General features: G+C 71.2%; 88 protein-coding genes (1 of these 88 running past the window's edge). 37 read left to right on the forward strand and 51 right to left on the reverse strand.

Going from position 1 to position 115,343, the window contains the following annotated elements; all coding sequences use genetic code 11:
- Window positions 1–384: 384 nt before the first annotated feature.
- On the forward strand, window positions 385–1,113 hold the full coding sequence (locus ADL15_RS07940) for a DUF6082 family protein (protein WP_157441230.1): 729 nt from the start codon (window positions 385–387) through the stop codon (window positions 1,111–1,113).
- A gap of 290 nt (window positions 1,114–1,403) precedes the next feature.
- On the opposite strand, the gene ADL15_RS07945 is transcribed toward ADL15_RS07940, so the two are convergent.
- Window positions 1,404–2,333 carry a DMT family transporter gene (locus tag ADL15_RS07945; protein ID WP_232343953.1) on the reverse strand — a complete coding sequence of 310 codons (930 nt, stop codon included), beginning with the start codon at window positions 2,331–2,333 and terminating at the stop codon, window positions 1,404–1,406.
- Window positions 2,334–2,405: 72 nt separating this feature from the next.
- On the opposite strand from ADL15_RS07945, the gene ADL15_RS07950 reads away from it, so the two are divergent.
- Complete coding sequence (locus ADL15_RS07950; protein ID WP_067686370.1) at window positions 2,406–3,296, forward strand: LysR family transcriptional regulator; 891 nt, start codon at window positions 2,406–2,408, stop codon at window positions 3,294–3,296.
- Here ADL15_RS07950 and ADL15_RS07955 read toward each other — a convergent pair.
- Together ADL15_RS07955 and ADL15_RS07960 are read right to left on the reverse strand one after the other, a co-directional pair.
- Window positions 3,271–4,149 carry a hypothetical protein gene (locus tag ADL15_RS07955; protein ID WP_067686375.1) on the reverse strand — a complete coding sequence of 293 codons (879 nt, stop codon included), beginning with the start codon at window positions 4,147–4,149 and terminating at the stop codon, window positions 3,271–3,273. The genes ADL15_RS07950 and ADL15_RS07955 overlap by 26 nt on opposite strands.
- Window positions 4,150–4,264: 115 nt before the next feature.
- Window positions 4,265–4,864, reverse strand: a complete 600-nt coding sequence (locus ADL15_RS07960) for a mycothiol-dependent nitroreductase Rv2466c family protein (protein ID WP_067686378.1) — start codon at window positions 4,862–4,864, stop codon at window positions 4,265–4,267.
- Window positions 4,865–5,032: 168 nt separating this feature from the next.
- On the opposite strand from ADL15_RS07960, the gene ADL15_RS07965 reads away from it, so the two are divergent.
- Together ADL15_RS07965 and ADL15_RS07970 are read left to right on the forward strand one after the other, a co-directional pair.
- Window positions 5,033–6,121, forward strand: a complete 1,089-nt coding sequence (locus tag ADL15_RS07965) for an acyltransferase family protein (protein ID WP_067686382.1) — start codon at window positions 5,033–5,035, stop codon at window positions 6,119–6,121.
- 127 nt (window positions 6,122–6,248) lie between these two features.
- Window positions 6,249–6,839, forward strand: a complete 591-nt coding sequence (locus ADL15_RS07970; protein ID WP_083971000.1) for an SET domain-containing protein — start codon at window positions 6,249–6,251, stop codon at window positions 6,837–6,839.
- A gap of 332 nt (window positions 6,840–7,171) precedes the next feature.
- Here ADL15_RS07970 and ADL15_RS07975 read toward each other — a convergent pair whose 3' ends face one another.
- Together ADL15_RS07975 and ADL15_RS07980 are read right to left on the reverse strand one after the other, a co-directional pair.
- The gene (locus ADL15_RS07975; protein ID WP_232343954.1) at window positions 7,172–7,519 is read right to left on the reverse strand and encodes a TM2 domain-containing protein; all 348 of its coding nucleotides are present in this window, start codon (window positions 7,517–7,519) and stop codon (window positions 7,172–7,174) included.
- 55 nt (window positions 7,520–7,574) lie between these two features.
- Window positions 7,575–8,369 carry an SAM-dependent methyltransferase gene (locus tag ADL15_RS07980; protein ID WP_067686385.1) on the reverse strand — a complete coding sequence of 265 codons (795 nt, stop codon included), beginning with the start codon at window positions 8,367–8,369 and terminating at the stop codon, window positions 7,575–7,577.
- Between the two features lie 147 nt (window positions 8,370–8,516).
- On the opposite strand from ADL15_RS07980, the gene ADL15_RS07985 reads away from it, so the two are divergent.
- Entirely contained in the window at window positions 8,517–9,422 is a 906-nt protein-coding gene (locus ADL15_RS07985; protein ID WP_067686388.1) for a serine hydrolase, read from the forward strand.
- 233 nt (window positions 9,423–9,655) lie between these two features.
- On the opposite strand, the gene ADL15_RS07990 is transcribed toward ADL15_RS07985, so the two are convergent.
- Window positions 9,656–10,423, reverse strand: coding sequence for a phosphotransferase (locus ADL15_RS07990; RefSeq protein WP_067686390.1), 768 nt, complete (start codon window positions 10,421–10,423; stop codon window positions 9,656–9,658).
- A 56-nt stretch (window positions 10,424–10,479) separates the two neighbouring features.
- Complete coding sequence (locus ADL15_RS07995; RefSeq protein WP_067686392.1) at window positions 10,480–12,006, reverse strand: S8 family serine peptidase; 1,527 nt, start codon at window positions 12,004–12,006, stop codon at window positions 10,480–10,482.
- 219 nt (window positions 12,007–12,225) lie between these two features.
- Between ADL15_RS07995 and ADL15_RS08000 the strand changes: the two genes are divergently transcribed.
- Window positions 12,226–15,402, forward strand: a complete 3,177-nt coding sequence (locus tag ADL15_RS08000) for a diguanylate cyclase (protein ID WP_067686395.1) — start codon at window positions 12,226–12,228, stop codon at window positions 15,400–15,402.
- 149 nt (window positions 15,403–15,551) lie between these two features.
- Here ADL15_RS08000 and ADL15_RS08005 read toward each other — a convergent pair whose 3' ends face one another.
- Window positions 15,552–16,484, reverse strand: coding sequence for an SDR family NAD(P)-dependent oxidoreductase (locus ADL15_RS08005; RefSeq protein ID WP_067686397.1), 933 nt, complete (start codon window positions 16,482–16,484; stop codon window positions 15,552–15,554).
- Window positions 16,485–16,656: 172 nt separating this feature from the next.
- On the opposite strand from ADL15_RS08005, the gene ADL15_RS08010 reads away from it, so the two are divergent.
- The 3 genes from ADL15_RS08010 to ADL15_RS08020 are packed head-to-tail and all read left to right on the forward strand — an operon-like array spanning window position 16,657 to window position 20,016.
- Window positions 16,657–17,514 carry a helix-turn-helix transcriptional regulator gene (locus ADL15_RS08010; protein WP_067686399.1) on the forward strand — a complete coding sequence of 286 codons (858 nt, stop codon included), beginning with the start codon at window positions 16,657–16,659 and terminating at the stop codon, window positions 17,512–17,514.
- A 32-nt stretch (window positions 17,515–17,546) separates the two neighbouring features.
- Entirely contained in the window at window positions 17,547–19,415 is a 1,869-nt protein-coding gene (locus tag ADL15_RS08015) for an Hsp70 family protein (protein ID WP_067686401.1), read from the forward strand.
- A 46-nt stretch (window positions 19,416–19,461) separates the two neighbouring features.
- The gene (locus ADL15_RS08020; protein ID WP_067686404.1) at window positions 19,462–20,016 is read left to right on the forward strand and encodes a suppressor of fused domain protein; all 555 of its coding nucleotides are present in this window, start codon (window positions 19,462–19,464) and stop codon (window positions 20,014–20,016) included.
- 7 nt (window positions 20,017–20,023) lie between these two features.
- On the opposite strand, the gene ADL15_RS08025 is transcribed toward ADL15_RS08020, so the two are convergent.
- Both ADL15_RS08025 and chvE read right to left on the reverse strand, forming a co-directional pair.
- Window positions 20,024–21,595 (reverse strand): methyl-accepting chemotaxis protein, encoded by a 1,572-nt coding sequence (locus ADL15_RS08025; protein WP_067686714.1) that lies wholly within the window; start codon window positions 21,593–21,595, stop codon window positions 20,024–20,026.
- Window positions 21,596–21,600: 5 nt separating this feature from the next.
- Window positions 21,601–22,677, reverse strand: coding sequence for a multiple monosaccharide ABC transporter substrate-binding protein (gene chvE, locus ADL15_RS08030; protein ID WP_067686406.1), 1,077 nt, complete (start codon window positions 22,675–22,677; stop codon window positions 21,601–21,603).
- 298 nt (window positions 22,678–22,975) lie between these two features.
- Here chvE and ADL15_RS08035 point away from each other — a divergent pair, with 298 nt between their 5' ends.
- Both ADL15_RS08035 and ADL15_RS08040 read left to right on the forward strand, forming a co-directional pair.
- A complete protein-coding gene (locus tag ADL15_RS08035; RefSeq protein ID WP_067686408.1) occupies window positions 22,976–25,243 on the forward strand; it encodes a putative bifunctional diguanylate cyclase/phosphodiesterase in 2,268 nt (755 codons plus the stop codon).
- 274 nt (window positions 25,244–25,517) lie between these two features.
- A complete protein-coding gene (locus ADL15_RS08040; protein WP_067686411.1) occupies window positions 25,518–26,675 on the forward strand; it encodes a cytochrome P450 family protein in 1,158 nt (385 codons plus the stop codon).
- 439 nt (window positions 26,676–27,114) lie between these two features.
- On the opposite strand, the gene ADL15_RS08045 is transcribed toward ADL15_RS08040, so the two are convergent.
- The 12 genes from ADL15_RS08045 to ADL15_RS56380 all read right to left on the reverse strand — a co-directional run bounded on the left by ADL15_RS08045 (window position 27,115) and on the right by ADL15_RS56380 (window position 44,045).
- Window positions 27,115–28,119 (reverse strand): sugar phosphate isomerase/epimerase family protein, encoded by a 1,005-nt coding sequence (locus ADL15_RS08045; protein WP_067686413.1) that lies wholly within the window; start codon window positions 28,117–28,119, stop codon window positions 27,115–27,117.
- Window positions 28,116–29,321 carry a Gfo/Idh/MocA family protein gene (locus ADL15_RS08050; protein ID WP_067686415.1) on the reverse strand — a complete coding sequence of 402 codons (1,206 nt, stop codon included), beginning with the start codon at window positions 29,319–29,321 and terminating at the stop codon, window positions 28,116–28,118. The genes ADL15_RS08045 and ADL15_RS08050 overlap by 4 nt, the downstream gene beginning before the upstream one ends.
- Before the next feature lie 8 nt (window positions 29,322–29,329).
- Complete coding sequence (locus tag ADL15_RS08055) at window positions 29,330–30,370, reverse strand: substrate-binding domain-containing protein (RefSeq protein WP_067686416.1); 1,041 nt, start codon at window positions 30,368–30,370, stop codon at window positions 29,330–29,332.
- Window positions 30,351–31,370 carry an ABC transporter permease gene (locus ADL15_RS08060; RefSeq protein ID WP_067686419.1) on the reverse strand — a complete coding sequence of 340 codons (1,020 nt, stop codon included), beginning with the start codon at window positions 31,368–31,370 and terminating at the stop codon, window positions 30,351–30,353. Before ADL15_RS08060 ends, ADL15_RS08055 begins: the two co-directional genes overlap by 20 nt.
- Window positions 31,367–32,875 (reverse strand): sugar ABC transporter ATP-binding protein, encoded by a 1,509-nt coding sequence (locus tag ADL15_RS08065; RefSeq protein WP_067686421.1) that lies wholly within the window; start codon window positions 32,873–32,875, stop codon window positions 31,367–31,369. Before ADL15_RS08065 ends, ADL15_RS08060 begins: the two co-directional genes overlap by 4 nt.
- Window positions 32,872–34,029, reverse strand: coding sequence for an ROK family transcriptional regulator (locus ADL15_RS08070; protein ID WP_232343955.1), 1,158 nt, complete (start codon window positions 34,027–34,029; stop codon window positions 32,872–32,874). The genes ADL15_RS08065 and ADL15_RS08070 overlap by 4 nt, the downstream gene beginning before the upstream one ends.
- 126 nt (window positions 34,030–34,155) lie before the next feature.
- Window positions 34,156–35,187: a hypothetical protein gene (locus tag ADL15_RS08075; RefSeq protein ID WP_067686425.1), complete on the reverse strand. Its 1,032-nt coding sequence runs from the start codon at window positions 35,185–35,187 to the stop codon at window positions 34,156–34,158.
- Window positions 35,184–35,735: an RNA polymerase sigma factor gene (locus ADL15_RS08080; RefSeq protein ID WP_067686717.1), complete on the reverse strand. Its 552-nt coding sequence runs from the start codon at window positions 35,733–35,735 to the stop codon at window positions 35,184–35,186. Before ADL15_RS08080 ends, ADL15_RS08075 begins: the two co-directional genes overlap by 4 nt.
- A 2-nt stretch (window positions 35,736–35,737) precedes the next feature.
- Window positions 35,738–40,720, reverse strand: coding sequence for a sensor histidine kinase (locus ADL15_RS08085; RefSeq protein ID WP_067686431.1), 4,983 nt, complete (start codon window positions 40,718–40,720; stop codon window positions 35,738–35,740).
- Window positions 40,721–41,066: 346 nt separating this feature from the next.
- Window positions 41,067–41,501 (reverse strand): hypothetical protein, encoded by a 435-nt coding sequence (locus ADL15_RS08090; protein WP_067686434.1) that lies wholly within the window; start codon window positions 41,499–41,501, stop codon window positions 41,067–41,069.
- Window positions 41,498–42,340 (reverse strand): IS5 family transposase, encoded by an 843-nt coding sequence (locus tag ADL15_RS08095; RefSeq protein WP_067686436.1) that lies wholly within the window; start codon window positions 42,338–42,340, stop codon window positions 41,498–41,500. Before ADL15_RS08095 ends, ADL15_RS08090 begins: the two co-directional genes overlap by 4 nt.
- Window positions 42,341–43,475: 1,135 nt before the next feature.
- Window positions 43,476–44,045, reverse strand: coding sequence for a GNAT family N-acetyltransferase (locus tag ADL15_RS56380; protein WP_067686439.1), 570 nt, complete (start codon window positions 44,043–44,045; stop codon window positions 43,476–43,478).
- Window positions 44,046–44,128: 83 nt separating this feature from the next.
- Here ADL15_RS56380 and ADL15_RS08105 point away from each other — a divergent pair, with 83 nt between their 5' ends.
- Window positions 44,129–44,869 (forward strand): SDR family oxidoreductase, encoded by a 741-nt coding sequence (locus ADL15_RS08105; RefSeq protein WP_067686442.1) that lies wholly within the window; start codon window positions 44,129–44,131, stop codon window positions 44,867–44,869.
- A gap of 3 nt (window positions 44,870–44,872) precedes the next feature.
- On the opposite strand, the gene rfbD is transcribed toward ADL15_RS08105, so the two are convergent.
- Together rfbD and rfbB are read right to left on the reverse strand one after the other, a co-directional pair.
- On the reverse strand, window positions 44,873–45,712 hold the full coding sequence (gene rfbD / locus ADL15_RS08110; protein ID WP_198170625.1) for a dTDP-4-dehydrorhamnose reductase: 840 nt from the start codon (window positions 45,710–45,712) through the stop codon (window positions 44,873–44,875).
- A complete protein-coding gene (gene rfbB / locus ADL15_RS08115; RefSeq protein WP_067686444.1) occupies window positions 45,712–46,689 on the reverse strand; it encodes a dTDP-glucose 4,6-dehydratase in 978 nt (325 codons plus the stop codon). Before rfbB ends, rfbD begins: the two co-directional genes overlap by 1 nt.
- Window positions 46,690–46,734: 45 nt before the next feature.
- On the opposite strand from rfbB, the gene rfbA reads away from it, so the two are divergent.
- From rfbA to ADL15_RS08135, 4 genes are all read left to right on the forward strand, one after another.
- Window positions 46,735–47,619 (forward strand): glucose-1-phosphate thymidylyltransferase RfbA, encoded by an 885-nt coding sequence (rfbA, locus tag ADL15_RS08120; protein ID WP_067686723.1) that lies wholly within the window; start codon window positions 46,735–46,737, stop codon window positions 47,617–47,619.
- On the forward strand, window positions 47,616–48,227 hold the full coding sequence (locus ADL15_RS08125; RefSeq protein WP_067686446.1) for a dTDP-4-dehydrorhamnose 3,5-epimerase family protein: 612 nt from the start codon (window positions 47,616–47,618) through the stop codon (window positions 48,225–48,227). Before rfbA ends, ADL15_RS08125 begins: the two co-directional genes overlap by 4 nt.
- Window positions 48,228–48,653: 426 nt before the next feature.
- A complete protein-coding gene (locus ADL15_RS08130) occupies window positions 48,654–50,036 on the forward strand; it encodes a sugar transferase (RefSeq protein ID WP_338025524.1) in 1,383 nt (460 codons plus the stop codon).
- Complete coding sequence (locus ADL15_RS08135) at window positions 50,036–51,349, forward strand: UDP-glucose dehydrogenase family protein (protein ID WP_067686458.1); 1,314 nt, start codon at window positions 50,036–50,038, stop codon at window positions 51,347–51,349. Before ADL15_RS08130 ends, ADL15_RS08135 begins: the two co-directional genes overlap by 1 nt.
- Before the next feature lie 449 nt (window positions 51,350–51,798).
- Here ADL15_RS08135 and ADL15_RS08140 read toward each other — a convergent pair whose 3' ends face one another.
- Complete coding sequence (locus ADL15_RS08140; protein WP_067686461.1) at window positions 51,799–56,238, reverse strand: DUF4082 domain-containing protein; 4,440 nt, start codon at window positions 56,236–56,238, stop codon at window positions 51,799–51,801.
- 13 nt (window positions 56,239–56,251) lie between these two features.
- Window positions 56,252–59,374 carry a N,N-dimethylformamidase beta subunit family domain-containing protein gene (locus ADL15_RS08145; RefSeq protein WP_198170627.1) on the reverse strand — a complete coding sequence of 1,041 codons (3,123 nt, stop codon included), beginning with the start codon at window positions 59,372–59,374 and terminating at the stop codon, window positions 56,252–56,254.
- A gap of 371 nt (window positions 59,375–59,745) precedes the next feature.
- Between ADL15_RS08145 and ADL15_RS08150 the strand changes: the two genes are divergently transcribed.
- A complete protein-coding gene (locus ADL15_RS08150) occupies window positions 59,746–60,660 on the forward strand; it encodes a glycosyltransferase family 2 protein (protein WP_232343956.1) in 915 nt (304 codons plus the stop codon).
- 45 nt (window positions 60,661–60,705) lie between these two features.
- Here ADL15_RS08150 and ADL15_RS08155 read toward each other — a convergent pair whose 3' ends face one another.
- From ADL15_RS08155 to ADL15_RS08170, 4 genes are all read right to left on the reverse strand, one after another.
- Window positions 60,706–61,374, reverse strand: coding sequence for a polysaccharide deacetylase family protein (locus ADL15_RS08155; RefSeq protein WP_067686477.1), 669 nt, complete (start codon window positions 61,372–61,374; stop codon window positions 60,706–60,708).
- Between the two features lie 7 nt (window positions 61,375–61,381).
- Window positions 61,382–62,248, reverse strand: a complete 867-nt coding sequence (locus ADL15_RS08160; RefSeq protein ID WP_067686479.1) for a glycosyltransferase — start codon at window positions 62,246–62,248, stop codon at window positions 61,382–61,384.
- On the reverse strand, window positions 62,245–63,486 hold the full coding sequence (locus tag ADL15_RS08165) for a glycosyltransferase family 4 protein (RefSeq protein WP_232343957.1): 1,242 nt from the start codon (window positions 63,484–63,486) through the stop codon (window positions 62,245–62,247). The genes ADL15_RS08160 and ADL15_RS08165 overlap by 4 nt, the downstream gene beginning before the upstream one ends.
- Window positions 63,487–63,879: 393 nt before the next feature.
- A complete protein-coding gene (locus ADL15_RS08170; RefSeq protein WP_157441235.1) occupies window positions 63,880–64,935 on the reverse strand; it encodes a glycosyltransferase family protein in 1,056 nt (351 codons plus the stop codon).
- 311 nt (window positions 64,936–65,246) lie between these two features.
- On the opposite strand from ADL15_RS08170, the gene ADL15_RS08175 reads away from it, so the two are divergent.
- Together ADL15_RS08175 and ADL15_RS08180 are read left to right on the forward strand one after the other, a co-directional pair.
- Window positions 65,247–66,233: a hypothetical protein gene (locus ADL15_RS08175; RefSeq protein ID WP_067686484.1), complete on the forward strand. Its 987-nt coding sequence runs from the start codon at window positions 65,247–65,249 to the stop codon at window positions 66,231–66,233.
- Complete coding sequence (locus ADL15_RS08180; protein WP_067686487.1) at window positions 66,230–67,615, forward strand: O-antigen ligase family protein; 1,386 nt, start codon at window positions 66,230–66,232, stop codon at window positions 67,613–67,615. The genes ADL15_RS08175 and ADL15_RS08180 overlap by 4 nt, the downstream gene beginning before the upstream one ends.
- Before the next feature lie 81 nt (window positions 67,616–67,696).
- On the opposite strand, the gene ADL15_RS08185 is transcribed toward ADL15_RS08180, so the two are convergent.
- Window positions 67,697–68,740 carry a hypothetical protein gene (locus ADL15_RS08185; RefSeq protein ID WP_067686490.1) on the reverse strand — a complete coding sequence of 348 codons (1,044 nt, stop codon included), beginning with the start codon at window positions 68,738–68,740 and terminating at the stop codon, window positions 67,697–67,699.
- 650 nt (window positions 68,741–69,390) lie between these two features.
- On the opposite strand from ADL15_RS08185, the gene ADL15_RS08190 reads away from it, so the two are divergent.
- From ADL15_RS08190 to ADL15_RS08220, 7 genes are read left to right on the forward strand one after another with little or no spacing between them, the layout of a single operon-like run.
- The gene (locus tag ADL15_RS08190) at window positions 69,391–70,251 is read left to right on the forward strand and encodes a hypothetical protein (RefSeq protein ID WP_083971004.1); all 861 of its coding nucleotides are present in this window, start codon (window positions 69,391–69,393) and stop codon (window positions 70,249–70,251) included.
- A 46-nt stretch (window positions 70,252–70,297) separates the two neighbouring features.
- Window positions 70,298–71,863: an acyl-CoA ligase (AMP-forming), exosortase A system-associated gene (locus ADL15_RS08195; protein ID WP_067686493.1), complete on the forward strand. Its 1,566-nt coding sequence runs from the start codon at window positions 70,298–70,300 to the stop codon at window positions 71,861–71,863.
- Window positions 71,860–73,086 carry a pyridoxal-dependent decarboxylase, exosortase A system-associated gene (locus ADL15_RS08200; RefSeq protein WP_067686496.1) on the forward strand — a complete coding sequence of 409 codons (1,227 nt, stop codon included), beginning with the start codon at window positions 71,860–71,862 and terminating at the stop codon, window positions 73,084–73,086. Before ADL15_RS08195 ends, ADL15_RS08200 begins: the two co-directional genes overlap by 4 nt.
- Window positions 73,083–73,376, forward strand: a complete 294-nt coding sequence (locus tag ADL15_RS08205; protein ID WP_198170631.1) for an acyl carrier protein — start codon at window positions 73,083–73,085, stop codon at window positions 73,374–73,376. The genes ADL15_RS08200 and ADL15_RS08205 overlap by 4 nt, the downstream gene beginning before the upstream one ends.
- A 6-nt stretch (window positions 73,377–73,382) precedes the next feature.
- The gene (locus ADL15_RS08210; RefSeq protein ID WP_067686499.1) at window positions 73,383–74,459 is read left to right on the forward strand and encodes a glycosyltransferase family 2 protein; all 1,077 of its coding nucleotides are present in this window, start codon (window positions 73,383–73,385) and stop codon (window positions 74,457–74,459) included.
- Complete coding sequence (locus ADL15_RS08215; RefSeq protein ID WP_157441236.1) at window positions 74,456–75,988, forward strand: lipopolysaccharide biosynthesis protein; 1,533 nt, start codon at window positions 74,456–74,458, stop codon at window positions 75,986–75,988. The genes ADL15_RS08210 and ADL15_RS08215 overlap by 4 nt, the downstream gene beginning before the upstream one ends.
- On the forward strand, window positions 75,985–77,079 hold the full coding sequence (locus tag ADL15_RS08220) for a glycosyltransferase family 2 protein (RefSeq protein WP_083971005.1): 1,095 nt from the start codon (window positions 75,985–75,987) through the stop codon (window positions 77,077–77,079). Before ADL15_RS08215 ends, ADL15_RS08220 begins: the two co-directional genes overlap by 4 nt.
- Window positions 77,080–77,356: 277 nt before the next feature.
- Here the strand turns inward: ADL15_RS08220 and ADL15_RS08225 are convergent, their stop codons facing one another.
- From ADL15_RS08225 to ADL15_RS08260, 8 genes are all read right to left on the reverse strand, one after another.
- A complete protein-coding gene (locus tag ADL15_RS08225; protein ID WP_067686507.1) occupies window positions 77,357–78,376 on the reverse strand; it encodes a TolB family protein in 1,020 nt (339 codons plus the stop codon).
- Window positions 78,376–79,620 (reverse strand): MFS transporter, encoded by a 1,245-nt coding sequence (locus ADL15_RS08230; RefSeq protein WP_083971006.1) that lies wholly within the window; start codon window positions 79,618–79,620, stop codon window positions 78,376–78,378. Before ADL15_RS08230 ends, ADL15_RS08225 begins: the two co-directional genes overlap by 1 nt.
- An 85-nt stretch (window positions 79,621–79,705) precedes the next feature.
- Window positions 79,706–84,091: a DUF4082 domain-containing protein gene (locus ADL15_RS08235; RefSeq protein ID WP_157441237.1), complete on the reverse strand. Its 4,386-nt coding sequence runs from the start codon at window positions 84,089–84,091 to the stop codon at window positions 79,706–79,708.
- A 292-nt stretch (window positions 84,092–84,383) separates the two neighbouring features.
- A complete protein-coding gene (locus ADL15_RS08240) occupies window positions 84,384–85,481 on the reverse strand; it encodes a DegT/DnrJ/EryC1/StrS family aminotransferase (protein WP_067686510.1) in 1,098 nt (365 codons plus the stop codon).
- Window positions 85,478–86,128, reverse strand: coding sequence for an acetyltransferase (locus ADL15_RS08245; protein ID WP_067686513.1), 651 nt, complete (start codon window positions 86,126–86,128; stop codon window positions 85,478–85,480). The genes ADL15_RS08240 and ADL15_RS08245 overlap by 4 nt, the downstream gene beginning before the upstream one ends.
- Complete coding sequence (locus tag ADL15_RS08250) at window positions 86,125–87,264, reverse strand: DegT/DnrJ/EryC1/StrS family aminotransferase (protein ID WP_232343958.1); 1,140 nt, start codon at window positions 87,262–87,264, stop codon at window positions 86,125–86,127. Before ADL15_RS08250 ends, ADL15_RS08245 begins: the two co-directional genes overlap by 4 nt.
- Complete coding sequence (locus ADL15_RS08255) at window positions 87,246–88,211, reverse strand: NAD-dependent epimerase/dehydratase family protein (RefSeq protein ID WP_067686516.1); 966 nt, start codon at window positions 88,209–88,211, stop codon at window positions 87,246–87,248. The genes ADL15_RS08250 and ADL15_RS08255 overlap by 19 nt, the downstream gene beginning before the upstream one ends.
- Complete coding sequence (locus ADL15_RS08260; protein ID WP_067686519.1) at window positions 88,208–89,278, reverse strand: Gfo/Idh/MocA family protein; 1,071 nt, start codon at window positions 89,276–89,278, stop codon at window positions 88,208–88,210. Before ADL15_RS08260 ends, ADL15_RS08255 begins: the two co-directional genes overlap by 4 nt.
- A 311-nt stretch (window positions 89,279–89,589) precedes the next feature.
- Here ADL15_RS08260 and ADL15_RS08265 point away from each other — a divergent pair, with 311 nt between their 5' ends.
- Together ADL15_RS08265 and ADL15_RS08270 are read left to right on the forward strand one after the other, a co-directional pair.
- Window positions 89,590–90,198: an acyltransferase gene (locus ADL15_RS08265; protein WP_067686522.1), complete on the forward strand. Its 609-nt coding sequence runs from the start codon at window positions 89,590–89,592 to the stop codon at window positions 90,196–90,198.
- A 31-nt stretch (window positions 90,199–90,229) separates the two neighbouring features.
- The gene (locus tag ADL15_RS08270) at window positions 90,230–90,937 is read left to right on the forward strand and encodes a hypothetical protein (RefSeq protein ID WP_067686525.1); all 708 of its coding nucleotides are present in this window, start codon (window positions 90,230–90,232) and stop codon (window positions 90,935–90,937) included.
- Here ADL15_RS08270 and ADL15_RS08275 read toward each other — a convergent pair.
- A complete protein-coding gene (locus ADL15_RS08275; protein ID WP_067686754.1) occupies window positions 90,876–91,769 on the reverse strand; it encodes an AraC family transcriptional regulator in 894 nt (297 codons plus the stop codon). The two genes, ADL15_RS08270 and ADL15_RS08275, sit on opposite strands and share 62 nt — an antisense overlap.
- Window positions 91,770–91,941: 172 nt before the next feature.
- On the opposite strand from ADL15_RS08275, the gene ADL15_RS08280 reads away from it, so the two are divergent.
- Window positions 91,942–92,541 carry a class I SAM-dependent methyltransferase gene (locus ADL15_RS08280; protein WP_067686528.1) on the forward strand — a complete coding sequence of 200 codons (600 nt, stop codon included), beginning with the start codon at window positions 91,942–91,944 and terminating at the stop codon, window positions 92,539–92,541.
- Between the two features lie 742 nt (window positions 92,542–93,283).
- Here ADL15_RS08280 and ligA read toward each other — a convergent pair.
- Window positions 93,284–95,401 carry an NAD-dependent DNA ligase LigA gene (gene ligA, locus ADL15_RS08285; RefSeq protein WP_067686539.1) on the reverse strand — a complete coding sequence of 706 codons (2,118 nt, stop codon included), beginning with the start codon at window positions 95,399–95,401 and terminating at the stop codon, window positions 93,284–93,286.
- A 275-nt stretch (window positions 95,402–95,676) separates the two neighbouring features.
- Entirely contained in the window at window positions 95,677–96,255 is a 579-nt protein-coding gene (locus ADL15_RS08290) for a TetR/AcrR family transcriptional regulator (RefSeq protein WP_067686541.1), read from the reverse strand.
- A gap of 85 nt (window positions 96,256–96,340) precedes the next feature.
- Between ADL15_RS08290 and ADL15_RS08295 the strand changes: the two genes are divergently transcribed.
- Entirely contained in the window at window positions 96,341–97,222 is an 882-nt protein-coding gene (locus ADL15_RS08295) for an SDR family oxidoreductase (protein ID WP_067686544.1), read from the forward strand.
- A gap of 124 nt (window positions 97,223–97,346) precedes the next feature.
- Here ADL15_RS08295 and ADL15_RS51150 read toward each other — a convergent pair whose 3' ends face one another.
- Window positions 97,347–99,077 (reverse strand): polysaccharide deacetylase family protein, encoded by a 1,731-nt coding sequence (locus ADL15_RS51150; protein WP_067686546.1) that lies wholly within the window; start codon window positions 99,075–99,077, stop codon window positions 97,347–97,349.
- A 121-nt stretch (window positions 99,078–99,198) separates the two neighbouring features.
- Between ADL15_RS51150 and ADL15_RS08305 the strand changes: the two genes are divergently transcribed.
- Window positions 99,199–100,413 (forward strand): MFS transporter, encoded by a 1,215-nt coding sequence (locus ADL15_RS08305; protein WP_067686549.1) that lies wholly within the window; start codon window positions 99,199–99,201, stop codon window positions 100,411–100,413.
- A 15-nt stretch (window positions 100,414–100,428) separates the two neighbouring features.
- Here the strand turns inward: ADL15_RS08305 and ADL15_RS08310 are convergent, their stop codons facing one another.
- The 4 genes from ADL15_RS08310 to ADL15_RS08325 all read right to left on the reverse strand — a co-directional run bounded on the left by ADL15_RS08310 (window position 100,429) and on the right by ADL15_RS08325 (window position 104,469).
- Window positions 100,429–101,133 (reverse strand): hypothetical protein, encoded by a 705-nt coding sequence (locus ADL15_RS08310; protein WP_067686552.1) that lies wholly within the window; start codon window positions 101,131–101,133, stop codon window positions 100,429–100,431.
- Window positions 101,134–101,253: 120 nt separating this feature from the next.
- Window positions 101,254–103,197: a hypothetical protein gene (locus ADL15_RS08315; RefSeq protein WP_067686554.1), complete on the reverse strand. Its 1,944-nt coding sequence runs from the start codon at window positions 103,195–103,197 to the stop codon at window positions 101,254–101,256.
- The gene (locus ADL15_RS08320; protein WP_232343959.1) at window positions 103,185–103,502 is read right to left on the reverse strand and encodes a PadR family transcriptional regulator; all 318 of its coding nucleotides are present in this window, start codon (window positions 103,500–103,502) and stop codon (window positions 103,185–103,187) included. The genes ADL15_RS08315 and ADL15_RS08320 overlap by 13 nt, the downstream gene beginning before the upstream one ends.
- A 73-nt stretch (window positions 103,503–103,575) precedes the next feature.
- Window positions 103,576–104,469 carry a LysR family transcriptional regulator gene (locus ADL15_RS08325; RefSeq protein WP_067686564.1) on the reverse strand — a complete coding sequence of 298 codons (894 nt, stop codon included), beginning with the start codon at window positions 104,467–104,469 and terminating at the stop codon, window positions 103,576–103,578.
- Window positions 104,470–104,584: 115 nt separating this feature from the next.
- Here ADL15_RS08325 and ADL15_RS08330 point away from each other — a divergent pair, with 115 nt between their 5' ends.
- A complete protein-coding gene (locus ADL15_RS08330; RefSeq protein ID WP_067686569.1) occupies window positions 104,585–105,370 on the forward strand; it encodes an inositol monophosphatase family protein in 786 nt (261 codons plus the stop codon).
- 2 nt (window positions 105,371–105,372) lie between these two features.
- The gene (locus ADL15_RS08335; RefSeq protein WP_067686575.1) at window positions 105,373–106,122 is read left to right on the forward strand and encodes an NAD(P)-dependent oxidoreductase; all 750 of its coding nucleotides are present in this window, start codon (window positions 105,373–105,375) and stop codon (window positions 106,120–106,122) included.
- 329 nt (window positions 106,123–106,451) lie between these two features.
- On the opposite strand, the gene ADL15_RS08340 is transcribed toward ADL15_RS08335, so the two are convergent.
- The 3 genes from ADL15_RS08340 to ADL15_RS08350 form a co-directional block, all read right to left on the reverse strand.
- Entirely contained in the window at window positions 106,452–107,825 is a 1,374-nt protein-coding gene (locus ADL15_RS08340) for an FUSC family protein (RefSeq protein WP_232343960.1), read from the reverse strand.
- Between the two features lie 70 nt (window positions 107,826–107,895).
- Window positions 107,896–108,639: a hypothetical protein gene (locus ADL15_RS08345; protein ID WP_067686585.1), complete on the reverse strand. Its 744-nt coding sequence runs from the start codon at window positions 108,637–108,639 to the stop codon at window positions 107,896–107,898.
- A gap of 14 nt (window positions 108,640–108,653) precedes the next feature.
- On the reverse strand, window positions 108,654–109,712 hold the full coding sequence (locus tag ADL15_RS08350) for an ROK family transcriptional regulator (protein WP_067686592.1): 1,059 nt from the start codon (window positions 109,710–109,712) through the stop codon (window positions 108,654–108,656).
- A gap of 46 nt (window positions 109,713–109,758) precedes the next feature.
- On the opposite strand from ADL15_RS08350, the gene ADL15_RS08355 reads away from it, so the two are divergent.
- The 3 genes from ADL15_RS08355 to ADL15_RS08365 all read left to right on the forward strand — a co-directional run bounded on the left by ADL15_RS08355 (window position 109,759) and on the right by ADL15_RS08365 (window position 112,973).
- Entirely contained in the window at window positions 109,759–110,979 is a 1,221-nt protein-coding gene (locus ADL15_RS08355; protein ID WP_067686597.1) for an MFS transporter, read from the forward strand.
- A gap of 102 nt (window positions 110,980–111,081) precedes the next feature.
- Window positions 111,082–112,101 carry a maleylacetate reductase gene (locus tag ADL15_RS08360; RefSeq protein ID WP_067686599.1) on the forward strand — a complete coding sequence of 340 codons (1,020 nt, stop codon included), beginning with the start codon at window positions 111,082–111,084 and terminating at the stop codon, window positions 112,099–112,101.
- Window positions 112,098–112,973, forward strand: a complete 876-nt coding sequence (locus tag ADL15_RS08365; RefSeq protein ID WP_067686601.1) for an intradiol ring-cleavage dioxygenase — start codon at window positions 112,098–112,100, stop codon at window positions 112,971–112,973. The genes ADL15_RS08360 and ADL15_RS08365 overlap by 4 nt, the downstream gene beginning before the upstream one ends.
- Here ADL15_RS08365 and ADL15_RS08370 read toward each other — a convergent pair whose 3' ends face one another.
- Window positions 112,974–113,408 (reverse strand): hypothetical protein, encoded by a 435-nt coding sequence (locus tag ADL15_RS08370; RefSeq protein WP_067686762.1) that lies wholly within the window; start codon window positions 113,406–113,408, stop codon window positions 112,974–112,976.
- A gap of 87 nt (window positions 113,409–113,495) precedes the next feature.
- Here ADL15_RS08370 and ADL15_RS56385 point away from each other — a divergent pair, with 87 nt between their 5' ends.
- On the forward strand, window positions 113,496–115,343 hold the 5' portion of the coding sequence (locus ADL15_RS56385; RefSeq protein ID WP_067686604.1) for a LuxR C-terminal-related transcriptional regulator. The gene runs 390 nt beyond the window's last position; the window shows 1,848 of its 2,238 coding nt (coding positions 1–1,848); its start codon is at window positions 113,496–113,498; its stop codon lies beyond the right edge, outside the window.

Genomic DNA, 115,343 nt, shown 5'->3' on the forward strand with positions numbered 1-115,343 from the left:
TTTTGGTCGATTTGCTGTCTTACCTGGAGCCTCGCACCCATCGATCAGCACCCCCTGCCTACCGGAGCTGACCTGCAAGATCAGGTTGGAAAAGGCTCATGGCATATGATCGATCGGAGCTGGTTGCTGCACGTGCAATTGCTCGTGCCGGGGTGTTTTTGGTCAGCCATATTTCTTTTTGCTTCTTGTCGTACTGCCGTATGGCGGAATGACGGGACGCTTTGATCGGGACGAATTCATTCAAGTCACCGTAGTTGACACGGTGTTGTCACATGACTGCACAATATCTATAAACATTCGCGTGGCCGTTCGATCTCTCTGGGCCGAGAGTTGTAGGGCGACCGCTAGTGATCGCGGGTGTGCGGTGCTGTCGAGGGGGGCGGGATGAACAGCAGCGAGTCTCCTGCGGGGGCAGGACGGAAGTTCGGCGCAGCGGTGAGCGCGTCGGCGCTCCTGCTGTTGTTCGCTGTGCTGGTCCTGGCGGCGGGCATAGCCATGACCGCCGTGATCGGGCGGTTCGGGAATGACGTGGGCTGGAGTCGATGGAGCGATGTCGGCGAGGCGTTCGGCGCGGTGAACTCGGTGGTTTCCGCGCTGGCGGTGGCGGCTCTCCTGATCACCTGGACACTGCAGTCGCGGGATCTCGCAACGCAGCGAAAGATCCTCGAAGATGCGCAGATCGCGCTGCGGCGAAGTGCGGATGTGGGAATTCGCAACTTGCACGTAAATCTTATCCGGATGGCGATCGAGAATCCTGATCTTGCTGCCGTGTGGCCCATTGACGGCGTTTATGATCCGGTGGTTCGAGGGCAGCATATGTATGCCAACTTGATGATTCAGCATGTTTGGCTGCAGTTCACCGCGGGGCTTGCTTCGCGAGAAGAGTTGATCAACAACCTTCGGCATCTCTTTGCCAGCCCGAGAGTGCGGGATTTCTGGCGTGACACGGCCGACAGCCGGAACAACGTCTACGAGGCGGGCACCGAAGAGTCGCGCCTCGCCCTCATTGCGGAAGAGATCTGGACGGAGTACGAGACCGTGCTCCGATGCTCCACGCCTCCGGGGCCTTACGTTCGGGAAGCGGGAGCGGATCCGGGCCGGGCAGCTGGCTAGGCCAGATCCTGCACTGCCGCGAGCATCGTTTCACGCGTGATGACGACGATGCTTTCGTAAGGAGCGACCCCGGCGTCGGGAGGTAGTTCAGTACGGAGTTCTTCTGTTCGATTCGTGCCGACCACTGCAAAATTGCCGTCGGCCAGTTCGAAGACGTCAGGGCAGGTGCAAGTGGTTGCGCTGCCTCGCTCAGACGGAGGAATGCCGACACGGCGGCTGATCCTGGATGCCGGCAGTGCGTCAGCCGGGGAGACTCTTGACACCGGATGATTTAACCAAATTGTGGTGATTTACACCATTGGTAACGCTGGTTCGAGAGGAGTTTTTTCCCGAGGGGCAGCCTCTTCGAGACTGAGCCGAGCGCGGCCCTCGGCTCGCTGGCCAGCATAGGTGCCTGCCAGCATGAGCACGATGCCGGTCACCCCGACGGGGGTCAGGTGGTCGCCGGCCAGGAGGACCCCGAAGAGGACGGCCCAGACGGGCTCGGTGCCGAGCAGGAGGCTGGCGCGGGAGGCTGACGTGCGGCGGATCGCCCACAGCTGCACCACAAAAGCGAACACGCTGCAGCCCAGCGCCAGATAGACGACCCCGAGCCATTCGGCCGGGTGGAACGTCGCGGCCGCGGGGAGCAGGGCGGGGCCTGCCGCAGCGGTGAACACCACGGCGCCGACGACGGTCTGCAGCGTGGTCAGCACGGCGGTGTCATACGGGCGACCGCGCGTCAGGTGAGCGGACAACGTCACGTGAGCGGCGCGGACCACGGCCGCCGCCAGGATCAGCGCGTCGCCGGCTGACGGCGTACGAAATCCGGGTCCAGCGACCAGAAGGACCACGCCGAACGTGGCCGCGGCCGCGGCCACGAAGAATGACCGTGGCAGCCAGCGGCAGGTGACCAAGCCCTCCAGCATCGGGGTGAGCAGGATGGTCAGGCTGATCAGCACGCCCGCGTTCGTCGCGCTGGTGAGCGCCACGCCGTAGGTCTCCAGCGCCAGCACCGACGCCTGCGTGACGCCCAGCAGCAGACCGACGCCGACCTCGCGCCGGCCCGGCCGGTGGCGGGCGAGGAACGGCAGCATCGCCGCCGCCGAGACCAGGAACCGCAACGCCAGCACGACCAGCACGCCACCCGCGACGACCAGGGTCTTCGCCGTCAGATAGCTGCTTCCCCAGACCACCGCGACGGCCAGCAGCAGCACGTCACCCACACGATTTGTCGACACCAGGTGAGCCTCGGGCCGAGTGATCCGGTAGACAAGAGGCCAACCTCTGAATCGACGATGTAGTGGAGCCTGATGGATCCGCACCACCTGCGGCTGTTACGCGAGCTCGGCGACCGGGGCAGCGTCGCGGCGGTCGCCCGCGCGCTGCACATCACGCCGTCCGCGGTGTCCCAGCAGTTGAACACGTTGCAGCGGTCGGCGCGGGTTCCGCTGACCGAGCGCAGCGGCCGGCGGCTGGTGCTGACCGCGGCCGGCCGGGCCCTGGCCGCGGCGGCGGTCGACGTGATGACCGCCTTGGATCGGGCCGATCGGGCAGTCGGCGCTTATCTCGACGACCCGGCCGCGCCGGTCAGCGTGGCCGCGTTCAACAGCGTGGCACTGGCCTGGTTCCCGGCCCTGGCCGCACGCTCCGGCCCGCCGGTGCGCTTCGTCGACCGGGACGTGCCGCAGGCCGACTTCCCCGGGCTGGTCGGCGACCACGACCTGGTGATCGCGCACCGGCTGGCGCACAGCCCGCCCTGGCCGGACGACCGGGTGACGGTGGTCCCGCTGATCCGCGAACCGCTCTACGTCGCGATGCCCACGGACTCGCCGCTGTCCGGAAAAGCCCAGCTCACCGCGATGGACGTGGCGGACTCACCGTGGATCAGCGTGCACGAGGGATTCCCGTTGGAGGGGATCCTCGCGGCGATCGGCGCGACGGCCGGGCGGCGGCTCGACATCGTGCACCGGGTCAACGAGTTCACCGTCACGGCGTCGCTGGTCGCCGCGGGCGCCGGGCTGGCGCTGCTGCCCGGGCGCACCACCGGGCCCGACCCACGGCTGGTGCTGCGCCCGCTCGCCGACCTGCCGGCCGAGCGGCACATCGACGTGCTGACCCGGCCGGAAACCCTGCACCGGGCGGCCGTGCGCACCGTGCTGGACGCGTTGCGCGAGGTCAGCCGTGGCGGTGGTGCTTCTTGACATATGTGTAGCCGGGCTCCAACTCCTCGTCGATCTGCTCGCTCTCCAGTGCTCGGTGGTAGGCCGCGAGCTGCTTCTCGGTCGGCTGGGCGCCGGGCGGGAGCTTGCGGACGAAGCCCTTCACCCAGTGCTCGCGCCGGTCGTGGCCCTCGCCGTCCTCGTCGTCGTACTCCGGGTCGTTGGGGTGCGGCGCCGGGTCGACCAGCGGGGCGTAGAACAGCAGGTCGACGAGCTCCTGGCCGTCCACGGCGGGGTAGGACGGGTGCCCGGTCGCGTCGACGCTGCCCTCCACCCGGGTGACGTAGCCCTCCCGGATCAGCTGCTCCACCGCGTTCTTCAGCAGGAACGCGCCCTTCGCACCGCGGCCCAGCCCGGCCTGCTTGGCCAGCGCCGGCTCGGGGAACACCGCGCTGCCGTCCTCGTAGACCTGGCCGAGCTTGCGGATGGCGTTCAGCACCTGACCGCGATTGGACTTCTGCGGGACGATGTCGCGGGTCACGACCTTCGGGTCGTACTCGTGGTAGTAGTTGACCCCGTCGATCCGCATCGGCTCCTCGAGCACGGTGCTGCGCATCACCACCGCGTCCCGGCCGGACTGCCAGGAGATCGTGACGCGCATGCCGGTCTGCAGGTCAGCGGGCCAGCCGATCCCGAGGAACTGCCAGCCGACGTCCTGCTGCAGGCGCGCGTCGAAGACCTCCCGGCCCGGGGTGACCCCCTTGACCCGGTGTTCCAGCACGACCGTGACCGTGTCCCGGTACTGCAGCGCCTCGACGATCTCCTCCGGCGCGGCGCACACCGAGGCGTCCAGGTCGGCCCGCCACAGGGTGACCCGGCGAGACACCGTATGCATCTTCCACTCCCCATTACCGCAGGTCAGGTAAGAATGCTCGCACGTCGTGGTTTGTGGTGGTCGCGGTGGGCTGCGCTTTTGTACACCCGTCGCAGGCACCTGCGGCCGTCGCTCGTCAGTCGAAGTTCAGGCCGCCGGTGCGGGTGCGTTTCAGCTCGAAGAAGCCGGGATAGCTGGCCATGGTGTGCGCGGCGTCGAAGAGGCGGGCGGCCTCCTCACCTCGCGGGATGCTGTTGAGGACCGGGCCGAAGAACGCCACCCCGTCGATGTGGATGGTCGGGGTGCCGACGTCCTCGCCGACCGGGTCCATGCCCTCGTGGTGGCTCTTGCGCAGGGCCTCGTCCCACTCGCTGCTGGTGGCGGCCTCGGCCAGCGACCCGGGCAGGCCGGCCTCGGCGAGGGCCTCCGGGATCACCGCGGCGAAGTCCTTGTTGCCCTGATTGTGGATGCGGGTGCCGAGCGCGGTGTAGAGGTCGCCGAGCACCTCCTCGCCGTGCTGCTGTGCGGCGGCGGTGACCACGCGGGCCATGCCGAGCGAGCGGTCGACCAGGTCGCGGTACCACTCCGGGAGCTCTCGGTTCTCGTTCAGGACATACAGACTCATCGGGCGGAAGCGCAGGTCGAAGTCGCGCTGCGGGCGAACCTCGAGGATCCAGCGGGACGTGATCCAGGCGAACGGGCAGGCGGCGTCGAAATACAGGTCGACGGTGGTCATCAGGTTCTCCTAACTGCAGTGCCTCGCCAACGGTAGGGCCCGCAGGAGGCCCGGCCAAGCGCCAATCCTGCCCCACGTGAACGATCCAATGCGTCATACCAGGGTGGTACGTGAAAGTTCAGACCCTGGTCCGACGCGCACCGGTCCGACGCTCAATAGCTTCGATGCATGGCCTCCGCAACCCTCCTGATCGAGTCCGCCACCCGGCCGGACCGGGACCGCGCGATCGACGCCCTCCGGGCGATCGCCATCCTCGGCGTCGTGCTCGGGCACTGGCTGGTGACCGCACTGGTCTTCGGGCACGGCGCGGTCTTCGGCGCCAGTCCACTGCGCTTTCTGCCACAGTTCACCCCGATCTCCTGGCTCTTCCAGACCCTCGCCGTCTTCTTCCTGGTGGGCGGTCAGGTCGCGGCGATCAGCCGGTCCCGCCAGATTCCGTATTCCGGGTGGGTCCTGGCCCGGTTCCGGCGCCTGTTCCGGCCGGTGGCCGTGGTGGTGGCGGTGTGGGCGACGGTGGCCGGCTTCTCGATCGCCGCCGGGGTCGACCCCGCGAGCGTGCGCACGCTGGTGTCGCTCGTGCTCTCCCCGATGTGGTTCCTGCTCGTGTTCGTGGCGCTGACCGCGGCGACCCCGCTGATCGGGCGGCTGCACCCGGCGATCCCGCTCGCTGTGGTGGCCACGGTCGACCTCCTGAGGCTCGGGCTGGGCGCTCCGGCCTGGGTCGGGTGGGTCAACCTGCTGGCGGGGTGGATGGTGCCGTTCGTGCTGGGTGCGGCCTGGGCGCAGGGGCGGTGGGACGACCGGGTGTCGTTGTGGAGCCTGCTGCTCGGCGGCCTCGCCGCGACCGTCGCGCTGGTGTGGTGGGCGGGTTATCCGGCCGCGATGGTCGGTGTGCCCGGCGCGGGGTTCTCCAATCTGGCGCCTCCCAGCCTGGCCGCGGTCACGTTCGGCCTGGCCCAGTGCGGTGCGGCGGGCCTGCTGCGCGATCCGCTGCGGCGGCTGATGCGCCGGCCGGCGCTGTGGGCGGGTGTCGTGGTGGCCAACCTGTCCGCGATGACCATCTTCTTGTGGCACCAGACGGCCATGATCACGGGAACGGTGCTGGTCTGGCTCGCGGCCGGCCCGCGCCCCGGGCTGCACACGGTGCCGGAGAGCACGGCGTGGGTGGTGGCACGGCTGGGCTGGTTGCCGCTGTTCGCACTGATCCTGACGCTCTGCTGCCTGGCCGTCGACCGTGTCCGCTCGTCCCGGTCATGAGCGCCCACCGACGGACTCCGGGCGAACGCGCGCCGCCATGTGAGCCGATGCGCTGCCCCAGCGGGCGCGATCCAGGCGACGGCGGCTGGTGGCGGCAAGAGCTGGTTGTGGCCCGGGTGGGGGGCGGATGTCGGTGATGCTGCATTGGGGGCGATTCGTGGTGTTGAGCCTGGCCCTGCCTGCGGTGCATCCTGGACCGATGTGGGCTTTGCCGGAGCCGGGCTGCTGGTTGCATCCGGAGGTCGAGGTGCGGCGGTCAGCGATCGAGGGGGACGGGCTGGTCGCACGATCGCCGTTGGCGGCGGGGACTGCGGTGTCGCGACTCGGCGGGCGGCTGGTGACCGGCGACGACCTGCTTCGTCTGCTGGCGGTCAGCACTCACTACGTCGACTCGATCACCGTGGCCAGGGATACGCACCTGGTGCTGCCGCCGGGTCAACCCAACGGCAAGGGAAACCACAGTTGTGATCCAAACCTGTGGTGGGCGACGCCTTACACACTTGTCGCGCGGCGAGACGTCGCGGCCGGGGAGGAGCTGACCAACGACTATGCGACGAGCACCGACGAACCCAGCTTCGTAATGCCGTGCCGGTGCGGGACGCGGCTGTGCCGCCGCGAGGTCACCGGCGCTGACTGGACAAGGCTCGAACTACAAGAACGGTATGGCGACCATTGGGTCCCGGCCCTACTCGACCGAATCCGGCAGTCATCAAGATGAGCCTGCTGCTGGAGCTCGGGCGGGCCGACCGGGAGTGGGTCCAGCGTCCAACGAGCAATGTCATCGCTCAGCCGGCCGGCGGCTGACCACAAGGCTGCCGGCGGGATCACCCCGTCGCAGGCCTTGGTCGCCTTAGCCGGGGCCGGCCGCCTTAGCCGGGGCCGGCCGTCTCATCCGGGACCGGCCGCTTCACCCGAGATCGGTCGCCCTACCCGGACCGGTCGGTCGATCAGGGCTGGTCGCGTTACCAGAGGGGCGCCGACGGGCTCGGGTGGTCCTGCGGTTCGGCTCGTGCCTCGTGTCGGCAGGTGCGGATCGGCTCGATCGTCGATTCAGGAGGCGTCGAGGATGCCGTAGCGGGCCATGACCGTGGCTCGGCGCTTCCGGTTGACCGTGCGGACGCGGCGGGCCAGGAAGAAGACGTCGAGAACGGTCCATACACCCAGGCCGCCGAGCGTGAACAGCATGGCGATCGAGCGGGCGGTGTCGCCGAGATAGAACCGGTGGCCGCCGAAGATGCCGGTGACGGCCCAGATCGCGTACGCATGCCTGGGGTCTTTTTTGATCGCGTCGAATTCTGACTCGGCGCGCAGCAGCCGCAATCGCTCCCATTCCGGAAGCAGAACCGGGGGAGCCGGGAGCGGGACCGGAAGGCCGACCTGGTCCTGCGGCGTCGTCATCCGCGCAACGATAGCGGCCACGGCCGGCAGGCGACGAGACCGAGACCGAGACCGGTCAGGGTTTGCGGGCCACCGCGCCGAACAGTGAAGCCTCCACCGACGTCGGGTGCTCCTCCGCCGACGGATCCGGGCGCCATTCGCTCACCGCCACCACCCCCGGTTCGATCAGCTCCAGACCGGCGAAGAACTCGTCGAACTCCGCCCGCGCCCGCGGATACACGTCCGACCGGCCGCTGCGCAGGGCCTCGTCCCAGTTCGCCTTCAGCTCCGGCGTGAGGAAGTCCGTGGTCGCCATCGACATCATCAGATAGCTGCCGGACGGCAGCGCCGCGAGCAGCGTGCGGACGATCTCGACCGACCGGGGGTGGTCGGGCAGGAAGTGAGCGACCGCGACCAGGATCAGCGCGACCGGTTTCGACAGGTCGAGGATGTCCAGCGCGGCCAGGATCTGCTCCGGCTCGCGCAGGTCCTCCTCGAGATACCGGGTCTGGCCCTCCGGGGTGCTGGTCAGCAGCGCGCGGGCGTGCGCCATCACCATCGGGTCGTTGTCGACGTAGACGATGCGGCTGTCCGGGGCGACCCGCTGGGCCACCTCGTGGGTGTTGTCGGCGGTCGGCAGGCCGGTACCGACGTCCAGGAACTGCCGGATGCCGGCCTCGCCGGCCAGGAAACCGACTGCGCGGCCGAGGAACGCCCGGTTGGCCCGGGCCGCGATCCGCGCCGCGGGGTACGACTTGGCGAGCAGATCGCCCGACTCCCGGTCGGCGGCGAAGTTGTCCTTGCCGCCCAGCCAGTAGTTGTAGCGGCGGGCCGGGTGCGGCACCCCGGTGTCGAGCTTGTCGATCGTCACGCCGCGATCCTAATAGGATCCTGCTGCCCGCGGTACGTCCCGCGGGCGATTACCGCAGGTGGTTGCCCGGATGCCGAGCGTGTGGAGTTTGGTAAACGGCCCGCGAGACGGCACTATGCACGGGTGGTTCGTTACCGAGTTGCGATTATGGCTGTGGCGGCGGCTGTCGTTCTCGGCGGCGGTGGCCTGATCTATGCCGGGCTGAGCAAGGACGGCGGCTCCGGCGGGGGCGGCCTGCTGCCGAACGCTCTGACCGGCGGCGATGCCACGCCGGCCGCCTCGCCGACGCCGACCGGGCCCAGCCCCGAGGAGCTGGCTAAGGCCGAGCGGGCCAAGCGCGAGAAGCAGCTGACCGCCGCGCTGAAGAAGCTCACGGCGACGTCACCGGAGTTCTCGGTCGCGGTCCAGGACAAGACCACCGGCGAGACGTTCGCCTATCGGGGTGACGAGCACTACGACACGGCCAGCATCGTCAAGGCGCAGATCCTCGCCTGCATGCTGCTCAAGGATCAGGACGCCGACCGCGCCCCGACCTCCGGCGAGATGGCCCTGGCCACGCCGATGATCCAGCTCAGCGACAACAACGCGACGACGGCGCTGTTCCAGCGGCTCGGCGGGCGCACCGCGGTCGGCGGCTGCAACAAGCGGCTGGGTCTGAGCGACACCGTGGTGAACAGCTCCTGGGGCCTGACCAAGACCACGGTTGATGACCAGATCAAGCTGCTGTCCGAATTCGTCGATACCAAGGGGCCGCTCGACGCGGATTCCCGCAAGGCCGCGTTCAAGCTGATGAACACGGTCAACCAGGCGCAGGACTGGGGCGTCCCGGCGGTCGCCAAGGCCGACGAGACATTCACCGTCAAGAATGGCTGGGACACCCGCTCGGCGGACGGCGGCCTCTGGGCGGTCAACACGATCGGCCGTGTCACCTCGAAGGACGACGACGTGGACGTGTCGGTCGCCGTCCTGTCGCACAACAACCAGTCGATGGAGGGCGGCATCGCCCTCGTCGAAAAGGTCGCCAAACTGACCCGCCAATACCTCAAATACTAAAACCCTTATTCGGTACGAATACCGAGCGCCCGCCCGCAGGCTACAAGCCGAGTCCCGTGGCAGCCTCGCGCGACACCGTCGCCCCTCACGACCCGTGCCGCGCCCCCAGACCCCGGCTGGTCCTGAGGGGTGTGTCAACGGCTCTGAGGCACCTCTGAGAGCCAGCCGGGGGTGGTGAGCGCGCTGCGGTCCGGGGTGGTGGCGGTCGTGCGTGAGACCGGGATGGGCTTGGCCTACGGGCGGGCGCTCCGTGCTCGTACCGAAAGGTATTCGGCGTCGCCGAGGTACTGGCGGTGGTGGCCGGCCTTGAGATGTGCGGCGAAGGCCGGGTCGCCGGCGGCGGCGCGGGCGCGCATGAAGGCGACCATGTCGTGCAGGCGGGTGACGACCGTGGGGAGCAGTGCGGCGCGGTCGGCATCGGTCAGGCCGTAGCGGTCGCAGAAGAGGCGCAGGCGGGCGGACTGTTCGGCGACCGAGCCGCGGGCATCGTTGCTGCCCGGAGCGGTCAGCGGGGCCCAGCGGTAGACCGCGTAGGCGACGTCCCACAGGCGCGGGCCGGGGCGGGCGTGGTCGAAGTCGAACGTTCCGGTGGTGCGGTCGCCGGTCATCACGCAGTTGTACGGTGCGTAGTCGCCGTGGCAGATCACCTCGACCGGCTCGATCGCGGAGCGCTGCCAGCCGTCGCGCGGAGCGGTCCGGGCCAGGGGGACTGTCGCGTCGTGATAGGCCCGGAGCAGGTCGGCGGCGCTCAGCAGGGCCTCGGTCGAGGTGGCGGCCGGGCTGAGCGGGTAGTCGGCGACCTCGCCGGGCAGGAAGTCGAGGATCTCCCTGCCGTCCGGGGTGAGGCCGTGGAAGCGGGGTGCGCCGGTGAAGCCCGCGGCCTCGAGGTGCCGCAGCAGGTCGTGCACCCGGGGTGACCACGGGCCGGTCGGGCGGTGCACCCGGTCGCCGATGCGGAGCACGGAGTTGATCCCGCCGGTCAAGATTTCGGGCTCGGTCATCAGGCCATGATGCCGAAACGGGGCAGCCGAAGCCGCCCCATTTCCGTGCCGCAAGATCAGCCCCAGTACGCGCTCGACCAGTCCTCGGATGACCAGAAGCGGCCAGACCAGGAACCCGCCGACCAGAAGCGCCCGGACCAGAAGCGGCCGGTCCAGCTCGGGTCGACCCACGACGACGCCCCGCCCCACGGCGTGCCCGCCCAGACCGCCGGCGCCCAGGTCTTCGACGCGAACGACGTGCCGGTCCAGCCGTCGCCGGCCATCGGCATGCCCATCCAGGCGCCGCCCTGCCAGGTCTTGCCGAGCGCCGCGTACGCCGCCCAGTTCGCGCTGTGGAACGGACCGAAAATGGTCATCTCACCGCTGAGCGCGACGTTGTTGCTGACCACCCGGCTGTCACCGCGGGCGTCGTCGAGGTTGCCGCTGCCGTTCGACGGCGTCCAGGTCTGCTTGCTGGCCGACGACGGGACCGTCTCCAGCGCGGTGTTCACGCTGACCTGCTTCAACCCCAGCGCGGCCGCCTTGCCGGTCACCGCGGTGCCGCGCTTCAGCACGTCCTTGACCTGATCCGGGGTGTACGACGGGCGGGCCTGCAGCAGCAGCGCCACGGCGGCCGAGGTCACCGCGGCGGCCTGCGAGGTGCCGCTGCCGCGGAACAGCGTGGTCCCGGTCCGGGCACTCGGGTAGGTGTTGTCGATGTTCGAGCCCGGGTCCCGCAGCGACGCGATCGACTCGCCGGGCGCGAGCACGTCCGGCTGCTTCTCCTGGCTGGCCAGGTTGGTGAAGGTGGCCAGCTCGTCGTCGCCGGTGGCGCTGGTGCCCTTGGTCGCGGTGGCGCCGACCGACAGCACGAACGGGTCGGTCGCCGGGTTGGCCAGGGTGGTGCTGCCGTTGCCGTCGTTGCCGGCCGCCGCGACCACCACGATGCCGGCCTTCCACGCCTGCTCGACGGCGAACTGCAGCGGGTCGGTCCAGGCGTTCGGGTTGCCGCCACTGCCGTACGACAGGTTGAGCACCCGGATCGGGCTGGCCGGGTCGTCGTTGCGGTGCTCCACCACCCAGTCGATCGCCGCGATCACCTGGGAGACGTCCACCGCCCCGTTCGCGGTGCCCAGCTTGATCGAGGTGAGCTTGGCCTTCGGCGCGATCCCGACACTGCCGCTCGCGGTGTCGTTGCCGATGATGATCCCGGCCATGTGGGTGCCGTGCCCGTAGGTGTCCAGGTAGCGCAGGTCGTCCGACTGCGACTCGAAGGACAGGTCGGGGCCGTTGACCAGCTGCGCGGCCGGGAGACCGGCGACCGGTGCGACACCGGTGTCGAGCAGCGCCACGCCGACTCCCGCGCCGGTCAGGGCCGCCGCGGCACCGGTGTCCGCCCCGATGATCTTGCGGACGTCCTTCAGCGAGGTGCCGGTCGTCCCGGTCGTACCGGTGCTCAGCCAGGACCCGGACCAGCCGCCGCCCGGGGTGGACCGGCTCGCCGCCGCGGCCGGCGTCGCCGGTGCGAGCAGGGCCAGCGGCAGCAGTGCGGCGGCGGTGGCCCGGGACAACCGGCGGGGGCGGCCGGCGCTAGATGTGGGCACCTGATGTCCTTCCGAAGAACGAACCCGGCCACGATCGGTGGCCAGGTCCACCACTCTCGGTAGCCAAACGGGTTCCCGTCCAGAGCTGCGCGGGTCTTCCGGACGTTTGGATGATCAAGGTTGGTGTCCGCCGGACGGGATTCCGGGGAAGACTTCAGGTTGCCTGCCGGGTGGCCGATGGGCGGTCTCCGGAGCAACTGGTGTGGAAGGGTCGGTGACGTGGGCGGCATCCTGACGCTCGACCCCGTCACCGGGACTGCGGGGCGCGCCGAACTCAACGGCCGGCTCGCCGGCGCGCTGCGTTCCGCCGCCGCGACCGGCCGGCACTGCTCGCTGTTCCTCTTCGACGTCGACCATTTCAAGACCGTCAACGATGTGTACGGCCATCAGCGCGGCGACGAGGTGCTCCGGGAGATTGCGGAACGCGCGGTGTCCGCGGTGGCCGAGACCGGCACGGTTTTCCGGTACGGCGGTGACGAGTTCGTCGTCCTGCTCCCGGACACCACGGCGGCCGGCGCGCTCCGGCTGGCCCTGCGCCTGAGCAGCGCGATCCGCGAAACCGCGTACGGCGCCGAGCCGCCCCTGCACCTGTCGGTCAGCCTCGGCGTGGCCACCTTCCCCGAGCACGCGGACTCCGCAAGCACCCTGCTCGGCGCCGCCGACCGCCGTAACTACCTGGCCAAACGTCGCGGCCGCGGTGGCGTGGTGGCCGACGACGCGGAGACCCCGGCGGACGGCGGCTCGTCCCGGCTCTGGGAACGTGACGCCGCGCTGGCCGCCACCCACGAGTTCCTCACCGGGCTCGCCGCACACCACCGCGGCGCGCTGCGGATCACCGGGCAGCCCGGCGCCGGACATACCCGGTTCCTGGCCGAGGTGGCCCGGCTCGGCCGGCTGCGCGGGTTCGGCACGGCCGCCGGCGCCGACGGCCCGGTGCTGCTGCTCGCCGATCTGGACACCGACCCGGAGATGCTGCTGCGGGACTGGCCGGCGGACCGGGCGGTCGGTATCGCGTACGCCACCACCGGCCCGCCCGCCCGGCTGCCGGTTCCCGAGCTCGGCGTGGCCCGGCTCGACCCGTGGTCGCCGGCGACCGTGCACATCTGGCTGCGCGCCGCGCTGGCCGGCGAGCCGTCACCGGCCCTGGTCACCGAGGTGGTCCGGCGCAGTGGCGGTCTGCCCGCCGCCGCGGTGACCGCCCTGGACCGGCTGCGCGAACGAGTCGAGGTGATCCCGGACGGCTCCGGTGGCTGGACCCTGACCCCGGCCGGCGCCGGTGCACCCCGTCGCCGGCTGCGGCTGCCCGCCGAACTGACCGCGCTGATCGGCCGCCAGCCGGAACGCCGCCGGGTGACCCACCTGCTCGGCGAGAACCGCCTGGTCACGCTCGCCGGGCCGGGTGGCATCGGCAAGACCCGGCTGTCCGCCGCGGTGGCCCGGGACGTGGCCGGCGGCTACCCGGACGGCGTGGTCTTCGTCCCGTTCGCCGACACCACCGACACCGACGAGGCGATCCGGGCGCTCGCCGCCGCCCTGCAGGCCGAGGACGTGCCCGGCATCGACCCGGCCGACGCGCTGGCCGAGGTGCTCGCCGACGCGGAACTCCTGCTGGTCGCGGACAACCTGGAACAGGTGCCGGGGCTCGCACTCACCCTGGCCCGCCTGCTCGCCGAGGCGCCCGGGCTGCGGATCCTGGCCACCAGCCGGGAGCCGCTGGGCCTCTACGGCGAACAGGTCTACCGGGTGCCGCCGCTGCCGGCCGCCGACGCCGAGGCGCTCTTCGTGCAGCGGGCCCGGGCCGTCGACGGTGACTTCGCGCCGAGCGCGGGCGAGTTGGCCGACGTGGTCGCGCTCTGCGCGCGGATGGACGGGCTGCCGCTCGCCATCGAGCTCGTCGCGGCGCGGGTCGGCAGCTATCCGCCGGCAAGGCTGCGCACCCTGCTCGACCAGCACCTCGACGTGCCCGGTGGGCCCGGCCCGCGGGACCGGCCGGAACGGCAGCAGACCCTGCGCGGGGCGATCGAGTGGAGTCACGCGCTGCTCGACGCGGACGAACGACGGATCTTCACGGGGCTGGCGGTGTTCGCCGGCGGGTGCACCGAGGAGGCCGCCGACGCGGTGCTGCCGGGCGCCGCGGCCGGCCTGGCGCGCCTGGTGGACAAGAGCCTGCTGACGGTGGAGACCGGGGCGGGGCGGTTCCGGATGTTGGAGACCATTCGTACGTACGCCAAGGAACTGCTCGCCGGAACCGCAGCGGATCTGGCACCGGTCCGTCGGCGCCACGCCGCGTACTTCGCTGATCTTGCCGCCTTGGCGGCCGACGGGATGACCGGTTCCGATCAGCAAACCTGGGCGGAGCGCCTCGATCTCGACTACGCCAACCTGCGCGACGCGGTGAGCGGCGCGCTGGACGCCGGGGACACCGCGACCGCGGCCCGGATCTGCCGCGGCCTGTGGCGGTACTGGCGCAACGGCAACCACATCGCCGAGGGGCGGATCTGGCTGGACCGGCTCCTCGCCGCGCCCGGCGACCTGGACGACGTCACCCAGGCCGGACTGCTCTACCCGGCCGCGGTGCTGGCCGCGACCCAGGACGACAACCCGTCCGCGGCGGCCCTCGGCACGCGGTGCCTGACCCTGGCGGTGTCCGGAGGTGATCGGCCGACGGAGGCGCAGGCGCGGAACATCCTGGGGGTGGCCGCGCTGCGGTCCGGCGAGTACGCGGCGGCCGCCGACCACTTCCGGTTCGGCCTGGACGTGTGCCGGGAACTCGACCAACCGGCCGGGGTGGCGATCGCGCTCGGCAACCTGGCGAAGCTGGCGCTGCGGCAGGGCGAGATCGGCGCCGCCGCCGGGCACATCGATCAGTGCCTGGAGCTGGAACGCGCCGCCGGTAACAGCCGGGGCGTGCTGCTCGGGCTGGAGTGCCGGACCGACATCCGGCTGGCGCAGGGTGACGCGGCGGGTGCGCGCGAGGCGGCCGGCGAGGCGCTCGGGCTGAGCCGGGAACTCGGCGACCTGTTCGGCGAGGCGATGGCGCAGCACCAGCTCGGCCTCGCCGCCCACGCGGACGGGGCGACCGCCGAGGCGGCGCGGCTGCTGCGGGTGGGCCTGACCCTGCGGCACGAGCTGGGTGACCGGGAGGACCTGGCGAACTCGTTCGACGCGCTGGCCTCGGTGCTGGTGGCCGGGGAGCCGGCGCGGGCGCTGCGGCTGGTGTCGGCGGCGGGGGAGCTGCGGCGGCGGAGCAGGCTGACCGATCCGGCCGAGGCGCAGGCGCGGCGGGCGGCGGTGTGCGCGGCGGGCCGGGCGGAGCTGGGCGAGCGCGGGTTCGCCGCAGCGTGGCGCGCGGGGGCAGCGATGTCCCTGGACGAGGCGGTCGCGGACGCCACGTGACCCGTCCCGAGGTTGCGGTGCCACGCGGGTCGCGGCCCCGGCTGGTGCTCACGGCCGCCTCAAGCCCGCGGAGGCAGCCCTCAGCACCAGCCGAACGGCTCTGGCTGGTGCTCACGGTCGTCTCAAGGCCGTTGAGGCAACCGCAACAGTCAGGACTTGAGCAGCTCGGTGGTGGCGGACCAGAGGCGGGTCTCCCGGGCGCGGTCCTGGGCCACCGGGAGCACCTCGATCACCTTGTCCTTGAGGACGAACGCGCCGTCGCGCAGGTGGGACCAGCGGGCGTCGAGGGCCAGCGAGGCCAGCGCCGGGCCGGAGCGTTCCGGGGTGGACACCCCCGGCAGGCGGCCCAGGGCGCGGCCGATCGCCTGCACCGCCGCCGGGGCGCCGCGGCCCAGCGAGGTGCCCGGCATCCATCCCGGTTCGAAGACCGTGACGTGGACGTTCGGGCCGGCCTGGCGCTGCAGCTCGTGGGCGTAGTAGAGGATCGCGAGCTTGGCGTTCGAGTAGGCGACGCCGTTGGCGGCCATGCCCGGCGGTGTCGAGGCGGGGGCGGGGCGGGCGATGTCGATCGGGTCGGTCCACTTCGCTTCCGGGACGCTGAGCAGCCGGCGCCAGAAGTTCGCGTGGTAGGTGTTCGAGCCGAGCAGGACGATGCGGGCCGGTTCCGGTTGCGCGGTCAACTCGTCGAGCAGGTCCTGGATCAGCTGGGCGTGGGCCAGGTAGTTGACCGCGAACGTCATCTCGTAGCCGTCGGCCGAGGCGAGCCGGGTGTCGGTGGTCATCGCGCCGGCGTTGGCCACCAGGGCCCGCAGGGGGCGGACGGTTCCGGCGGCGAGCAGGTCGCGGACGGTGGCCACGGCGGCGCGGACGTCGGCGAGCCGGGACAGGTCGGCGCCGATCTCGTGGACCCGGGCGCCCAGGGCGCGGGCCTCGGCGGTGATCGCGGTCAGCGCGTCGCCGGAGCGGCCGACCAGCAGCAGGTCCGGGCGGTCGGCGGCGGGGCGGGCGGCCATGGCGAGAACGGCGTGCCGGCCGAGGCCGCGGGTCGGGCCGGTGATCAGGACGGTTCCGGTGGTGGTCATGCCGTCAGCGTGCCGGGACCGCGAATGACCAGGCAGTCGTCGGGTTTTCGTAGGACTGCCAGGGCCAGGTTGAGGACGGGCGCGGGGACACAGCGGAGACAAAAGCCGAGACACAGCGGTGGGACTGACAGGGCCAGGACAACCCGGCGATCGGGGGCGGAGACTGGAGCGCGTGGAGTCGTGGGAGTTCGGGCGGATGGTGCGGCGGTGGCGGGACCGGGTCACGCCCGAGGCGGTCGGCGTGCCGGTCGGGCGGCGCCGCCGGGCGACCGGTCTGCGCCGGGAGGAGCTCGCCGCCCTGGCCGGGATCTCCGCCGACTACCTGACCCGGCTCGAACAGGGCCGGGCGACGGCGCCCTCCGCCCAGGTCGTCGAGTCCCTGGCGCGGGCGCTGCGGGTGCCGGACGCCGAACGGGACCTGCTCTTCCAGCTGGCCGGGCACGCCGCGCCGGGGCTCGGGGTGGTGCCGTCCCGGGTCACGCCGAGCATTCAGCGGCTGCTCGACCGGCTGGCCGGCACGCCGGTGGTGGTCTACGACGCGACCTGGACGCTGGTGCTCGCGAACGCCCCCTACAACGCGCTGATGGGTGACACCACCGGCTGGCAGGGCCTGGAGCGCAACGCGATCTGGCGCAACCTGTGCGGGCCCGCGTCCCGGGTCGTGCACTCCGGCGCCGAGCAGGCCGAGCACGAGGCGCGACTGGTCGCCGACCTGCGGATGACCGCGTCGCGCTATCCGGCGGACCGCTCGCTGCGCCGGCTGATCGGCGAGCTCGCGGACGCCAGCCCGCGCTTCACCGCGCTGTGGGACGCCGAAGTGCCACCGGAACTCGCCGGCCCGGGCCGCCAGAAAGTCGTCGACCACCCCGCGGTCGGCCGGATCACCCTCGACTGCGACGCGCTGCTGGTCGCCCTGGACGACCTGCGGATGACCATCTACACGGCCGAGCCGGGCACCGAGGACGCGGAACGGCTCGCGCTCGCCGTGGTCGTCGGCACCCAGATGCTCGTCGATCGAGTTCAGGGCTGACGCATCGGTGAGCTTCTGTTTGACTGAGCGTCATGCAGAGCGCCGCGCCGCGTCTGGCGATCGACTACGGATCCGCGTGCACCCGGGCGGTGCTGGCCTGGCCGGACCGCCCCTGGCACGCGTTGATCATCGAGGGGACGCTCGAGCCGTCCAGCGCCGTGCACGTCGCCCGGGACGGTGTGATCACCGCCGGGCCCGGTGCGTGGCGGCTCGCCGGTGAGGACCCGGGCGGGTTCGTGGCGGCGCCGCTCGACGGCGGGGTGGGAACGGTGCGGGTCAATGGTCGTACCGTGGAGGTTGCGGACCTGGTGGCGGCGACCTTGCGCCTGATCGCGGACGAGGCGGCCCGGATTGCCGGGATTCTCCCGGCGGACATCCGGATGAGCGTGCCGGCCGGCTGGGATCCGGTCCGGCGGACCTGGCTTCGGCAAGCCGCGCACCAGGCCGGTCTCGGCCGCCCGCAACTGATCGAGGCGCCGGTCGCGGCTCTGCTGTCCACGTCCGGTCCGCTGTCGTCCGGGCCGTCATTTTCCGGTACGACCTCAGCAGGCGGCCGCTACGTGCTCGTGTGTGACGTCGGCGCGACCGCCGAGGCGAGCGTGGTGCGCGCCGAGCCGACCGGCGCCGAAGTGCTCGCGACGGCGGCCGACCCGGACGCGGGTGGACGAGCCGTCGACGACCGGCTCGTGGCGATGCTCCTGAACACCGCGACCACCGGCAACGCGCAATCCGAAGCGGACACGAGCGGCTCGGACGTCGGGGCTGTCCTCCGTGCGGGGACTGCGGCGACCGCGGCCATCCTCCGTACCGGAAAAGAAGCGGTCTCGGTGCAGCCGGCCGTGACCGTCCCACTTCCCGCGCCCGGCGTGGCGGTCGTGCTCAGCACGACCCTTGTGGAACAGGCGGCCGAACCCGTCCTGCGGCGCGTCGTCGCGCTGGCCTCGGCGGCGCTCCGAGCGGCCGAGCTGAGCGCGGGCGACCTGGCCGAGGTGTACGTCGTCGGCGGCGCGGCGGCGATGCCCGCAGTGCCGCGCGCCCTGGAACGACACTTCGGCGTGCCGGTGCGGGTCGCCGCCACACCCGGCGCGGCCGTGGTGCTCGGCGTCGCCGAAGCCGAGGGCGCCGCCGCACCGGAGACCGAACCGGCGCCGGTCGTGCCACCGCTGACCGTGCTGCGGATCCTGGGACTGCTCGTGCCGGGACTGGCGTCGGTGGCCGTTTTCAGTCACTTCGTCGTCACCGCGCGCGGGGCGACCGCGTCGAGCTGGGGCGAACTGGCCATCGCGGGCGTGCTCGGGCTGATGCTGTGCCTGGCCGCCGGACCGTGGATCGGTGCGGCGCTGGCCCGCGACGCCGGGTTGCGGATCCGCTGGGACGCCTCCGGGCAGGTGTCGGCGGGCCTGCTCACCGCGGACGCGTTCGGTGTGACGGTCGCGGCCCTGTACGCGGTGGCCGCCGCGCTCTACCTGGTCGCGCCGTTCGGCGAGCCGCTGCAGTGGTCGCTGCTGCCGGTGCTCCCCGCCGCGCTGCTGGCCGGCGCCGTCGCGGTGATCATCCGAAGGCGGCTCAGCGCGCCGGTGATCGTGGAGTTCCCGCTGGTGGCGACGTTGATCCTGAGCGTGGGGAGCGTGCTGTTCGCGCTGACCGTCCGGGAGGAGTTCGCGGCCGGCGTGCAGGTCTGGGGCGAGGTGGCCGCCCGGGTGGGTGGCGCGCTGGTCGGTGTCGGCGTGGCGATGCTGGTGTTCCGGATCGCGGTGCTGCGCGGGATCACCGCGGTGGTGCTGGGGGTGTTCGGCTTCTTCATCGCGGATCCCCGCGCGATCGGGGTGTTCGGGGCCGGGGTGGGCATCGCGGTCGCGGTGTGGTGGGGGCAGCGGCTGCTGGCCCTGGTCCGCACCTGAGAGTGGCCGATTTCGCCCTGGTCGGCATGTGGCCGATGATCTCAGGGTGAGTAACTACATCGAGCACCTGGAGTCGCATCTCGGGCTCATCTCCGGCGGCTACCGCGGGGACGGTCTTCAGGTGATCTATTCGGAGGCGGGCCTGCCGTTCGAGGGCGTGCGGACCCTGGTGACCGCCGGGCTGGGACGGCTCGACCTGGACCTGCCCGACGGCAGCACGGTGCGGCAGGAGCTCGTGATGCACGTGCCGGCCGGCGCGGCGTACCAGGACCGGACCGCCGCGCTGCTGCTGCAGGTGGCCAAGCGGATGGCCGACCGGCGCACGGCCCTGCGTACCCATCAGGTCCTCGGCCCGTTCGGGCCGCTCTTCCCCGGTACGTCGATGACCGCGCTGGTCGCCGCCCCGCCGCAGTACCTGCCGGAGACGTTCGCGGCGTGGCGTGGCGAGGAGCCGCCGATCATCATGGCCTGGCTGTTTCCGATCACCACGGCCGAGGCCGGGCTGGTCGCCGAGCACGGCTGGGACGAGCTGGAGAAGATCCTGATCGCCGAGGACCCCGACCTCAGCAACCCGGAACGCCCCGAGGTCACCCTGCGCTGAGCGGGTGTCAGTACCGGAAGTGGCTCACCAGGTTCTGCAGGTTGTTGGCCATCACGCTCAGTTCGGTGACCGCCTGCTGGGACTGGGCGATGCCCTCCGTGCTGACCTGGGTCGCGGTGGCCAGGCCGGTGATGTTGGCGGCGATGTCGCCGGCGCCGGACGACGCGAGGGCGACGTTGTAGCTCATCTGCTCGGTGGTGGCGGTCTGCTCAGCGACCGCCGCGGCGATGGTGGCCTGGTAGTCGTTGATGTGCGCGATGACCGAGGTGATCTCGCCGATCGCGGTGACCGCGCCCGCCGTGTCCGCCTGGATGGCCTGGACCCGCCGGGAGATGTCCTCGGTCGCCCGGGCGGTCTCCTGGGCGAGTTCCTTGACCTCGCCGGCCACCACCGCGAAGCCCTTGCCCAGCTCGCCGGCGCGGGCCGCCTCGATGGTGGCGTTCAGGGCGAGCAGGTTGGTCTGCTCGGCGATGCTGGTGATCACCTTGATCACGTCGGCGATCTCGGCGGACGACTCACCGAGCTTGCCGACCTGGGCGGTGGTCGCCTCGGCGACCGAGACCGCCTGCTGGGCGACCCGGGCCGCCTCGGTGGCGTTGTGCGCGATGTCCCGGATCGAGATGCCCATCTGATCGGTGCCCTGCGCGACGCTGCCGACGTTGTCGTTGACGCCGGCCGCCGCCTGGGACGCGGTCTGCGCCTGGGTGGCGGCCTGCTCCGCGGAGCGGGACATGGTGCCCGCGGTCGCGGTGAGCTGCTCGGCGGCGGCCGCGACCGCCTGGGCCGAACCGGCCACCGAGGAGACCACCCGGCGGGTGTTGGCCTGCGCCTCGTCGAGCGCCCGGGCCATCTGGCCGACCTCGTCCTGGCCGCGGACCTCGGCCGCGACGGTCAGGTCACCGGCGGCCATCGCCTGCAGGGCGGCGCGGACCCGCTGCAACGGCCGGGTGATCGACACCACGACCAGGCGGGCCAGCACGACAACCAGGATGGCGGCGACCGCGACCGCGAGCCAGAGCACCCGCTCGGCGGTGGCCTTGCCCTCGCGCGAGTCCTTGTTGGCCTGCGCGACGGTGTTCAGGAACAGCTGCCGCTCGTTCGCCAGCACCGCGCTGACCAGGTAGTTGTCCACGCCCACCTGTTCCCAGGCGAGCCGGGCGCCGGCCTGGTCGGCGGCCGCCGACGCGACGAAGCTGGTCAGCGTGGTGGTGTAGTCGGCGACCGCGTCCTTGATCCGGGCGACCGCCACGTCCAGACCGCTCGGCAGGTCGATCGCCTCGAGGCTGGTGAGCAGCTTGTTCGTCGACTCGATCCGGGTCTTCAGCAGGGTGGCCTGCGCCGCCGGGTCGGCCCGCACGATCGACTGCAGGCCGTTCGCCCGCAGCGCGGTGGCCTCACGGTCCAGTTGCAGCACCGTGGCGCTGCCCAGGTTGAGGTTCTCCAGGTTGCGCGAGGTCGCCGCGGCATAACTGTCGTTGATCACGGTGACGCCGAGGCAGACCGCGAGGGCGGCCAGGCTCGCGCCGACCAGCACGGTCAGCTTGGTCCGTACCGAGAGGTCGAGAAAACGCTGGATCACCCGATTCACCCCGCCAGCTGGTCGGCTGTGTAGTAGCCGCCGTCGACCAGCACCCGCTGGTAGTTGGAGCGGTCCACGTTCACCGGCTGGAGCAGGAACGTCGGCACCACCTTGACACCGTTGTCGTACTGTTTCTCGTCGTTGACCTCGGGCACGCCGCCGAGCAGCAGCGAGTTGGTCATCTGTACGGCGACCTTGGCGAGTTCCCGGGTGTCCTTGTAGACCGTCTCGGTCTGCTTGCCGGACACGATCAGCTTCACCGACTCCAACTCGGCGTCCTGGCCGGTGGTGACCGGGAGCTTCTTGGCGCCCTTGCCGTACCCCTTCTCCTCGAGCGCTTCGAGGATGCCGCGGGTCAGGCCGTCGTACGGGGAGAGCACCGCGTCCACCCGCTTGCCGCTGAGCGGACCGGCGAGCAGACGTTGCATGCGTTTCTTCGCCACCGCGCCGTCCCAGCGCTGGGTGGCCACCGTCTTGAAGGCGACCTCGCCGCTGACCACGCGCAGCCGGCCGGACTTGATCAGCGGTTTGAGCACGCTCATCGCCCCGTTGTAGAAGAACGTGGCGTTGTTGTCGTCGGCCGACCCGGCGAACAGCTCGACGTTGTCCGAGCCCTTGGTACTGGTCAGCTTGAGCGCCTTGACGATCGCGCCGGCCTGCATCACGCCGACCTTGAAGTTGTCGAAGGTGGCGTAGTAGGTGATGTTCGGGGTGTCCCGGATCAGCCGGTCGTAGGAGATCACCGGGATGTCCGCGGTCGCCGCGCTGGCGAGCACGTCCTTGAGCGCCGTGCCGTCGATCGCACCGACCACGAGCGCCTCGACCCCGCTCTTGATCATGCCGCTGATCTGGCTGATCTGCTTGTCGACGTCGTCCTCGGCGTACTGCATGTCGGTCTGGTAGCCGAGCAGCTCGAACTGCCGCTTGATGTTCGTGCCGTCACCGACCCAGCGGGCCGACTTGGTGGTCGGCATGGCGATCCCGATGGTGCCGCGATCCGGTTGACTGACCGCGGTCTCCGCCGCGTTACCGCAGGCGGTGGCCGTAGCGAGTACCACTATCCCGACGACGAACCAGCGCATGGGGATCTCCCTTTCTCAGGTCCCCATCTTCAGCCGTGCCGGACGGATATGAGACCTATTCCGGTCCTTTCGTCGTTTTCTTCTTGCCGGACCTCGTTTTTTGGATCTTCGTCGACGCTTCGGAGCATCCGGAGAAGGACTCCGCGCTCAGCGCGCCGTCCGGATGGCAGACGTACCAGGCGGAGGTGTAGCAAGCGATATCCACATCCGGCATGGTCGGCTGCCGGCCGGTGTCGCGGAGTGCCGAATCGGTGCGAATCTGTCTCAAGATCGGTCGTGGGTTCCCGATACTGCGGGTATGCGGCGGGCGGTGGCGTGGTGGATCCTGGGCGGGTTGCTGCTCGCGCAGGTGGCCGTCATGGCCCTGTCCCTCGACGGCACACTGTTCGCCGGGCTGGTCCTCAACGCCGTGTACCTGCTGCCAGGTCTGCTGGTCGCCGGCCGCGCGTGGCGAAACCCCGGTCCGGACCGGGCCGCTTTCGGCTTCCTGTCCGCCGGCATGACCGCGTACGGCGTGGCAAACGTCTACTGGTACCTGGTCGTCCGTGACCTCGACCCGGAACCGCTGGTCAGCCCGGCCGACGGGATGTGGCTGGCGTTCTACCCGTGCTTCGCGGTCGCGCTGGTGCTGCTGCTGCGCCGGCGACTGCCCCGGCTGAGCACCGCCGCGTGGCTGGACGGGGTGATCGCGTCCGGGGCGGTCTCCGCGCTGGTGTCCGTACCGCTGCTGGCGACCGTGGATCCGTCCCCGCAGGCCACGCTCGTGGGGGTGGCGGTCAACGCCGCGTACCCGGTCTCCGACATCGTGGTGGCCGGCTGCCTGCTCGGCGCCTGGGCGCTCTGCGGCTGGCGGGCCGAGCGGACCATCATCCTGATGATCGCCGGGATGGCGCTGTTCGCCACCGGTGACGCGTTCAGCATGATGCTGATCTGGCAGGGCATCGACCCGTGGCCGACCTGGATCGACCTGACCTGGACGGTCGGGTTGACGCTGTTGGCGCTGGCGGCCTCGTCCTCGTCGCCTTTGTCGTCGCGGGCCTCCTTGCCGGCTGTTTCTTCGGTCCCCTCGGTTGGTGGGCCGGCGGCCGGGTTGTGGGTGAGCACCGCCGTTCCGTCCGGGCTGGCCCTGCTGTGCCTGGCCCTGCTCGTCTACGAGGCGCTCGCCGACCACCTGGCGCCCCCGGTCAGCAGCTGCCTCGCCGGGATCGCGGTGGCCGCCGCGATCCTCCGGATGATCCTCAGCGTGCGCAGTGCCGAGGCGCTCGGCGCGGCCCGCCGCCAGGCCCGGACCGACGACCTGACCGGGCTGGCCAACCGCCGGCACTTCATCGAGCACCTGGACCGGGCGATCGCCGGGAGCGAGCCGTGCCTCTCCGTCGCGTTCGTCGACCTGGACCGGTTCAAGGAGGTCAACGACAGTTTCGGACACGACGTCGGCGACAGCCTGCTGCGGATGGTCGGCGACCGGCTGCGGGCCGCGCTACCCGATGGCGTGCTGCTGGCCCGCCTCGGCGGCGACGAATTCGGGCTGATCATGCCGGGCTGCGACGCCGGCGAGGCCGGCACGATCATCGAGAACATTTTGTGTACGCTGCGCGAGCCGTTCGCCCTCCCCGAGGTCGACCTGCACGTGGACGCGAGCGTCGGTATCGCGGTCTACCCGGACGACGGCACCGACCGTCCCACCCTGCTGCGCCGCGCCGACGTGGCGATGTACGCCGCGAAGAACGGCCACGACGGGCTCACGTTCGCGACCGGGCTCGACGACCAGGCGCGGGCCCGGCTGACCATGCTCGAGGAGTTGCGTACCGGCCTGGCCCGGGGCGAGCTGGTCCTGCACTATCAGCCGAAGGTGCTGGTCGGCTCGGCGCTCGAGGTGTGCGGCGTGGAAGCGCTGGTCCGCTGGCAGCACCCGGTCCGCGGGCTGATCTACCCGGACGACTTCCTCTACACCGCGGAGAGCGCCGACCTGATGCGGCACGTCACGGCGGCCGTGCTCGACCTGGCCTGCCGTCAGATCCGCAGCTGGCACGACGAGGGGCTGCCGATCTCGGTCGCGGTGAACCTGTCCGTCTCCAACCTGCGCGACCCGGAGTTCCCGGCGCAGGTGGCTTCGCTGCTGGAACGGTATGACCTGCCACCGAGCGCGCTGGAGCTGGAGGTCACCGAGAGCGTGCTGATGACCGATGCGGATCACGCGCTGGCGTTGCTGGGCCAGCTGCGGGGGATGGGGATCAAGCTGGCGGTCGACGACTACGGGACGGGGTACTCGAGTTTGACGTACCTGCAGGTCCTGCCGGTCGACGACCTGAAGCTGGACCGGGCCTTCGTGTCCCGGTGTACCACCGATCCGCGCAGCGCGGCGATAGTGCAGAGCACGGTCCAGCTCGCGCACAGCCTCGGCATGCGGATCATCGCGGAGGGGGTGGAGGACGACGCGACTCTGGCCAAGCTGTATGAGTACGGGTGCGACATCGCCCAGGGGTATGGGATCGCCCGGCCGCAGGACGCCGCGACGACAACGCGGTGGCTGCGCTCACACCAGATCGCCACCCTCGCCGCCTGATCCCACCCGCCGCTCGATCACCTTCGCAACCCACCTCCCTTCCTCCCCGCCCGCGCCCGCGCGCGTGCGAGCCCGCGCCTGCGCGGCGGGCGCGAGGCGGCTGGGACTCCGGGCCGTGGCGCGTGTTCCTGCTTCGGCTGGTTCTGAGGGGTGCCTCCCGCTTGTTGAGGCACCCCTCAAAACCAGCCGGGAACCGGCACTTCTCGCTTTCTGATCCTTTGAGGACGCTGAGGAGGGGCGGCATTGATCGCGGTCAGCGTCTACGTTGCCGGGTATGGGGCTGTTCGGCGAGGAGTATCAGGCGGATCCGCATCCGGCGCTGGCGGAGCTGCGGCGGGACGGGCCGGTGCACCGGGTGGTGACGCCGGGCGGGGTGGCGTTCTGGATGGTGACCCGGTGGGCCGAGGCACGGCAGGTGCTCGCCGACCCGGCACTGTCGAAACGGCAGCCCGTGGACGGCTTGCCGCCGGAGCTGCAGGCCGCGATGGCGACGCAGATGTTGCTGCGGGATCCGCCGGACCACACCCGGCTGCGGCGGCTGGTGACGGCGGCGTTCACGGCCCGGCGGATCGAGGCGCTGCGGCCGCGGGTGGAGGAGATCACCGACCGGCTGGTCGACGGCCTGGAATCCCCGGGCGACCTGATCGAGGCGCTGGCGTTCCCGCTGCCGTTCGAGGTGATCTGCGAGTTGCTCGGGGTCCCCGGCGATGAACGGGGGGCGTTCCGGGGCTGGTCCAACACGATCATTCTCGGTCAGTTCGGGACTGCGGAATTCACCGAGGCGATCGGGGACCTCGTCGGGTACCTGCGCGGGCTGTTCGATCGCAAGCGTGCGCGGCCGACCGACGACCTGCTCGGTGCGCTGGTCTCGGCAGAAGGGGACCGGCTCTCCTCCGACGAACTCGTCTCCATGACGATCCTGCTGCTGATCGCCGGACACGAGACGACGGTCAACCTGATCGGGAACGCGGTCTACCTGCTGTGCCGCCACCCGGACCAGAAGAAACGGCTGCTGGACGACCCGGGGCTGGTGCCGGCGGCGATCGAGGAGACGTTGCGGCTGGCGAGCCCGTCGGCGACCACGACGTACCGGGTGACGACCCGGCCGCTGACCCTCGGCGAGGTGACGATCCCGGTGGGGGAGCAGGTGCTGGTGTCGCTGCTCGCGGTCAACCGGGACGCGCAGCGGTTCACCGCCCCGGACGTGTTCGATGTGGACCGGGTGGACGGCGGCCACCTGGCGTTCGGCCACGGCATCCACTTCTGTCTGGGCGCGCCGCTGGCCCGCATGGAGGCCCAGATCGCGCTCGGCCGCCTGCTGTCCCGCCACCCGGACGTCCACCTCACGGTGCCCTGGCAGGACCTACGCTGGCGCTCAGGCTTGCTGATGCACGGCCTCACCGCCCTGCCGATCACCGTCGCGGCCACATGAGCTGGTGTTCGTCGCCGCGCCGTGAGCAGGTGTTCGTTGCGGCGCCATGAGCTGGTGTTCGTTGCGGCATCATGAGCGGGTGTTTCGTCTGGAGCGGGGTGCGACCGGGTTCCGGCATGCCCGCGAGCCGGAGCTCCCGGCCACGGACGTCCGCCGGTTCCGGGCCGCGTGCCACACGGCTCGACACTCCGCTCAACCAGGCTGACACGTCGGCCCTGACCCCGGCGGAATGGCAGCACATTCGCCACTGGCGGGGCGGTGGGCGTCCGCGTGCTGGTGCTGAGGGTTGTCTTGGTGAGTGGGAGGCAGCCCTGAGCGCCAGCTCGTGGTGGTCGGTTGGTGCTGAGGGGTGTCTCGCGGAGCTTGAGACACCCCTCAGCACCAGCCGGGGTGGGGAGGCGCGGCGCGGTCTGGGGTGGGCGCGGTCCGGCGCGGCTGGTCAGTGGGAGGTGAAGGCGGCGTCGAAGGCGGCCGTGGGGGCGTCGAAGAGGTTCTTGCGGACGAACTCCAGGGCCGACGGGGCGCCGACCAGGCGGTCCATGCCGGCGTCCTCCCATTCCACCGAGATCGGGCCGGTGTAGCCGATCGTGTTGAGGGCGCGGAAGCACCGCTCCCACGGCACGTCACCGTGGCCGGTGGAGACGAAGTCCCAGCCCCGGCGCAGATCGGCCCAGGCCAGGTGCGAGCCCAGCCGGCCGTTGCGGCCGTTGCCGACCGCGAGCTTCACGTCCTTGCAGTCGACGTGGTAGATCCGGTCGGCGAACTCCAGGATGAAGTCGGCCGGGTCCAGGTCCTGCCAGATGAAGTGGGACGGGTCCCAGTTCAGGCCGAAGGCGGGGCGGTGGCCGATGGCGTCCAGGGCGCGCCGGGTGGTCCAGTAGTCGTAGGCGATCTCGCTGGGGTGGACCTCGTGGGCGAAGCGGACGCCGACCTCGTCGAACACGTCCAGGATCGGGTTCCAGCGGTCAGCGAAGTCCTGGTAGCCGGCGTCGACGGCCTCCTGGGAGACCGGCGGGAACATCGCGACGTACTTCCAGATGGACGAGCCGGTGAAGCCGACGACGGTGTCGACACCCAGGTTCGCCGCGGTCCGGGCGGTGTCCATCAGCGCGGCGGCGGCCCGCCGGCGGACGCCTTCCGGGTCGCCGTCGCCCCACACCGCGGGGGACAGGATGCCCTGGTGCCGCTGGTCGATCGGGTCGTCGCAGACCGCCTGGCCGGTCAGGTGGTTGGAGATGGCGAAGACCTTCAGGCCGTACTTGTCCAGGATCTGGCGACGGCCGGCGATGTAGTCGGCGTCGGTGGCGCCCAGGGCGACGTCCAGGTGGTCGCCCCAGCAGGCGATCTCCAGGCCGTCGTAGCCCCAGCCCGAGGCGAGCTCGCAGACCTCCTCGAACGGCAGGTCCGCCCACTGTCCGGTGAAGAGAGTGATCGGCCGGGTCATACTCGCTCCTCAACAGGATCGACGATGGCGGACTCGACGGTGACCCAGGACGACGTCTCGGCGGACCGGGACACCGCGTCCAGGACCAGCTGCACCTGCAGCGCGTCGGCGAACGACGGCGTCGGGTCCACTCCCGCCGCGATCGCCCGGACCAGGTCGTGGGCCTGGTGGGTGAACGTGTGCTCGTACCCGATGGTGTGCCCGGGCGGCCACCACGCCGCCATGTACGGATGCGACGGCTCGGTCACCAGGATCCGGGTGAAGCCCTGCTCCTCGACCGGCCGGTCCAGGTCGTAGAACTGCAGCTCGTTCATCCGCTCGACGTCGAACACCAGCGTGCCGAGCGAACCGTTGATCTCCACGCGCAGCCCGTTCTTGCGGCCGGTCGCGAACCGGGTCGCCTCGTAGGTGGCCACCACCTGATCACCGAGCCGGGCCAGGAAGAGCACGGCGTCGTCCACAGTGACCTCACCGCGCTCGACCACGCCGCCCGCGGAAAGAGCGGACAGTCCGGCCGACGCGGACGGCAGCGGCCGGGACCTGACGAACGTCTCGGCGAGCGCGCTCACCTCGGTGACCAGCCGGCCGGTGACGAACTGGGTCAGGTCGACGATGTGCGCGCCGATGTCACCCAGTGCCCCCGAGCCGGCCACCTCCTTCCGCAACCGCCAGACCAGCGGGAACTCCGGGTCGACGATCCAGTCCTGCAGGTAGCACGCGCGGACGTGACGGATGGTGCCGAGCCGTCCGGCCGCGATCAGGTCCCGCATCAACGTGACCGCCGGCACGCGGCGGTAGTTGAAGCCGCACATCGCTCGTACCCCTGATGTTTTTGCCGCCTCGGCGGCCGCGACCATCCTGCGGGCCTCGTCCACCGAATTGGCCAGGGGTTTCTCGCAGAGCACGTGTTTGCCCGCGCTCAGCGCGGCGATCGCGATGTCGGCGTGCGTGTCACCCGGCGAGCAGATGTCGATCAGATCGACGTCGTCCCGGGTGAGCAGCGTACGCCAGTCGGTGGTGTGGTCGGACCAGCCGAACCGGCGGGCCGCGGCCGCGACCGCCGGAGCGGAGCGGCCGCTGACCACCTGCATCTGAACCGGCGACGGCAGGTCGTAGACGTGATTCACGGTGCGCCACGCCTGTGAGTGCGCGGCGCCCATGAACGCGTATCCGACCATGCCGACCCGTAGCGGTTGCGCCATGAAACCCCCTAGAAGCCGAGCTTGCCGTACTTGGCGGCGTTCTCCTTGGTGATCGTCTCGGAGGCGAGCGTGATCTCCTTGGGCACCTGCAGCTCCACCAGGTCGGACATGCCCTTGCCCTGCCCGATCAGCCGGGCCAGGCTGATCGCCGAGGAGGCCATCGACGGGCTGTAGGTGACCGTCGCCTTGAGCACCGAATCGTCTTTGCTGATGGCGTCGATCGCCGCTTTGGACCCGGCGCCACCGACCATGAAGAACTCGCTGCGGTTGGCCTGCTTGATCGCGGCCAGCACGCCGATGCCCTGGTCGTCGTCGTGGTTCCAGAGCGCGTCCATCTTGGGCAGGGCCTGCAGCAGCGACGTCGCGGCGGCCTGCCCGGAGTCGGCGGTGAACTCGGCCGGCCGCCGGTTGGCGACCTTGTAGCCGAACACGGCCAGGGCGGCGTTGAAGCCGGCGCTGCGTTCCTGGGTGAGCTCCAGCGAGTCGATGCCGGGGATCTCGCCGATGATCGCGTTGCTGACGCCCTTGGACTTGAGCTGCCCGCCGATGTACTGCCCGGCGGCCAGGCCCATGCCGTAGTTGTCACCCTTGATCTGCAGCCGGTAGGCGGCCGCGGACGGGAACGCCCGGTCCAGGTTGACCACCGGGATGCCGGCCCGCATGGCTTCCAGGCCGGACGCGTTCAGCTCCTTGCCGTCGTGCGGGAGCAGCACGATCACCGTGGGTTTCTGGGCGATCAGGGTGGCCAGGGCCGAGCGTTGCGCCGCGGCGTCCGCGCCGGCCGCGACCGAGCGCAGTTCCACGTCGGAATACGCGGCGGCCTGTGCCTTGGCGTTGTTGGTGATCGCGGCGATCCAGCCGTGGTCGGCGGCCGGAGCGGAGAAGCCGATGATCACCTTGCTGCCGGCCGCGGCGTTCGCGTTGTCGCTGGTATCCGTCTTGACCTGGGCGTCGGTGCCCGGATCGTTGCTGGTGCACGCGCTGAGGGCGACGCCTGCGGTGACTGCCGCGCCACCGAAGAGGGCCCGCCTACGGGTTATCACGGTCATTTCTCCTCCTGAGGAGGTTGGTGAGAGAGCGATAGCGGAACTGCTGCAGGAGCACGGCGGCCACGATGATGCCGCCCTTGACCATGTTCTGAACCTCGCTGGCGAGGTTGTTGATGGCGAACAGATTGGTGATGGTGGAGAACACCAGCACCCCGAAGAGGGCGCCGACGATGGTGCCGCGGCCGCCGGAGAGCAGCGTGCCGCCGATGATCGCCGCGGCGATCGCGTCGAGTTCGTAGAGGTTGGCCATCGCCGCCTGGGCGCTGGTGGCCTGCGAGGTCAGCATGATCGCGGCGATCCCGCAGCACAGGCCGGAGAGCATGTAGAGCAGCAGGGTGTGCCGTTTGACGTTGATCCCGGCGAGCCGGGCCGCCTCCGGGTTGCCGCCGACCGCGACCGTGCGCCGGCCGAACGTGGTCCGGTTCAGCAGCACCCAGCCGGCCACCACGACCGCCGCCAGGATCCAGACCAGCGTCGGGATGCCGAGCACCTTGGTGCTGGCGATGCTGTTGATCGTGTCGTTCGCCGAGACCTGCGTCTGTTTCCCGGAGATCTGCGCGGCCAGACCGCGGGCCGCGACCAGCATCGCGAGGGTCGCGATGAAAGGAACCAATTTCCCGTACGCGATGAGCACGCCGTTCACGAGTCCCACGGCGATGCCGACCACCAACGCCGTGAAGATCATCCCGACCGCGCCGTAGCTCTGCGTGGCCAGGGTGGTGGACCAGACCCCGGCGAGCGCGATGATCGCCCCGACCGACAGGTCGATGCCCCCACCGATGATCACAAAGGTCATCCCGACCGTGACCACGCCGATCGCGGACGCCTGCTGCAGGATCACGAAGATGTTGTTCTTGACCCAGGCCGGGTCGGAGTAGAGCTCGGGTTTGGTGACGATCCCGACGATCACCAGGATGACCAGTACTCCGACCAGGCCGAGGTTGCGTAGGACGTTCTCGTCGAATCGATGCGGCTTGGCAAGCGCCGTTCCGGCGGTCACGCGGCCTCTCCCTCCATCAGCGACCCCGCCATCACGAGGTCGAGCACGGCGTCCTCGTCGAGCTCACCGGCCGGCGCCTCGCGGATCACGCGGCCCTCCCGCATGACCAGCACCCGGTCGGACAGGCCGAGCACCTCGGGCACCTCGCTGGAGACCAGCAGCACGCCGACACCGCCGGCGGCCAGGTCGTGGATCACCCGGTAGAGCTCGGCCCGGGCACCGACGTCGACGCCACGGGTCGGTTCGTCGAGCAGCAGCAAGCGGGTGTGCCCGAGCAGCCAGCGGCCGACCACCACCTTCTGCTGGTTGCCGCCGGAGAGCGTGCGGACCGGGCGCTCCACGTCACGCGGGCGCAGGTCCAGCTGCTCGGCGGTGCGCCGGGCGGCGGCCCGTTCGTCGCGGGCTCCGGTGAACCCGACCGTGGCGAAACCGGTGAACGACGCCAGGGTCATGTTCTTGAAGACCGGTTCGTCGAGCAGCAGGGCCTGGCTCTTGCGCTCCTCGGGGGCCATGCCCATGCCCCGGGCCACGGCCGTGCCGACGCTGGTGATCCGGCGGCCGTCCAGGGTGACCGTCCCGGTGTCCGCGCGGCGCCCGCCGTAGATCGTCTCGAGCAGTTCGGAGCGCCCCGAGCCGACCAGCCCGGCGATGCCGACGATCTCACCGGGCCGGACGGTGAGGCTGACCCCGGCGAACTCACCGGCCCGGCTGAGCCCGTCGACGACGAGCAGCGGTTCGGTGTCCGGGTCGGCGCCGGCACGCGGCGGGAAGTCGTACTCAAAAGGTCTTCCGGTCATCTTGCCGACCAACTCCCTGGTCGGAGTGTCGGCCGGAAGCCCGGCGGCGGTGGTCCGGCCGTCCTTGAGGACGGTGACCCGGTCGCCGATCTCGCGGATCTCGGCGAGCCGGTGCGAGATGTAGACGACCGCGATGCCGTTGCCGGTCAGCTCCCGGATGATCCGGAACAGGTTGCCGACCTCGTCGTGGGCCAGGACGGCGCTCGGCTCGTCCATCACGATCAGGCGGGCGTCGTGGGAGAGCGCCCGGGCCATGCTGACGATCTGCTTGCCGGCGGCCGGCAGGTCCTTGATCAGCCGGCCCGGCGGGATCTCCGGGTGGCCCAGGCTCGCCATGATCGTGCGGGTGGCGGCCGCGGCGGTGCGGCGCCGGGTGAAGCCGGCCCGGCTCGGCTCGTGGCCCAGGAAGACGTTCTCGGCGACGGACAGGTCGTCGACCAGGTCGAGCTCCTGATAGATGGTGGCGATGCCGGCCCGCATGGCGGCCTGCGGCGAGGCCGGTGCGAACGGCTCACCCTGCCAGAGCAGCGTGCCGGAGTCGGCGCGGTGCACCCCGGCGAGCACCTTGATCAGGGTGGACTTGCCGGCGCCGTTCTGACCCAGCAGGCAGTGCACCTCACCCGCGCGGACCTCCAGGTGCACGCCGTCGAGCGCGCGGACGCCGGGGAACGTCTTCACCACGTCGGTGAGTTCCAGGACGGTGCTCATGGCACCTGCTCGAACGCCGCGTCGCTGGCCAGCACAGCCGCGCCGGTCACGCCGGCCCGGCCGCTCAGCTCGGAGAGCACCACCGGGAGGTTGCCGGTGGCCAGCGGCAGCGAGCGCCGGTAGACCACGCTGCGGATCTCGGCGAGCAACACGTGGCCGAGCTGCGCCAACCCGCCCCCGATCACGATCATCGACGGGTTGGCGAAGCTCACCAGGGCGGCCAGGACACCCCCGAGCCGGCGACCGCCCTCGCGGATCAACCTGATGCAGACCACGTCACCTTCGGCCGCACCGTCCGCGACGTCCTTGGCGGTGAGCACCCGCGACCGGCCCAGCCGCTCGGCCAGGGCGGGGGAGGCGCCGGACCGGGCCGCCGCGAGGGCGTCCCGGGCCAGCGCGGCCCCGCTGAACACCGCCTCCAGGCAGCCGGTGTTGCCGCACGAGCAGACCGGGCCGTTCGCGTCGACCTGGATGTGGCCGATGTCGCCGGCGCACCCGTCCACCCCGCGGTAGACGTCGCCGGACAGGTGGATGCCGCAACCGATCCCGGTGCCGATCTTCACGAACAGGAAGTCGTCGACCGAGCGGGCCACCCCGCCGTGCCGTTCGCCGACCGCCATGATGTTGACGTCGTTGTCCACCACGACCGGGCAGCCGTGCTCGCGGGCCAGCAACTCGCGGACCGGATAGCGGTCCCAGCCGGGCATTATCGGCGGCGACACCGGCACCCCGTCGCGGAAGCTGACCGGGCCCGGCACCCCGATCCCGACGCCGTCGAGCCGGTCGTGAGCTCCTTCGACGCGGGCCTTGGCGAGCAGTTCGCTGACCCGGTGCAGGATCGCTTTCGGTCCCTTGCGGATGTCCGCGGCCTCCCGGTACGCCGCGATCGTCTCCATCCGCCCGTTGACCACCTCGACGTCGATCGAGTCGGCGCCTAGGTCGACGGCGGCGAACCGCAGTCGCGGGTGCAGCTCGACCAGGGTGGACCGGCGCCCACCGCGGGAGGCGGCCATCCCGGCCTCGGCGATGAAGCCGGCCTTGACCAGCCGGCCGACCTCACTGGTCAATCTCGGACGGGTCAGCCCGAGCCGGTCGCCCAGCTCGGCCCGGGAGACCGGCCCGTCATCCCGGAGCGCGCGCAGAATCGGTAACACGACGGACACCTCACCTTTCGCGGTGTGTTCGCCGTCACGTTAGGACGCTTCTGTTGCCCGGGTCCAGACCTTTGTACGAAGTAGACAGAACTTTTGTCGCTCCGTGCAAAAGTTACCGCGCTCGATTCACGCGCACTCGAGGTCGGTCCGGTAGTCGCGGGGGACGTGACCGCCGGCCACCTCGTCGGCGATCTGCCAGAAACCCTGTGCCCAGGCGCCCTCGCCGGCCATCCACTTCAGGATCTGCCAGTCGTGGCTGGAGCCCATCGCGTCGGTGGCCTTCTCGGCGGCGGCGTCGTCGTCCGTGTTCTTCGCGCGCTGCAGCTCGGCGATCCAGGCGCAGCCGACCTGGCCGATCACCCGGGCGCCGAAGTGGTACTTGGAGTTGGTGCCGATGCCGTCCAGCGAGCCGACGTCGAAGCCGGGCGGCACCGGCACGTCGGCGAGGATCTCCCGGGCCGACGACTCGATCCGGTCCGGGGTGACGATCGCGGCGGGCATGGCGGCCAGCCAGGTCTTCGCGTCCACCTGCTTGATCTTCGGCAGCAGCGCGTCGAACGTCGCCTTGGTCCACGGGCCCTGGCTGACCCGCAGCTCGACGAAGATGCCGTCGCGCGGCCGCAGCATGATCGCGTAGTCCTTGTCCTCGGTGTACGTGAAGATGTTGCCCTGCCAGTCACCGGCCTTGCCGAGCGCCGGCTTGCTGACGTGCAGCCGGTCGGCGTAGTAGCTCTGGTACGCGGACGCCGGGTACCAGGTCATGTCGAGGACCAGGTCACCCTTGGCCCAGAAGATGTCACCACTGTGGTCGGCGAAGCCGGAGACGTCGGTGGGCGCCCAGCCGGGCTCGTCGATCAGCAGCCGCGGGCTGGACTCGGTGGCCTGCAGGGTCAGCCCCGACTTGCTCGCCGACACGGCCGGTCCACCGGCTTTGTAGTCGGTATCGGTCTGCATACGGCTCACCGCGCCCAGGCCGATCACGCCGACCAGGGCGGCGGCGGCACCGATCGGGACGAGATAGCGGCGCTTCTGGGAAAGCGGAACGGGCATGGACATGATCTCCTCCAGGAGCTCGTGCTCGGCCCCGCGGAGATCGATCAGGTCGGGACGGTACGGGTCGGCGTCGCGAACCAGGCGGTCCAGGCGGTCGTCGTTCATCGGCCCTCCTTCGGGGTCGGTACGGTCAGGACGCTGAAGACATGTCCGGGTGGGCCGAGATCGTCACCGACGAGTTCCCGCAGCCGGGAGCGGGCCCGGGACAGCCGGGTACGCACCGCCGCCGCGTTCACCCCGAGCACCTCGGCGATCTCGCGCGGCTCCAGCCCCTCCCACACGGTCAGGGTCAGCACCTCACGATCCAGCTCGCCGAGCCGGGCCAGCGCGTCGTGCACGGCGAGACGCTCCGGGACCTCGTTCGCCGGGTCGGGGACCACCGAGCTGAGCCGCCGGCGCAGCCGCTCGCCGAGGTGCTGCCGGCGTATGCCGCCGCGATGGTGGTTGGCCAGCACGCGGCGGGCCACGCCGTACAGCCAGAGGCGGGTCTCCGGGCCGGTCGGCATCTCGTGGCGGCGGCGCCAGGCGATCAGGAACGTCTCGGCCACCACGTCGGCCGCGTCCGCGGGCTGCTCGACCCGGCGCAGGGCGTAGCCGAGCAGGGGCTGGAAGTCGGCGGCGTACGTCTGCCGGAAATGGTCGTCGGGGCTCACGGTCACCTCATGTCCGGATGCGCACCCATCGTGACAGGCCCGGCCGAGGGAAGTGTGAGGATGAAATCGGAGCCACGGACCCGGGCCGGACGGTAGTGCACGTCGCCGCCGTTGGCCCGGGCCAGCTCGCGGACGATGTACAGGCCCAGGCCGGTGCCGGCGACCTTGCCGGCGGTGGTGGCGGCCCGGGCGAACCTGTCGAAGAGCCGGTCCCGGAAGTCCGGCGGGACACCCGGCCCGCGATCGGAGACCTCGACGACGACCTGGCCGGGGCCGGCGCCGTGCGCGACGATCGCGGTGACCCCGCCGCCGTACTTGACCGCGTTGCTGATCAGGTTGGTGAGGATCTGGTCGAGGTGGCCGGGTTGCGCGGCCGCGGTCAGGTCAGGGGGGCAGGAGACCGCGACCTCGGTCGCAGCGGTGGCGCCCAGCGCCGCCTCGATGTGTTCGGCGATCCGGACCGGGCTCGGCGACGCGGTGAGCCGGCCGGCGTCGATGCTGACCATGGCGAGCACCTCGTCCACGATGCCGGTCAGCCGCCGGGTGGTGCGATGCACCCGGACCATCAGCTCCGCGGCGGAGGCCGGCAGCGGATCACCGGTGAGCACCAGGTCGAGGTAACCGAGGATGCTGCCCAGCGGGTTGTTGATCTCGTGGCCGAGCATGCCGATCAGGTCGGCCTTCAGCTGGTTCGCGGCTTCCAGCTGCCGGTTGCGGTCGGCCAGCTCGGCGGTGCGGGCCCGTACCTCGTTCTCCAGCGAGTCGTAGAGCAGGGCGTTGTCCAGCGAGACGGCCAGCTGCCCGGCGATCAGCTCGACGCTCGCCAGGCGGCCGGTGGAGAACACTCCGCGCTGCCGGTGGTTGGCCAGCACCAGCACGGCGGCCTCAGCGTTGTGACAGACCACCGGGATCACCAGCAGAGCACAAACAGCAAGACCTTTCAGGTACGGATCATGTGCGAACCGGTCGTCCTCGGTCGCGTCGGTGACCAGCAGGGGCTGGTGGGTGCGCTGCACGTACCGGACCGCGGAGAGCGGCAGGCCGGTGCCGGCCGAGCCGGTGACCGCCGTGGTGTGCCAGTCCGGTTCGTCGCGGTGGCGCAGGCCCAGGCGTACGTCGGTGGCGCCGGTCATCGCGCTCAGCACGTCACCGACCTGCGCGGTGAGCCCGGCCAGCGTGGTCTGCGAGCTCAGAGCCCGCGAGGCGCGCAGGATCGCCATCAGGTCCAGGTGATCGGCTCCGCCGCCAGGGCCGCTGCTCACCGTCGTACGCAAAAAGGGGTGTTGGGTCTCCAGACGTGCCACCGGTCCGTCGGCGCCCCACGCCCGGTACGCGTCGCAGGCCTCCGACAACAGCCGCTCACCGGTGTGGATCAGCCCCAGCTCGAGGTGGAAGCGGGCGGCCCGCTCGGCCAGCAGCGCGTGATGCCACGGCCGGCCGGTGACCGTGTGCAGCCCCTCGTCGAAGCACCGGGTCGCGGTCGTGGTGTCACCCCGCGCGCGGGCGATCTCGGCGTCCACGAGCAGCAGCAGCGGCCGGAAGTTGTGCGGAGCGTCGGCGGCCCGTCGGGCCAGCCAGTCCCGGGCGTCGCCGAGCTCCGGCGCGGACTCCGGGGACGACGTGCCGGCCAGGCTCAGGCAGCGGGTCACCCGGGCCAGCGCCGAGACGTAGAACCCGCGGATCGCCCCGCTGTGCGCCATCGCCGCGGCCGAGTGCGTGTCCAACGCCGCCGGGTCGTCGCCGAGCAGCGCGGCCAGTGCCCGCGTCTGGTGGTAGGTGGCCAGCGCCGGCGGATACCCGGCGACCTCGTCCAGGTAGGCCGCCTCGTCGAAGTCCGCGCCGGCGAACGAGCCGGGCGCGCCGGTCCGCCCGCGCAGCACCCGGATCAGTTGCTGGTGTCCGTGAGCGATCAGCCGGGCGTAGCGGTTGCCGGTCCGTTCGGCGAAAGCCAGCGCCGCGGTGGTCTCCTCGGCGCACGTCTCCAGCGAGTCCTCGGTCTCCAGCAGCAGGGCCAGCAGCCGGACCGCCTGCAGCCCGGCGACCTGCACGTCCCCGGCGGCCAGCAGATCGTCGCGGGTCTGCTGCGCCGCGTCGGTGATCTCCTCGAGCGGCTCCAGCCAGTGCGCAGCCAGCATCAGGTGCATGTACGCGGTGAGCGCGGTACCGGCCTGGTACCCGTGGGCGCGCCCGACCTCGAGGGCGTGCCGGGTCAGCAGGTACCCGCTGCGGTAGTCGTCGAGCAGCCCGATGGTCACGCAGATCGCCACGCCCATCGTGCTGACCAGCGGCGCGCACACGCCGTGCCGCTGCCACAGGGTGTGCGCCCGCAGGACCAGCCAGGCGTGCCGCACCGGGTCGATCAGGAAGGCCGGCGCCAGCATCCGGTTCAGGATCCCGCCGACCGCCACGATCTCCGGGTCGTCCGTCTCCACGTCGGGGTAGGCCGGTCCCGCGCTGACCACCCAGTCGCGCAGGCGGGCGGCCGCGCGCTGGTTGTCCGCCTCCAGGTCGGCGGGCGGCTCGACACCGAAGCGCCGCAGGGCGTCGAGACCGAGAGCGATCGCGGCGCGGCACTCGCCCCGCTGGGTCAGGCTGTTTATCTGTACGGCGGTGGCACCGGCCAGCGTGATCGGACCGGGTGCGCGGGCGGCGAGTTCGCGGTAGATCCGGTCGGCCTCGAGGTGCCGGCCCAGGCAGTAGAGCGCGGCGTGCCGGTCCACCGCCACCGCGTCCCGGGCGGTCAGGTCGGCCGGTCCGGTCATCGGGGCCAGGATCCGGTCGGCGGCCGACAGCAGCTCCTCGGCGACCGGATAGTTGGTCATCTGCGCGGTGCGGCGCCCGGCCCGGTGCAGCAGGGCGGCCGCGGTCCGGCGCTCCTCGTCCGAGCCGATCAGCCCGGCGACCGCGAGGTACTGCTCGGCGGCCTCCTGCTCATAGTCGCCGTGCGCGGCCAGCCGGCGGGCCATGTCCAGTTGCAGCCGGTCCAGCTCGGCGTGCGGCAACCCGTCCCGGGCGGCCTGCAGCACCAGGTCGTGGCGGAACCTGATCGCACCGGCCACGGTGATCAACCCGTCCGCGACGGCCGGGGCGAGACGGGTGGCCACGGTGTCCGCGGGGGTGCCGGTGGCGGACGCCAGCAGCTCCGGGCGGGTGTCCGCGCCGAGACAGGTCAGCGCGGCGAGCAGCCGCCGGGCGGCCGCGGGCTGCTGCTCCAGGCGGGCGGCGAGCAGTTGCGGCAGCCGGTGCCGGGCGACGAACGTCCGTACGTCGGCCGGGTCCCAGCACCACCCGTCCTCGGTCGCCGTCAGCAGGTTGTCCGCGCGCAGCGCATTGATCAGTTCCACGGTCGCGTACGGGTTGCCGCCGGCGGCCGGCCCGATCAGGTCGGCGAGCCGGCCCACCGGCTCCGGCGCGAGACGCAGCACGGTCCCGGCCAGCTCGGTCAGGCCGGGACGATCCAATCCGGTCAGCCGGACCGGCGGGCCGGCCACGCCGTCGCGCTGCCAGCGGGCCAGCAGCGGGGCCAGCGGATGATCCGGCCCGACCTGTTCGTCCCGGTACGTGGCCACCAGCAGCAGCCCGGCGACCGGACCGGTGGCCAGCATCCCGTCCAGCAGCCGCAGCGACGAGCTGCTCGCCCACTGCAGATCGTCGATCAGGACGACCAGGTGGCGGCGGGACACCACGGCGCGCAGCAGCGCGGCGACCGTGACGCTGAGCCGGGCCGGCGCGGTCAGCGGGTCACCCGGGCCGGCTGTCGACGCGATGCCGAGGAACGTCGCCAGCTCGGGGATCACGCCGGCGATCACCGGGGCGTTCGGGCCGAGCGCGGCGAGCAGGCGCTTACGGTCGCCGGCCGCCTGCTGCTCCGGCTCGGCGAGCAGCAGGCGGGCCAGGGAGCGGAGCAGTCTTGCGATGCCGCCGCTGTTCGTACCGGTCCGGAACTGATCGTATTTTCCGGCGACGAACCACCCGCCCCGGTCGGTGATCGGCGCCCGCAGGGTCTGCACCAGGGCGCTCTTGCCGATCCCGGGCGGGCCGCTGACCAGCACGGCCGGTGCGCCGGTGGCCATCGCGCGGTCCAGGGCGCTGGCCAGGGTACGGATCTCCGGATCCCGGCCGACCAGGGTGGCCGGTGGCGCCAGGAACGCCGGGAAGTCGCGTTCGGCCAGCTCCCAGGTGCCGTCCGGGTCGGCGGTCGCGCGCGCCAGGTCGTGCGCGAGGCCCTCGGCGCTCTGGTAGCGCCGGTCCGGGTCCTTCTCCAGCAGCCGCATCACCACGGCGGCGAGCCGGGGCGGGAGATCCGGGGCCGGCGGGGTGTCGACGAGCGTGGCGCGGACCAGTTCCAGCTGGTCGGCACCGGTGAACGGCGCCGCGCCGGTGGCCAGGGTGTAGAGGGTGGCGCCGAGTCCGTAGAGGTCGGCACGGCGGTCGGTGGGCAGGCCGGTGCGGCCGGTCTGCTCCGGCGCCAGGTAACCGAGGGTGCCGACCGGGCCGTGCTCCGGCTCAGGCTCCGGTGTGCCTGCCTCTTCCGGCTTCGTGCTTTCTTCCGGCTTCGTGCTTTCTTTTGGCTTCGGGGCGCCGGGCAGGGCCAGGTCGAAATCGATCAGCAGTGGGGGAGCGTCCGGGGTCAGCAGGATGTTGGCCGGGGTGATGTCGCGGTGCAGCACCCCGGCACGGTGCACCCCGGCGAGCGTGGTGGCCAGGGCGTGCGCGGTGCGGACCAGATCGGCCGGTGGCATCGGCCCGCCCGGTGGCGGTGCGCCGCCGTCGTCCTCGAGGACCACGCTGTGCCGGAGCTGGTGCGCCGCGAGACGCGGAACGCCGGGCAGCCCGGCGAGTCGCTCCAGGACGGCCCGTTCGTGCTCGACGCGGCGGGTGGCGCCGGGACCGGTGGCGCGCTTGGTGATCAGACTGGGGCCGCCGGGTGGGGTGCGGCGGGTGACCTGCGTCCGGTCACTCTGGTACAACAGCTCCTCACCCACATACCGGATGATGCTACTTCTAGCACAATTTTTCTCTCATTTGACGTAGCAATAAACAAAAGGTCGGACCGGGCTTGTCAAAAGGTCGCCATGGAACAGGTCGAGGTGGTGGTCGGGGCGTCCTCACCGGCCCGGCGCACGTTCCGGTTCCCGGCTGGCCCTCAGGGGTGCCTCGAGGGCGGGGAGGCACCCCTGACGACCAGCCGTGCCGCGCGGGCTGGTGTTGAGGGTTGTCTCAAGCCCGTCGAGGCACCCCTGAGGGCCAGCCGTGCTGTGTGGGCTGGTGTTGAGGGTTGTCTCAGAGGATGTTTTGTAGTCTTATGGTGGTTTTGCTACTGGGGTTGGGTTAGGTGCCCTGGTCAGCGGGGCTGGCGGGTGGTGCTGGGGCGAAGCTGAAGGCGCCTGGTGTGACTTCGGCGAGGATGCCGCGTGTGACCAGGCGTTTCAGTTTGGCGCGCATGGTTTCGACATGTCGGGCCAGGATGCCGGTGTTCATGGCGCGGCAGACGTCCTTGACGCTCAGTGGACTGGTTGCGGCGTCGAAGATGGCGAGGATCTGCTGGTAGGTGTCGCTGGCGACGGTCGCGTCCAATGGTGGCGGGCCGGTTTCGCCGCTGAGTCTGCTCAGTGTCTTACGGGTGATCTCCAGTTCGGTCAGTTCGGTTTCGACGGCGTCGAGTTCGTCGGTGAGCGCGGTGATCTGATCGCGTAGCCGTGCGGCGGCGATCGCAGCGGCGGCTTCGCGTCCGGCGATCAGGTCCAGCAGCGAGGGCAGGGTCACCCCGAGGCCGGGGCGTCTCGCCAGGACGGCGTGGCCGTGCCGGTCAGCCGGCGTAACAGGTTCGCCGTCGACGCCCACCAGACGCGTGACTGTGCGGACGCGGGCCGGGTTTCGTAGTCACGCGTCAGCCGGCGGTGCATCATCAGGGTTCCGTTGGTCTGTTCGACCACCCATCGTTTCCTGACCGGCACGAACCCAGGCGTCTTGTCGGTGCGTTTCACCTGTTCAACACCGATACCCAGGACAGCGCCGTGGATCTCGACGTCGTCTTTGAACCCCGCGTCCACCCAGGCCTTCGTGACGGTCGGGGTGTACTCGACGACCTTGTCCAACAGCCGTACCCCGATCACGTTGTCGGTGACCGACGCGGCCGTGACCACCACCGCGATGATCAACCCGAGGGTGTCCACGGCCAGGCCACGTTTACGGCCCGGGACCTTCTTCGCCGCGTCCAACCCGGTCGTGGCCGCCGGAACATGGTTCGCGGCCCGCACTGACTGGGTGTCCAGCACGATCGCGGACGGGTCCTCCGCCCGCCCGGCCCGTTCCCGGACCTGGCACCGCAACAGGTCATGAATGACCTGGTCAGTACCGTCATCACGCCACAACGCGAAGTAGTAGTAAACCGCGGACTTCGGCGGCAGATCATGCGGCAGATAGTCCCACTGACACGACGTCCGGTTCTGATAGATGATCGTGTTAACGATCTCCCGCAGCTCATAGCCGCCCTGATGACCCGACGCCGACGGACGCTTCCTCTTCCACGCCCCCAGGAACGGCTCGATCCGCGCCCACTGCTCATCGCTCAGATCACTCGGATACGCCCTACGCTCCGCCACACCCAGCCCAACGCGAGCCCCCGCACCCCAGACATCGACACAGCCCAGAACCAACCCATCGAGCGATACCGAACTGCAAGAAAGCCCACAAAACACCCTCTCAAGCCCGTCGAGGCACCCCTGAGGGCCAGCCGGCAACGCTGAGCGTGCGGGCGGTCCGGGCGGTGGCGCGGGTGACACCGGGTGCTGGGGAGTGCACGGTGGTGCGCTCCGGACCCGGGGGTACAACAGACCCCGCGGGGTGGACATGATGCCTGCCTGAGGGAACGCCGGGCACGATGAACGCGGCTACCCGTCCCGCACATCCCGGCGGCGACGGCGCACGACGCCCGATCGGATGCCTCTGGGAAGGGCGGCCAGCGTCCGCACTTCCAGATCGCGTGCGCCTGCCGCCCGCCCGGGGTCGGTAAACGCACGCACAACCCGACCGCGGACCACCACCGCCCCTGAACCCGACCCACCGCGGACCCCTGCCGTCCCGCCGGCACCGACCGCGGGCTCCTGCCGCCCCGCCGGTATCGAGCGCGGACCCCTGCTGCCCTACCGGTATCGAGCGCGGACCCCTGCTGCCCTACCGGTATCGAGCGCGGACCCCTGCTGCCCCACCGGTATCGAGCGCGGGCTCCTGCCGCCCTACCGGCATCGAGCGCCCACGCCGACCGTTGGATAACACCGAGCGTTCGAACACGCCGGTCCGCAACGACGGCCCCACCACCTGCACACGAATGCGACGGCTGTCACCCCGACGTTGCGGGGCCCAGCGAGATCAAAATAGGCATTGAGCACGTCCAGTTGGTGCCCATGGTGGTGTCGACGCCGCTGATACCACGATGGGCGCCAGCCCGAAGGACGCGGCGGGGTGGCTGGTTGTCAGGGGTGTCTCGAAGCCTTCGAGACACCCCTGACAACCAGCCGGGAGCGGTGGGTCGCGCTGCGGCCGGGAGTGGGAGCGGCCTCGCGAGGGAGCGGCGGGGCGGTAGTAGTTGTCCGTGGAGGCGCGGACATCGGGCACTGAACCGGGCGACCGGTGCCCATGCGACCGGTGCCCATGCGACCGGGACCCGGGGGACCGTGCGACCGGGGGACCGGGGCCTGGGGGACTGTGCGCGCGGGGCGCGGGGCGCGGGGCGCGGGGTTAGTGGGGGCGGTGGGCGTTGGGCCAGGGGCCGGGCTGTTCCGTGGGGACCTCTGCCGTCTCCGTTTCCGTGCGGTAGAGGGTCAGGCCTCGGGCCTGGTAGTTGGAGAGGGCGGTGGGGCCGTCCAGGCTGCAGGTGTGCAGCCAGACTCGCTGGACCGGGGTGGGGGTGGGTAGCCGGGTGCCCAGGGACCAGGACTTCTCCAGGGCGGTGGCGAGCAGGTAGCCGCCGAGGCGTCGGCCGGTGAAGCCGGGGAGCAGGCCGAAATAGACGATCTCGACCTCGCCGGGGTGGGTGCCGTCGAGTTCGGCGTAGCCGGCCGGGGTGCCCTGGACGTAGGCGACCCACGTCTCCAGGCCGGGGCGGTTCAGGTGGTCCTGCCACTGCTGCCAGGTCCAGGCCAGGCGATCGGTCCAGGACCAGTCGCCGCCGACGGCGGTGTAGAGGAAGCGGCTCAGCTCCGGGGAGGGCAGCTCGGCGCGGACGACCTCCACCGGTACGGCGGGGGCGCTGCCGCGGCGGATCTGGGCCGGATCGGACTGTTCGAGATACCAGGTAGTGATCTCCACCCGACCATGATCACGCAGGCTGTCACATTCGCGGTGGCCGGATCGTCCATGTCCCGGAAGCGGAACGGTACGAGGGAGATGTCATGCGGATGGCGGTGGCCGGTGGTACCGGCTGGGTCGGCAAGCTGGTGGTGGCGGAGGCCGAGAAGGCCGGGCACGACGTCGTGGTGATCGCCCGGTCCCGCGGGGTGGACCTGACCACCGGGGCGGGCCTGGACGAGGCGCTGCGCGGGGCCGACGTGGTGATCGACGTGTCGAACATCGAGACGGTGAACGGCGGCGTGGCGACCCGGTTCTTCGAGACGGTCACCCGGACGCTGCAGGACGCCGGGAAGCGGGCCGGGGTCAAGCACCACGTGCTGCTCTCGATCATCGGGGTTGACCGTGTCGAGTGGGGCTACTACCAGGCGAAACTCAACCAGGAGAAGGTGGCGCTGGCCGGTGCCGTGCCGGCCACCGTGCTGCGGGCCGCGCAGTTCCACGAGTTCGCGCTGCAGTCGCTGACCCGGATGGGCGGGCCGGTCGCGGTGGTGCCGAAGATGCTCAGCCAGCCGGTCGCGGCCCGCGAGGTGGCCGCCGAGCTGGTCCGGCTGGCCGAGGGTGAGCCGCGCGGGCAGGCACCGGAGATCGCCGGGCCGGAGCCGCTGCAGATGGCCGACCTGGTGCGCCAGGTCGCCAAGCGGCACGGCCCGCGCAAGCTGGTGCTCGGCGTCCCGATGCCGGGAAGGGCCGGCAAGGCGATGGCCACCGGGGGCAATCTCCCTGCCGGCCCGGGCATCCGGGGCACGCAGACGTTCGATGACTGGCTCGCCGAGCTGGGGTGAGCCTCAGCCCTGCTTGAGCAGAGCCGGCATCGCCTCGCTCAGTGACGTGCGCCAGTCGGGCAGGGGAGTGACGCCGCTCCCCGCCCAGCGGGCGTGGCCGAGGACGCTGTACGACGGCCGCGGCGCCGGGCGGACGAAGCGGTCGCTCGTGGTCGGCCGGACCCGCGACGGGTCCAGGCCGGCCTCGGCGAACGTGGCCTGGGCCAGGCCGAACCACGTGGTCGAGCCGGCCGCGGTGCCGTGGTAGACGCCCGGTGCGGCGCCGGCCCGGGCGAGCGCGACCAGCTGCTGGGCCAGGGCGTACGACCAGGTGGGCGGGCCCTGCTGGTCGTCGACCACGTCGAGGGTGTCGCGTTCGGCGGCCAGGCGCAGCATGGTGCGGACGAAATTGGGGCCGTGCTCGCCGTACAACCAAGCTGTTCTGACCACGAAACCACCCGCCGCCAGCACAGCCTCCTCGCCCACCGCCTTACCGCGGCCGTAAGCGTTCAGCGGTGCCCGCGCCGCGTCCTCCGGATACGGCGAGGTGGCCGCGCCGTCGAAGACGTAGTCGGTCGAGATGTGGATCAGCCGTTTGCCGGCCGCCTCCGCGAGATTCCGGACGCCGTGCCCGTTGATCGCGGTGGCGGCCTCCTCGGCGGCCTCCGCGCCGTCGACGTCGGTCCAGGCGGCCGCGTTGATCACCACGTCGGTGCCGTCAACCGCGTCAGCGACCGCTTTTCCGGAGGTGATGTCCAGGTCGGCACGGGTCGCCGCGACGACGTCCGACTCCCCGGAGGCACGGAGGACCGTTTGCAGGTCCTGGCCGAGCATTCCACCGGCGCCGGTGATCAGCCAGCGCATCAGAGGCCGGCCCGGGCCTTGAGCGGCTCCCACCAGGCGCGGTTCTCCCGGTACCAGGTGACCGTGTCGGCCAGGCCCTGCTCCAGGGTGACCTGCGGGGTGTAGCCGAGCTCTTTGCTGATCTTGGTGATGTCCAGGGAGTACCGCCGGTCGTGGCCCTTGCGGTCCTCGACCGGGCGGACCATGTCCCAGCCCGCGCCGCACGCGTCGAGCAGCATGCCGGTCAGCTCACGGTTGGACAGCTCGGTGCCGCCGCCGATGTTGTAGACCTCGCCGGCCCGGCCCTTGTCCAGGGCGAGCTGGATGCCGCGGACGTGGTCGGTGACGTGGAGCCAGTCGCGGATGTTGCCGCCGTCGCCGTAGAGCGGGACCTGCTTGCCGTCCAGCAGGTTGCTGACGAACAGCGGGATGACCTTCTCCGGGAACTGGTGCGTGCCGTAGTTGTTGGAGCAGCGGGTGACCACCACGTCCATGCCGTGCGTGCGGTGCGCGGCGAGCGCGAGCAGGTCGGAGGAGGCCTTCGACGCCGCGTACGGCGAGTTCGGGTCCAGCGACCACGTCTCGGTCCAGGAGCCCTCGCTGATCGACCCGTACACCTCGTCGGTGGAGACGTGCAGGAACCGGCCGACGCCGGCCTCCCGCGCCGCGTCCAGCAGGATCTGGGTGCCGAGTACGTTCGTGGTGACGAACGGCACGGCCCCGCTGATCGAGCGGTCGACGTGTGATTCGGCGGCGAAATGCACCACCGCGTCATGGCCCGGCAGCAGGTCACGCAGCAGTGCGGCATCGGTGATGTCGCCCTGCACGAACCGCAGTCGGGAATCTGTCATGGGTAAATTGGCGAGGTTGCCCGAATAGGACAACAGGTCCAGGACGGTCACCTTGGCGCCGACCGCACCAGCGAATTCATCCTTTAGTACGGCTCGGACATAGGCCGAACCGATGAAGCCTGCGCCCCCGGTCACGAAAATCTGCACAACGGGCGAGTGTACTACCGCTTCTGCTGTGATTACTCTGCCTCGGTGCGCGGAATTCTCCTGGCCGGTGGCACCGGCTCCCGGTTGTGGCCCATCACCATGGCCATGTCGAAACAGCTCATGCCAATTTTTGACAAACCGATGGTGTACTACCCGTTGACCACACTCGTCTCCGCCGGTATTCGGGAGATCCTGGTCATCACCACACCCGAGGACCAACCACAATTCCAGCGGCTGCTGGGTGACGGCAGTCGTTTCGGACTCGAGCTTTCCTATGCGGCTCAGCCGAAACCGGACGGCATCGCCCAGGCATTCCGAATCGGCGCGGATTTCATCGGCGACGAGCCGGTCGCGCTGATCCTGGGTGACAACATCTTCCACGGCGTCGGCCTCGGCCGGCAGCTCGCGAAGTTCACCCGGCCGGTCGGCGGGCGGGTGTTCGCCTACCCGGTGTCGGACCCGGAGCGCTACGGCGTGGTCGAGTTCGACGAGTCCGGCAAGGCGCGATCCATCGAGGAGAAACCGGACAAGCCGAAGTCGACCTATGTCGTCCCGGGTCTGTACTTCTACGATGCCGACGTGGTGAAGATCGCGGAGAACCTGGTGCCGAGCGCCCGGGGCGAGTTGGAGATCACCGCGGTGAACGAGGAGTACCTGCGCCGCGGGCAGCTGGACGTGACCGTTCTGGATCGGGGCACGGTCTGGCTGGACACCGGCACGTTCCAGTCGATGGTCCAGGCGTCGGAGTACGTGCGGGTGATCGAGGAACGCCAGGGCTTGAAGATCGGCTGTGTCGAGGAGGCCGCCTGGCGACTCGGCTTCATCACCGACGACCAGCTGCGTGAGGTGGCCCAGCCGCTGCTCAAGAGCGGTTACGGGGTCTACCTGGAGCAGCTGCTGGAGACCGGCCCGTTCGGTGGCGCCCGATGAAGATCCGGCCGCTGGCCATCGAGGGCGCCTGGGAGATCACGCCGGCGCAGCACGGCGACGACCGTGGCACGTTCCTCGAGTGGTACCGCTTCGACCACCTGGCCGCCGCGGTGGGGCATCCGCTCGATCTGGCCCAGGCGAACCTGTCCACCTCGGCCCAGGGTGTGGTGCGCGGCGTGCACTTCGCCGACGTGCCGCCCGGGCAGGCGAAGTACGTGACGTGTGTCTCCGGATCGATCGTGGATGTGATCGTGGACATCCGGGTCGGCTCACCCACTTTCGGTCAGTGGGAGGCTGTTCCGCTCGACGATCGGGAGCGCAAGGCCGTCTACCTCGCGGAAGGTCTGGGACACGCCTTCTGTTCGCTGACCGAGGGCGCTACGGTGGCGTACCTCTGTTCGGCCACGTACCGTCCGGGGCACGAGCACGGGATCAACCCGCTCGATCCGTCCCTGGCCATCGCGTGGCCGGTGCAGACGCCGTTGCTGTCCCCGAAGGATGCGACGGCGCCGTCACTGTCCGAAGCGCTGGAGGCCGGTCTGCTACCCCAGTACGACACATGCCGTGACTATGTCGAAACAATGCGTCGTTTTGATGACAGTCAATAGTCGGATGTGGACGATTGACCTGCCTCGATCGCCGTAGTATGCGAGTCCCGTAATGCGGACAGGCCCGGTCTGAACGACTCCCGTGGTTTTCGTTTCCGCCTCATCCGAATCGCTATTCGCGGTGTACGGAAAGGTGTAGCGCGAACCAGGTGCAGTTCAGCAGTCTGTCTCATGTGTCCGGTGGGTCTCCAGCGTGTGACCCACTGAACACCGTCGAGCACCGAAGGTGCCCGGCACGTGGTGTGACCGGCTTGTCCGGTTTCGCCGTTAAAGTTATGTAATGGATTGACCGCAGCCAATGGGGGCAGAGGCGTGCAGACAATCGAATCGCTGGCGACCGTCGACCTGAGTGATAGAGCACTCCAGGCCAGACGGGGAAAACGTGCCGGCGAGACGCGTGCGGGTTGGCAGAACCGGTATGCCCGGATGCTGTACCTGATCGACTACGCCGTCGCGCTCGGCGCCGCCTGCTGGGCCTTGGTCCTGCGGTTCGGCCCGGACGGTGACGAACCGAACATGAGGGGCTACATCCTGCTGACGGCCGTGCTGCCGCTCGCCTGGATCGTGTGCCTCTCGGCAAACCGCGCCTACGAACCGCGCCACCTGTTCGTCGGCACCGACGAGTACGCCCGAGTCTTCCGTTCCGGTGTGGCGTTGATGGCTGCTCTGGCTATCGTCTCCTTCGCCTTCGACCTGAGGCTTGCGCGAGGGTATGTGAGTATCGCCCTACCGCTGGCCATCGTCGTTGACCTGGGCGCGCGATACCTGTATAGGCAGCGCCTGCACCGGTCCTGGGGCCGTGGCGCCCGGTTGCACCGGGTGCTGCTGGTCGGCCACGAGGCCGCGGTCTCCGACATGACCCGGCGCCTGCGCCGCGAGCGGTACCACGGCCTCGGCGTGATCGGCGCGGTCCTGCCGGTCGCACCCACCCCGAAGACCTTCGCCGCCGGCATGCCTCCGGTGTACGGCACGTTCGACACGGTCAACTCGGCGGTGACCCGGGCCGACGCGGACACCGTCATCGTGCTGGCCTGCCCGGAGATCGACGGCCCGGCCCTGCGCCGGCTCGCCTGGCAGCTGGAACGCGACGAGATCGACCTGATCGTGGCCAGCACGCTGGTCGACGTGGCCGGCGACCGGACCACCATCCGCCCGGTCGACGGCCTGCCGATGCTGCACGTCGAGCACCCCAAGCTGAAGGGCAGCGCCCGGTTCCTCAAGGCCACCTTCGACCGGGTCGGCGCGATCATCCTGCTCGCGGTGCTCTCGCCGGCGCTGCTGCTGGTGTCCGCCCTGGTGATGTTCGGCAAGGGCGGCCGCGGACCGGCGATCTTCAAGCAGGAGCGGGTGGGCAAGGACGGCAAGACGTTCATGCTCTACAAGTTCCGCACCATGGTGGTCGACGCCGAGGCCCGGCTCGCCGAGCTGGAGAAGCACAACGAGCACGACGGCGGGCTCTTCAAGATCAAGGAAGACCCGCGGATCACCCCGGTCGGCAACTGGCTGCGCCGCTTCTCGGTGGACGAACTGCCCCAACTGATCAACGTCCTGAAGGGCGACATGTCGCTCGTCGGGCCGCGGCCGCCGCTGGCCCGGGAAGTCGCCGGATACCCGTCCGACATGCTCCGCCGGCTCGTGGTCAAACCCGGACTCACCGGCCTGTGGCAGGTGTCCGGCCGCTCCGACCTGTCCTGGGAGGAGTCGATCCGGCTCGACCTCACCTACGTCGAGAACTGGTCACTCGCCATGGACCTCGCCATCCTTTTCCGTACCGTCAGCGCCGTGGTGCGCAGTTCGGGGGCTTACTGATGCGCCTCACCGTGATCGGCACCGGCTATCTCGGCGCCACCCATGCGATCTGTATGGCCGTCATGGGCTACGAGGTGCTCGGCGTCGACGTCGACACCACGAAGATCGAGAAGCTGGCGTCGGGGGAGGTGCCGTTCTTCGAACCCGGCCTGCCCGAGCTGCTCACCAAGGCCCTGGAGTCCGGCCGGCTGCGCTTCAGCACCAGCTTCCAGGAGGCCGCCGAGTTCGGTGACGTCCACTTCATCTGCGTGGGCACCCCGCAGCAGAAGGACTCCGAGGCGGCCGACATGACGTATGTCGACGCGGCCGTCACCAGCCTCGCCCCGCACCTGACCCGCCGTACGCTGGTGGTCGGCAAGTCCACCGTCCCGGTCGGCACCGCGGACCGGCTCGCCGGGCTGCTGCACGAGCTGGCGCCGGCCGGCACCGACGTGGAACTCGCCTGGAACCCGGAGTTCCTGCGCGAGGGCTTCGCGGTCGACGACACCATGAAGCCCGACCGGATGGTCTTCGGCGTCACCACGGCGTGGGCCGAGGAACAGCTGCGGGCCGCGTTCGAGCCGGTGCTCGCGCAGGGCGTACCGGTCAAGGTCACCGACCTGAAGACCGCCGAGCTGGTCAAGGTGGCCGCGAACTCGTTCCTGGCCACGAAGATCTCCTACATCAACGCGATGGCCGAGATCTGCGAGGCGACCGGCGCGGACGTGCACGACCTGGCCGAGGCGCTGGCCTACGACGAGCGGATCGGCGGCAAGTTCCTGCGCCCCGGCCTCGGCTTCGGCGGCGGCTGCCTGCCCAAGGACATCCGGGCGTTCGCGCACCGGGCCGAGGAGCTCGGCGTCGGCCAGGCGGTCGGCTTCCTGCGCGAGATCGACGGCATCAACCGCCGCCGCCGCGCCCGCACCGTCGACCTGGTCGTCGAGCTGTGCGGCGGGGTCGTCGAGGGCAAGAAGGTGGCCGCGCTCGGTGCCGCCTTCAAACCGAATTCGGACGACATCCGGGACGCGCCGGCGCTCGACGTGGCCGCGTCGCTGCACCGGATGGGCGCACACGTGGTCGTCTACGACCCGGCCGCGATGGACAACGCCCGCCGGGTGCACCCGGAGCTGACCTATGCCGTCAACGCTCTGGACGCGGCCCGCGACGCCGACGTGGTCGTGCTGCTCACCGAGTGGAACGAGTTCCGCGACATCTCGCCGGAGGTGATCGGCGCGGTCGCCCGCCAGACGAAGATCGTCGATGGCCGGCACGCCCTGGTCCCCGCCGAGTGGCGGGCGGCAGGCTGGGAATACCGGGCTCTCGGCCGTCCGTGACGTTCCGGTGGGCCGGTTTTGAGGCCGTCCTATTTGGTACGAATACCGAGCGCTAGTCCGTAGGCTACAAGCCACGTCACGTGGTGGTCTCGCGCGACACCGATGCCACTCACCGTCATCCCGCGCCTCCCGCCCCCCCGGCGGCGCTGAGACACCCCCGAGCACCAGCCGAACACTTCGGCTGGTGCTCGCGGCGTTTCGCCGCGACCGGCGCCCTCCGCGACCGGCGCGCGCGACCGTGACCACGCAAGGCCGCGGCGCGGCCCGAGGTTCTGGCTGCCCGGAAGCGCGCTGCGGTCGGCAGGGGAAGCGGTCTCGCGCGAGACCACCACGGGACGCGGCTCGTAGCCTACGGACGGGCGCTCGGTATTCGTACCATATGGGGTTGATGTGGCAGAAAGAGAACCACCCCGCCGGAAGGGCCGGCGGGGTGGCTGATCGGGAGTGGACTACTTCTCGGAGTGGACTTCCAGGGGTCTGCCGTTCGAGGTGATGCCCACGCCGTGCAGGACCGGGCTGGTGGTGCCGGAGCGGGTCAGTTCGACGCGGTACTGGGCGTAGCGGGAACCGCCCTTAACCTGGCCGCCCTGCTTGACCGCGGCCCACCCGGACCACGTGCCGTCCGGTGTGGTGGTGCTGCCGGTGCGGACGTAGACCTTGAGGGTCGTCCCTGCCGGGACGCTTGCCTGGTAGCTCAGGCGGTCCCAGGTGACCATCTGCTGCGCGTCCAGGACCCGCGACACGTGGCTGCCGGAGCGGCTGCCGGCGGTGAGCCGGATACCGTCGGCGGTGACCACGGTGTGTGACTCCGTGCCGGTGCGCAGCTGCGGTGCGGTGAAGTCGGCGACACCGACCGCGGACGACACGAAGGTCGCCGGCGGGCTGGTCAGTTTCGGCCAGGTGGTGACGTTGCCGGACGCGTCGACGCTGCGGATCCGGTAGTGGTAGGTGGTGCCCGGCTTCAGCTGGGTCACCACCGCGCTCTGCCGGGTGCCGGTGGTCGTGCCGGGCCACGCGGCGAGCGCGCCCGCCGACGTGCCGACCAGCAGCGTGCCGGCCGCGGACTCGTCGGCACGCCAGCTGACCTGGGCGGTGCCGTCCGGGCGGGCCGTGACCGTGGGCTTGGACAGACCGGGCTTGCGGCGGTCGGTCCTCGGGGTGTCGAGCCGTTTCACCGCGGAGAGCGTGGTGCGGCCGGACGGCGCGGTGACCTTGACCCGGTACCAGTACGCGGTGCCGGGCTTCAGGTTGCCGAGGGTGACCGTGCGGCGGGCGGCCTGCGTGCCGTCCACCACCGTCGCGGTGAGGCTGGTCGCCGAGGTGCCGTACTGGACCTCGGTGCTGCCCGGGACCGTGCCGGCCACCGTGACACCGGCCGACGTGGCGGCGACCTTCAGCGTGGTCGCGGTGATCGCCGGCGCGGCGGCCGGCGCGGTGCCGTAGGTCGCCGCGTAGGTGCCCGGCGCCGCCGTGTACATCGCGTACTCGACGCCCTTGATCGTGGTGCGGGTGAACGGGACGGCGACGCCGGCCCGGGTCAGCGTGGTGAGCGTGCGGCCGCCGGTGCCGAGGGTCGGCACCATGCCGGTCAGCCCGTTCGCGCCGGCGCCCACGTTCACCGTGAACGACAGCGTGTCACCGGACCACGACGTCGCGCTGTACGACGACCCGTTGCGCCCGTCCAGCCAGGTGAGCAGCTGACGAGCGGTGACCACCGGTACGCCGTGCCGCAGCGCCGAGTCGAGCACCTCGTCGCTGTCGTACGTCGTCGACGCGTCGGTGTGCATGTTCGCGGTGAACGCCCCGTAGCGGCCGTCCGGCCCGAGCGCCGCGTCCAGCAGAGTGTCCACCGTGTACGGGTAGCTCTGCGCCGACTCGTCGGTCATCTGCGTCGCCGCCTGGTACACGTCGATCAGCGCACCGGTCTTGTCGGCGAACCGCATCGGCATCCCGGAGCCGGTCATGAAGCCCGGACGGTCGGCCACCCACGGGCCCGGCCAGTAGTAGTAGTTGGTGTCCAGGCGGATGCCGTTCGCGCCCTCGGTGGAGGCCTGCGTCGACCAGTCCGACCAGACGATGCAGTGCGTACGGTTGGTGACCGGCGCGGTCACCCCGCTGTACTTGGACTTCCAGGTGGCCAGCTGGTCGGCGTAGAACCCGGCCAGCGACGACGTGGTCCAGTCGGCGCAGTTCGTGTTCACGTGCAGCCCGACCTCGAAGCCCCGCGACTGGTAACTCGTCGCCTGGCCGTTGGTCAGCGGCGTGCTCGGGAAGATGTACGAGGTGAACCTCGGGCACTCCCAGTTGTCGACGACACACCCGGCCGGGCTGTTCGCCGCGTACTGGTCGAACCGTCCCGCGGTGCCGCCGGTCGCGTGGTCGTCACCGGTGGCGACCACCACGGCCTTGAGGCTGCGCGGGAAGTACCAGAACTTCGGCAGCGGCTTGCGGTCCAGGTTCATCGCCCCGATCAGGTTGGCCAGCAGCCGCTGCTGCTCGTCGGCCTGCGGGACGGCCACCTTGGCCAGGTTCACCCAGTCCGTGGTGCCGCTGCCGCCGTAGTACAGGTCGTCGGAGCGGATCGGCGCGGTGCCGTCGCGTTCCTGCTTCTCCCAGGCCGGGTTGCCCTGCCGGGTCCAGACCAGCGACTGGGCGAAGTCGAAGCTGAACGCCGCGGCCTGCCCGCCGGCCGTGCCGACGTCGGCCAGTGAGACGGCCGGGCTGGTGGTGGCCGCCGTGGCGCTGGAGTACAGCGTCGCGACCGCGCGGGCACCGGAGAGCGTGTACCGGTCGGCGGTGCCGTGGTACTGGATCGTCTCACCGGTGATGCCGGCACCCGGGGAGGACGCGGTGTCCACCTTCAGGTAGCCCTCGGCGAGGGTGGCCGTGGTGGCGGTCAGCCCGAGCAGACCGGCCAGCTGCTTGTCCGGCCGGAACGTGATCAGGTTGCCGCCGGCGTTCACCCAGGTGGTGAACATGCTGACCTGGGCGGCGGTGAGCGGGGTCGCGCCGAGGAGCACCACGTCGTACTGGTTGAGCGTGGTCGCGGTGACCACGGACAGGTCGGCGGTGGCGAACTCGTTGAGGCCCTCGTTGCGCAGCACCTCGGCGATGAACGGGGTGAAGCTGCTGGCGGCCGGCTTGATGAGGAGGATCGGGCCGCCCGGGCCTTGGTCCGGCGCCGGGGGAGGCGGCGCGGCGGTGGTGAACGACCAGGTGACCGGCGTCATCACGTTGCCGGCCGCGTCCCGGCCACCGCTGACCGTCGCGGTGTACGCCGTCGAGGTGGCCAATGCGGCCGTCGGGGTGAACCGGGCGGTGCTCGTCGCGCTGTCGTAGGCGGTGGCCCCGGCGACCGCGCCGGACGGACCGGTCACGGCGATGGTGACGGCGGTGGCCGGCTCGCTGAACGTCGCGGTGATCGCACCGGAGACCGGCACACCCGCGGCACCGGCCAGCGGCGCGCGGGAGATCACCGTCGGCGGTGTCGAGTCGACGGCGGTGGTGTCGAAGGTGACGTCGACCCAGTAGTTCGTCGACTGGTACGTGCTGGTCGGAAACGCGGTCGCGCCGTAGCGGTACACCCCGTTGCCGCCGTCGGTGCCGTTGGCCAGCGCGGTCAGCGGCCCCCGGGCCACCGCGGCGGTGAAGCCGTTCGCCGAGGCCGCGTAGAAGCCGCTGTCGGTGTGGTACGACGCCACGTACGTGGTGTTCGCCGTGACCGCCACCGGACCGGCCAGCGTGGCGCTCTGCCAGCCGGTCGCGGTCTCCCCGGTGAACGTCACGGTCGCCAGCCGGGTGCCGGTGTTCGACCAGAGCGAGCCGGTGTGCGTCCCGGTGTTGCCGAGTCCCTTGTAGAACCGCAGCCCGGTGATGTACCCGGCCGTGGTGCTGCGGAACCGGACACCGACCTCGACCGCGTTGTTGTCGCTGACCGCGGGGGTGGCCGGCGTGGCGGTGGACGCCCAGATGGTGCACGGGCAGCCCGACCCGCCGACCGCCGCGGTGGTGAACGAGAACGTCACCGCGGTCATCGTGTTGCCCGCGGCGTCCTTGGCCCCGCTGACCGTCGCGGTGTACGCGGTCGACGCGGCGAGCGGCGCCGACGGCTGGAAGGTGACCGTCCTGGTCGCCGAGTTGTAGCTGGTGGCGCCGGCGACCCCGGGGATGGCGATCGCGGCGGTGGTCACCGGCTCGGTGAAGGTGGCGCTGACCCCGGCCGTCGTGGCGACACCGGTCGCGCCGTTGGCCGGGCTGGTCGCGGTGACCGCCGGCGGCGTGGTGTCGGCCGCCGACGTGGTGAACGTGACGTCGACCCAGTAGTTGGCGGACTGGTACGTGTTCGACGGGAAGCCCCCGCCGGTGCCGTACCGGTAGACGCCGTTGGCGCCGTCCTCGCCGTCGCGCAGCGCGTGCAGCGGGGCGTTGTCCACCCCGGCCGCGGCGAACGTGCCGTCGTCACCGGCGTACCGGCCGACCGGCGCGTAGTACGACGCGACGTACGTGGTGTTCGCAGTGATCGCGATCGGGGTGGCGAACGTGGCGCTCTGCCAGCCGGTCGCGGTCTCGCCGGTGAACGTGACGGTGCCGAGGTTGGCTCCGGCCGCGGTCCACAGGTGACCGATGTGGGTGCCGGTGTTGCCGGTGCCCTTGTAGAAGCGCACCCCGGTGACCGAGCCGGCGACGTCGGAGCGGAACTTCACGCCGACCTCGATCGCGGACGGGTCGGGGTCGGCGGCGGTGCCGGGCGTGGCGGTGGCCGGCCAGATCGTGCACGGGCACGTCGCGGCCTGAGCCGGTGAGCCCGGGGTGAGCAGGGCGGCTATCAGGGCCAGGCAGATCGCGAAGGGCAGCCACGCCCTCCGCGACCGGGGGGTTGGTTCGTACAAGATCGGTTGCTCCTCAGGTGCCGGGGGTGAACACGACGTCGACCCAGTAGTTGGCGGAGTTCCAGGTGCTGTCCGGGAATCCGCCGCCGGTTCCGTACCGGTAGACGCCGTTGGCGCCGTCCGCGCCGTCACGCAGCGCGTGCAGCGGGCCGTTGTCGACCCCCGTGGTCGCGAAGTAGCCGCCGTCGCCGGCGTAGCGACCGACCGGCGCGTAGTACGACACGACGTAGGTGGTGTTCGCGGTGACCGCGACGGGCGTGGCGAACGTGGCGGTCTGCCAGCCGGTCGCACTCTCGCCGCTGAAGCTCACCGTGCCGAGCAGGGTGCCGGTCGCGCTCCACAGGTGACCGACGTGCGTACCGGTGTTGCCGCTGCCCTTGTAGAACCGGACCCCGGTGACCTTGCCGGTCGCGTCGGCACGGAACCGCATGCCGACCTCGACGGCCGAGGTGTCCGAGTCCGCCGGGGTGCCCGGCACCGCGGTGGTCGCCCAGACCGAGCAGGGACACCCGGGCGGCGGCGGGGTGCTCGCCGCGGTGGTGAACGACCAGGACGTGCTGGTCATGACGTTGCCCGCGGTGTCCTTCGCCCCGCTGACGGTGACCGTGTAGCTGGTCGACGCGGCGAGCGCGGCGGCCGGTTGGAACGTGACCGTCCGGCTGCCCGCGTCATAGGACGTGGTTCCGGCGACGCTCGTGGTCACCGCCGCGTTCGAGACCGGCTCGCTGAACGTGGCGGTCACCGCGCTGGTGGAGGCGACCCCGGTCGCCCCGGAAGCCGGGGTACGCGCGGTCACCGTCGGCGCGGTGGTGTCCGGGGCGGTCCCGCCCGGGGTGAACACCACGTCGACCCAGTAGTTCGCGGACTGCCAGGCCAGCGTCGGGAACCCGGTGCCGAGCCGGTACACGCCGTTGACCCCGTCGACGCCGTCCCGCAGCGCGTGCAGCGGGGCGCTGTCCACCCCCTCGGTGGCGAAGTAGCCGGTGTCGCCGGCGTACCGGCCGACCGGGGCGTAGTAGGAGACCACGTAGGTGGCGCCCGCGGTCAGCGTGACCGGGGTGGCCAGGTTCGCCTGCTGCCAGCCGCTCGCCGACTCGCCGCTGAACGTGACGGTGGAGAGCAGCGTGCCGGCCGCGTTCCACAGGTGACCGACGTGCGTACCGGTGTTGCCGCTGCCCTTGTAGAACCGGATCGCGGTGACCTGACCGGCCGCGTCGGCGCGGAACTTCGTGCCGACCTCGGTGCCGCTGGTGTCCGGGTCGGCCGGGGTCGACGGGGTGGCCGCGGCGTCCCAGATCGTGCACGGGCAGGTGCGGGCGCCCACGGTGACCGCCCGGGTGGTGTCGGCGCCGACGTTCGCGCTGTCGTCGGACGCCCGCACCCGGATGACGGTGGCCCCGGCGCCGCGCGGCGTCCAGGAGTAGCTCCAGGTGGCCCGCCCGTTCGCCGGGTGCCAGGTGACGCCGTCGTCGGTGCTGACCTCGACACCGCCGACCAGCCCGCCGGTGTCGGTGGCGGTGCCGGACACGGTGACCGGTGCGCCCGCGGCCACGGTGGCCCCGGCGGCCGGCGCGGTGAGGACGGCGACCGGCGCGACGGTGTCGGTGGAGGCGGTGGCGGCGGTCAGCCCGGTCTGCAGGGTGGCCGGCTGCACGCCCATGTCGGCGAAGAGGTTGACGGTGGCCTGGCGCATCGGGACGCTGGCCGCGCCGGAACCCCGGTCGTGGTCGCTGTCCAGACCCCACGACCACTGCACGGTGCCGCCGCCGAAGACCAGGGCGCCGCTGGGCGCGCGGTAGAGGGTGAGGCGGTGGGTGGCGCTGCCGGTGGCGTACGTGCTGCCGTAGTCCTGCAGCACGTCCAGGCCGGACGCGGTGGTGGTGGAGAGGCGGATGGCGCCGCGCGGGCGGAACCCGTTGTCGGCGTCCTCGTCCCACTCGTAGCCGAGCGTGCCGGTGCCCAGCGTGGCGGTGGCCCCGGCGGCCTGGGTGGCGACCGTGGTGCCGCGCCAGAACCGCATCTTGCCGTCGTCGGCGGGCACCTTGAGGTTGACGGTGCCCTCGTTGACCTCGAAGACCGTACCGGTGAGGTTGTTCTCCGGGCGGCCGCCGTCGGCGGGCGGGCTGAACCGCGGGTCACGCCAGCTGCCGGTCCACTCCGCGGTCGGGTCGATCTTCGCGTTGGCGTGCGTCTCCTTGTACGCGACGAGGGTCCGGTACGGCGTGCCCGAGCCGTCCACCGAGGTCTCCCAGCGGGTCTTCCAGAACACCTCGTTGCCGCTGAAGAACGCCAGGTTCACGCCGGCGTCCCGGGCGGCCTCGACGTTGGCGCGCTGCTTGCCGGACCAGTACTCGTCGTGGCCGACCGAGAGGAACGTCTTGTGGTTCTTGATCAGTGGGCCGCGGGCGTCCGAGTCGACGCCGGAGGTGTAGCTGACGTCGTAGCCGTTCGCCTCGAGCCAGCGCACCATCGGGTACTCGGCGTTGAAGACCGCGTCCTCGGGGCCGGTGCCGCGGGTGGTGACCGGGCGGTTGTAGCTCACCTTGTACGCCCGGCCGGCCGGCGAGCCGACGTAGAGGCTGTTGCCGCCGTACTGGTTGTAGGCCTGCCAGGTGGTGTCCGAGGTCTGGAAGAGCAGCCCGGAGTGGCTGGCGTCGTCACGCACCACGAACACGATGTGACTGGCCCCGGCGGTGCCGTCGGTGCGCACCAGGCGAGCGAAGTAGATGCCGGAGACCGCGGTGGCCGGTACCGCCCAGGACGCCGAGACCGCCCAGTTGCCGCAGTCGACGAGCCCGGTCGAGGCGCTGCTGATGCAGTTCGGCTGGGTCTGCCGGCCGACCGGGTTGACCGTGGCGACCAGCCGCGCGCCGTTGCCGGCGTAGTAGCCCATCCGGTAGATGTCCAGGCGGTACGACGTCGCCGTCGACTTCACCTTGAAGCTGATCGTCTCGCCGGTGTTCACGCTCATCTGGGTGGCGAAGCCCTGCACCGCGGTGCTGCCGGCGCCGGACACGTCCCAGGTGGCGCGCGGGGTGCCGGTCTTGGTGTTCTCACACGCGATCGGGTTGACCAGGGGAGCGCACGGGTCGGCGGAGGCCGGTGATCCGGGCAGGACGGTGAGTGCCGTAGCCACCAGCACGAGGGCCAGCAGCGTTCGCGGTGAGAAGGGCCAGGGTTTACGCACAGGAACCGCCTTCCCGGCCGCGAGGCCGGCATCCGTTTAAGGCGCAAGTTATCGACCGGATCATCTACATCGATGATCTGATACGGCTGCCGGATATCTGACAACTGCCTGCGACGGGAACGTTTTCAATCCTGTCGGCGCAGGTCAGCGGCCGAAGAGGCGGATCACTCGGCCCGTTCGGTCATCGACAGGCGGGCCGGGATGCCTGGTCACGACCGTCCGGCCGTACCGGCCAGGCGAGGGGGACGGCAGGATGGGTCCGTCCGCGAGACTGGGAGAACAAGTTGGACAGCACGCCCGATACAGCTACGCCCGAGACGGTGGCTGTAGTCGTCGTCACCTACAACAGCGAGCGGTTGCTGCCGGACCTCATCGCTTCGCTCGGACCCGGCCTGGCCGGGGTCGGCTGGCATCTCACCGTCGCCGACAACGCCTCCGCCGACGACTCGGTGGGCGCGGTGCGCCGGTTGGCGCCGGACGCCACGGTGGTCGAGATGGGCCGCAACGCCGGGTACGCCGCGGGCATCAACGCGGCGGTCGCCAAGGCCGGCCCGTTCAGCGCGGTCCTGGTGCTCAACCCGGATGTCCGGCTCACCCCCGGCTGCATCACCACCCTGCTCGAGGTGCTGCGCAAGGACGGCACCGGCATCGCCGTGCCGTTGCTGGTCGACGGCGACGACCGCCTGATCCACACCATGCGCCGTGAGCCCGGCACGTTCCGGGTGCTCGGCGACGCGCTGCTCGGCGCGGTCCGGGCCGGGCGCTACCCGGCGTTCGGCGAAATGGTCACCGACGAGCGGCTCTACGCCGACGAGCGGCTGACCGACTGGGCCGAGGGTTCCACGGTGCTGATCAGCGCCGAGTGCTGGAACCGGGTGGCGCCGTGGGACGAGTCGTTCTTCCTCTACTCGGAGGAGACCGACTTCGCGCTGCGGGCCCGCGACGCCGGGTTCGCCACCCGGTTCACGCCGGCCGCCCGCGCGGTGCACCTGGAGGGTGACTCCAAGGTGTCGCCGGGGCTGTGGACGCTGCTGACCCTCAACAAGGTGCGCCTCTACGGCCGCCGGCGCGGGAAGGTGGCGGCCAGCGCGTTCTGGGCGGCGCTGCTGCTACGCGAGGCGAGCCGGGCGGCTCTGGGCAAGGAGCCGAGCAAGATGGCGGCGCGGGCGCTGGTGAGCCCGGCCCGGATGCGCGAGGCGCCGGGACCGCACACGGTGCACCGGCCGAAGAAGTAACGAAGAAGCGCCCGGGGCCACAGGCTCCGGGCGCTTCTCTTTCGGCTATCGCAGGCGCTTGACGGCGCCGACGGCTTCCAGCTTGAGCTTGCTCAGCACGCCCGGCCCGACCAGGGCCTCGGCCCGCAGCGACGCCGGGGTGTCGTCGCGGCGCACGCTGTAGCGCGGCTGCAGCCAGGCGTTCGCCCGGGCCTTGCGGCGGTCGCTGGTGAACACCCGGGTGTAGCCGAGCGCGCGCATCCGGGTGAGCAGCTGCCGGTCGTACCGGCCGAGCGGGCAGGCCGCGGTGGTGACCGGGGTGCCGGTGACCGCGGCGATCTGCTCGCGGGCGGTGACCAGCTCGACGTCACTGGTCGCCGCGTCCATGCCGCGCCACGGCTTGTGCCACATGCCGTGGGTGCCGATCGCCATGCCCGCGCCCTGCAGCGCGTGGATCTGCTCGGTGCTCAGGCTGCCGGCCGCGTCGAGCCGGCTGGCCAGCACGAAGAACTCCGCGGTCAGGCCGCGCTCGACCAGACCGGGCAGGCCGAGCTCGGCGTCCGAGGCGTTGCCGTCGTCGAAGCTGATCCGGACCGAGGGCCACTCACGGATCTCGTCCAGGACCGCCGCGTAGAGGTCCTCGCTGATCCAGTACCGGTCCTCGCCCGGCTCCAGCTCGCGCTGCGGCGTACCGATGCCGTGGAAGCAGATGTTGATGACGGTGTCGTTCTGCATGTCGTCCCTATCGCCTCGGCGCCGGATCAGCTGCGGAGTCCTGCCGCGACGATTCGTCACGGCCCCACGCCGCGCCGCCGTCGCCGGCCTGCTGAGCGGCACGCGCCGCCTTCATCGTGATCGCCACGTAGACCACGGCGGCCGGCGCCAGCCACGGTTTCGGCAGCACCACGTCGCGCAGCCAGGAGAGCCGGGCGGCCGGGCGTACCGGAACGGTGATCTCGCCGCGCTCGGCCGCGGCCCGCATCGCGGCGTTCCCGCCGCGCACTCGGACCAGGCGTTTCACCAGGTCGTCGGTCCGCCGCGGGGTTTCCACCTTTGCGGTGTACGCCGTGACGTGCGCCTTCTCCGCCTGGCTGAACTGTGAGTCCAGGAACAGGTCGTCCGCGACCAGCTCGGGGAACGTGCCGAACCGGGCCCGCCCGGCGGCGGAGACGGCCAGTACCCCGCGGCCGAACAGCCCGTCGCGGAACACCGGCAGCCGGCCGTGCACCGCGAAGTACGCGCGGACCGCGACCGGCCGCCCGTCGAGCACCAGCTGCCGTCCCACGGTGGCGGCCAGCGCCCCGCGGTCGAGGGCCTCGCCCAGCGCGCGCACCGCGGCGGTGCTGAGCACGATGTCGGCGTCCAGGTAGATCCGCGGGAACCCGACGGCCACCTCGTCACCGGCGTTGAGCGCGTGCGCCTTGCCCGGCGTGGCCAGGTCGAGCACGCGTACGCCGGGGCGGGTGGCGGCGGCCACGGTGTCGTCGGTGCAGCCGTTGGCCACCACCGTCACGTCGAACTCGCCCGGCGCCGCACCGGCGAGCAGGGCGTCGAGGCAACGGCCGATGACCGCCGCCTCGTTGTGTGCGGCGATGACGATGCTGGTCACGGCTGGTCCACCCGGGCGGGTGCGTCGGAGCCGGTGCGCTGGCGCGGGATCTGGGCGGTCGGTGTGGCGCCCCGGCCGCGCAGGCGCTTGGCGAGCAGCCGCTCGAAGACCGCGGCGTACGGGCCGGCCTGGTGCTCCCAGGACAGCTTGCTGAGGAACCGGTCGCGGCCGAGCTTGCGCATCTGGCGGCGGCGGTCCGGGTCGTCGAGCAGCTCGTTGAGCATGCCGGCGAACTCGGCCGGGGCACCGGTCGGCACGTACGCGCCGGCGTCGCCCAGGGTGCGGCGGGTCTCGATGCCGTCGGCGGCGACCACGGGCAGGCCCCGGCCGACGTACTCGACGGTCTTGGCCATCGTGGAGAGCTGGTTCATCCGGGTCGGCAGGTCCGGCTGGATCGCGATGGTGGCCGAGCGCAGCACCTCGTCGACCTGGTCGCCGTTGAGCCAGCCGGTCAGCTCGACCACGTCCTCGAGGCCGCGCTCGGCGATCAGGGTGGCCACCGACTGCATGCTCTCGCCGTCGCCGGCGAGCACGACCTTCCAGCCGCCCCGGCCGCGCAGCTTGATCAGCTCGTCGGCGGCCAGCACCACGCCTTCGACGTTGTCCTGCGGGCCGAAGACGCCCAGGTACACGATCTTGCGGACGCCGTCCTCGGCGATGATCTCCTCGGGGTCGCCGTCGACGGCGATCTCCTTCAGCGACGGGCCGTTGCGGACCACGGTCACCTTGTCCGGGTGCACACCCTTGCGGACCGCGTTGTCCTTGAACGACTCGTTCGTCGCGACGACCTCGGTAGCGGTGCGTAGCGTGAGCCACTCCAGAGCGTTGAGCATCCGCAGCACCCACTTGTTGGGCTCGCCGCCGCGGGAGATGTAGACCTCCGGGCACAGGTCGTGGTGGTCGAACACCCAGGGCCGGCCGATCGCGCGCAGCGCCAGGGCGAGCGGCCAGTAGACGTCCGGCGGGTTGCAGACCTGGACGGCGTGCGCGCGGCCGGAGAAGATCTCGCCGATCAGCCGGGTCGCGATGCAGGCGAACGACCAGCCGAACTCGACACCGAACGTGAGGATCCCGCTACCGTAGACCTTGACCGGGTACGGCTTGAGCCGGGTGTTGCGGCTGCCCGGCAGCACCTTCAGGTTCTTGTCACCGCGCGGCGCGATGACCGTCACGTCGAAGCCCTTGGCCTCCAGCGTCAGGCACTCCCGGATGACTCGACGGTCACGTTCGGCCGGCAAGTTGGCGATGAGAATGGTGACGTGCGGATTTCTTGGCATCGTCTCGTCTAGCCCCCTGGATCGAATGGTTCGCAGGAAACAGTGTCCGATGCCGCTGACGGCGAACACCGGCTGACCGGGCGAGTTCAGATCGTCCGTTTCACTTAGACGGTCATCTTGATCCACATTAGGGTTAATGCCCGTTTTGGGTGACACCTCCCGGGCGCCGGTTATGCCCCGCGAATGCACTGTAGATATTGACCCTGATGTACGTTATTGCGCATTGTCGCGGCGACGTCACGTACGGTGATCTTGGGGTTGTCTTGATGCGGACAGTGGAGTGTGGACGGAGCGCCGGGGCACAAAAAAGCCACCGCCGCGGGAGCGCGACGGTGGCTTCGGGTGACGGTCGGGTCAGCGCAGAGTGGCGTAGAACGCGAGCAGGTCGGCCCGCAGCCCCTCCTCGTGGTAGCGGGAGAGGATCTCCTTGGACGCCGCCTGCCCGGCCGCGGCCAGCGTCGCCGGGTCCCGGCCCAGGATCTGTTCGACGGCGACCGCGAAGGCCAGCAGGTCGGCCTCGGCCACCGGCGTGCAGAACGCCGGGTCGAAGAAGTCCCGCCCGGCCAGCCCGGTGAAGCCCACCACGTAGGCGCCGCTGGCCATCGCCTCGGCCGGCGGCAGGCCGAAACCCTCCCGTTCGCTGAAGCTCAGGAAGACCGCGCAGCCGCGCAGCGCCTCGGCGGTCTGCGCCTCGCCGAGCCCGTCGATCGGGGTCAGCTCCCAGCCGTCCAGCACGCCCCGGGCGCGCAGGATGTGCAGCAGCTGCTCCTGCTCCTCGGCCCGGCGCCGCGGCATGTACCCGATCCGCCGTCCGGCCGGCGCGCTGCCGGGATGGAAGACCCGCTCGTCCACCACCACCCGGGCGATGTGCGTCGGCAGCGCCGGGAAAGCGTGCCTGAGCAGGGCTGCGTTGTCCTCGGAGACGGTCAGCAGCGCCTGCAGCCCGGCCACCGCGGCATACGGCGCCCCCGGCCCGGTCGCCCCGAACGGCACCCGGGAGAACGTCTGGTACGCGTTCTGATTGAAGATCACCTTGCGGACGGCGGGCGGCAGCGCGGCCAGGCCCGGGCCGTAGAACTCCGGCACCACCAGCAGGTCGCTGCGGCCCAGCGTCACGTCCCGGGCAGCCAGCACCCGGGTGTCGTTGGCGAACCAGCCGACCCGGAAGCCGGGCTTCTCGTGCAGCACCGCGGCCTTCAGACCGGCGGCGTTGAGCAGGTCGACGTGCCGGTAGATGACCCGGATGCCGCCGGACGGGCTGCTCTCGTCCGGGCTCAGGTAGTAGATGGTGTCGGTGCCCGGCGCGGTCGCGTCGTAGCGGACCCCGGCCGGGGTGCGCCGGCGCAGGTCGCGGCTGCCGGCCGCGCGTAGCAGGGCCTCGCGGACCGGGCGGACGATCGCATTCGTCATAACAGGTGGTGCTCCACGAGTCTCGATTCCGGCCGGTTTCGGCCACCTCGCAACCATTCCGGGCCAGATGGCGGCTGGCAACCACCGTTCGTACCGGCGAGCGCGTCCAATTGCCGACCGGTTCCGTGACGAGAAGTACCCTATTATCGATATTGCCGCGTCACTGTGACGCATATCGTCGGTGGCCTGCATCGCGCACGCTCGGTAGGCACTGGCGCCACCCGGGCGGTGCCCACTAGGTTCTACCCGCTGGTCGGCCGTTGGGCCCCGGCTTTTCAGTACATACATCAGGTAAAGGGCAAGGGGAACGTGTGGACCTCTGGGACATGACCAAGCTGCTCTTCCGGCGTTGGTACCTCTCACTCCCGATGCTCCTGGTGACCTTGGTGCTCGTCGGTGTCGCTGCCGTGACCGTCAAACCGGACTACAGCGCCGTCGGGCACATCCAGTTCATTCCGCCGGTGGGCACCACGGCCAAGGACGGGTCGAAGAACCCGATCGACAACCCTTGGTGGGAGCTCGGATACGAGGCACTGGCCAACGCCACCGTCATCGACGTGACCAAGAAGTCGGTCCTCGAGGACATGGTCAAGGACGGGCTGAGCGACAACATCACGGTCACCATCGACCAGGTGCCGCTGTTCGGGATCGAGGCGGTCGGCGACTCACCGGAGCAGGCGACCCAGACGGTGCAGTACGTGCAGAAGGCGATCGCCGACGCGGTCGCGCGGCGTCAGGAGACGCTGCGGGTTACCAAGAGCCAGACCATCACCATGCTGGAGCTCGACGACGGCAGTGAGGTCACGGTCAAGAACTCCAAGATCATGCGGGTCATGGTGGTCGCTGGTGGTCTCGGCCTGCTGCTGACCGCCGGGTTCACCATCGGCGTGGACGCGCTGCTGCGTGCCCGGGCCCGCCGGCGCAACGAGGACGACGAGCCGGAGACGGTGGGTTCCGCGGTCGGCGCCGCGTCGCTGGACGGGCGCAACGGCACCTCGGTGCCGCCGAGTTTCGAGGCGACCCAGACGGTCATCCACCCGCGCGCCACGCAGTCGCCCCGGTCCACCCCGGCGCCGGGCAAGAGCGAGCCGGCCCGGCCGGCCAACGGCAACAACAACGGCAACGGTGGCGGCGCTCCGGCGCAGCGCCGCGGTTCCTCGGACGGCACGTACCGCTCGAACCAGGGCTCCGGCCCGGCCGCCGACCCGCGGCTCGAGCAGGCACCGGCCGACGCCACGATCGTCCTGCCCCCGTGGGGCGGCGGGAAGCGTGACGACAAGAAGGCCGAACGTCGTTGAGTTCGGCGGCCGTCTCACACCCGGTCGACTTCGAGCCGTCACTGCTCGAGCAGCACACGTACGGCTCGCGCCGGCGCCGGACGACGATCGACGTCGTCTCGGTGCTGGTGGTCATGCTGGTGCTGCTGTACGTCATGCCGGGCACGCTGATCGTTCCGAACCTGACCTACGCGGGCCGGCCGGCGCTGCTGCTGGCCATGCTGATGTTCGCCTGGTGGTGCCTGGCCCGGCTCAGCCCTAGGCTGCTGCTGGTCGGGCCGCAGCCGATCCGCTGGTTCCTCGGGTTCTACCTGGTCGCCAACCTGTTGTCGTACATCGCGGGGCTGTTGCGCGGTCTGCCGACGCAGGAGGCCAACGCGCAGAACTTCGCGATGCTGCAGCTGTTCGAGTTCCTCGGGGCGGCGCTGATCGTGGCCGACGGGGTGCAGAACTGGGAGCGGCTCAACCGGCTGCTGCGGGTGATGGTCTACTGCGCCGGTTTCATGGCCGTGGTCGGCATCGTCCAGGCGGTGCTGAAGTTCGACATCTCGCAGTACTTCGTGATCCCCGGCCTGGAGCTCAAGGGCGGCCTGGCCGGCTTCAGCGACCGTGGTGACGCCGGGCAGTTCCGGATCGCCGGCACCACCACGCACTACATCGAGTTCAGCGCCGTGGTGGCGATGATGGTGCCGTTCGCCATCCACGTCGCCCGGTTCGCCAAGACGAAGTTCCAGCGCCGGGCGGCCGCGGTCTGCGGTTTCCTGCTGGCCATCGCGAACCCGATGTCGATCTCCCGGACCGGCATCGTGGCGCTCGTCATCGCGCTGCTGATCATGGTGCCGATCTGGTCCTGGCGGATGCGCTACACGTTCATGTACATCGGCGTCTTCGCGATCGTCTCGATCATGATGGTCAAGCCGGGTGTGCTCGGCACGCTGAAGGCGATGTTCCTCAACGTCGGTGTCGACCCGAGCATCGCCGGCCGCACCAACGACTACGCCATGGTCGGGCACTTCTTCGACCAGCGGCCGTGGCTCGGGCGCGGTCCGCGGACCCTGCTGGCCGACCCGGTGCGGGACACCATCCTGGACAACCAGTGGCTCTACACGCTGGTCACCGGCGGCATGATCGGTGTGCTGGCGCTGCTGCTGGTGCACGTCGCGTCGATCACCCTGGCGGTCATCGCGCTGCGGCGTTCCAAGCTCGAGGAGGACCGGCACCTGTGTGCCGCGCTCATCTCGGCGCAGGTGGTCGCGATCGTGGTCGGCGGCACGTTCGACTCGATGTACTACACGACGTTCTCCATCACGGTGGCCCTGTTCGTCGGCCTCTGCGGGGTGGTCTGGCGGTTCAGTCATCCGGCCCGAACAATCCGGACATCGGGTGTGCACACGCAGTCGTAAGTCTTAAGCAAGAAATAAGGGAAAGCGGCCCGGTAAAGGTGGAACTCCCACCTTTACCGGGCCGCTTTCGTCGTGCCGGGATCAGCCGCAGTCGCCGATCTTCTTCTTCTCCTTGATGATGGCGCCGGTGTCGAAGTTGAAGGTCACCATCGCGTTGTCACCCCAGTCGCCGACCTTGCTGCAGTCGACCTCGGCCGGGCCGTACCCGGGGGTGTTCTCGACGACCTTGTTGCCGGTGACCACCGGGAACGAACCACCGGTCAGGCGCATGCTGTAGCCGCCGCCGGCCAGCAGGTTGTCCTCGACGGTGCCGCCCGCGTTGCCCTGGTCCGGGATGAAGATCGGCGCGGTCGGGCAGTCGTCGAGCCGCTGGTCGATCGTGTTGTGCACGATGTTCACGGTCGGGCCGCCGTAGCTCTGGATGCCGTCGCCGTGCGGGTCACCGGTCTGGCAGAGGCCCGGCGGGATCGCCAGCTGGGCGAACGAGTCCTTGATGGTGACCGTGCCGGAGCCGGTGACGCCCTCGGCGCCGACCCGCCAGCCCTCCATCCGGTTGACCACCTTGCAGCGCAGGCAGGTGTAGTTGGCCACGCCGAACGCGTACTGGCTGTTGTCGGAGAACTCCTGGCCGGGCGGGTTGACCACCTCGGTGTCGGCGATCAGCAGGCCGCCGTAGACCTTGTCGGAGATGTAGTTGTCGATCGTGCCGTAGACCCGGGTGCGGCGGATCTGCACGTTCGCGGCCTTCACCGCGATGCTGCCGGTGACCAGGTAGTCCGAGATGACCGTGCCGGACTTGGTGATGGTCAGGTCGCCGACGGTGGTCTTCGGCTTCCAGCCGGACGGTACGCCGGTGCAGGCCTTCGTCGGGTACTTCGGCAGGCCGCAGCGGCCGCCGGAGCCGGCGCTGGTGGTGCTCTTCTTCGTGGTGGCCTTGGGCGTCGCCGAGCTGGCCGGCGCCGACACCGAGGCCGAGGGGGACAGCGGCACTGACGCGGACGCCGACGGGAGCACCGACGCGGACGCTCCGGCGCCCAGCGGCTGCTGCGCCGAGGGGGCCAGTGCCGCGGTGTCCCGCGCGTCGAGGCTGGTGGGCGTGCCCTTGTCGCCGAAGTAGGAATTCACCGCGAATCCGGCGGACCCCAGAACGACAATCGCGAGCAGCAGATAACCGCCGACGACGCGGCGAGATGGATTTTCGCCGAATAAATTGCGACGGTGCTTCATGCGGTAAGACTCCTCATAAATCCGGCTCCGCCGTATGCGCGCGCGGTACGTTGCCGACCGCATCGCACAATATACGTACGTCAAGAGCCTGTGGGCCCTCGGCCGAAAGAGCTGAAAGCGACATCTCGCGAGGTACTCGGCGATTCACGGCGATCGTCGTGTCGGCTGTCACACCGGTTCAATCCGCGTCTGACGCCTATCCGCCACTTGGATGCCGGCCGTTCCGCGACGCGGGATATCGTCGCCTGGCGGGAACCGGCGGAGTGGGGGAAGTCGGTGCGGTCATTGTCAAGCGTCTGTTCGCACGGGACCGGCGCACCGGACGGCCCGAGCGGGTGGCGGTCCGGACCGGCGTGGGTCGGAGCCTGTGGCAATATTCGGTCCGGTGGCGGCAGCCCGCGCCGGCGGGGCGCTAAGGTCAGCCCGGGCCGGGGACATCACCCGCAGCGGCGCGCGTGCAGACGTCGGTTTTCCGGTCCGGTAACCAGGGAAAAATCAGGGGAGTTCTCGTTGACCGTCCACATCGGCTTCATTCGTCGGGAAGCCTGATGGCCGCGAAGTTGGCCCCGATCACCGCGGCCGAGATCCCCGCAGTCGCCCGCTTCCTGCACGAGCACCTCAACTCCCGCGTCCCGGCGCAGGCCTGGGAACGTGCCGTCCAGGTGCCGTGGAAGGTCTCCGCGCCGAACCACGGCTTCCTGCTGCGCGACGACGACGGCCGGGTGGTCGGCGCATACCTGGCGTTCTACTCCGAGCGCACCGTCGGCGGCCAGGTGCGCAAGTTCTGCAACCTCGGCGCCTGGTGCGTGCTGCCGGAGCAGCGGTTCCACAGCCTCAAGCTGCTCAAGGCGCTGCTCGGCCAGCCGGGGTACGAGTTCACCGACCTCTCGCCGAGCGGCACCGTGGTGCCGATGAACACCCGGCTCGGCTTCACGTTCCTGGACACCGCCACCTCGGTCACACCGAACCTGCCCTGGCCGGCGCTGCCGCTGGGCGCGCGGGTGAGCGCCGATCCGGCCGTGCTGGAGAACACCCTGACCGGCGCGGACCTGCAGATCTACCGGGACCACGCGGGCACCGCCGCGGCGCGGCACGTGGTGCTCACCCGCGGCGGGAGGTACTGCTACGTGGTCTTCCGCACCGACCGGCGCAAGGGCCTGCCGTTCTTCGCGTCGATCCTGCACGTCAGCGACCCGGAGCTGTTCCGCGCGATGCTGCGCCGCTTCCAGAGCCACCTGCTGCTGCGGCACGGGATCCCGGCGATGCTGGCCGAGCCGCGCGTGATCGGGCACCGACCACCGCTGTCCCGGATGCTGGCCGCCCCGCGCCGCAAGATGTTCCGCAGCGCCGACCTCCAGGACCGCGACATCGACTATCTCTACAGCGAGCTGACCTGCCTGAGCTGGTGACACCGGCCGCGCTGTTTCCACCCTCACCAGAAAAGGTATGCCCGAAATGCGCATGCAACTGCACGGCCTGCTGGCCGACGCGGCCGGCCGCTCAGGCGACGCCCCGGCGCTGACCTTCCGCGACGACACCCGGACCTACGCACAGCTGTGGGACGACGTGCGGGCCGCCGGCGCCGGCCTGCACGGGCTCGGCCTGGCCCGCGGCGAGCGCGTCGCGGTCTACCTGGACAAGCGGATCGAGACGGTCACCGCGATCTTCGGCGCCTCGGCGGCCGGTGGCGTGTTCGTGCCGGTCAACCCGATCCTGCGGGCCAAGCAGGTCGGCTACATCCTGGCCGACTGCGACGTACGGGTCCTGGTCACCAGCGCCGACCGCCTTGAGACGCTGCGCGAGGAACTCGACCGGATCCCGTCGCTGCGCTCGGTGGTGCTGGTCGGCGGGGCCACGGCCGAGGCGCCGGCGAGCGGCGCGTACACCGTGACCGCCTGGGAGGACCTGGCCACCGGCGAGCTGCCGGCCAGCCCGGCGATCGACGTCGACATGGCGGCGATCCTCTACACCTCCGGCAGCACCGGCAAGCCCAAGGGCGTGGTGCTCTCGCACCGCAACGTGCTGGTCGGCGCGGAGAGCGTCAGCTCGTACCTGCGGATGACCGCGGACGACGTGATCCTCTCGGTGCTGCCGCTCAGCTTCGATGCCGGGTTCAGCCAGCTCACCACGACGTTCGCGGTCGGCGCGCACGTGGTGCTGACCAACTACCTGCTGCCTCGCGACGTGGTGCGGCTCTGCGCCAAACACCAGGTGACCGGCCTGACCTGTGTGCCGCCGCTGTGGATCCAGCTGGTCGAGCAGAGCTGGACGGCGGAGTCCGGCGGGCAGCTGCGGTTCTTCGCCAACACCGGCGGCCGGATGCCGAAGACCACCCTGGACAGCCTGCGGGCGATCTTCCCGGCCGCGAAGCCGTTCCTGATGTACGGCCTCACCGAGGCGTTCCGCTCCACCTACCTCGACCCGGCCGAGGTCGACCGCCGCCCCGACTCGATCGGCAAGGCGATCCCGAACGCCGAGATCCTGGTGCTGCGCCCGGACGGCACCGAGTGCGACCCGGGTGAGGAGGGCGAGCTGGTGCACCGCGGCGCCCTGGTCGCGATGGGCTACTGGAACGACCCGGCGCGCACCGCGGAGCGCTTCAAGCCGCTGCCCGGTGTCGCCGGTGGCGCGCTGCTCACCGAGCTGGCGGTCTTCTCCGGCGACTCGGTCAAGCGCGACGAGGAGGGCTTCCTCTACTTCGTCGGCCGCGCCGACGAGATGATCAAGACGTCCGGGTACCGGGTCAGCCCGACCGAGGTGGAAGAGGTCGCGTACGGCACCGGCCTGATCCGCGACGCGGTCGCCCTGGGCGTGCCCGACCCGCAGCTCGGCCAGCGGATCGTGCTGATCGTCAGCCCGGCCGGCGCCGACGAGCTGGACCCGGCCGCGGTCAAGGCGCTGCTGAAGAAGGAGCTCCCGCTCTACATGCTGCCGAAGGACGTCATCGTGCGCCCGGAACTGCCCCGGTCGCCGAACGGCAAGTTCGACCGCAACCTGCTACGTCAGGAGCTGAACGCGTGACCCAGCACCCCTCCGCCGCCGCCTTCGCGCAGATCGACGGCCAGCTCGCCGTCGGTGGCGTACCGGTCGGCCGGCTCGCCGAGCGGATCGGCAGCACGCCGTTCTTCGCCTACGACCGGGCGCTGATCACCGAGCGGGTCGCTCTGCTGCGCGCCACCCTGCCGGCCGCGCTGCAGCTCAAGTACGCCATCAAGGCCAACCCGATGCCCGCCGTGGTGCAGCAGCTCAGCGGCCTGGTCGACGCGCTCGACGTGGCCTCGGCGCTGGAGATGCGGGTCGCGCTGGACACCCCGATGCCGGCGAGCAAGGTGAGCTTCGCCGGGCCCGGCAAGACCGACGCCGAGCTGCGCCAGGCGGTCGCCGCCGGCGTCACCGTCGAGCTGGAGTCGGCGAACGAGGCCGCCCGGCTGGCGCGCGCCGGTGAGTCGCTGGGCATCCGCCCCCGCGTCGCCGTACGCGTCAACCCGGACTTCGCGGTCAAGGGCTCCGGCATGCGGATGGGCGGTGGCCCCCAGCAGTTCGGCGTCGACGCGGAGCTGGTGCCGGGACTGTTGAAGGACCTGGCCGGCACCGACCTCGAGGTGCTGGGCTTCCACGTGTTCGCCGGGTCGCAGAACCTGCGCGCGGACATCATCTGCGAGGCTCAACGTCGTACCGTGGAACTGCTCTTGCGTCTTGCCGAAGACGCGCCGGAAGCGGTCCGCTATCTGAACCTCGGCGGGGGTTTCGGTATCCCCTACACCGACCGTGACGTGCCGCTGGACCTGGCCGCGATCGGCGCGAACCTGGACACGCTGATCAGCGACGAGATCGCGCCCCGGCTGCCGGACGCGCAGGTGGTGATCGAACTCGGTCGTTACCTGGTCGGCGAGGCCGGCGTCTACGTGACCCGGGTCGTCGACCGCAAGGTGTCGCGCGGCAAGACCTACCTGGTCGTCGACGGCGGCATGCACCACCAGCTCGCCGCGTCCGGCAACTTCGGCCAGGTGATCCGGCGCAACTACCCGATCGCGGTGGCCAACCGGGTCGCCGCCGAGCCGGTCGAGCCGGTCACCGTGGTCGGCTCGCTGTGCACCCCGCTGGACCTGCTCGGCGACAACGTGACGCTGCCCGAGGCGTCGGTCGGCGACCTCATCGTGATCTACCAGGCCGGCGCGTACGGCCTGACCGCCAGCCCCACCGCATTCCTCAGCCACCCGGCGCCCGCCGAGGTGCTCCTGTGAACCACCCCACCGCCTCCGGAGGCAAGAGCATGGAACTGACCGGTACGACGATCGAGGACACCAAGGCCGTGCTGGTCTCCGTGCTGGGCATCGAGGACCGCGCCGCGAGCATCGGCGCCGGCACCGAGCTGCTGGGCAGCCTGCCCGAGCTGGACTCGATGGCCGTGCTCGAGCTGGTCGCCGCGCTCGAGGAGAAGTTCGGCATCACCATCGACGACGACGACGTGACCGCCGACGCCTTCGAGACCCTCGGCACCCTCGCCGCGCTGGTCGACGAGAAGCAGTCCTGATCCTCCATGAGCGTGCGTACCGCCCCTCGTCCGTTGACCACCCGGCCCACGGTCTCGGTGGTGATCCCCTGTTACAACTACGGTCACTTCCTGCCGCAGTGCGTCGCGAGCGTGCAGTCCCAGGGTGACCAGGTCGACCTCGAGATCATCATCGTCGACGACAAGTCACCGGACGGCAGCGTCGAGGTGGCCTACAAGCTCGCCGCCGACGACAGCCGGATCCGGGTGATCGCGAACGAGGTCAACAAGCGGCACATCGCGACGTACAACACCGGTCTGGACGCCGCGACCGGTGACTACGTGGTGCTGCTCTCCGCCGACGACCTGCTGGCGCCGGGCGCGCTGGGCCGGGCCTGTGCCCTGCTCGAGGCGCACCCGGAGGTCGGTTTCGTCTACGGCTTCTGCCCGGACTTCAACGAGCAGCCGCCGCCGCCGAAGACCGACGTACGGTCCTGGTCGGTGTGGTCCGGCGAGGAGTGGCTGGCCGAGCTGACCCGCCGCGGCCACAACGTGGTGATGTGCCCCGAGGTCGTCATGCGCACCTCGGTCTACCGCGAGCTCGGCGGGTACGAGGCCCGGCTGCCGGCCACCGCCGATTTCTACCTGTGGATGGCCGCGGCCACCCGCGGGTCGGTCGGCCGGGTCAACGGCACCGACCAGGCGTACTACCGCGTGCACGGCAACAACATGCACATCGAGCAGTACGCCGGCGTCTACACCGACATGGCCGGGCGTCGTCAGGCGTTCGACGTGCTCTTCGCCGACCACCGCGATCACCTGCCCGACCCGGACCGGCTGGAGCCGGCCGTGCGGCGGGTGCTGGCCAAGGACGCGCTGGTGCTGGCGTGCCGGGCGTACGACCGGGGTGACGAGAAGATGTTCGCCCAGGCCAAGGAGTTCATGGACTTCGCCGCCGAGACGGACAGCTCGGTCAAGGACACCGCGCTGTGGCGGGCCACCGCCAAGCGCATCGACCGGCACAAGAACGGCCGGGGTCGCGCGCCGCTGCACCACGTGGCCGCGGTCCTCGACGACCTGCAGGGCAAGGTGCGCTGGCGCCGGTGGCGCCGGTACGGCCTGTGAGCGCCGAGACCGCCACCGGCTCCACCACCGGTGGCCTCGGCAAGATGCTGGCGAAGGCGGCGTTCTGGAGCGCCGCCAACACCGCGCTGCTGCGCCTCGGCCAGCTCGCGATCAGCATCGTCATCGCCCGGCTGGTCGCGCCGGACGAGTTCGGCGTGTTCGTGGTGGCGCTCACCGTCTACCAGATCGTGATCAGCTTCAGCGAGTTCGGGGTCAGCACCGCGCTGGTCCGGGAGATCGACAACGCGGATCGGATCGGGCCCACGGTGGCCACCATCGCGATCGTCAGCAGCAGTGCGCTGGCGGTCCTGATGTTCCTCAGCGCGCCCTGGATCTCCAGTGCGCTGGGCGCTCCGGCGGCGGCCGACGCGGTGCGGGTGCTGGCCATCCCGCTGCTGCTGGCCGGCCCGACCGCGGTGCCGGCCGCGCTGATGGCCCGGGACTTCCAGCAGGGCCGCAAGATGATCACCGACGTGAGCAGCTTCGTGGTCGCCAACGGCCTGCTGCTGATCCTGGCGATCAACGGTGGCGGCGTGATGGCGCTGGCCTGGTCGCGGGTCGCCGGTCAGGTCGCCTCGGCGGTGCTGATCTTCATCGTCTCGACCAAGAACTACCGGCCCGGGTTCGACAAGCGGGAGGCCAAGCGCCTGCTGCGCTTCGGCATGCCGCTGGCCGGCGCGAACATCGCCGGCTTCACCCTGGCCAACGTCGACTTCATGGTGATCGGCCGGATCGCCGGCGCCACCCAGCTGGGCTATTACAACCTGGCGTTCACGGTGTCGAGCTGGCCGCCGAACGTGTTCACGGTGATCCTCTACAGCGTCACGCTCCCGGCGCTGGCCCGGGTCAAGGGCGGCATCACCGAGATCACCCGGCACGTGTCGGCCGCGCTGTCGGCACTGTGCGCGGCGTCGTTCCCGGTCACCACGGCCTGCGTGGTGCTCGCGCACCCGCTGGTCACGCTGGTCTACGGGGACCGGTGGGCGCCGGCCGCGACCATCCTCGGCGTACTGGCGATCTTCGGCTCGATCCGCGTGATCATCTCGCTCTTCTCCGACGTGCTGGTCGCGCTGGAGAAGACGAACCGGCTGTTCCACCTGCAACTGGTGTGGCTGGCCGTGCTCACCCCCGTGATGATCCTCGGCGTGATGTGGGGTGACGGCATCGGCGCCGGCGTGGCCCAGGTCGCGGTGTCGCTGCTGGTGGTCACCCCGATCTATCTGGTGGTGCTGGTCCGGTCGGCCGGGCTGCCGCTGGAGCCGCTGGTCCGTCCGGTCGTGCTGCCGCTGCTCGCGGCGATCGCGTCCGGGGTGGCCGCGCACTTCGCCGCCGAGACGGTGGACAGCGCCCTGGCCAAGCTGGTCGTCGGGCTGCTCGCGCTGCTCGCGGTGTACCTGCTGGTGCTCGGCCGCTGGCTGCTGCGTCTGGTCAAGGAGCTCAAGGCGCTCTACGGCCGCCAGCCCCTGTCCGAGGCCGACACGCAGGTGATCGCGCTGAGCGAATTGAAGAAAGAAGAGGAACTGCTGTGAGCCGGCTGACCGAACGCGCCCGGGTCGCCACGCCCGAGCCCACGCCCGCCCGGGGCGCGCTGATCTCGGTGGTCATCCCGACCTACAACTACGGCCACTTCCTGCCGCAGAGCGTCGGCAGCGTGCTCGCCCAGCAGGGTGTCGAGACCGAGGTGATCGTGGTCGACGACTTCTCGACCGACGACACCGCCGAGGTGGCCGCGAAGATGGCCGCCGCCGACCCCCGGGTCAAGCTGGTCCGCAACTCGACCAACCACGGCCCGTGCGTCGCGTTCAACGACGGCCTGGCCGTGGCGACCGGCGAGTTCGTGGTGCGGCTCGACGCCGACGACCTGATCACCACCGGCTCGTTCCAGCGCGCGGTGGCCCTGTTCGACAGGTTCCCCGAGGTCGGCCTGGTCTACGGCCACCCGCTGCACTTCGAGTCCGAGACGCCGCCGGAACCCCGCACGGACGTCGAGTCGTGGTCGATCTGGTCCGGCGAGGACTGGATCGCCGAACGCTGCCGGCTCGGCGTCAACTGCATCACCACCCCGGAAGCCATCGTGCGGGCCAGCGTCTATGCCGAGATGGGCCCGTGGGACACCCGGATGCGCTACGCCTGCGACATGGAGGCCTGGATGCGGGCCGCCGCAGTCGCCGACGTCGGCCGGATCAACGGCCCCGACCAGGCCCTGCACCGCGAACACAGCGCCAGCCTGAGCGTCAACGCCGGCTCCGGCCGCCTGCTCGACCTGCGCGAACGCCGCGTCGCCTTCGACGTCCTCTTCGAGGGCCCGGGCGGCCGGCTGCCCCGCGGCGCCGAACTGCACGAGACCGCCCGCCGCTCCCTCGCCGTCGAAGCCCTGGACGCGGCCTGCCACGCCTTCGACCGCGGCCTGACCGGCGACGAGCCGATCGACGAGTACATCGCGTTCGCCCTGGAGACCTACCCCCGCGCCAAGGAACTCCCGCACTGGCGCGGCCTGCTCCGCCGCCAGCGCATCGGCGCCAAGGCCTCGCCGTACGTCCCGCTCTTCTTCGCCAACGCGGTCCGCTGGCGAGTCCGCAACGACATCAACCGCCGCCGCTGGGAACGCAAGGGCGTTTAAACCCCATATGGTACGACCGTGGAGCGCCCGCCGCAGGCTACAAGCCACGCTCCAGCCCGGTCCCGCGCCACACCGCAGCCACCCCAGACCGCAGCGCGCCCCCAGACCCCGGCCGGCGCCCAGGGGTGTCTCAGCGCCGCTGAGACACCCCTGAGGCCCAGCCGACTGCAGGGAGGCGCGCTGGGGTCGGGAGTGGGGGCGGTGTCGCGCGGGCCTCACGGGCGGGACTTGGCTCGTAGCCTGCGGGCGGGCGCTCCGTAGTCGTACCAAATGGGGGTTATCCGCGGACGACCGCGGGGGACCAGGCGTCCTGGACCAGCAGCTGGGGTTGGCCGGAGCCGTCGGCCGGGACCTGCCAGACGTCGCTGGAGGCGGAGCCGGCGCCCTCGCGGGGCAAGCCGTAGACGACCGTCTTGTCGTCGAGCCACTCGGCCTGGTCGTCGATGCTGCGGGTTTCGGCGAGTTCGGTGACCGTGCCGGTGCGGAGATCGTAAACGGACAGGCGCCACTTGCCGGCCGGGAGGTCGCCGTGTTTCTTGAAGGCGATCCGGGTGCCGTCGGGGGAGAGCGACGGGCATTCGACGTCGCCGTGCACCGAGGTGACCGTCCGGGCTTTGAGGCTGCCCTTGACCAGCCAGGTCTTGCCGCCGGAGGACGCGGTGGCATAGAACGCGTCGTCGTCGGCGAACGTGACGCCCCACAGGTTCTTGTCCGAGGCGGTGATCACCTTGCCGTCGGCGCGGAGCGTGAACTTCTCGATGTCGCCGACCACCTTGCCGTCGGTACGGGTCACGATGGTGCGGGTGGAGAACTGGCCGGGGTTGGCGTAGGAGTCGCCGAAGACGAACGTGGTGGTGGCGATCAGCGAGCCGTCGCGGGAGAGCCGGGCGCGGCTGGGCAGCCCGGTCAGCGGCAGGTCGCGGACCGGCTTCCAGGACGTGTCGAGCAGCTGGGACTTGTACGTGGTGACCAGCCCCCGGTTCGCCGCCAGGCAGATGGTGTCGGCGCCGGTGGCGTAGACCCGCTCGCAGGCCACGCCGGTGAACGCCCGCGGGCCACCCGCCGCGGTCAGCGGGACCACCGCGATCTGGCCGTAGCCGTCACCGAGCGCGGTGCTGCGGAACACCAGGTGCGGCTGGGCGCGCAGCGCGGACAGGTCGCCGCCGGCCGCGACGGCGGGCGCCTCGGCGACCGTGCGGGCCTGGTCCTGGTGGGACTTCCAGACGTACCCGGCGGCGCCGGTCGCACTGAGCACCAGGATCACGCCGAGCGCGATGCCGCGCTGCTTGACGTTCATCAGGCCACCTGGGCCCGGTCGATGCCACGCAGCAGCCAGCCCGCGGCCGGCACCGCGAGGGCCAGCAGCGCGCCGAAGACCAGCAGCGACTGGCTGGGGCCCCGCAGGCTCCAGTAGACGCCGAACAGCAGCGACGACGCGAACCGGGCCAGCGCCACCACGGTCTGCGCGGCGGCGATCCCGCTGCCCCGGGTCTCCTCGGACACCAGGCGGCTGATCAGGGCCGGCAGCACGCCGTCGGTGGCCGCGTAGAAGACGCCGAGCAGCATCAGGGTGGTCAGGGTCAGGCCGAGCCCGCCGGCCGGCAGCGCGGCGAGCAGGTAGCTCAGCAGCAGCGCGCCGTGCCCGGCCACGAGGACCTTGGCCCGGCCGACCCGGTCGGCGAGCCGGCCCAGCGGCACGGCCAGGGCGAGGTAGGCGACGTTGGTGCCGACGTAGAGCAGCGGGAAGTAGGTGGCGGCGAAGTCGTCGCGCTCCTGCAGGGCCAGGTAGAGGAAACCGTCGCCGACGGTCAGCAGGCCGAGCACCGCCGCGGCGATCAGCGGTTTGCGCAGCTTGCGGCCGCCGACCTCACGCAACACCACGCGGAACCCGACGCGCGCCTTCGCCGCGGCGGTCCGCAGATTCGGTACGAACAGCACGAGTACGGCGACACCGACGACGGCGAACGCGAACGACACCACGAAGATCGAATCGTAGTCGCCGGGGACCGCGGCCAGCAGGGCGAACGCGACGAGCGGCCCGATCGCGGCGCCGATGGTGTCCAGCGTGCGGTGCACGCCGAACGCCCGGCCGAGCATCTTCGGGTCGGTGGACTCGGCGATCAGAGCGTCCCGCGGCGCGGTGCGCAGGCCCTTGCCGAGCCGGTCGCCGGTGACCACCGCGGTGATCGCGGCGAACCCGGCCGCGGGCAGCAGCGCGATCCGGCTGAGCGCGGAGGCGCCGTAACCGAGCACCGCGACCCACTTGGGCTGGCCGTGCCGGTCGGCCGCGTACCCGCCGGCCAGCCGGACCAGCGCGCTGACGCCCTGGTACATGCCGTCCAGGAAGCCGTAGGCGACCGGGCTGAGCCCGACCACGGCGGTCAGGTAGAGCGGCAGGATCGACGAGACGCTCTCCGACGAGATGTCGGTGAGCATGCTGACCACGCCGAGCAGGATGACGGTCGAGGAGACCCGCCGGACGGCGCTGCCGGACTCCGGTTCCTTGTCAGAGCCGGGTCGATCCCGCAGCGAGACGTACATGTGTGGTGTTCCTGCCTTTCGCGCGTGCCCCCGGACACGCTACCGATGCGTGGCCGGGGGCACGTGGTCCGTTCCGCCTTACCTTTTAGCCGCCCGGGGTGAACAAGACGTCCACCCAGTAGTTGCCGTTCGCGGCACTGGCCGGGAAGCCGCCGCCGTACTGGTAGAGGCCGCCACCGGCGACCGACTTCAGCGGCGGGTTGGCGATCTCGGCGGACAGGCCGTTCGCGGTCACCGCGTAGTTGCCCTTGGGGGCGTAGTACGAGACCACGTACTGGGTGCCCGCCGTGATCGACACCGGGTGGGTGAACCGCAGCGTCTGCCAGCCGGAGGCCGTCTCGTCGGCGAACGTGCCGGTGGCCAGCGGCGTGGTGCCGCCGGTGGCCGCCCAGAGGCTGCCGGTGTGCTCACCGGTGTTGCCGGCGCCCTTGAAGAACCGCACGCCGGTGACCTTGCCGTCGACGGTGGAGACGAACTTCATCCCCAGTTCGATGGCGTTCGGGTCGTCCCAGCTGGTGTTGGCCGGGATCGACGTGTCCCCGAGGACCGTCTTGTCCGTGGTTGAGCTCGCGCTCGCCGACGGGCTGGCGGTGGCGCTCGTGCTCGCGCTCGGTGAAGCGCTCGCTGACGGCGACGGTGCCATGGTCGTCGGTGCCGTGGTGGGCGCGGTCGTCGTCGCCGGGGCGCTGGTGGTGGGTGTGGTGGCCGGGGCGGCGGGCGTGGTGCTCGCGGTCCCGGCGGTGAACAGCACGTCCACCCAGTAGTTCCCGGCCGCCGCGTTGCCCGGGAAGCCCCCGCCGTACTGGTACCGGCCACCGTTGGCGACCGACTTCAGCGGAGCGTTCGTCAACGCCGTGGCCAGCCCGTTCGGCGTCACCGCGTAGTGCCCGTTCGGCGCCAGGTAGGAGACCACGTACGGGGTGTTGGCGTTGATCGACACCGGCTGGTCGAAGACCAGGGTCTGCCAGCCGGATGCGCTCTCGGTGCCGAACGTCCCACTGGCCAGCGCCGCGCCGCCACCGGCCGGCCAGAGGCTGCCGGTGTGCGTGCCGGTGTTGCCGCTGCCCTTGTAGAAGCGCACACCCTTGACCTGACCGGCCACGTCCGAGGTGAACGTCATGCCGAGCTCGACCTTGTTCGGGTCGTCCCAGGCGGCGTTCACCGGGGTCGCGGTGTCGCCGAGCAGGGTGGTGACGTCACCGCTCGGCGGCGTCGACGTGGACGGGCTCGGGGTCGGGTCGGTGGGCGTGGTGCCACCACCGGCGGCCACGAAGAGCGGGTCCACCCAGTAGTTGGTGCTCTTGTACGAGCCGCTCGGGAACGTGTCCGAGCCGTACGCGTAGACCCCGTTGTCCCCGGCCGGCCCGGTCAGCGGCGCGTTCACGTGATCGCTGCTGAAGTACTGGCTGGTGACCGCGTAGTCGCCGAACGGCGCGTAGTACGAGGCGACGTACGTGGTCCCGGCCGTGACCGGCACCGGGGTGGCGAAGTACACGTACTGCCAGCCGGTCGCGGTCTCGTCGGCGAACGTGGCCGTGGCGATCGGCGCGCCACCGGTGGCCAGGTACAGGCTGCCGGTGTGCGTGCCGGTGTTGCCCGGTCCCTTGTAGAACCGGACACCGACCACCGAGCCGTTGGCCGACGCGGAGAACTTCACCCCGAGGCTGACCGGCTGTGCGTCGTCGGTGGCCACCGTGGCCGGGGCGTCGCCGTTGGCGAACAGGGTGCTCACCGTGCCCGAACCGGGGCTGGTGGTGAACTTCCAGGCGCGTGCCGAGGTCATCTTGATGCCGGTGGTGTCGGTCGCGGTCACCGAGACGGTGATCTCCTGGCCGGCCGGCAGCGTGGCCGTCGGCGTGAACGTCGCCTTCTTGGCGGCCGCGTCGTAGCTGACCGCGCCGGCGATCGTGGTGGTGCCGTTCTTGACGGTGAACTTCACCTTGTCCGGGTCGACCGTCTTGCTGAAGGTGGCCGTGATCAGCGAGGAGGTCGCCACGTACTCGGCGTCGGCCTGCGGCGAGATCTCGGTGACCGTGGCCGGGTTGGCCGCGCCCTCGTCGAAGAGCACGTCGACGTAGTAGTTGGTGGCGTTGTAGGTCCTCGTCGGGAAGTGACCGACGGTGCCGAAGACGCCGTTGCCCTCCGCCTCGTGGCTGCCCGGCGCGACGAGCGGCAGCGCGGTGTGCCCGCGGTAGATGAACGCCCAGGACTCGCCGGCGTAGTTGCCGTTCGGCGCGCTGTAGGAGGCCACGTACGTGGTGTCGGCGTCCACCGGCACCGGGTCGTCGAAGAGCAGCGTCTGCCAGCCGGACGCGGTCTCGTCCTCGAACGTGCCGGTGGCGATCTGCGTGCCGCCGGCGGTCCACAGACTGCCCTTGTGCGTGCCGGTGTTGCCGGCGCCCTTGTAGAAGCGGACACCCCGGATCCGGCCGTCGGCCTTCGGGATGACCTTCACGCCGACCTCGACCGGGTCGTTGTCGCCGCTGGACGGGTGTTCCGGCGTGACGTTGCCGAACAGCGTGGTGGAGCCGGTCAGCGCGATGGTCCGGTCGGCGACCGCACCGATGTTGGCGGTGTCGTCGGTGGCACGCACCTTGACGGTCGCCGTGCCACTGCCGACCACGACCCCCTTGTACGACCAGCTCGTGGTGCCGGTCGCCGGGTGCCAGGTGCCGCCGTTGTCGAGGGAGACCTCGACGCCGCCGACCACGCCGCCGCCGTTGTCGGCCGCGGTGCCCTTCACGGTGATCACGGCGCCGTTGTCCACCGACGTGTCGGCGTCCGGCGTGGTGATGGTGGTGGTCGGGCCGACCGTGTCGGTCGACTTGGCGGCCGCGGACAGCCCGCTCATCAGGGTGGCCGGCTGCGCGTCCATGTCGGCCAGCAGGTTGACGGTGGCCTGCTGCAGGCGCTTGTCGACCGGCTCGATGGCCCATTCACTGTCGTGCTCGGTGTCCAGCGCCCAGGCGTACTGGATGGTGCCGGCGCCGAAGACCAGCGCGCCGCTGGACGCCCGGTACAGCGTCATGTGGTGCTCGGTGGTGCCCGCCGCAACCTGGTAGCCGAAATCCTGCAGGTACTGCGGGGTCTCGCCGATAGTGGTGGACAACCGGATGAGGCCGGCCGGGCGGAAGCCGTTGTCGAGGTCCTCGTCGGACTCGTACCCGACGGTGTGCGGGGCCAGGGTCAGGGTGTCGCCGTCGCCCTGGGTCGCGGCCTGGGTGTTGTTCCAGAACCGGTTCTTGCCCTGCGCGGCCGGGACGGCCAGGGCCAGGTCGTCGTGGTTCGCCATGAAGATCGTGCCGGTCAGCGCGTTCTCCGGCTGGGCGCCACCGGTGGCCGGCGGAGTGAATCGCGGGTCCCGGTACGTGCCGGTCCACTGACCGGTCGGGTCGGTCTGCGAGTCGTCCCAGGTCTCCTTGTAACAGACCAGGGTGCGGTAGTCGGTGTTGCTGCCGTCCTGGCTGGGCTCCCAGCGGGTCCGCCAGTAGACCTCGTTGCCGCTGAAGAACGCGAGGTTGGTGCCGGCGTCCCGGGCCGCCTCGACGTTGGCGCGCTGCGGGCCGGACCAGTACTCGTCGTGGCCGACGGAGAGGAACGTCTTGTGGTTCTTCAGCAGGCTGCCACGACGGTCGGAGTCCACGTCGGTGGTGTAGGTCAGGTCGTACCCGTTCTTCTCCAGGAAGCGGATCATCGGGTACTCGTTGCTGAACAGGAAGTCGCGGCCGCTCTCGTGCGACCGGGTCGCGAACGGGCGGTTGTAGCTCAGCTTGCGCGCGCGGCCGTTCGGGCCGTCGTTGTAGAAGTTCGCGTCGCCGTACAGGTTGTAGGCCTGCCAGGTGGCGTCCGAGGTCTTGAAGATGACGTCGGAGTGGCTGGCGTCGTTGCGCACCACGAACGTGACGTGGCTGGCGCCGCCGGTGTCGGTTCGCTTGAGCAGGGCGAAGTAGACGCCGGAGACCGCGCTCGACGGGACCGCCCAGTTGGCCGAGACGCCCCAGGTGCCGCAGTCGTAGATCAGCGTGGTCTCGTTGCTGATGCAGTTGACGTCCTGGTTCTGCGCCGGGAACGTGCCGTCCAGTGACTGGATCTTCCGGGCGCCGGCGTTGTCGTAGTAGCCGAGCCGGTAGATGTCGATCGTGTACGCGTGCTCGGCGCGGATCTTGAAGTTGATCGTCTCGCCGACGTTCACGCTCATGTCGGTGGCGAAGCCCTGCACCGTCGAGTCACCGGACTTGTAGATGTCCCACTCGCTGGCCGGGCTGCCCGGCAGGCCGTTCTCACAGACGATCGAGTTGGGCTGGCAGCTGGCCACCGCGGCGGACGAGTGGTACAGCGATCCGACGAGGACCGCGGCGAGCAAGGTGGCGACGGAGGCGAGGACCTGCCCGGTCCGGATCGTGCGATTGCGGAAGGTGATCCTGGGCAGGGCCGGGAAAGCTCGTCGATCGCGGCCTGGTGGCGTTTCCATCTGGTGCAGCAGCCTCTCCGCCAAGAGTGATGTGCCCGGGGTACAGGGCAGCGAGATCATCTTCGACTTTGACGGCGACGGTAACGAAACGGGCCCGTCCTGTCCATCGGCTGGAAAAGGCTGTGGATCACCGACCGACGGAGGCGATTTCATCATTTCGGCCAGTCGGCCATCACCCCATTGCGCAGGGCAAACATGCAGCGACGCTGTGCAGTCGGAAATGTCCGGTGGACATTCCGACCGACAGCGTCGGCAATCGTTCCCAAATTAATTTGTCATATTCGATTCATGATCAGCGCAGCGCGACGGAAAGCGCTTGCACGACCGCTTCCTGCTGGTCCGCAGTGATCTGCGGATAGATCGGAAGCGACAGGATCTCCGGCGCCACCTTCTCAGCATTCGGGAAGGAGCCGCCGAGCGACGCGAAGGCGCCGGTCTTGTGGACCGGGATCGGGTAGTGGATCGCCGCGCCGACGCCGGCCGCGTTCAACGACGCGAGCACCTCGTCGCGCCGGGGAACCCGGATGCAGAAGATGTGCCACACGTGCTCGTTGCCGTCGAGGGTGGCCGGCAGCACCACGTCGTCGAAGCCGGCGAGCAGCTCGGCGTACCGGGCCGCGGCGGCCCGGCGACGGTCGTTCCAGCCGGCCAGCCGGGCCAGCTTGGCCCGCAGCACGACCGCCTGCAGCCCGTCCAGCCGGCTGTTCACCCCGACCAGGTCGTGGTGGTACTTGCGCAGGCCGCCGTGGCTGCCCAGGGTCCGCACCGTGGTCGCCCAGTCCGCCGAGGCGGTGGTGACGGCGCCGGCGTCGCCGTACGCGCCGAGGTTCTTGCCCGGGTAGAAGCTGGTGGCGGCGATGCCGTGGACACCGGAGCCGATGCCGTGCCGGGTGGCGCCCTGCGACTGGGCGGCGTCCTCGACGATCACGATGTCGTCGCGGCCGGCCAGACCGGCGCGCAGCTGCTCGACCGGGGCGAGCTGGCCGTACAGGTGGACCGGCGCGATCGCCTTGGTGGCCGGCGTGACTGCCGCGAGCGCGGCGTCGACGTCGATCAGGTAGGTGCGAGGGTCACAATCCACCAGTACGACCTTGGCGCCGGTCCGGGCCACCGCCTCGGCCGTCGCGATGAACGTGTTGGCCGGCAGGATCACCTCGGTGCCCGGCCCCACGCCGACGGCGCGGAACGCCAGCTCGAGCGCGTCGGTGCCGTTCGCGACCCCGATGCAGTGCTCGACACCGGAGAACTCGGCGTACTCCTTCTCGAACGCGGCCACCTCGGGCCCGCCGATGAAGGCGGTCTCCGCGATGATGCGCTTGAAACCGGCCTCGACCTCCTCGGCCACCTCCGCGTGGGCGGCGGCCAGGTCGACGAGCGGGATCCGGGTCATGACGTCAACTCCTCAAGCTTGGCGCTGCGCAGGAAACGGGCCGGGCTGCCCACCCAGACCTCGTCGGGCGGCACGTCGCGCAGCACGACGGAGCCCATGCCGATCTGTGACCAGGCGCCGACGGTCACGCCCTCGCGGATCAATGCCCCGGCGCCCACGTAGGCGCCGGTCTCCAGCACCACACTGCCGCCGACGCGTACGCCGGAGGTGATCGTGGCGTAGTCGCCGATCAGGTCGTCGTGGGTGAGCACCACCTGCGGCATGACCGCGACGTGCGCCCCGACCGTGACGTCGGCGGTCAGCACCGTGCCGGCCAGCAGCACGCTGCCCCGGCCGACCACGCAGCGGGCACCGACCACGGCACTCGGGTGGACGACCGTGGCGTACCGCTGCTCGGGCAGGCCGAGCCGGTCGACGATCCGCCGCCGGGTGGTGTAGTTGGTGGGATTGCCCACGCACACCACGACCGGGGTGGTCATCTCGAGCACGCTGTCGACCGGGCCCAGGATCGGCCACCCGGACCGTACGGTGCCGTGCAGGGCGGGGTCGTCGTCGACGAACCCCCGCACCTGCCACCCCGCCGCGACGGCCGCGGAGGCCGTCTCCCGGGCGAAACCGCCCGCTCCGACGATGACGAGTTCCTTCACCGGCCGGCCAGCTCCCGCAGGACGCCGACGATGTGGTCCTGATCGTCCTCGGTCAGCTTGTGGTGCAGCGGCAGGATCAGCGACTCCTGGGTGATCCGCTCGGTGACCGGCAGCGCGGCCGGGGTCACGTCCGCGTACGCCGGCTCCAGGTGCGCGGCCATGATGCCGCGCCGCGCCGACACGCCCTTGGCGGCCAGCTCGGTGAGCACCTCGTCGCGGCTCACCCGGAAACCGTCGAGCAGCACCCAGAACGACTGGAAGTTGCTCTGCCCGTAGGCCGGGTCGCGGACCGGCACCAGGCCGTCGATGTCCGCGAGCAGCTCCTGGTACCGCGCGGCGAACGCCCGGCGCTGCTCGACCAGACCGGCCAGCCGGGTGAGCTGCACCAGCCCGACGGCGGCCTGGATGTCGGTCATCCGGTAGTTGTAGGCGGTCTCCAGGTACGCCTCGAGCACCGGCTGCTTGCTGGCGTGCCGGTCGGCGGCCGAGACGTTCATCCCGTGCTCGCGCAGCCGGCGCAGCCGGACCGCCAGCTCCGGGTCGTCCACGGTCACCATGCCGCCCTCACCGGTGGTGATCAGCTTGCGCGGGTGGAACGACCACGCCGCGATCGCCGCCCCGGTGCCGGCCGGCTGCCCGTACGCCGTGGAACCCGCCGCACACGCGGCGTCCTCGACCAGCGCGAGGCCCCAGCCCTCCGCGGCCTTGCGCAGCGCCACGGTGTCGAACGGCACGCCGCCCTGGTGCACCGCGATGACCGCCCGGGTCCGCTCGGTACGGACCGCGTCGACGGTCTCCACCGTGAGGTTGCCGGTGGCCAGGTCGACGTCGGCGAAGATCGGGGTGGCGCCGACGTAGCGGACCGCGTTGGCGGTGGCGATGAACGACAGCGACGGCACGATCACCTCGTCGCCGGGCTTGATGTCGTTGACCACCAGGGCCAGGTGCAGCCCGGTCGTGCAGGAGCTGACCGCGACACCGTGACCGGCGCCGACCGCGGCCGCGAACTCCTTCTCGAACTGGGCGACCCGCGGGCCCTGTGCGACCCAGCCGGAGCGGACCGCGTCCGCGGCCGCCTGGGCCTCTTCCTCCCCGAGCATGGGGATCATCACCGGGATCACTTGGACGACCGCCACCAGTCGACGAGGCCCTCGAGGCCCTCGTGCAGGCCGATCTCGGCGCGGAAGCCGATCTTCTCGGCCGCGTAGCCGGTCTCGGCGAGACGGCGGGTCACGCCGTTGACGCCGCGGGCCGGGCCGTGCTCCGGGACCAGGTCCGACTTCATCGCCGCGCTGAGCGCCGCGGCCAGCTCCTTGAGGCTGGTCTCCTCGCCGCTGGCGATGTTGAAGACGTCGTCGGTCACGTCGGCGGTGGCGGCCAGGATGTTGGCGCGGGCGATGTCCGCCACGTGCACGAAGTCCATGGTCTGCAGGCCGTCGCCGAGGATCAGCGGGGGAGTGCCCGACTCGATGCGCTCCATCCAGCGGATCAGCACCTCGGTGTAGAGGCCGAAGATGTCCATCCGCGGGCCGTACACGTTGAAGTACCGCAGGGCGACGTAGTCCAGGTCCTTCATCGCCTTGAAGCTGCGCAGGGTGGCCTCGTTGAACGCCTTGGCCGCGCCGTAGAACGTGTCGTTGTTGTACGAGTGGTGACGCTCGGTGGTCGGGAATTCCTCGGCCAGGCCGTAGACCGACGCCGACGACGACGCGATCAGCTTCTTGACGCCCGCCTCGGCGGCCGCCTCGATCACGTTGAACGTGCCGTCGACAAGCACCTCGTTGGCCAGCCGGGGCTCCTCGGCGCACTGCGTGATGCGGATCGCGGCCAGGTGGAACACCAGGTCCTTGCCGGCCGTCACCTCGCGCACCAGGTCGCGGTCGCGGATGTCGCCCTCGACCAGCGTGACCGGGCCGTTCTCCAGCGCCCAGGCCAGGTTCTCCCGGCGGCCACGGACGAAGTTGTCCAGGATGACGATCTCGGCGGCGCCGCCGCGGATGAGTTCGTCGACCACGTGCGAGCCGATGGTGCCGGCACCGCCGGTGACCAGGGCGCGAGTGCCCTCGATCGATACAGCCGTCACGCCATGTGCCCTTCGTTGAGCTTGATCATCGTGCCGCCCTCGGCCAGGCTCCGCGAGGCGGTCTGCAGCAGTTCCAGCACGCGCAGGCCGGAGCGGCCGTCGGTGAGGGCGGGCGTCTTGGTGGTGATCGCCCGAGCATATTCGTCGACCATGGTGCGCAGGGCCTCACGCTCGGCCAGGGCCGGCGCGACCATGTCACCGGACCGGTAGGAGATCATCGCGTCCCGGCGCTGCTCGTCGCCGAGCTCCTCCGGTGACGAGACGTCGACACCGCGGTCGTAGACGGCCAGCCGCTGGCTGGGGTTCAGATCGTCCCAGACCAGTGTCCGTTTCGACCCACCGAAGATGGCCGTGCGGATCTTGACCGGGGACAGCCAGTTCACGTGGATGTGCGCGATCGCGCCGTTGCTCAGCTGCAGAGTGAGATAGGCCACGCAGGCCCGCCCGGCGCCGATCCCGTCCGCGCCGTGCGCCGCGACGGCCACCGGCGTGACCCCCTCGGGCAGCACAAAATCGAGGATCGAGAGATCGTGCGGCGCGAGGTCCCAGAGCACGTCGATGTCGCGCTGCACCAGACCGAGATTGATGCGTACGGAATCGAGGAACAGCAATTCGCCGAGTTCCCCGGAGTGCAGCAGCTCCCGGACCCGCAGCACGGCCGGGGTGTAGCAGTAGGTGTGGTCGCACATCAGGGTCAGGCCGCGGGCGTCGGCCTCCTCGACCAGCTGGCGGCCCTCCTCGTAGGTGGCCGCCAGGGGCTTCTCGACGAGCACGTGCTTGCCGGCCCGCAGCGCTGCGAGCGCCACCTTCAGATGGGTGCCGGCCGGGGTGGCGATCGCGACGGCCTGGACCTCCGGGTCGGCGAGCACCTCCTCCAGGTCGGCCGTGACCTGCACGGTCGAGTAACCGCCGAGGACCTTCTTGGCCCGTTCGACGTCGAGGTCGCAGAGCCACCGCAGCCGGAACTGCGGGCTGCCCTGGAAGTTGCGGACGAGGTTGGGGCCCCAGTAGCCGGCCCCGATGACGGCGATCCCGATCGGCTCGGACGCGTTCGGCGAGGGAGTCAACAGACTTCCGTTTCTTCTGTGCGGGTGAGCGGGCGTTCAGCAGTGTGTGAAGCGAGCTCGGCTTCACAAACCCCTGGGAAGCTATCGATCCCCTTAGGAAGACCGCTAGATCACAGACAGATTTCCGGCGGAGGCGAAGGGCAACGCGATCCGTTCGGACGCTCCGGTCCCCCTGACGGTCAAGGTTCGGGCCGACGAGTGGTCACTTCGAGCGACCAGGTCGTCTAGCTGACATCGCCCGGTGCGGTTTGTGTCTACCCTGGCCCGGATCTCTCATCGCCACGTCCGTGGCGACCGGTGAAAGGCTACCGATGACCGACGCAACACCCGACGGCGTGACCGTGGCGCCCACCGCCGACCTCGACCCGCGTGCCACCGTCGGCGCCGGCACCCGGGTCTGGCACCTCGCCCAGATCCGCGAGGACGCCCAGCTCGGCCGCAACTGCAACGTCGGCCGCGGCGCGTACGTCGGCCCCGGCGTGACCATCGGCGACAACGTCAAGCTGCAGAACCACGCGCTGGTCTACGAGCCGGCCCGGCTCGGCGACGGCGTCTTCGTCGGCCCGGCCGCGGTGCTCACCAACGACGAGTACCCGCGCGCGGTCACCCCGGACGGGCGGCTCAAGTCCGGCGACGACTGGACCGCGGTCGGCGTGACCATCGGTGACGGCGCGTCGATCGGCGCGCGGGCGGTCTGTATCGCGCCGGTGACCGTGGGCCGGTGGGCGCTGGTCGCGGCCGGTGCCGTGGTGACCAAGGACGTACCGGACTTCGCCCTGGTGGTGGGGGTCCCGGCCCGGCGGATCGGCTGGGTGGGCAAGGCCGGTCACCCGCTGGCGGCGAAGGGCGACGGGGTCTGGGTCTGCCCGCAGACCGGCAGCGAGTACTCCGAGACCGACGGGGTGCTCACCGAGGCCTAGGGTCCGTGCGCCGCCCCGCTATCGTGTCGACGTGAGTCGATGGTTCTCGTGGTGGGCCCTGTTCTTCGCCGGGTTCTGGCTGCTGATGGCCGGCGGGGCGGTCGCGCTCGTGGTCGGCGGCGGCGCCTTTGACCGGGCCGAGGCGTACCTGGCCGGTGAGCGCGGCACGGTGGCGCCGCTGGCCGGCTGCCGCTGGGTCGAGGAGCACAAGGCCAGGGACTCCGGCTGGGAGTGCCACGGTGTCTTCACCGGTGGCGGGCTGCGCGTCGACAACGTCCGTATCGAACCCCATCTGGCGGAGAAGCCCGGCTTCCGGGTCCCGGCGATCGTCAGCGGACCGGACGCCGAGGTCGCCTGGACCACCGACGACTGGACGATGGTGATCCCGGCGATCGCCGCCCTGGTCTTCGCGGCGATCCCGACGTTCGTCACGGTCTCGGTCTTCAGTGAGGGCATCCGCGGCTTCCTGCGGTCCCGTCGCCGCGGTCGTGGCCGCCGGGAGATCGCCCGCGAACTGCGGGAGGTCCGGCGCGAGCTGCGCGAGGTGCGCCGGCTGGTCCAGCAGCCGGCCACCACCGAGCGTGAGCTGCGTGAGCTGCGGCAACTCAGTCGGCGGTCCGGCGCTCCGTCCGGCGGCTCGCGCCCGGTCAGCGGCCTGGAGCGCGACTCTCGCCCGGTCAGTCGGCCGCCTGGCGCCACTGAGCCGGAGTCGCCTCGTGATCGGCCCGGAACCGCCTGATGAAGTAACTGGCGTCCGGATAGCCGACCCGCCGGCCGACCGCCGCCACGGTTAGATCAGTTTCGGTCAGCAGGCGCCTTGCCTCCTGCATGCGGCGCTCGCTGAGCCACTGCTGCACGGTCCGGCCGGTCTTCCGGCGCACCACGGTGGTCAGATGTCCCGGGGTGAGCGCGAGCGCACCGGCGACGTCGGCCAGCGAGATCGGCTCGGAAAAGCGCTGCTCGATCACGTCGAAGACCGCGGCGAGCAGCGGCTCGTCGGCCGAGCGCAGCTCACCGGCCACGTCGGTGGACATCCGGGCGACCGCGACCAGCAGCAGCGTCAGGTGCGCGAGCGCGGCCTCCCGGTAGCCGTCCCGGCGGGCCCGCAGTTCGGCGTCGAACTCGACGAGCCGCGCCACCCAGGCGGCTCGGGCCGCGGGCGGGATGCGCAGCCGCTGCGCCCGGTCGGCGCCCCGGGCGAACGGGAACAGCAGCGGATGGGTGCGCCAGGACGCGTACGCGCCGGTCCGGAGCACGTCGGCCGGGAAGAACACCACCCAGCCGTCCTCGACGACGTTCCCCGGCCCGGCCGGGAACGACAGCACCTGACCGGGCGCGATCACGAACAGGTCGCCGTCGGTGACTGACCAGCTCCGGTCATCGATGAGGAACGTGCCGGTGGCCCGTTGCGCGTAGTAGAGCACCAGGAAGTCGTGGGTGTGCGTCTGCCGCCCGGGTAGCACCTCCGCGGTCAGCGGCTCGTCGGGCAGGTGCGAGACGGCCACCGGCGGGACACCGGGCCCGCGCTGGAAGACCGCCACCGGTACGCCCTGCGCGGTGCGCCGTGCCATCCGGGTCGGGCGGGCGTGCGGCACCGAAGAATGTCCCATCCCTGCCACGGATCCGGCGATGTCCGCGCTGCCGTCCTGCATGACGCTGAGCGTACGACCGAATTTCGTCCGATCAACCTCGTCTGTTAGGGAGCCTTTCGTGACTGAGACCGCCCGCCCGTACATCCCGGCGATGGGCCGGCACTGGATGTTGTTCCTCTACGAGCCGTTCACCCGCGTCGCCGGCCTGCGGCGCGTGCACGGTGAGCTGCTGGACCGGGCCGCCGTGCAACCCGGCCACCGGGTCCTCGAGATCGGCTGCGGCCCCGGCGACCTGTTGCTGGCGCTCGGCCGCCGCGTCCCCGGTGCGATCCTGCAGGGCATCGACCCCGATCCGGCCGCGCTGCGCAAGGCCCGCCGCAAGGGCGCGAGGCGGGGCGTCGAGGCACGGTGGGATCTTGCGTACGCCGACGAGCTGCCGGTCCCGGACGCGTCCGTCGACCGGGTCCTCTCGTCCTACATGCTGCACCACCTCGACCCGGCCCAACAGCTCGCCGCGATGCGCGAGGCCCGCCGTGTCCTCCGCCCCGGCGGCGAACTGCACGTCCTCGACGCCGACGGGTCACCGGGCCAGGGCTCGTCCCGCCGCCACCACCCCCGGCTGGCCGGCCACACCCCGGAGCACCTCATCACCACGATGCGCGAAGCCGGCCTGTCCTCCCCCACGGAAACCGGCCGTTCCCAGGGCCGCCGCTCCCTGGGCCGCTACTTCCTCCTCCGCGCCACCGCCTGACCCCACCAGCACCCCACCACACCCGCCCGCGCATGCCCGCCCGCACCCGCGCCAAGCCGGTGGCGGGGCGGTGGCGGTCCGCGGTCCGGGTTTGCGTGCTCGTGTCGCCCGTCTGGGGGCGGTGGTAGTCCGCGGTCCCGGATTGCGTGCTCGCACCCCCCGCCCCGGGGCGGCGGCCGCGCTTGATCCGCCTTTGCGGACCAGCACCGCCCCGCCGCCGCACCGGCTCGCACGCGATCGCGCCGCCCAGCTGGTGGTGAGGGTTGTCAAAGCGAGCGGGAGGCGACCCTCAGCGCCAGCTGGGTGCGGTCGGCTGGCGGTGAGGGTTGTCAAAACGGGCGGGAGGCAGCCCTCAGCGCCAGCTGAGAGCGGTGGGCTGGCGGTGAGGGTTGTCTCGGCGGTGGTGAGGCGACCCTCAGCGCCAGCTGAAGTCCGGGCGGCCGGATGGCGTCGGCTCTGGGTTCGGGCGGTGGCTGGTGGTGAGGGCTGTCGGGGCGGGGGTGAGGCGACCGTGAGCGCCAGCCGGGGGCTTGAGGCGGGCGGTTGGCGAAAGGTGGTCACGGGCCGGTGACGGTGGGCGGTAGGGCCGGGAGTGACCGATCCTGAGCCGGTGCGTGGGTGCGTGGGTGCGTGGGTGCGTGGGTGCGTGGGTGCGTGGGTGCGTGGGTGCGTGGGTGCGTGGGTGCGTGGGCGGCCCCGCCCGTGGTCGTGCGGGGCCCGGGCGTGGATCGCGGCTGGGCGGTCAGAAGTTGTCGAGGGTGGGGGAGTCGCCGGCTTCGTGGGCGGCCAGCAGCGCCGCGAAGCGGTCCGACGGCATGATGCGCAAGCCCAGCTCCTCGGCCTTGGCCGCCTTGGAACCGGCGCCGTCGCCGACCACCACCAGGTCGGTCCGCTTGGACACCGAGCCGGAGGACTTGCCGCCGAGTTTCTCGACCGCTTCGTTGCCCTCGTTGCGGGTCAGGCCCGGCACCGAACCGGTGACCACCACGGTCATCGGCGCGCCGTCCGGTTTCTGCAACGGCAGCAGCTCGCCGACGGCGATCGCGGCCGCTGCCATCCGCTCGGCGTAGGGCACCACGCCGGGCTCGAGCATGTTGATCCCGCGCTCGGTCAGCTTGGCGATCACCGGCGCCAGGTCGGCCAGCTCGGCGGCGATCGTCGCGGCCCGCTCCGGCCCGACCGCTTCGACCTCCTGCAGCTGCTCGACGCTCGCCGCGCAGAGCGCCTCCATCGACGCGAAGTGCCGGGCCAGGCGGCGCGACATCGACCGGCCGGTCATCCGCACGCCGAGACCGGTCAGCACCCGGGACAGCGCCTGCGTCTTCGAACCCTCGATGTTCGTGAGCAGCTTCGTCGCCGAGGTGGTGCCCATCCGATCGAGCTGGGCGACCGCTTCGAGATCCAGCGCGTAGAGGTCGGCCGGGTCGGTGACCATGCCGGCCGTGACCAGGGCGCGGATCACCTTGTCGCCGAGGCCCTCGATGTCCATCGAGTCGCGAGCCGCGAAATAGGCGAGGGACTCGGTCGCGCCGCACGCCCGGCCCTGCACGCAGCGCCAGCGCTTCTGGCTGCGGTCGATCTCGCCACCGCAGCGCGGGCAGTGCGACGGTGCCTCGAACGGCACGGAATCCTCCGCCCGCTCGTCGAGTTTCGCTCCGGTGATCTCCGGGATCACCTCGCCGGCCCGCCGGACGAACACCGTGTCGCCGACCCGGACGTCCCGCCGGACCAGGTCGTCGAAGTTGTGCAGGGTGGCCGAGGTGACCGTCACGCCGCCGACCTGCACCGCCTGGATCACCGCGACTGGTGTGATCACCCCGGTGCGGCCCACCTGCACGTCGATGCCGAGCAGCTTGCTGGTGCGGGTGTCAGCGGGGAATTTGTACGCGATGGCCCAGCGCGGCGCCCGGCTGGACGACCCGGCCGCGTCCCGATCCGCAGGGGAGTCCGCCTTGATCACCACGCCGTCGATGTCGAAGCCGAGCTTGTCGCGCAGCGTGCCCAGCCCGGTGATCGCGGCGACCAGCTCGTCGACCGTCGTGCAGCTCGCCATGCCGGCCGCCGAGCCACCGGTGGTGGAGACGCCCAGCTCGGCGATCGCGGCCATCGCGGCACTGTGCGTCAGGCCCTCGCCGTCGGGGAGGTCGTGCACCGCGTACGCAAGGAAGGACAGCGGGGCGACATAAGCCCGGTCCTGCGCGCGGAGCGTCCCGGCCGCCGCGTTGCGCGGATTGGCGAACGGCGCGCCGCCGTGACCGGTCCGCAGCTCGTTCGCCCGCGCGAAGTCCTCGTCGGTCATGAAGACCTCGCCGCGCACCTCGACCGTGACCGGCCGGCCCAGCGCGGCCGGCAGCCCGGCGACCGACCGCGCCTGCGCGGTCACGTCCTCACCGGCGCGCCCGTCACCGCGCGTCGCGACCTGGACCAGCTCGCCGTCCACATACCGTGCGGCGATGGCCATGCCGTCGATCTTCGGCTCGACCGTGTAGCCCGCGGCGGGCCGGCCGAGCACCTTGTCGAGGCGGGCCGCCCAGGTGCGCAGCTCCTCCTCGTCGAACACGTTTGCCAGGCTCAGCATCGGGGTGCTGTGCTCGACGTCGCCGACCACGCCGCCGCCGGCCGCGACCACCTCGGTGGGTGAGTCGGCCGCCACCCAGTCGGGCTGTGCACTTTCGGTCGCGGTGAGCCGGGCGAGCAGCGCGTCGTAGGTCGCGTCGTCCATGGCGAGGTCGGTGCCCTGGTAATAAGCCGACGCGGCAGCCCGGATCTGCTCGATCGCCGCGTGGTAGTGCTCGGCGGTGTCGAACGGCTCGGCGTGAGCCGCGTCGACGACGGGGGCGATCTCGGGCTGGGTAGACATCAGGCACTCGTTTCGTCGGTATCGCTGTTGCTATGACCTTGATACCGGAGCGGTACGACAAAATCCGCCGGGACTGCCCGACGCCGCCCCGGTTCCGCATCCCGGTGCGGCTGCCACGCCCAACCACCGCCCGAGGTGTGCGGGGTGGCTGGGTCTCGGGGGTGTCTCCACACCCCCGACACACCCCTGAGACCCAGCCAGACACCCGGCGCACGGCCAGCGGTCCGCAAGCGGCGCGCTCCGCAAGCAGCGTGCGCTCGGCGCGGGGTGCGCGGTCAGCCCAGTGTGGCGCTGGCGGCTCGTAGGTCGTTCAGGGCGGCCAGGGTGAGCCGCGCGAGGTCGTCCGAGGTGTCGCGGTCGCCCTCGGACCACTCGGCGAAGCCGCGCTTGAACGCGAGCACACCCATCTCCCCGGCGAGCGCCGCGGTCGCACCGGGCACGCCCCGGGCGACCAGTGCGGTGGTCATCGCGTGCGCCAGGCCGACGCTCTTGAGCGCGTCCCGCTCCTGCAGCTCGGTGCTGGCCGCGACGGCCGCCTTCAGCCGGGGGGCCAGCTCGCGGTTCATCGGGCCCATCGTGCCCGACGCGCGCTCCAGCCCGGCCGCGACGGCCTCGAGCGGGCTGGCGCCCGCGGGTGCCTCGGCGATGCCCTCGGCGAGCAGCAGGCTCAGCGTCTCCTGCCCGGCGACCAGCAGCTCACGTTTGTCGGCGAAGTGCCGGAAGAAGGTGCTTTTGCCGACGCCGGCGCGCTCGGCGATCTGGGCGACGGTGGTGGCGTCGTAGCCCAACTCGGTGAAGAGGTCGACAGCGGCCAAGACGAGGCGTTCGCGTGCTCCTGGTTCCCACCGTGCCATGGGTTCATCATAGGTGACGGGACTTTTGTCCCGTCAGGGTGCTACGGTGATGGGACAAGAGTCCCATCACTTGCGGGAGAGTTCCATGCGTGTTTTCGTCACCGGCGGCACCGGTCTGATCGGTTCCGCGGTCGTCGCTGAGCTGATCAGCAACGGTCACACCGTCCTTGCGCTCGCCCGTTCCGACGCCTCCGCGGCGGTGGCCGGCAAGGCCGGCGCCGAGACGATCCGGGGCGGCCTCGCCGACCTCGACGTCCTGCGCGCCGGCGCCGCCCAGACCGACGGCGTGATCCACCTGGCCTTCAGCAACGACTTCAGCAGCGCCGAGGCCGTCGCGAATGCGGTCGCCGAGGAGAGCGCCGCCCAGCTGGCACTGGGCGACGCACTGATCGGCAGCGACCGGCCGTTCGTCACGGTTTCCGGCACGCCGTGGATCGCCGGCCGGTTCTCCGTCGAGACCGACCCGCTGCCGACCGACGGTCCGGTCGGTGGCCGCAGCCGCACCGTCAACGCGGTGCTCGAGCTGGCCGCGCGCGGGGTGCGGGCCGCGTCCGTGCGCCTGCCGCGCACGGTGCACAACGAGGGTGACGGCGGGTTCGCCGGCCTGCTGACCGGCATCGCGCGCCAGTCCGGCGTGTCCGGGTATGCGGGCGACGGCACGCAGCGCTGGCCGGCCGTGCACGCGCTCGACGCCGCCGTGCTGTTCCGGCTGGTTCTGGAGTCGGCGCCGGCCGGCACCGCCTGGCACGCGGTGGCCGACGAGGGCGACCAGGTGCGCGAGATCGCCGAGGTGATCGGCCGCCGGCTGGGTTTGCCGGTCGCGGCGGTGCCGACCGAGACGTATGGTCCGCTCGGCGTGATCTTCGCGGCCGACCAGCCGTCGTCGAGTGCCTACACCCGGGAGACGCTCGGCTGGGAGCCGAAGCACCCGAGCCTGCTGGCCGACCTGGAGAACATCCAGCCCTGACCGGCCGCCGCCGCCGGCCGCGGGCCGACGGCGGAGATCCGGGCGCCGGCAAAGGCCAAGACCGCAGGGTTGCGGCAAGGGCGGGCGGGCCCAAGACGCGAGGATGCGGTGCGAGCCCGCCGGCTCAACGCCGGAGGCCCCGCACGAACGCCGTCAGCACGCCGGCCAGGATCTCGTGGTCGTGCAGCGACGGGTGCCAGTCGCAGCCGAGGAGGTCCAGTCCCAGCGCACCGTTGTCGTAGTACAACGCCCGCACCCGCTGATCCCCCCGCGCCTGCCGATCGCGGACGATCTGCTGGATCGACTCGGCCAGCGCGGTGGTGGTGTAACTCAGATCCGGATAGGTCAGCACCAGCTCGGCCCCCGGACCGTACCGTTGGCGCAGTTTGTCGATGAAGCCCTGGTAGGCGGCCTGGAAATCAGCGACCAGCGCCGCCTCGTCGGCCCACTTCTCGCCCGGGCCGACCGGCGTGGAGAAGTCGTTGATGCCGAGCCCGATCACCACCGTGCGCGGATGCCACGACGCGGGCCGATCGCGCGTCGAGGTGTCCACCGCCTGCAGGGTGCGGTCGTAGTAGGTGCGGTAGTCGGTGCCGGGGCTGGAACCCGCATAGTTGCGCACCATGCCGATCCCGGACCACGCGTTGATCCGGTAGTCGGCGTTCAGCGCCCGCCCGGTGCGCGCGGCGAATCCCTGGTCGGCGTTGCTGGCGCGGGTCAGGGCACCGGGCGCGGAGCAGTCGCGGCCGCCGGACATGTCGCCGTACCCGGCGGTCCAGGAATCACCGATGAACTCGATCTGCCGGTCGCGGGCGGCGGGTGCGGTGAGGATCCGGCCGCTGGGTCCGGCGACGAGACCGCCGAAACCGGCGAGGTTCGCGGGGCTTTCGGTGCGTTTCACCAGGCGTACGGTGTGATCGCCCCGACCCAGCCCGCCGATCCAGCGCACGGTCGTGCCCGGAGTCACCAGGGTGATCGGCGCCCCGCCGTCGATCTGCACGTCGTAGTCGTTGACGGCGTCGTCGAGCGCGAGCCCGACGCTGTCGCCCCGGAACCGGCCCTCGAAGTACACCCCGGGCCAGGTGTACCCGACCCCGGTGCCGATCTCGGCCACCCGCCCGGCGGTGTGCACCTGGCGCAGCACCGGGGTGACCGGCCCCGGCGCGACGGCCCGGCCGGTGCTGGGCGAGATCTGTCCCGGGCACAGCCCGCGGGCGCGCAGCTCGGCGACGATCCGCGGCACCGCCTCGAGGGTGTTCGGCGGCCAGTCGTGCATCAGGATCACGCCGCCGGACTGCAGCGCCCGGGCGTTCGTGACGATCTGGTCCACCGTCGTGCCGTCCCAGTCCCGCGAGTCGACATCGGCGTTGATCTCGCGCAGACCGTATCGGCGTTCCACCGCGCGCAGCGAGTCGTCGGTCTCCAGGTAAGGCGGCCGGAACAGGGCAGGTGTCACCCCGGTGACCTGCCTGATGGCGTCCTGGGTCCGGGAGATCTGCGCGGCCTGCTCGTCGGCGGTCAGCGTGGTCAGGTGCGGGTGGTCCCAGCTGTGGTTGCCGATCCACATGCCGGCCGCCAGCTGGGCGCGGGTCAGGCCGGGGTTCGTGGTCACGTTCGCGCCGGTGTTGAACATGGTGGCGCGCGCTCCGGCGGCCCGCAGTACGGTCAGGAGCGCCGCGGTGTTGCCGGGCGTGGGCCCGTCGTCGAAGGTCAGCGCCACGTGGCCGGTGCAGCGCGGACTCGCCGGCCCGGCCGCGGCGGCCGGGCCACCGGCGGTGAGCGGGACGCCGCCGAGGACCAGGGCGGCACCGAGCCCGGCGAGCCGGCGCAGGACGGTACGGGAAGATATTCGCATCCGTCGATTCTTAACCCCACCGCGGCGATCTGGACAGGAAATCGGTGTGTACGTTCGTACGCATGTTATGTACGCTCGTACACATAGGCTCACGAGCTTCGCCGAACCGCTAAGGACGACAATGACCTCGACCACCACCGCGCCGGGCGTGGTCCGTGCCGCCACCACGGCCACCTACGCCGCGTTCATCGGCTCGGGCTTCGCGTTCGCCAGCTGGGCCTCCCGGATCCCGCAGGTCCGTGACCGGCTCGAGCTCGACGCGTCCGCGCTCGGCCTGGTGCTGCTCGCGATCGCGGCCGGCTCCCTGCTGGCCCTGCCACTCTCCGGGCCGGTCGTCTCCCGGATCGGCTCGTCGCGCACCGTGATGGCGATGGCCGTGCTGCTCGGCGTCGGCCTGAGTGTCGCCGCGCTCGGCTCGCTCGCCGGTGTCGTCCCGGTGGTGATCGGCCTGTTCCTGCTCGGCTTCGCGAACGGCGCCTGGGACGTCGCGATGAACGTGCAGGGCACCGTGGTGGAACGCCACCTCGGCAAATCGATCATGTCCCGGTTCCACGCCGGGTTCAGCCTCGGCACGGTGGCCGGCGCGCTGGTCGGCGCCGTGATGGTCGCCGCGCACGTGTCGGTCGCCGTGCACCTGGTCATCGTCGCCGCGCTGGTGGTGACGGGTGTGGTGTGGCAGGCCCGGCGGTTCGTCGCCGACCACGACGAGTCCGAGCAGGGGGCGGCCGGCGAGTCCGCCGGTGGCAGCGCGCTGGACGCCTGGAAGGAGCCGCGCACGCTGCTGATCGGGCTGTTCGTGCTGGCCTTCGCGTTCACCGAGGGCGTCGGCAACGACTGGATCAGCGTCGCCGCGATCGACGGGCACCACGTCTCGCCTGCGCTCGGCACCCTGGCGTTCGCCGGGTTCCTGACCGCGATGACGATCGGCCGCTGGTTCGGTCCGGGACTTCTTGACCGGTACGGCCGGACCGCCGTCGTCCGCGTCCTCGCCGTGATCGGGATCGGCGGGGTGGCGCTGTTCGTGTTCGGGCCCTCGCCGGTCTACGCGTTCGCCGGCACGCTGCTCTGGGGCCTGGGCGCCTCGCTCGGCTTCCCGGTCGGGATGAGCGCCGGCGGTGACGACCCGCGCCGGGCCGCCGCCCGGGTGAGTGTGATCGCCTCGATCGGCTACTGCGCGTTCCTGGGCGGCCCGCCCGCGATCGGCTTCCTCGGCGACCGCGTCACCGTGCTGAAGGCGCTGATCGTGGTCGCCGCGCTGCTCGCGATGGCCGCCCTGATCGCCACGAGCGTCCGCCCCCTCCCCGGCTCGGCGCTCGGGGAGAGGGTCGAATCCTGAGCTACCTGTCCCGGCTCAGGGCAGGGTCTTCAGGATCTTCGCGGCGCCGGACTTGACGAGCTCGGTGAGCTCGGTGGTGTTCGTGGCGTTGCCACCCGTGGCGTAGTTCAGGTTGGTGAAGACGGCGAGCACGTCACCGTGGACGACCACCGCGGTCGAGGAGCTCCCCGCGGGTGTGGTCTTGCCCTTCTCCTGGACGGTGGTGAGGAAGCCGATCGAGGCGTCGCCGGCCTGCGGGGAGGCCCAGGCGGAGAAGGTCGTCTTGCCCTCTTCGCCGTTGATCACCGGGCACTTGGCCAGGATCGTCTGGTACTGCGCCACCACGGCGCGGGCAGCCGCGTTGCCGACGGCGGTGATCTGCTCGGCCAGGAACGGGCCGTCCTTGCCCTTGCGGAACGTGATGGCGGCGGATCCGCTCGACGCGGGTTCGGCGGTCGTCCCGGGGTCCTTGCACGGGTCGACCGCGGCGGCGGCGCGGCTCAGCGCGGCGGTCGTGGCGGCGGAGGCGGCCATGACCGTGCGGCTGGAGAAGAGGTACCCCGCCGGTGCCTCGCCTGCGGTGATCAGCGCCTGCTCCAGCTTCTCCAGGCTGGGCGGTGCGGCGACGGCGGGCGGTGCGGCGACAGCGGGTGGCGCGGCGACGGCGGGCGTCGCGGTGATGGTGGTGACGATCGCCGAAGTCAGTGCGATCGAGATGGTGGTAGCCAGACGTGATGTCATGTTTCGACGGTAAAGTCCGTTTTCCCGGATTTCCGGGAAAACCTGGACATAACCCTTATCGGACTACCGGCGCCCGGTGCGGTGACCCACCCCCGTGGCGGGTCACCGCACCGGGATCGGTCACTCCAGGATCAGCGGAGGCTCGCCGACCGGCGCGTAGGGCGCCCCGGGAGCCTTGCGGTACCCGCGCTCCGCGGCAGTCGCCGGGCGGCCGAACGCGAGCGGCCGCAGGATCCTCCCCAGCACGAGTCCGATCGGGATCGCCAGCAGGACCGCGATGGTGTCCTCGTCGGCGGCGTTGACCGCCGGGTTGGCGGCCAGCGCCGTGAACAGCGACCCGATCGGCAGGGCGATGGACATCAGCACCAGCGGGAGGACCATCACCGGCACGATGACCGCGCCGATCGCGAGCGCGCCCGGGTACCGCAGCCACTGCACCCGGACCTGCGGGCGCGGCGCGGCGAGCACCACGACGGCCAGCACCAGCAGTGCCACGAGCGCGAGCTCACCCCGGAGGCGGCCGTCGGACGGCTGCGGGTAGACGTGCCGCACCAGCCACGGCCCGGCCGCCGCGCCGATGACGACCGGGACCGCGACGATCGCGCGCAGCCGGCCGACCGAGCCGGCCGCGCGGACGGCGGCCAGGACGGCGACCACGGCCAGCAGGCAGCCGGTCGCGGCGCTGGCCGGATTGAGCAGCGGTTCGGTGTCCGTCGGCGACTCGTTCGCGGTGACCAGGCCGGACATCACCGCGGCGACGGCCGCGACGCTGAGCAGCACCTGCGGGCGGGGCACGGCCGGTACGCCGCTGGTGACCACGGTGGCGGCGAGCGCGGCCACCGCAGCGCCGGCCGCGAGGGCGACAGTGCCGGAGGTCGGGTCGATCCGGTCCAGGCCGATGTCCAGGGCGAGCCAGAACGTGCCGAACAGCAGCACCCCGCCGGTGGCCCGGCGCCCGCCGCGGACCGCGACGATCAGCACCATCACCAGCGCGAACAGCGCACCCCAGCGCGACTCCCGGGCCCAGTACGTGTTGTTCTCGCCGCTGGCGTCGACACCCATCGGCTCGCTCAGCGGCTGCAGCACGGTGACGCCCAGCGCCCAGACGACCGCCGCGGCGGCGGCCACCGGCGGCAGCAGGAACCGCCACCCCCAGGCCGGTCCGGGGGAGGCGGCCGGCTGAACCGCGGCCGGCCGGACCCCGGCCGGCTCGGTCACCGCTGGCGCGATCAACGGGGCGGACCAGCGCCGCACCGTGGCCTGACCGAAAACGACCGCGCACACCGTCCACGGCAGCAGGAACAGGGCTATCTCGACGATGCCGACGACCTGGTACATCCGCTGGTCCGGCACGTCACCGGCGAGCAGGATCAGGGCCGGCAGCGCCGCCGCGAACGGCACCCCGGCCCATGCCCGGGCACCCCGGCCGGCGCTTGCCGACCGTACGGTGAAAATCGTCAACGCGAACATCGCGGCGGTCCAGCACGCGGTGACCAGCAGCGTCAGGCCGAAGGTCTGGTAGGTCTCGGTGACCAGGAAGAACGGCAGCATCGGGGCCACCGGCAGGATCACCGTGGCGGCGACGCCGGTGCTGCCGGCCGGACCGGGGTCGGACGGTCCGCGCGCGGCCACCCACCGGCCGACGAGCACCGTGTAGACCGTCATCAGGGCGGCGGTCACCGTGCCGAGCAGCACGTCGTGCCGCAGCCAGCCGGCGTCGTCGGTGAAGTCGGCCTCGAAGACGCTGCCGGCCGCCATCCGCACGGCCATCGTGATGCCGAAGCCGAACGCGCCGGCCAGCAGCAGCCGGAACGCGGAGCGCAGCGTGGCGCCGGCCCGCATCCACTCGAACCGGCCGAACGGCGCGCCGCTCTCGTCGACGGTCATCGGGGTGGCCGCGAGACTCACCGCGAACGTCAGCCGCCGCCACGCCGTGCCGGGCCGCTGCTCCAGCGCGCTGAGCTCGGCCGCCCACTCGCGGGCCATGTCGTCGCGCAGGTCGGCCGGCCAGCGCCGGGCCGCGGCGCGCAGGCAGGCGGCGATCAGCCGGTTCAGGACGCCCATGTCGGCCTCGTCTTCGCGATCGGGTTGCCGGCGGCGTGCTGCGCGCGGCGGGCGGCGAGTTCGGTGCGGGCCGTCGCGGCGCCGTCCGGGGTGAACCGGTACCAGCGGCGGGCCGGTCGCTCGGCGATCACCGGGTCGACCTCCTCCCATTCCGCGGTGAGCCAGCCGGCTCGGTGCAGTCGCATCAGGATCGGATAGACGGTGCCGCTCGGGTAGCCGGTCGCCTGCATGATCTCGAGACCGTAGCGCTGGGTGCCCGGGTCGGCGAGGAACGCCTCCAGGACCCCGGCTACGGCAGCTGTCATACGTAGGGGTGACGCCATGGGCGTTACGCTACATAGCCCTAGCAAGTTTCGCTACATAGGGGTTCGGTCTTCGCTACACAGGGGTGCTCAGTGCGGAGCGGACCTGGGTGCGCAACCAGATGTGCCCGGGATCCGAGCCGTAGCGCTGGTGCCACGCGCAGACGATCGGCGCGTCCGGCAGGTCGATCGGCAGTGGCACGGTGACCAGCGCGAACGCGTCGATCAGCGGACGGCACATGGCCAGCGGCGCGGTCATCACACTGTCGCTGCGGCTGATCACGTTGGCCGCCGCGGCGCTGGTGCCGACCGCTGCGAGGACCCGCCGGCGCAGCCCGTGCGCGGCCAGAATCGCATCGACCGGATCCGCGAGCCGCCCCCGCCGCGAGACCAGCACATGCGTCTGACCGGCAAACCCTTCCAGATCAAGACCTTTCTGGTACGGATGACCGCGCCGCATCGCCACCACCAGGCGATCATGACCGACCGTCTCGGAGTGGAACTCCGGAGTCCCCGGCTCGTCCGCGCCGATCTCCAGGTCGACCCGGCCGAGCCGCAGGTCGTCGGTGTCCACGTCGCTCTCGGCCAGGAACCGCAGCCGGACGCCGGGTGCCTGCTCGGCGGCCGCCCGCAGCAACGGCGGCGCGAGCGAGGTGGCGACCGCGTCGTGGCAGCGCAGCGTGAACGTCCGCTCCAGCGTGGCCAGGTCGAGCTCCCGGCTCGGCGTCAGCACCTGCCGGGCCTGCCGCAGCAGGTCACCGACCTGGTCACGGACCCCCAGCGCGTACGGCGTGGGTGTCATCGTCCGGCCGGTGCGCACCAGGATGTCGTCGCCGGTCAGCCGGCGGATCCGGCCCAGGGTGCGGCTGATCGCGGGCGGGGAGAGGCGCAACCGGTCGGCGGCGCCGGTCACGCTGCCCTCCTCGAGCAGCGCGTCCAGCACGGTCAGCAGATTCAAGTCCAATTGCATGAAGGTAAATCATAGAGTAACCAGATTGCATTGGACTTCATCACCGGCCTGCGTGAGGCTTATGGCACGGCCCGATCGGGGCCGGACAATCCTGATTCTTGTGGAGTGATGAACCATGTCTGCAGAACTGCTCGCCGCCACCACCGCCGCGGTAAGGCTCGCCGGCGCGGCGCTGCTGGCCCGCTACTCCACCGGATCCCGCCCGGCCGGCGGCGTCGAGCTGATCGCCGCGATCCGCGCCAACGAGGTCGCCGTCACCGACGTGCTGCGCCCCGCGCTGGCGGCCGCCCTGCCCGGCGCGACCTGGGACGACGACGAGCACGGCACCGGGCCGATGCCGAGCGGTGACCGGTGGGTGATCGACCCGGTGGGTGGCAACGTCAACACCGTGCACGGGATGCCCGACTGGAACATCGGGGTGAGCCTGGTTCGCGACGGGCAGCCGCTGCTCGCCGTGGTGTATGCCCCGCTCGCCGATGAGCTGTTCACCGCGGTGGCGGGGGGTGGGGCTCGGCTCAACGACGTACCCATGCGGGTTTCTCAAAAGACGGACCTGGCCGCAGCGCTGGTCGGAACCGGTCAAGCGAAGCCGAGCCGGGAAGCGGCGGCCGCGCAGCGGACCGGCGCCTCGATCACCGCGATGCTGCAGGCGGCGCTGTACGTCCGCTTCTCCGTGCCGGTCACCCACCAGCTCGTCCAGGTGGCGGCCGGGCGGATGGACCTGCACTGGCAGTTCGACAACGTGCGCTCGCACATCGCCCCGCTGCTGATCGTGCGGGAGGCCGGCGGCGTGGTCACCCACCTGGACGGCAAGCCCTGGGAGATCGGCGGCGGCGCCTACCTGGCCGCCGCGCCGGGTCTGCACGCGGCCGCGCTCGCCGTGCTCGAGACGGCGGTCTGATCATGCGAGTAGCGGTGCTCGGCGCGACCGGCGCGGTCGGCAAACTGCTGGTGTCCACGGCTCTGGCCCGCGGCCTGGAGGTGACGGCCCTGGCCCGCGATCCCGCCCAGGTGCCGGACCGCCCAGGCTTACGCCGTCTCGCCGTCGACGTGCACGACCCGACATCGATCGCCGAGGCGGTCCAGGACTGCGACGTCCTCGTCTCCGGCCTCGGCGTCTCCGCCACCCGCCCCACAACCCCGCCCCCAGCCGACCCTGGCGGCCCCGCAGCCTCGGGCGCGGCCGCTCTCGGCGGTCCTACGGCCTCGGGCGCGGTGGAACTCGGCGGTCCTGCGGCCTCGGGTGCGGCCACTCTCGGGAGTCCTGCGTCGGCAATGGGGACGCTTGAGGCTGGGGCGGTGGCTGCGGTGGCTTCCGGAGTGCCGCGGATCATCTGGCTCGGCGCCTACGGGACCGGGCGGTCGGCCGAGCGGGCCGGCGGGGTGACCCGGGCGATCCTGCGCCTGGTCCTGGGCGCGGAAGTGCCCGACAAGGTAGCAGCGGACTCGGCGATCCTGGCCGCCGGCGGCACGGTGTTCCACGCCGGCCCGCTGGCTCCCGGCCCGCCCGCCCACCGGACGGTGGCCCTCGACGCCGTGCCCCGCCGGGTCTTCCCGAGCCGGATCAGCCGCGCCGCAGTGGCAGCCGCCATGCTCGACGAGGCGGTGACCCCCCGCTTCCCCGCCCAATCCGTCGTCGTCCTCGCCAGCTGAAGTCCCCGGCTGGTCCTGGGGGGTGCCTCGAGGCCCGTGAGGCACCCCCCAGGACCAGCCGGTCGGCCGGGAGGTGCGGTCGGTTCCGGGTGTCGGCTGGTTGTCGGGGGTGTCTCGGAGGTCGGGAGGGACCCCTGAGGACCAGCCAACCTCCGAGAGTTGACCGCGGTCCCCGCCGAGCGCGCCGAAAGTCCCCACGGTTTGGTGGTTTGGGCGTTGGGTGGGGAGTTTGGGTGCGGAGGGCGCCGAAAGTCCCCACGCTTTGGTGGTTTGCGTGTTGGGTGGGGACTTTTGGTGCGGAGTGGACCGAAAGTCGCCACGCTTCGGGGTCAGCGGGTGGAGTGTTTTTGCCAGATCAGGCGGACGGCGGGGAGGACCTCCGAGACGGCGGGGATGCCGGGGCCTGGTTCGCGGACGCCGACGGTGAGGGCGGGCGCGGAACGTTCGAGGGAGCCGGCCATCCGGTCGATGTCGGTGATGATCGAGCCGGTGAGCACCAGCACGCCGGTGTCGTCGATCTCGGTGCGGACCTTGCGCAGGGTGCGCTGCCGCGAGTCGCGCAGGGTCTCCAGGCGGTCGTGCAGGTTCCCGGCGTCGCGGGTGGCGTCGTCCCGCGGGTCGGCGACCAGCGCGGCGTGTGCGGCGAACGCGTCCGACGCGGCGGTCAGGACCTGGCCGATCTGCTCCGGTACGCCGGGCGCGTGCGGGGTCGCGGACGCGTCGAACATCGACCGGGCCACCGAGTTGACCTGGTGCACGCCGTGTTCGAGCGCGCGGACGGTCTGCTGCAGCGGCGTCACCCGGGTCACCGGGGTGGTCAGCGACCAGCGGGCCTGCCGGAGCAGGTCGTCGACGGCGGTGACCGCCTCGTCCAGGTCGTCGCCGAGGTCGCGGGAGCGGGCCAGCCACTGCGCGGACTGTTCCTGGGCGTAGCCGTCGCGGGCGCCGGCGCCGAGGTGGCCGAGCAGGCCGGCGATCCCGGTGGAGAGCTGCGCGAGCTGCCAGCGGGCCCGTTCCAGCGGGGTCATGCCACCGACCAGCGGGGACAGGATCACGCCGACGACGATGCCGAGGGCGGTCGCCGCGATCCGCTCCCACACGAACGTCTCGGTGACGGCGCTGCCGGCGACCAGGATGCCCAGCGAGGTCAGCGGCACGGTCACCGAGCTGTCACCCAGGCGCAGCAGCCGGCCGGCGGCCAGCCCACACCCGGTGATCACCGCGATCGTCCACGGGGTGAGGCCGAACGTGCCCCACACGGCGACCGTGATGGCGATCCCCGCAAGCGTGCCGACCAGGCGTTTCGCGCCCTCGCGGACCGAGGCGTGCGAGCTCATCTGCACCGACAGGGTCGCCGAGACGGCCGCTGTCACCGGTCCGGCCAGCTGCAGCGTCCCGGCCGCGGACCAGGCGATTCCGGCGGCGACCGCGGTCACCAGCGCCGACCTGGCGACCGCCGGGTCGAGGCGGCTGCCGCAGAGGCGGGCGCATTGTCGTACCCAAGCGGGAAGATGCGGTCGCAACCGGGCGCGGACCGCAAGCGAGGCAGCGGCCACGGCCGGGCGGACCTTGCGGCGCAGCAGTGTCGCCGTGAGCGCGCAGAAGAGCAGGCTCGCGGCGACGACGGTGATCGGGTTCAGGTGCGGGTGGAACGAGGAGAGCAAAGCGGCGGCCTTCGGTGTCGCGGGCGGTTTTCGCTTCAAAAACTATCGCCGCGCCATCGGCATATCGGGCATTTGCCGGGATTGTGACGGGCGTCGCGCCCGGACGAGGTCACGCCCAGGTGATCGCGTTGCCGGTCTCGATCGACGCGGCGCAGAGCCGGCGCAGCGCTCCGATCAGGTGGGCGAAATCGGTCGCGGAGCGAGGGCGGCTTGCGACGGCGAGGTGCTCGGCGGGAGGTGATCCGAGCGGCGTCATCGCGATGACCGCCCGCTGCTCGCCCGCGGTGAGTTCGACATCCCCACCGGTCAGCACCCGCTGGGTGAAGCGGGTCGCCCGGAACAGGGTGCGTGGCGGATCGACGACGAAGAAGCCGTCCGGGTCGACACCGGCCCGGTGGTCCGGGTCCAGCATGAACACGCCGTGGTAGGCGGCGACGTATTTCATCACCACCCGCCCGGTCGCCTCGTCGACGAGCACGGTCTCGTCCGTCGCGCCGGCGGTCCGCTCGAAGCGGTCGAGCTCGGCCAGGATCGGCGCGGCTCGCTCGGGGGAGGTGTCGCCGCCGCCGTTGGCGTCCGGCAGCTCGGCGCGCAAGGTGGGAAAGTTCCCCCCGAGGGCCTGCTGGAACAGCCGCAGCCCGGACCAGTTGGACACCCGCTCGTCGGCGAGGTTCATGCCGGGGTGCGGGCAGGCGTCGGTCTTCCAGCCGCTGAACGCGTGGTGCGCGGCCGCGTTCCCGGAATAGGGCAGCTGCAGCACGAGGACCCCGCCGTCGAGGACGACCGGCCCGGCCGGTGGCACCACGAGGCCGTCCTGCCAGCAGCGGCAGTGCACCCATGCGTCAAGACCCATGCCGGAACGCTACGTCAGGCGCCGGTCGGATCGGGCAGGCCGTAGCGGGCGTTCAGCACCTGCATCGCGGCGCCGGCGGCGATCGCGTCGGTGCCCAGGCCGGTCAGCGCGACCTCGACGGTGAGCCAGTCGGCCCGCGGGACCTCGGTGCGCACCGCCCGCTCGACCGCCGAGCGGTAGATCTCGCCGTGCCGCAGCAGGTCCGCACCGGCCAGCACGATGTGTCCGAGGTCGAGGGTCTGCAGCAGGTTGACCACGCCGGTGCCGAGCACGGCGGCCGCCGCGGCCGGGTCGGCGGCCCGGTCGTGCACCGCTTCCAGACAGCCGCGCCGGCCGCAGACGCACAGTGGACCGTCGAGCTGGACCACGGTGTGCCCGAACTCACCGGCGTTGGTGTGCGTGCCGCGGTGCACCGCGCCGCCGAGCCACAGCCCGGCGCCCAGACCGGATTCGACCATGATGAGGGCGGCGTCGCGGAACCCGGCGCCGCGCCGCCACGCCTCGGCGGTCACCGCGGCGGTCACGTCCTTGTCGACCAGGACCGGCAGTCCGAGCCGCTTCCCGGCGAGGTCGGCCAGGGGTACGTCGTGCCAGTGCCGCAGCCGGTGCGCGCCCCGGACCGTACCGGTGGCCTGGTCGAGCGGACCGATCATGCCGATGCCGACCCCGGTCAGCTCACGGCCCTGTGCCAGCGCGGTCACCCCGGCGCCGAGCCCGGCCAGCAGCTCGTCCGGAGTGAAGTCGGCGGGCAGCGGGGTGGTCGCCGAGGCGCGCACGGCACCCGCCAGGTCGGTCAGCACCAGGCGCAGCGCCTTGCGGCTGACATGCGCACCGATCGCCCAACGACTTTCCGGTACGAGCCGGTACACCGCCGCGGGCTTGCCGAGCGCACCCCGGCGCACCCCGGCCGGGGCGATCAGCCCGCCCTCGACCAGTCGCGTGAGGACCTTGGACACCGCTTGCGGGGTCAGCCCGGTCACCTCGGCGACCGTGCCGCGCTCGATCGTCGGCTGAGCCCGGGCCAGGGCGATCACCAGCGCCTCGTGGTAGTCCCGCAGGTAAGCCAGGTGCACAGGCTCACACTACTACTAACGCAACAGCGTTGCTAAAGTCCGCGGCATGAGTTCCGACAAGACAGGGCGGTGGCCGGCACTGCTGGCGCTGGCCTTCGGCGCGGTCGCGATCGGCCTGACCGAGTTCGTACCCGCCGGGCTGCTCCCGCAGATCGCCCAGGGGCTGCTCGGCGACGACTATGCCCGTTCCCAGTCCGACGCGCTGGCCCACGCCGGCTGGATGATCACCGCGTACGCGTTGGGTGTGGTCGTCGGCGCACCCACGATCGCCGCGCTGACCGCCCGCCTGCCCCGCAAACGCCTGGTCCTCGGGCTCCTGGTGCTGTTCGTGATCGGCACCGTCGCGTCGGCGATCGCACCGACGTTCGGCACCGTGATGGCCGCGCGGTTCGTGGCCGGGCTGCCGCACGGCGCGTATTTCGGCGCCGCCGGGCTGCTCGCCGCCAAGCTGATGGGGCCGGGCAGCGAGGGGCGCGGGTTCGCGGTCGTGCTCAGCGGGCTGACCGCGTCCAACGTCGTCGGCGTACCCCTGATCACCGTCCTCGGACAGCAGACCAGCTGGCGGATCGCCTACCTGGTGATCGCCGGGGTCTTCCTGCTCGCGCTGCTCGCCGTGGCGCTCGTGGTGCCGGACGCGCCCGCCGCCGGCGGCTCACCCGCCGACGAGCTGCGCGCCCTGCGCCAGCCGCAGGTGTGGCTGGTCGCGGTGACCGCCGCGGTCGGTTTCGCCGGGTTCTTCGCCGCCAACAGCTACATCGCCCCGGTCACCACCGAGGTGGCCGGCCTGTCCACCGGCGCGGTCTCCTGGGTGCTGGTCGCGGTCGGTCTCGGCATGACCGTCGGCAACGCCTGGGGCGGCTGGTACGCCGACCGCAACCTGCGCGGCGCCACCCTCTCCGGCTTCGCCGCGATGATCGTCGGCCTGGTCTTCTTCGCCCTCGCGTCGGGCACCGCGGTCGGCCTGTTCCTCGGCGCGTTCCTGATCGGCGCGACGAGCCTGTCGCTCGGCCCGGCCCTGCAGTCCCGGCTGATCGCGGTCGCTCCGGGCGCGCAGCTGATGGGCGCGGCGGTCAACCAGTCCGCGATGAACCTGGCCAACAGCCTGGGCGCGGCCCTGGGCAGCGTGGTGATCGCCGCGGGGCTCGGTTATCGGGCGCCGGCCTGGGCTGGGGTGGGTCTGGGCGTGATCGGGTTGGCGCTGGCGGCGACGAGTTTCGCCCTGGACCGCCGATCGGCACCGGAGGCGGTGCCGGCGCCGGCCCGGTGACCGCGTTCGCCCGGTGACCGCTCCACCCCGGAGGGGTGCCACCGGGCCGTGCCGGGCGCTGCGTGCGGCTCCGGCGGCGATCCTCGGCCAGAATGGCTTCGTATGAGCCTCAGCTTCACACACGAGACGCTGCCGCAGCGCGTGGTCTTCCTCCCGGACGCGAACCAGCGCGTCGCCGAAGAGGTGGCGCGGCTCGGCGCGCGTCCAATGGTGATCGGCACCAAGGCCGACGCGGTGCTGCCGGACGCCCCGCACTACCGCGACGTCGTCATGCACGTGCCGGTCGAGGTCGCCGAACGGGCCCGCGGGTTCGCCGTCGAGAACGACGCCGACGTGCTGGTCAGCGTCGGGGGCGGGTCGGCGACCGGGCTGGCCAAGGCGGTCGCGCTGACCACCGGGCTGCCGATCGTCGCGGTGCCGACCACCTATGCCGGCTCCGAGGCCACGAACGTGTGGGGCCTGACCAAGAACGGTCGCAAGACCACCGGCGTCGACGAGCGGGTGCTGCCCCGCACGGTCGTCTACGACGCGAACCGCACCCTGTCGCTGCCGGTGGACCTGAGCGTCGCGTCCGGCCTCAACGCCCTCGCCCACTGCGTCGACTCGATGTGGGCGCCCCGCACCGACCCGATCAACCAGGCGCTCGCCCTCGAGGGCGTCCGCGCACTGTCCGCCGGGCTTCCGCAGGTCGTCGCGGCTCCGGAGGGCATCGAGGGGCGAGAACAGACTTTGTACGGGGCGTACCTGGCCGCTGTCGCGTTCGCCTCGGCCGGCTCGGGACTGCACCACAAGATCTGCCACGTGCTCGGCGGGATGTTCAACCTGCCGCACGCGCAGACGCACGCGGTCGTCCTGCCGTACGTTCTGGTGTTGAATGGTCCCGCGGTGCCGGAAAGCGAACGTCGCCTGAACGACGCCTTCGGCCCGGAGGGCCTGCACGGCCTGCGCGAACGGGTCGGCGCGCCACGGGCCCTGCGTGATTACGGCCTGCGCGAGGCCGACATCCCGGCCGCTGCCGCCGCGATTCTGGCGGTCGTGCCGGAGAGCAATCCGGTCCCGGTCACCACCGAGATTCTCACTGACCTGCTGCACCGCGCGTGGGCGGGGGAGGAGCCGAAATGAGTTCGGAACAGGCCGGCCGCGAACAGCAGTTGACCGACCGGGTGGTGGCATCGTTCGACGCCACTGCGGATCCGCGCCTGAAAGAGGTGATGGGCGCGCTCACCCGGCACCTGCACGCGTTCGTCCGCGAGGTCCGGCTGACCGAGGCGGAATGGCAGCAGGCGATCGCCTTCCTGACCGCGACCGGGCACATCACCGACGAGCGCCGGCAGGAGTTCATCCTGCTCTCCGACGTGCTGGGCGCGTCGATGCAGACCGTGACGGTGAACAACCAGGCGTACGAGAATGCCACCGAGGCGACCGTTGTCGGGCCGTTCTTCGTCGAAGGGTCGCCGCTGATTCCATTGGGCGGCGACATCTCCGGCGGGGCGCCGGGGGAGCCGTGCTGGGTGGAGGGCACGGTCACCGACACGCGGGGTGCGCCGATTCCGAACGCCCGGATCGAGGTGTGGGAGGCCGACGACGACGGCCTTTACGACGTGCAGTACGGCGACGATCGGGTGGCGGCGCGAGGCCATTTCTTCACCGATGCCGAGGGCGCGTACCGATTCTGGGCGATCGTGCCGACGCCGTATCCGATCCCGCACGACGGCCCGGTGGGCCGTTTGCTCGCGGCGACCGGCCGGTCGCCCATGCGGGCGTCCCATTTACATTTCCTGGTCGAGGCGGCCGGTTCGCGCACTCTCGTCACCCATATTTTTGTACGAGGTGACGAGCTGCTGGACCGCGACAGCGTGTTCGGCGTGCGCGATTCCCTGGTGAAGGACTTCGAGGCGCAGCCGCCCGGCACGCCCACGCCGGACGGCCGCGACCTCGGCGATCATCGGTGGACCCGGGTCCGCTTCGACATCGTGCTGGCCCCGGAGGTCTGATCAGCGCCAGCGCTCGGCGGGGGCGGTCACGTAGGTCCGGAAGACGTGGTCCCAGGGGATCACGGCCAGCGGGATGACGACCCAGAGGATCTCGGTGGTGGACGCCCAGGTGTCCGCGTCCAGGTTGTGGTCCAGCCACAGCGGGAGCGCGTCGGTGCCGAGCCAGATCAGCTTCCAGGCCACCTCGAACAGCAGGATCGGCAGCAGCCGGAGCGGGTACCGCAGGCCGAGCAGGGCGAAGACCGACATCGCCACCAGCATGCAGGTGACGACGCTGGTCATGAACGGCCACGGCGTCTCGTGGTGGAGGAGCTCGGGCCACTTGAAGGCGACCAGGCCGCCGCCGACGATCAGGTACCCGAGCCGCAGCAGGTAGAGCCGCCACAGCGGCAGTTCGGCACGCGGGGGAGAGCTGATCGGCGTTGCGGTTGTCATGTCCACCACGCTAGGCAGGACGCGGGGCGTGGGCATCAGTGCTGGTACTGAGTCGGTACGGAAACCGGCCCCGGGTACCTTCGGATCATGACCAAGCCCGGCAACCTGCCTGCTGAGGTGTCGAGTTTCGTCGGCCGGGGCGCCGAGCTGGCGGAGGCCCGGCGCAAGCTGACCGGCGCTCGTCTGGTCAGCCTGGTCGGGCCGGGTGGGGTGGGCAAGACCCGGCTCGCGGTCCGGATCGCCACCGACCTCGGTGCCGGGTTCCGCGGGGGCGCCTGGCTGGTGGAGCTGGCCAACGTACGCGACCCGGCACTGGTCGGCACGGCGGTGATGGCCGCCCTCGATCTGCGGGACCAGACCGCGGCTGATCCGGCGGCGCTGCTGCGGTCGTACCTGCGGGAGCGGGAACTGCTGCTCGTGGTGGACAACTGCGAGCACCTGCTGGACGCGGCGGCGCGGCTGGTCGATGACGTGCTCCGGGCCGCACCCGGGGTACGTGTGGTCGCGACCAGCCGGGAGCCGCTGTCCGTGGCGGGGGAGCATGTGCTGCCGGTGGCGCCGTTGGAGCTTCCCCCGTCGTACGCTGACCTGCTTGAACGGACCGCAACCAACGACGCGGTCCGGTTGTTCGTCGATCGTGCCGCCGCGGCGGCCGGGCAGTTCACGCTGACCGCGTCGAACCAGGCCGCGGTGGTGGAGGTGTGCCGGCGGCTGGACGGGCTGCCGCTCGCCATCGAGCTGGCGGCGGTGCGGACCCGGACCCTGAGCCCGGAGCAGATCCGGGACCGGCTGAGCGACCGGTTCCACCTGCTGACCGGGGGCAGCCGGGCGGCGCTGCCCCGGCACCAGACGCTGCACACCGCGATCGAGTGGAGCTACCAGCTGCTGACGCCGGCCGAGCAGACGATGCTGATGCGGCTGGGCGTGTTCGCCGGTCGGTTCACGCTCGACGACCTGGAAGCCGTCGGCGGCTCGGCCGAGGCGCTGGACCTGCTCTCCTCGCTGCTCGACAAGTCGCTGCTGGGCAGGGACGAGGCGGGCTACCGGTTGCCCGAGACCATGCGGGCGTACGCCTGGGGCAAGCTGCGGGAGTCCGGTGACGCGGACAGCATGGAGCTGCGTTGCGCCGACTACTACCTGTCCCGGATCCAGCAGTTCGCCGCGGCCGGCCGGTCGCGCCTGCTCCCGTCGCTGGTCTGGTTCGACCTGGAGATCGACAACATCCGGGCGGTGCTGCGGGGGTGCCTCGACCGTGGGGACTTCGCCCGTGCGGCCGGGATGGCGACGTCGCTGGTCTGGTACTGGATCACCCGGGCGACGACCGAGGGCGCGCGCTGGCTCGACGAGGTGCTGGCCGGGCCGGTCGGTAATCCGTGGACGTGTTTCGCGCGCGGCTTCCTGGGTGTGGTTCAGAACGATCCGGAGGCGGCGAGCCGTGCGCTCGATCGCGGGGTGACCGTGGCTCGGGCGGCCGGGATGCCGGACGTGCTGGCGCAGCTCCTGGCCATGGCGTCGATCGCGGCGACCATGCGCGGTGACTCCGCTGCGGGGATCCGTCTCCTCGACGAGGCGCGGGCCGTGGCCGGTCCACTGGACGACGTGGGGGCGACGCTCATGACGTACCAGGCGCGGGCGCTAAACGGCCTGGTCGTCGGGGACCTCGCGGCGGTCACGGCGGCGGCTGCCGAGGGCGCGCGGCTCAGCCGGGAGGCGGGTGACCTCTACAGCCTCGGGATGATGCTGATGAACCAGGGGTATGCCGCGCTCGGGTCGGGTGCACCGCGGGAGGCCGAGGAGCTGCTCACCGAGGGTCTGCGGATCGCTGATCAGGTCGACGACCGGGTGGCGCAGTGTTATCTGGTCGGGGCGCTCGGGTGCTGCGCCGCGGCCGGTGGGCAGCCACGCCGGGCCGCGGAGCTGCTCGGCGCGATGGCG

The sequence above is a fragment of the Actinoplanes awajinensis subsp. mycoplanecinus genome, from assembly GCF_001509495.1.
Taxonomy (GTDB): domain Bacteria; phylum Actinomycetota; class Actinomycetes; order Mycobacteriales; family Micromonosporaceae; genus Actinoplanes; species Actinoplanes palleronii.

Excerpts from the sequence above, each read along its gene's own strand:
- ADL15_RS07940 (WP_157441230.1), top strand. The coding sequence starts at position 385 with ATGAACAGCAGCGAGTCTCCTGCGGGGGCAGGACGGAAGTTCGGCGCA.
- ADL15_RS07950 (WP_067686370.1), top strand. The coding sequence starts at position 2,406 with ATGGATCCGCACCACCTGCGGCTGTTACGCGAGCTCGGCGACCGGGGC.
- ADL15_RS07955 (WP_067686375.1), bottom strand. The coding sequence starts at position 4,149 with ATGCATACGGTGTCTCGCCGGGTCACCCTGTGGCGGGCCGACCTGGAC.
- ADL15_RS07960 (WP_067686378.1), bottom strand. The coding sequence starts at position 4,864 with ATGACCACCGTCGACCTGTATTTCGACGCCGCCTGCCCGTTCGCCTGG.
- ADL15_RS07965 (WP_067686382.1), top strand. The coding sequence starts at position 5,033 with ATGGCCTCCGCAACCCTCCTGATCGAGTCCGCCACCCGGCCGGACCGG.
- ADL15_RS07970 (WP_083971000.1), top strand. The coding sequence starts at position 6,249 with ATGTCGGTGATGCTGCATTGGGGGCGATTCGTGGTGTTGAGCCTGGCC.
- ADL15_RS07975 (WP_232343954.1), bottom strand. The coding sequence starts at position 7,519 with ATGACGACGCCGCAGGACCAGGTCGGCCTTCCGGTCCCGCTCCCGGCT.
- ADL15_RS07985 (WP_067686388.1), top strand. The coding sequence starts at position 8,517 with ATGGCTGTGGCGGCGGCTGTCGTTCTCGGCGGCGGTGGCCTGATCTAT.
- ADL15_RS07990 (WP_067686390.1), bottom strand. The coding sequence starts at position 10,423 with ATGACCGAGCCCGAAATCTTGACCGGCGGGATCAACTCCGTGCTCCGC.
- ADL15_RS08005 (WP_067686397.1), bottom strand. The coding sequence starts at position 16,484 with ATGACCACCACCGGAACCGTCCTGATCACCGGCCCGACCCGCGGCCTC.
- ADL15_RS08015 (WP_067686401.1), top strand. The coding sequence starts at position 17,547 with ATGCAGAGCGCCGCGCCGCGTCTGGCGATCGACTACGGATCCGCGTGC.
- chvE (WP_067686406.1), bottom strand. The coding sequence starts at position 22,677 with ATGCGCTGGTTCGTCGTCGGGATAGTGGTACTCGCTACGGCCACCGCC.
- ADL15_RS08035 (WP_067686408.1), top strand. The coding sequence starts at position 22,976 with ATGCGGCGGGCGGTGGCGTGGTGGATCCTGGGCGGGTTGCTGCTCGCG.
- ADL15_RS08040 (WP_067686411.1), top strand. The coding sequence starts at position 25,518 with ATGGGGCTGTTCGGCGAGGAGTATCAGGCGGATCCGCATCCGGCGCTG.
- ADL15_RS08045 (WP_067686413.1), bottom strand. The coding sequence starts at position 28,119 with ATGACCCGGCCGATCACTCTCTTCACCGGACAGTGGGCGGACCTGCCG.
- ADL15_RS08050 (WP_067686415.1), bottom strand. The coding sequence starts at position 29,321 with ATGGCGCAACCGCTACGGGTCGGCATGGTCGGATACGCGTTCATGGGC.
- ADL15_RS08055 (WP_067686416.1), bottom strand. The coding sequence starts at position 30,370 with ATGACCGTGATAACCCGTAGGCGGGCCCTCTTCGGTGGCGCGGCAGTC.
- ADL15_RS08065 (WP_067686421.1), bottom strand. The coding sequence starts at position 32,875 with ATGAGCACCGTCCTGGAACTCACCGACGTGGTGAAGACGTTCCCCGGC.
- ADL15_RS08075 (WP_067686425.1), bottom strand. The coding sequence starts at position 35,187 with ATGAACGACGACCGCCTGGACCGCCTGGTTCGCGACGCCGACCCGTAC.
- ADL15_RS08105 (WP_067686442.1), top strand. The coding sequence starts at position 44,129 with ATGCGGATGGCGGTGGCCGGTGGTACCGGCTGGGTCGGCAAGCTGGTG.
- rfbD (WP_198170625.1), bottom strand. The coding sequence starts at position 45,712 with ATGCGCTGGCTGATCACCGGCGCCGGTGGAATGCTCGGCCAGGACCTG.
- ADL15_RS08125 (WP_067686446.1), top strand. The coding sequence starts at position 47,616 with ATGAAGATCCGGCCGCTGGCCATCGAGGGCGCCTGGGAGATCACGCCG.
- ADL15_RS08130 (WP_338025524.1), top strand. The coding sequence starts at position 48,654 with ATGCTGTACCTGATCGACTACGCCGTCGCGCTCGGCGCCGCCTGCTGG.
- ADL15_RS08135 (WP_067686458.1), top strand. The coding sequence starts at position 50,036 with ATGCGCCTCACCGTGATCGGCACCGGCTATCTCGGCGCCACCCATGCG.
- ADL15_RS08155 (WP_067686477.1), bottom strand. The coding sequence starts at position 61,374 with ATGCAGAACGACACCGTCATCAACATCTGCTTCCACGGCATCGGTACG.
- ADL15_RS08170 (WP_157441235.1), bottom strand. The coding sequence starts at position 64,935 with ATGACGAATGCGATCGTCCGCCCGGTCCGCGAGGCCCTGCTACGCGCG.
- ADL15_RS08190 (WP_083971004.1), top strand. The coding sequence starts at position 69,391 with ATGGCCGCGAAGTTGGCCCCGATCACCGCGGCCGAGATCCCCGCAGTC.
- ADL15_RS08195 (WP_067686493.1), top strand. The coding sequence starts at position 70,298 with ATGCGCATGCAACTGCACGGCCTGCTGGCCGACGCGGCCGGCCGCTCA.
- ADL15_RS08210 (WP_067686499.1), top strand. The coding sequence starts at position 73,383 with ATGAGCGTGCGTACCGCCCCTCGTCCGTTGACCACCCGGCCCACGGTC.
- ADL15_RS08225 (WP_067686507.1), bottom strand. The coding sequence starts at position 78,376 with ATGAACGTCAAGCAGCGCGGCATCGCGCTCGGCGTGATCCTGGTGCTC.
- ADL15_RS08230 (WP_083971006.1), bottom strand. The coding sequence starts at position 79,620 with ATGTACGTCTCGCTGCGGGATCGACCCGGCTCTGACAAGGAACCGGAG.
- ADL15_RS08235 (WP_157441237.1), bottom strand. The coding sequence starts at position 84,091 with ATGGAAACGCCACCAGGCCGCGATCGACGAGCTTTCCCGGCCCTGCCC.
- ADL15_RS08240 (WP_067686510.1), bottom strand. The coding sequence starts at position 85,481 with ATGACCCGGATCCCGCTCGTCGACCTGGCCGCCGCCCACGCGGAGGTG.
- ADL15_RS08265 (WP_067686522.1), top strand. The coding sequence starts at position 89,590 with ATGACCGACGCAACACCCGACGGCGTGACCGTGGCGCCCACCGCCGAC.
- ADL15_RS08275 (WP_067686754.1), bottom strand. The coding sequence starts at position 91,769 with ATGGCACGGCGCACCGCGCAGGGCGTACCGGTGGCGGTCTTCCAGCGC.
- ADL15_RS08280 (WP_067686528.1), top strand. The coding sequence starts at position 91,942 with ATGGGCCGGCACTGGATGTTGTTCCTCTACGAGCCGTTCACCCGCGTC.
- ligA (WP_067686539.1), bottom strand. The coding sequence starts at position 95,401 with ATGTCTACCCAGCCCGAGATCGCCCCCGTCGTCGACGCGGCTCACGCC.
- ADL15_RS08290 (WP_067686541.1), bottom strand. The coding sequence starts at position 96,255 with ATGGCACGGTGGGAACCAGGAGCACGCGAACGCCTCGTCTTGGCCGCT.
- ADL15_RS08295 (WP_067686544.1), top strand. The coding sequence starts at position 96,341 with ATGCGTGTTTTCGTCACCGGCGGCACCGGTCTGATCGGTTCCGCGGTC.
- ADL15_RS51150 (WP_067686546.1), bottom strand. The coding sequence starts at position 99,077 with ATGCGAATATCTTCCCGTACCGTCCTGCGCCGGCTCGCCGGGCTCGGT.
- ADL15_RS08305 (WP_067686549.1), top strand. The coding sequence starts at position 99,199 with ATGACCTCGACCACCACCGCGCCGGGCGTGGTCCGTGCCGCCACCACG.
- ADL15_RS08310 (WP_067686552.1), bottom strand. The coding sequence starts at position 101,133 with ATGACATCACGTCTGGCTACCACCATCTCGATCGCACTGACTTCGGCG.
- ADL15_RS08315 (WP_067686554.1), bottom strand. The coding sequence starts at position 103,197 with ATGGGCGTCCTGAACCGGCTGATCGCCGCCTGCCTGCGCGCCGCGGCC.
- ADL15_RS08320 (WP_232343959.1), bottom strand. The coding sequence starts at position 103,502 with ATGACAGCTGCCGTAGCCGGGGTCCTGGAGGCGTTCCTCGCCGACCCG.
- ADL15_RS08325 (WP_067686564.1), bottom strand. The coding sequence starts at position 104,469 with ATGCAATTGGACTTGAATCTGCTGACCGTGCTGGACGCGCTGCTCGAG.
- ADL15_RS08330 (WP_067686569.1), top strand. The coding sequence starts at position 104,585 with ATGTCTGCAGAACTGCTCGCCGCCACCACCGCCGCGGTAAGGCTCGCC.
- ADL15_RS08335 (WP_067686575.1), top strand. The coding sequence starts at position 105,373 with ATGCGAGTAGCGGTGCTCGGCGCGACCGGCGCGGTCGGCAAACTGCTG.
- ADL15_RS08345 (WP_067686585.1), bottom strand. The coding sequence starts at position 108,639 with ATGGGTCTTGACGCATGGGTGCACTGCCGCTGCTGGCAGGACGGCCTC.
- ADL15_RS08355 (WP_067686597.1), top strand. The coding sequence starts at position 109,759 with ATGAGTTCCGACAAGACAGGGCGGTGGCCGGCACTGCTGGCGCTGGCC.
- ADL15_RS08360 (WP_067686599.1), top strand. The coding sequence starts at position 111,082 with ATGAGCCTCAGCTTCACACACGAGACGCTGCCGCAGCGCGTGGTCTTC.
- ADL15_RS08365 (WP_067686601.1), top strand. The coding sequence starts at position 112,098 with ATGAGTTCGGAACAGGCCGGCCGCGAACAGCAGTTGACCGACCGGGTG.
- ADL15_RS08370 (WP_067686762.1), bottom strand. The coding sequence starts at position 113,408 with ATGACAACCGCAACGCCGATCAGCTCTCCCCCGCGTGCCGAACTGCCG.